Source organism: Bacillus sp. FSL H8-0534 (assembly GCF_038005885.1).
GTDB lineage: Bacteria > Bacillota > Bacilli > Bacillales > Bacillaceae_G > Bacillus_A > Bacillus_A pseudomycoides.
In genome coordinates, this window is the sequence record NZ_JBBOUC010000001.1 from 749,730 (window position 1) to 865,072 (window position 115,343).

Genomic DNA, 115,343 nt, shown 5'->3' on the forward strand with positions numbered 1-115,343 from the left:
TTTTGTTATACCTGTATCATGTATAGCTCTTGCAAATTGCTCTTTACCAACACCACTTTCTCCAGTAATTAACACAGACGCTTTCGACCCAGCTGCTTTTCGAGCCATTTTTTTCGTTTCAGAAATCGTCTGACTTTCTCCAAGAATATCTTCGAATCGAATTTGCTTCTTCTTCGGTTTAGAAAATAACGGTTTGACAGCACTATCTTTTTGATCAAACCTCTCTAGTATTTTATAAATATCTGAAATCCCTTCATGAATAAGCATGCCTACAGCACCTATCACTCTTCCTTGCTTCCAAATCGGCATCCGATGCACAACTAAATTTTGGCCTTGCAAACGATGCACTTGATTTCTTTCTGGTACCCCTGTTTTTAATACAACTGGAAGCCTCGTATTCTCAATTACATTTTCGGCCAGTTGTCCAATTGCTTCTTCTTTCGATACTCCGACAAAGCGGCTATACGTATCATTAAACATTTGAATGACGCCGTTTTCATCCACAATCGCAATGCCTTCATACGCAGTGTCGAAAGACAAACGAAACCATTCAATTAATTGTTGTGATTCTTGTAATTGCTGTTTTAGAAACTTTTGAAAAGCGAAAAGTTCAGGCTTGTCTATGATTCCTACAAGTACTCCGTCTTGTTCAGTTGTCACATAAAATGGTATATCCTGTAATTCGTTCATAGTTATTTTCATACTACCCTTATTAATAGAATTAGTGACAATCATATGAACTAACATACTTTTATCACTTTTTTGTTGTATCCACTGAATACAATCTGTTAGTTTTACAATGCCAATCATTTGCTTTCCATCTAGCACAGGAAGTTCATCCTTTGATATTTTAATAAGAAGTTTAACTGTTTCAGTAATCGTATCGTTACTTCTCACAAACTGGAAATCTTGCTGCATCCATTTTTCTACAGAGAAATCTTTTGTAGAACTCATATCTTCTCACCTCTTGTATACAACAATTCAAATCATATAAAAAGGCGATGAATTCTCACATCAAGCAGTTGTTCTTGCCCAAGATGTCCCATCATCGCCTTTCTTCTCTGTTCTATTGATCTTCAGATAAAACTGTTTTTGCAATTCCGTTATCTAATTCCTCAAAATCATGATACGAAATTGTTTCATACAATTCACTTCTCGTTTGCATGTTAGATAACCCTTCTTTTTGTGAGCCTGTTTCTTTAATTAGCATAAACACACGCTCATATGCTTTTGCTGCAACGCGAAGTGATGTAACCGGATAAATCACCATTTGGAAGCCCATATTTGCAAATTCTTCTGCACTATAATATGGAGTTTTCCCAAATTCAGTCATGTTCGCAAGCAACGGAACATTTACTTTACTGTTGAACAAACGGAATTCTTCTTCGGATTGAAGTGCTTCCGGGAAAACAGCATCTGCACCTGCTTTTACATAAGCAATCGCTCTTTCAATTGCTGCATCTAATCCTTCTACACCGCGAGCATCTGTACGTGCTACAACAACAAGTGTTGGTGCTACTTCTTTAATCGCTTTAATCTTCTGTACTAATTCCTCAGTGGAAACAAGTTTTTTTCCATTTAAGTGTCCACATTTTTTCGGTAATTGTTGATCTTCAATTTGGACAGCGGCTACATTTGCTTCCACCATCTCTACAGCCGTTCTTGCTACATTTAACACTCCACCAAATCCTGTATCAATATCGACAAGAAGAGGTAAGTCCGTTGCTCTAACAAGATCTCTTGCTCTGTCAGCTACTTCAGTAGACGTTACAATACCTAAATCTGGCAAACCCTTACTTGCTGTATAAGCAGCTCCCGATAAATAAAGAGCTGAAAACCCAGTGTTTTTTGCAACAAGAGCAGCCATTGCATCATGAGCACCAGGGATTTGTAAAATTTCAGGTGCCTCTACTAAAGCTCGGAATCGATTAGCAAGCTCTTCTTGTGTTGACGGTTTATTCACAACCCAAGCCATTCTTATTCCCCCTATACTTAAATTAAGAAAAGATCTACAAATTCATTTACATTCATATTTTCTAACTTTTCTTCATTCAAACAAGCTTCATGAATTTTTTCTTGCTGTTTATTAGAATAATGAACAGCCATATTTGCAGAAAACTTTTGAACAACCTTTGGAATCGCTTCGTCTCTACGGAAACGGTGACCTAATGGGTATTCACACTCTACGTTTTCTGTTACTGTGCCATCTTTAAAATGAACTTGAACAGCGTTGGCGATTGAGCGCTTGTTCGGATCAAGGTAATCCAAACTATACTGTTTATTTTCTACAACAACCATCTTATTTCGTAATTCATCTACACGAGGGTCAAATGCAACTTCATCCTCATAGTCATCTGCAACGATATCGCCTTTTAATAGACCAATTGCAGTAATGTATTGTAAGCAATGATCGCGGTCAGCTGGGTTATTTAATGGACCTTCTTTATCAATAATACGAACCGCCGATTCATGTGTTGTAATTGTAATACGGTCAATTTCCTCTAATCGCTCTTTCACTTCTGGATGTAATTTCACTGCGCATTCTGCAGCTGTTTGAGCATGGAATTCTGCTGGATATGATACTTTAAACAATACATTTTCCATTACATAAGAATCTAAAGGCCTTGCTAATTTTAGTTCCTGCTTATTAAATAATACATCTTGGAATCCCCATCCTGGTGCAGATAATGCTGTTGGATAACCCATTTCACCTTTTAATGCAGTAAGTGCAAGGTAAACACCACGGCTTGTTGCATCCCCAGCTGCCCATGATTTACGTGAACCTGTATTTGGGGCATGACGATATGTACGAAGACTAGAGTTATCAATCCATGCATGAGACAATGCGTTAAAGATTTCTTCACGCGTGCCACCAAGCATTTTTGTAACAACTGCTGTTGTCGCTACTTTTACATATAATACATGGTCAAGACCAACGCGGTTTAAACTATTTTCTAATGCAAGTACACCTTGGATTTCATGAGCTTTAATCATCATTTCAAGTACATCGCGTACTTTTAATGGTTCTTTTCCTTCTGAAATACGAACGCGGCTCACATAATCTGCAACAGCTAAAATTCCACCTAAATTATCAGACGGGTGTCCCCATTCTGCAGCAAGCCATGTATCGTTATAATCCAGCCAACGAATCATACATCCAATATTAAAAGCACCGCGTACTGGATCAAGTACAAATGATGTTCCTGGTACACGTGTACCATTTGGCACAACTGTTCCTCGTACAACTGGTCCAAGGAGTTTCGTACATTCAGGATATTGCAGCGCTAAAATTCCGCATCCAAGCGTATCAAGTAACACATAGCGTGCTGTGCTAAATGCTTCTGAGCTCGTCACCTCTTTATTTAATACATAATCCGTAATCTCTTCTAAAATTGCATCTTTTTGTTTAATTTCATTTGTTTTAATCATGCTATCCTTCCCTTTCTGTCGAAAATTCGTTATTATTGAGGATGGGTGTCGGTCAAACACCCACCTGGCGGGCGGCCTTAACAACTCCCCAGTTGTTTTTATTTGCTAAGCACATGTCGCTCGCCGATATAATTTACACGTGGGCGGAACAAGCGATTGTTTGTATGCTGTTCAATAACATGCGCACATAAGCCTACTGTTCTAGAACTGAAAAAGATTGGCGTGTACAGTTGAATTGGAATACCTAACATCCAATATACTGGAGCTGCATAATAATCTAGATTCGGATAGATTCCTTTTTCCTTCTCCATAATTTTCTCTCCAGCTTCACACATTTCATATAATGTATAATCACCTTTTACATCACATAACTGTTTTAAAGCTTCTTTCATCATGAGTGCTCTTGGATCTATCTTCTTCATGTAGACGCGATGTCCAAATCCCATGATTTTTTCTTTGTTATATATTTTTTTTTGCAGTAACTCTTCAAATTTCTCAACATTTCCAGCTTCTAACAGCATGTACATAACTGCTTCATTTGCACCGCCATGTAGGCTTCCTTTTAAGGATGCGACTGCTCCTGTTAAAGCACCATATAAGTCTGATTGCGTAGATGCGATAACGCGAGCTGTGAATGTAGAGTTTGGCATTTCATGTTCACTATATAAAACTAAAGAGCGGTCGAAGATTTTCTCTTCAAGCTCAGTCGGTTTTTTACCAGTTAACATATAGAAGAAATTCGCACTATACGATAACTCCTGAAGCGGCCCGATTGGCTCTTCATTGTTTAAAATATGATAACTGTTCGCAACAATATTTGGCACTTTGCTTAACAATTTATAACCACGACTTTTGTTCACTTCTAGCGAACGGTTTTCAATATCGTTATCATAACCAGCTAATGCTGATACACCTGTACGTAACCCATCCATCGGGTGTGTTTCTTTTGGCAATGCTTTTAAAACATTGAATACACCTTCTGGTACTTCATATTCTTCCTTCAATTTCTTTTCAAGTTTTTCCTTTTCATCCTCATTTGGTAGATGTTCTTCTAATAAAAGGTGCACAATGTCTAAATAACCTTTTGTCTTTGATAGTTCAATTAAGTCATATCCTTGAATAACAATTTCACCTTTTACCGTATCGAGAAACGAAATTTTCGTCTCCGCTGCGACTACACCATCTAATCCCGGGGAAAATTTTTCTTCAGCTTTCATTATCATTTCCTCCAATCCTAATAGATCTTCGTGCACATAACTGTAAGCCTTTACAACATTGTGAACTACATTTCTATTTCAATGTATCAGAGTTTTTAGAAGATTTCAATTTATTTTATAATGATAAGTTTCCTATACTTTTCCTGCTGTAATAAAATTGTTTTTTAAGAATAAAGTCTAAATTTTTTATCAAAAAGCCCGTTGTCCCTTCTTTTTCTTTTAAACCGAAATATATTGATTTTCAATAAAATTCCATATAAAGCTTATACAACAAACAATTTACTCCGTATATTTTATTATCTTTTTTCAGCACACAAAAAAGCGAGTTGTACATATACACAACTCGCTCACACTTATTTTATATATCGATATTAATTAAATACAATTTTTATATAAAATATTTTCATTTTTAATAAAATTATTATTTTACATAGTTAAATTCAATTTCGTCCATTTTCTTATGATAGCTTACTACTAAATCACAGTCCCGAAAATACCAAATATCGTCGGAATCGACAAAAAAAATTGAATGCCATCCTGTTCAACAGATGCGGCTATATCTTCTGACACCTCAAAAGCCACTCCTAAAGAATAACTAGGCTGAATGGTGCTATTATCTCCATATAAAAACTCATAAAAGATATTATTTATTACAATCATATTGTATCTTTTTATACAGGAACTTCCTTCCGTAAATAGATGTGTTTTTATAAAAAAAGTCCACCATCTATAGTTGGAGTTAGTCTTTCGACTATTGAACTATTAAATAAGTTTATATTTTTTTTGAATATAATTATTGAAAGCGGCTCTTCATTTTAACTTCATGCCCCCAATACGATTTTTTAATAAAGTTTTCTGTAGAGCTTATATACCTTTTTAGTAAGAATGTCCAAGCTATTCTCTAGAGTCTTCATATTATAAGGTATCAAACAATAGGTGGTGAGAATTATAACGCATATTATTGATTTTCAAGCTATTCAGCCACGTAGTAAAACAAATGCAAGACAACCAATTCCAATTGACCATTCTCCAAAAAGAAATTCAGTTGCTCAGTTACGAGTAAATATTCCACGTAGAGACTCCCGTGACAACACAGTAGAATTAATCGCAACAGTTGGAGTTGAAGGAGTTACAAACATCGCTCAAATCGTATTTCGTATTTTCCGCGATAATACTGAGATTTTCAACACTCAAGTTGGGATCGAATCCACTGATTCAGAACAATTTTATGCTGTAACCTTCCAAGCAATTGACAAAGATCTAAGATCTGGAACTCATATTTACACGCTTACTGTTGAAAATATGACTGCTGGTGCCGAAGCTGCAATAGTAGGTCCGGTTTCTTTTAGCGCGTTAGCTATTGGCAACGACCACGATTGCTGTTAATGAAACTACTACAATATCTAAATGTCTTTCCAACAAGAAAGAACTCATTTCTGTTCTTTCTTGTTCTTTTTTATATACATTCTATACTCTGTAAAAATTCGCGTGCACATTTGCAGCTCGTGCAAGAATATACTGCTATATAATACGATTTAGGGGTGATTCTTTTATGTATTTATTTCCAACAAGAATTGCCGTTGTAGCCCCAGTTGCCTCTCCTTCTGTCCATTCTGTTCCCGTTCATACAGCAACTTCTGATGTTGGCATTGAACTCCCAGCAACTTGGCAGCAATATCAATTATCAGGTGGAGTAACACCTTCATTTTGGCATCACGGCACACCTCCTAGTGGCACTACCTATTATGGTCATCCTCCCCATTCTCCGTATCCACCTCTCCAGATTTTCTATCATTTCCCATCAATTTATTTTCAAAATTTTTATGGGACCTTCAACATTTGAACATATATATATTCTTCCATTTCATATACAGTATTTTTATACATGATAGCATACAAAAAAAACACCTAAGTTACCGATCACTCTCCGGTATCCTAGGTGTTTTCCATACAACTTTATATGATTGAAACTTTAAAAAACATTATATTTATTGACCACCATTTGGAGTTGCCTCTCCTTGACCATTTCCATTGCTCGGTTGTGTTGCATTTTCATGGCCGTTTCCACCGCTTGGTGGAGTTGTATTCCCCTGGCCATTTCCGCTGCCTGGCGGGGTTGTATTCCCTTGGCCATTTCCACTGCCTGGTGGAGTTGTATTTCCTTGGCCGTTTCCACTGCCTGGTGGAGTTGTATTTCCTTGGCCGTTTCCATTGCTCGGCGGAGTTGTATTCCCTTGACCATTTCCATTGCTCGGCGGGGTTGTATTCCCTTGATCATTTCCACCTTGATTATTTGTTGCATTGTCTTCATTTTGCTTATTTTGATCATTATTTTGCTTATTTTCTTCATTTTGTTTTTGCTCTTGTTGTTTTTTATCTCCATCTGTTTGTTGCTGCTGTTCTTGCTGTTTATTTTGACCATCATTTTTCTGCTGTTCACTTGAGTTTGAATTTGACGTGCTCGGATTTGGAGAAGAATCTCGTTTTGCACCTTTCACACGTAATTCATCACCCTCTTGAACAACACTACTTGGCGCCTTAAAGCGTGACGTATTTGTTCCAAATTTACTCATCATTTCTTTAAAAATCTGTTGTGCAATTTTCGTATTTTTGCTGCTTATATAATCTTCAGGACTATCTTTCATATATCCAGTCCAAACTGCCATTGTATACTGCGGTGTGTAACCCGCAAACCAACTATCACGCGATGCACTAGATGGTATACCATATTTCGATATTTGTTCAGATGAATAGTTTGTTGTTCCTGTTTTACCTGCCACATCTAAAGAACTTACATTAGCTGCTGTACCAGTACCAGAACTCACAACAGAACGTAGCATATCTGTGATCATATATGCTGTATAATCTTCCATAACACGTTTCGATTTTGGTTCAAAACTTTGTGATTTCCCATCAGGATAAACCACTTTTTTAACAAAGTGTGGTTTTGTATATTTACCATCATTACCAAATGTAGCATATGCTCCTGCAATTTCAGTTGGCGATACTTCATTTGTACCAATTGCTGTTGACTCAACTGCATCTTTTTTAAATGGAATACCTAAGCTTTCTGCAAAGCTTTGTGCTTTACTTAATCCTACCTCTTTTGCTGTTTTAATTGCTGGTATGTTACGAGACCATTTAAGAGACTCACGCATTGTTATCATACCTTTATACGTTTTATCAGCATTTTGAACCTGTTGTCCTGTCGAATATTTATATGCTGAATCATCGAGTTGATGATAAGTTGGCCATTTTAAATATTCAATTGCTGGACCATAGTCAAAAATTGGCTTCATTGTTGAACCTGCTGAACGATCTAGTTCAATTGCCATATTATGCCCTTTGAATGTCGCTTTATTTTCACCACGTCCACTACCTATAGCGCGAATTTCTCCAGTTTTTGTATCCATAAATGTAAAAGCACCTTGGAATTTATCATTTGGATAACTAATAATATTTTTGTTTAAAAGATCATCAGCATATTTCTGCGCTTCTTGGTCTAAAGTTGTGTAAATAGATAACCCATCAGATCCAACGTTTGCATCTGGTAACTCTTTCTCTACTTCCTTCACAACAGCGTCTATAAATGCTGGATATGGCATTTCTGTAACTTCTTTAGGAGGAAGTAGTCCGTCGGTTACAGGGACCTTCGATGCTTCTTCCATTTGTTTTTTCGAAATATATCCATGTCGATTCATTAAATGTAAGACAACATTTCTACGCTCTGTTGCCCGCTCTACATTTTGCGGTTTTGTTGGATCATAAATACTAGGGCCTTTTGGTAGTCCTGCAAGCATCGCAGCCTGTGGTAAAGTTAAGTCCTTTAATTCTTTTCCATAATAGTTTTCAGCTGCTGTTGCAATACCATATGAGCGGTTCCCTAAATTAATCTTATTTAAATACATTTCTAATATTTCATGTTTTGAATATTGCTGTTCTAACTTATAAGCTAAAAATATTTCTTGTGCCTTACGCTTAGGGGTTTTATCCATAGACAAGAAATAGTTTTTAATAACCTGTTGGGTAATTGTACTTCCGCCTTGTGAGCCATAATTCCCAGTAAGGCTGACTAAAACAGCACGTGCAGTCCCTTTGAAGTCAACACCACTATGATCATAAAAACGTGCATCCTCTGTAGCTAAAAATGCATTTTCTATTAATTTAGGTACTTGATCATACGTAATATTTGTTCGTTTCTCTTTCCCATATTCATATATCAGCTTTTTATCTTTATCATAAATTTTTGCTGATAATGGATTGACAAGCTTTTCCTTTTCAAGTTTCGGAGCATCTTTTATCATAATGAAAAAAGTAGTTACTCCTCCTACGAGCGCCACGATTCCAAGTATTAAACATCCAATTAAAAATTTACGAAAAAACGATGTTTTACCTTTCGTTTTTTCTACATTAGCACTTGGTTGCTTTTTCTTTTGTACTTGTCTTCGCTCTTCTCGAGAGCGATAATTTTCTGACATCTTGCTTTCTCCTGCCTTTCAATTCTCCCGTTGATTTACACGAAAATGAAACCAACATCTTGATTTCACCTCAACAAATAAGCCTATATACTTTGGACAACTTTTTCCCCTCTATCTTTCTAATAATACTTACATGTAACACATATAATATAAGAGGTTGGCTTTCATTTTGCTTTTGGCATAAGTTAATTCGAAAATTTTAAACAGCAAAGTATAAAAAAACATATAACCTCGTATAAATAATATACTTTTTTTTCATTTGGTCAAACTTTTTTATTTGAAAAACTATTACTAGTAAATCAATAGTGAAATAAAAATATCACACCAATATGAATTTCGTGTGAACTCACAATAAACTAAGCGATCACAAAAAACAGTACTATATAAATACAAATTGAAAAACCGACATAAAACCTTTCTTTTTTAGGTAAAAGAGAGCATCCGGCCATGCATAGAAGCGATCAGACCCTCTTCCTCCCCCATAGAAAATGAGTGCAGGCCACCCTTTGTTCTTCATAGCAGCGACTTATATGTCGGAAAATCAAAATGGATATATAATATGCAATGTATAGCATCTAAGTATTATAATTCTATAAATTAGCAGGATTTCCCTTTCTTAACAGCTAAACATATTGAAGAAGGGAGATGAACTAACATGACTTTATATCCAGTAATTTCTAAAAACTTAGTCGCTGTAGGTTATAATCCATCATCTATGATTTTACGAATTGAATTCAGAAATGGCACATATGATTTTTACGATGTACCAGAAAGTATATACACAGGATTACGAAACGCGCAATCCAAAAGCTATTATTATGACACCTATATTAGAAATTCCTATCGTCACACCAAAATTTAATCAGTAAGGTTCCTCATTCTCCTAACTTCTTTTCTTGCACTGACTTTCGAAGTAGTGATATTACTTGTAAATAGCATGATAAATAGGAAGCAATTTATATCATTGTATAAATGATTATCTTATGTAAAACAAAAATGGTATTACATTGTTTATCGAATGTAATACCATTTTTAAAATTTAAATATAGCTTCCAATACTACTTGATCACTACTTGCTCCTCTTTAATCCAGCTGCTTTGTCCAATATCAATAGCACCCTCTTTTCTTGCCCAAACACGATAAGAACTTGAACCATCAATCAAACCTTTAAAATTTATACATTCAGGTTCTGCATAATAATTAATTCCATATCCAACAGGGTAGTTTGAATATGCATGGAACCACTCTACATCAAAGTGCTCTAATTTCACCCACTGTTTCTCGTTTCCTAATTTAATCATATCCTTATCTCCACCACCCCAATATCCTTCAAAAATTAGATACGGAATTTTATTTGTGATATGTCCAGTAAATATAGGCTCTTCAGGATTCTTATATAGATTAATTCCGTAACCTTCAGGGTATTTCGAAATAGCAATTCCAATACCTACTGGTTGTCCTAAATTGTCCTGCACCTGACTTGTACCATCTATAAACCATGAAAGTGACTTATCGCTAACTAAATAATTCAAATCAACTTTTCCTATCCCGTCAATATTTCCTGTTTCAGTATATTGCCATATATCACATGGATATGCTGGTTTATTACCACCATATCGCGGAATCCAAAGGAAATCCGCTCTCACCCCACTTAAACCATACTTATTATACATGTGATGACCTACGTACAATCCAACTTTCCAACCCGCAGCTTTACAAGTATCAATAAACGCTTGGGATGCTTCAGCTAACTGATCAGGACCACAACTTTTTAACGTATCATCTTCAACATCAAGAACAAGAAATTTAGCGTTAGCACTTACTCTTGCCATAAAATCTTTTGCTTCTACAATTGCATCTTTAACAGAAACATAACAACCATAAGCATATGCTGCATGTGAAATACCACGTTGTTCCAGATTCGTTACATAGCTTGTATACCGCTCATCAACTGTTCTCGAACCATACTGCACACGGCATATTGCAAGATCAATCTGAGGTGCTACCACATCCCAATCGATATTACCATTCCACTTAGAAATATCAATAATATGTTTGCCCATTATTCATCTCCTCCTTTTGTAATATCACATTTAAATACTTAGAGAAATACTTCAATCTCCCCTCCAACTTGTCCATATACTTGATCGATTCCGACAATATGAATATAGTAAGAATCGATTAAAATAGGTGTGTGTTTTGCCAGTTCGATTTAATACTTTATCGAACGCTAAAGTGAAACTTTAATCAGTGGGGAGCTTACTACCCGCGAATAGAGGGATAAATTAAATATTCAATCAGGATATAAAATGTTATATAACGCCCTATCATGACTCAGTTATATGCCTTCTATAAAAACAATTTTCATCGTACACTTTTTAAGAAACAATCCTAAAAATCACTTACCACTATACTTATAGTAGTAAGTATCTATACTAAACATTGGTAATATTCAATACAAACATTATCAATTAACTATATGAGTCAACTATGTTACATTAATACCACGGTTACTATTACCGTTAAATCCTTGCTCCCTTCAAGGATTTAACATACTCTCCTAATCCAATATGTATAAAAGAAAAAAAGAATCTGTAACAGATTCTTTTTTCTCATGCTACAACTTAAAAGAGTTTAACAAGAACATATAAAGCATGACTCCCCAGCAAAAAGACCTTTAGATATAAAATTCTGCAAATAACCTATTCTCATTTGTTATACTTAATATAAGGAACGATTGTTACAATTTATATGCTAGCAGAAAACAAAGCAGATGATACAAATTCCTTTTTTCCAAACAAAGATACAATTATAACAAATGATGGTGAACAAAAAGAAGCTCATCCGTTATTAAGTCAGCAAATTGGTGGTGAATTTACTGGCAAAGAAAAATAAGAAGGCAGTGTAGTCTTCCTTCTCGATGGTGATCCCGAAAAAATTAATCATTTAAAATTAGTATTTAAAGCACCACAAAATAAAGACTCTGTAACAATTGGTGAAGAAAAAACAATTGAATTTGATATGTAACACAAAAGCCGACTTTTTTAAATAAAAGTCGGCTTCCTTCAAAAAATAAGACTTTGTAATATGAGCTTTTAGACATACCACTTAATCTTTATTTCTATTATTGATTTTGTCATATGCTCTAATTTGTTTTTCAAGACGCCTATCTGCTTTTTTATCATTCACCACAAGAATCGCATGGATAACTCCTGGTACCCAAACAATCAATGTCAAAAAGAAGTTTATAATTGCTTGAAACGGTTTTTCGCAAAGTAGAACCGCAAGTGGTGGAAAAAGAATTGCTAATAAATATATCATTCTTATCAGCTCTCCTTATCATTTACTTGTTAATTTATCCCGCATCGACGGACAGTAACACTCCCACTTCAAAATTCAGCTAAAGCAAAGAGGTTATGTATGAACTATCCGTAAAGCCCCATTGATGCGGGCTAATAATCAAATGATAAAAAGCATCCTATTGGACCATCGCCATCAAGTTAAGAAAAGCAAATACCCCAAAACGAAGAAAATGAGTTGAATTCTCATAAATAACTGTAAAATAATAAAATTTTCGTTTTGGGGACACTTCAAAATATTAGCTTGATGGGTATGTATAGTGATCCCTATTATGTATTATGAAACATTACAATTTACTATCACGGGTACGTCGAGAGAAAAAGAAGTATAGCAATGGTGCTGAATTTGTGGTAGTACCACATCTCTTAGAACGACAATTTAAAGTATCAGCTCCCAATGAAAATGGTTTACTGATGTGACATACTTGACATTTGGAGAACGCATCTTGTATCTTTCCACCATCATGGATGCCTTTTAATCGTGAAATTATTAGTTGGGTGATAAGCTTTCAGATTTTAGTTAAAAAGAACTTCATTATTTTTGCAATAGAGTCTTATTGTAACCAGTCTTAGGAAGGGTGATTTGAAATCTCGTTTTCCCTTCGTCTGTATGTAAATAAATTTGGCCTCCGTGTTTCTCCACAATATGTTTTGAAATGGTTAAACCAAGACCTGTTCCCCCGTCGCTTTTTCTTGATTGATCTCCCCTAAAAAATGCTTCAAATACTTTTTCTTTTACCGCATAAGGAATGCCGATGCCATCATCGATGATATTGATATGTATCTTTTGAGTATCTTCAATTAGTGAAATAAGAATGTTTGTTCCTTCTGGGTTGTATTTTAGGGCGTTGGACAGTACGTTAGAAACGGCACGATATAACAATGTATAGTTAAACAAAACGTATATTTTCTGAAAAGGGATTTCAAATTGAAAGTTAAATTGTTTTTCTTCAAACAGGCTATAATATTCTGCAGCTATTTCACGAATAAATTCACAAATATCCAATGTGTCAGTTGGAAATGGATAGTCAGGGCTTTCAAGTTTAGACAACTCAAAGACATCCTCAATTAATTCTGTAACGAGTCGTGCTTTTGTATGTATGGTATGTAAAGCTTGCTGTTTCCTCGCTTCCTCCTTAATAAGACCCAATTGTAGTGCTTCAACATAGCTCTGAATAGTTGTAATAGGAGTTTTTAAATCGTGAGAGATATGGACAAGCATGCGCTGCTTGCTTTTTTCTAATTGTTTTTTCTCAATTTCTGTTTTTTCTAGTTTTTCAGCCATTAGGTTAAAGTCATTCTGTATTTGCATTAATTCATAGTTGGATTTAAAACGAAGCCTTTTGTAGTAATAGCCATTTGTGATGTTTCTAATTCCATCAGCAATTGAACGTAAAGGATTTGTTATTTTCATAGCCATCCAGCGGCTATATATATATACATTAAGCCCGAATAAAAGGAGAAAAAGGACAAAGGTTTGAAGTAGCAATTTTGTAAAAGCTGTAATATGGTCTTTCGCTGCACTTGTTATCAAGAACTCTTTCTTTACATATGTTTTTGGAATCTTAACGAGACAATAAGCTGTTTTCCCGTCTTTCGTTTTAAATGGTGCTAGAGAAGAGTAGTACGGATTCTCCTCTTGGTCGTAAAAAAGGGTGTTTAATTCTTTTTCCGTATAGGCGGACGATTTATCTTGTTTTTTTCCTTTAACATAAATAACTTGCAGATTTTCATCGAGAATTTCTACCCAACCATCAAATGACTCAATTGCCTCAGAGGGGATGTCTGCATAGTTCTGTCGTACGATTTCAGTCGCTTTTAAATTAGACAACATAGTATTATCGAACTTCTGTATCATTTGAAAATTTAAAATGACCAGCAAGATAACGACAGTAATTCCAACGGTCAACGAGAAGAAAACATAAGTTTTAATTAAGGTGTTAAATATCTTATTTTTATCGCTCATTCAATTCTTCCTTTTTAGCAAATCGATAACCTAAGCCTCGTATAGTTTTTAAATAAACTGGATTTCTCGGATGATCTTCAATTTTTTCTCTCAATCTACTGATTTGAACCATAATAGTATTGTCATCCGAATAATAATGATCGGACCACACGTTCTCAAAGATTTGTTTTTTCGTAAAAATACGACCTGGCTCCCCCATAAATAACTTCAATAATTTATACTCAAGGGCGCTAAGTTTAATTTCGTGTCCCCGCTTGTCAAGAATACAAGAGTGGTGATCCAACACTAGGTCATCAATACATGTTTGAGAACCCTCTTGATTAAGTGAGTCAGTATTAAAATCATATGTTCTTCGAAGTTGAGCTTGGATTCGCGCTAATACCTCCAACAAGCTGAATGGTTTCGATATAAAATCATCTGCTCCTAGCCCTAGTCCCATAATTTTATCCATTTCTTGATTTTTGGCAGAAAGAATAATAATAGGCATTTTATATTCTTTCCGAACTATTTTAATCAATTCGTACCCATTAATATTCGGCATCATAATGTCAATAATAGCTAGATCAATTTTAAATTTCTGTATAAAATTTAAAGCTGATTTACCATCACGCGCTTCCAGTATCGAAAAGCCTTCCATTTCCAAAAAAAGTCTTAGTATCTCTATGATTTCAGGCTCATCATCAACGATTAAAATAGTTCTCACCATCTTCTCCCCCGTTTCTACTAGTTAAAATCTTGCTTAAAACTAACATTTCCCTTTTGTAAGATTATTGTAAGATAAATGACAGTTAAGGGAAAGATTAACATTGTAAGGTGGAGTTATCTTAAACGAAAGGCAACTGAAAAAACTTATAAAGAAATTCAAACTAAAAAAGCTAACTACCGAATAAATCTAGAAAACTTGAACATCATGATACTTGTATGTTAAGTGGCTTCCAGTTATGCATTTGATTAAAAAAGTAGGTGAACCAGCACGTGTAAAATCTGCTCAGTGCAAAAAGAATTTACCCCTAAGATGTTTAGATTCGTATCATAATCAAATCCTCGAATGTGAAAAATGAATGTTTCTATGTTTCTAGTGTACTAGAGTGGATGTTTTAAATAGTTAAAGGAGTGATAGATATGTCATTATCAGTAACCTATGAACAGTATGAGAAAGCAGAGCGTCTGCTTTCTTGGAACACTGTAAAAGATGTATGTAACGGTAAGGTTTTTCCTAATTGGTTAGATAAAGGAAGCCGTTTTTGGTATCAAAGAGATATACAAAAAGAAAGTGAATGCGGCAAACAATTTGTATTAGTTAATCCACGATTAAACACTAAAGAATCCGCTTTTGATCATGCTAGGCTTGCAGAGTCTCTCTCAAATGTAATTAACCGTCAGGTCGACCCAGATAACCTTCCCTTCAATTCCTTTACTTATATCAATGAAGAGAAGGCAATTCAATTTGAAGTAGATGAATCCACGTGGATTTACGATTTAGCTAAATACCAGTGCAAACAAATCAGGACTAAAAAAGTACCTGCGCATGAACTTCGATCCCCTGACGGGCGCTGGTCTGCGTTTATCAAAGGATATAATTTATTTGTACGTTTTTTAGAAACAGGGAAAATCATCCAACTAACTCATGATGGTACGCGATACTATGATTATGGTATTCAACCGGAATCAGAAATTTCCGCTGTCGTTAAACGATTATATAATCCTAAAATTCCACCAGCAGCACTCTGGTCACCGGATTCCAAACAAATCTTGACGCACCGGCTTGATCAACGCAAGGTACGAAAAATGTCTCTTCTACAGTCAGTTCCTCCTGAAGAAGCAAAGCCGCCTGTCATCCGTTCGTATCGTTATCCACTAGTCGGAGATAAACACCTTCCATTAGCCCAATTTGTAATTTGCGATATTGAACAGCAATTGATGATTCAATTGGATACAGAACCTATGATTACGGGATTAGTATCACCGCTCAGTCCTAGTTGTCAAACAGCTTTTTGGACAAACGACAGCGACTTTGTTTATTTCACAAAAATGTCTCGTGACTATCGATCTATGCAATTTGTTGTCGCTAATGCAAAAACTGGTGAAATTCAAACTTTGTTAGAGGAGAAAAGTGAGACTTTCCTATTTACAGATCTCTACAACATCAAAAGTGGAAAAGGTATAAATGTCCAATGGTTATGCCATGATAACACTTTTATTTGGCATTCCGAGCGTGACGGATGGTCACACCTTTATCTTTATGATAGTCGTACAGGAAGACTTAAAAACAGAATTACCTCTGGATCCTGGACAGTCCGTCGATTAATTGGTGTTGATGAACAAAAAAGTTGGGTGTATTTTACTGCTAGCGGCCGAGAGCCGGGACGGGATCCTTATTTTCAGCATCTTTATCGAGTTCGGCTAGATGGATCAGACTTAGTGCTCCTTACACCTGAGGATGCTGAGCATGACGTGTTTATTTCTCCTGATTATTGTTTTTTTGTAGATACTTTTTCACGTGTAGATATACCACCTAAATCTGTATTGCGTTCAACCGATGGAAAATTAGTTTGTGAACTGGAACAAGCTGATATTGAACTTCTCTTATCAAATGGATATCAAATACCAGAACGTTTTACTGTCAAGGCTGCCGATGGGATGACTGATTTGTACGGAGTACTGATTCCTCCTGCAAGCACAAACACAGAGTGTAAGTATCCCATCTTGGATTATATCTACGGTGGTCCTCAACTACTCCACACGCCAAAAGAATTCATTTGGGGAGGGGAGTATTCAGTAGAACAACCGATTGATCTAGTCGGCGGTGCCCAATCTTTTGCACAGCTTGGCTTCGCCGTTATTCTAATGGATGGAAGAGGCACACCTTACAGGTCAAAGGGCTTTCATGATTTTTCTGATGGGAAGCTGGAATGGTCTGCAGGAATTGAAGATCATGTAGTAGCTATTAAGCAACTTGCGGAACAGTATCCTTTTTTAGATTCAGAAAAAGTAGGTATTTACGGCGAATCTGGAGGTGGATATGCAGCCGCTCGAGCTATACTGACTTATCCGGATGTGTATAAGGTAGCAGTATCTGGGTGCGGGAACCATGATCAACGCTTATACTTAGCAGCTTGGGGAGAACGATTTCAAGGACTTTTCAATTCAGAACTATACCGTGAACAAGATAATACTAGATTGGTTAAGAACCTAAATGGAAAGTTACTTTTGGTAACAGGAGACCTGGATGATAATGTCCATCCTGCTTTAACCATGCGAATGGTAAATGCTTTGATTAAAGAAAACAAAGACTTTGACCTACTGATTCTCCCTAATCGGCAGCATGGGATTTCTGTAGATGTTTACTTTATACGTCGACGATGGGACTATTTTATACGAAATTTACTGGGAGTAGAACCACCAAAAGAGTATGCGATTAAAGATCCTATGTTTCCAGGATGATGAAGATACTCAGTCCTGGCTTAAAAGATGGAAATGCTAAGCTAAAAGATAAAGTAGCTCCATGGGCTGAACAAGCGGTCAAAACGGTAGTTGCTTTAGAGTTATATGGTCCCGAAGTGACGAAATATCGAGATGGCGCGGTAAGATATTATGCGAAAAGAAATATGCCCCACCAGGAAGCAGCGGCTATGATTACCAGAGCTTTTCACAAAAACTTTGGCAACTAAACCATATATAACTGAATAACTAATCCAGCATAAAATTGAAGTTTGGATACCCCTAGGCTACTGCTATTATTGGCCCAGCAAAATAAAAAAGGTCAACCAGAAAATCCGGTTGACCTTATAATTTAATCACACCCGTTAGCTCAGTACGTTTACTTGCCTCATTATTTTTTTCATATGTGTAACTGTTGCATATCCCCTTCTAATTTTTACTTTCACCTTTAAGGATAAAAGACTTTTATAATTCCATGTATTATAATAACAATTTGTGAATTTCTTCAATATTTAGACCAGTGAATTTTGCAATGTCTTCTAACGGCATATCATTCTTATGCATACCACGAATTAATTGTATTTTTCTTTGTTCACTCCCTTTTTCTAAGCCCTTTTCTAGCCCCTCTTCTAAACCTTCTTCACAAGCATGCGCTATTTTAGCTTGTTCATCTAGAAGTACTTTCTCACGAACTTCATACGCTGTTCGGAATGTAGAGTCATGGCTTATATTCTCCCATTTATTCATTGCCTTCTTTAAAATCGGATCTTGATTCATCGTAATCTCCTCCAATGTTTGAGTTAAATGTTCGTCTTCATGTGCTGGCAGTAATAACATCCAACGAACAAACGCATTTTCCCACGGATTCACTTTTTTTACGTTATTTTTTACAAGTTTTGGTATCTCTGAAAAATGTATTTCAATGTCATCACTTAAGATTTGTTGCGTTTTTGTATTCCATAATTGTCCGATAGTTTGAAATGCTTCATCGTGAGAAAACAAAATAAAATCTAATAAATCAATCATTTCTAAGTTTCCTTCTCTCCTATATCTAACCTCTTCACATCAGAACGTAACACCACCGTACCTACTTCAAAATTTGTTAAGGACTGTTAGATTTCTCCTATTTCTGAAATTTATTTTATTAATTTAATATGGTACGTGAAATTATCTATGATAATTGTATTTTTTTGATGGGAGAATGAGATTTTACTATTTTGCTAATGAAGAAATCTGAAAAAATAAAAAAGACACCTATAATGTGCCTTTTTCTGACTTGATAACCACTTTAATTTTAATAATATAAGTGCTGGACTCCCATCCAATTACCATTTTACCATATCTATCTATATTGTGTGTTGAGAAAATGAATTCAGCACATTACTTTGTTAAGGGAAATTACGTTTTACTCTCTTTTTTCTTTATGCACTTTTTCAGGTTCTGGTGCAGATATATGAAGAAGAACATGGATGGTAGTAGGTTCTCGTATTTTATGCTATAAGTCCAAACACTTGAGGAATAAACTCTTTCTGATTTTGAACAGACTTGTCCTGTAAAATAATTTTCTCTTTTTTATCATATGCATCGCTTCTATTCCAGAAAGAATAGCCTTGGTAGTACGAAAAGATTTCAATCCAACCATATTAGACATAAAGCTTTGAAAATTAAAAGAGTGTGTCGTTAATACCAATACTGGTATAATCCAAATCAATAGTATGGAACCTACACCAAAATAGATAGATCTTTTCTTCCATTTAATATGCTTAAACCATAAGGAAGCCCCAAAAACTAAAAGCGAAATTAATATAACGATAGAGAGTAAAACAAAAATATAATCGAAAATTGAAGGTACACTTGCATGAACTGTACCATCAATATAATCCCCGGTTCCCTTAAATAAAGATACGAACCAATCTATAAGCCAGGAAATATCAAATGGTAGATCTTCGCTTTTCGTTTTAGAAGAAGCAGTGGAATACAACACCTCCAAATCATTCATCCCCTTTCTGAAAAATACAATATCGATAGTATAAGGATATATATTTTTCTTCTATAAACTAAGAAAACAGGAAAAATATATTTGAATAAGTAATTAATTTTTTAAAATCTGTCTCTAAAACAAAAAAGAGCTGTAAATTTACCATTACAGCTCCTATTTCTAAAAATTCATAAGGTTGTCTATTTCATTTTATTTCAGCTAATTCTTTTGCTAAATATCGATAAGCAATGTCAAAATACTCTTGTTTCCCCCAACTTTCTGCATTCCCAATCACTACGAATACCTCTTTTGCTCTACTTGCTGCAACATTGAGTAAATTTGGCGTACTAGAAGCCCATTTTAGTGGACCTTGTTTTTGATTATCTACTCCTAATACAAAAATAACCATCGGTGCCTCTTTCCCTTGAAAAGTGTGCACAGTCCCAATTTCAATATTTTCATACTCTTTCCCAGGTAGTTTTTGTTGTTTTAGTTGCTTTAATTTTTGAACAACACTTACAAAAGGTGAAATAATATAGCAAGATTTATCTGGGTTATCTTGCGAGAATTTTTTTGCAATCTCAATTGCTTTTTCACCTTGTTCGGGAATAAAGTGATTTCCTGACCCATATGTTTTCCCACCTATATCTAACCATTGGCTAACATATTGAGGCTTACTTTCTTTACTTTTAGTATCCGTTAATCCGTAGAACATTTTACCTTGATACGTTGTTTCATTACATATTGAAAACATTGGATTTTCACATCTTCTATGAACACGCAGAGGTGACCCTAACCATGTTTTATTCTGATTCGAGTCAATCATCTCGCCTCCATATCTATTATTAAGATCAGCAAACTCTTGAACACTGACTTCATTTCTAGTTAAACGATAATAGAAATTATATTGCTCATTTATTCCAGCACTGTCATTTGCAATTAGTTTAAGTTGGTCATCACTTAATGTAACAACAGGAGGAATTTGCAAGGGATCTCCTACAACAACAACATTCCTAGAGCGCCAAATCGCACCTATTGCAGATTGGGGAGTAGCTTGGCCTGCTTCATCGATAAACAACCAACCTATATCCTCCGTCTTTAAATCTTTTAAAAACCTTGCAATGGAAGCAAATGTTGATGAGATAATTGGAGTGAGTAAAAATACAGTATCAAACATAGCTTGAATGAAATTGTCTCTTTGGGCTTCGTTAATTTGAGAATCAAGATTTCCTTTTTCTTTACCGCCTAAAAAATAGGTTTTTGCTAAAGATAAGTTCTTTTCAATCCTGCCTTGATTTGCAATTAAAAAAGCATTATATTCACTCATTAACTTTGCAAAAAGTTTACTCCGCTCGCAATTCATCCGCTCATTTTTGTTTTCACCGTCGATATTCACAAATTGTTCCTCTGATGTTTGCCATTTCTTTTCATTAACATTATGAAAGACATCATTCTCTTTTACCGTAGCTATCTTTTTCAGCACATTTTGTTCTAATTGTTTAAATGAATATACGTTTTCATGCTCTAAATCACCAACACGCTGTAAATCCTCTGTAATTGTAGTGAAGTATTCCTTTATATTTGCAGTTTTTCCCATTGCCGCAGAAATTTTCCCCCAGCATTTTTTCTCTTTGTCGAATCCCAAGAATTGATAACCGTTTTTCAGTAAATCTTTATCTTTTGGTAAATCCACGCTTATATTTTCAACTGCAGAATTATTATTAGATGTTACTAAAATACGATACTCCTTAAGTTTAGGGTGAAAGGAATAATAATAATCTTCTTGTCCCTCCGCAAATTGCACTTTTGAGAATACATCTGTGGCCTCTTTTAGAAACTTTACTTTTTCAAATAAAATATTCGCAAATACGTCTTTTAACAACGTCGTTTTACCTGTTCCCGGTGGCCCATTAACAGAAAAAATAAAGCCATTATCTTCTTTTGATTTTGCAATAATAAGATTTAAAGCAACCTGCTGCATGAGTCCTAATGGAAATTCCGAGGGCCATCTCGTAATTGGTATTTTTCGTAATATGCTCTTCATTTCACTTATACTTTCATTCTTAAATAAATCCACCCTCTCACCTGAGTTTTTTAATGCTTCCCAGTTACTTAAAGATAAATAGGTTTCTAAAGCTTTACCAACAGAGCTATCTTTAATTTCATATTTTACTTTTTCTAAATCATTTATATAAAAACTGTTTACGCCTACATGTTCTTTATATGTTAGACGGACATATTTTTCATATTCTTTTTCACTGCAAAACCGAAATACACCATCTTTATCGAAATGTCTCTTTGAAATATATGATTGCAATATACTTTGAATATTCCGTGTCAGCTCTTCCCAATTTTTAAATCTGATATGTATATAATTGATATCTTTTTCTAAAGAATCTTGTTCTTTCAACCCACTAAATTCAAGCGTTTTGTCTTTTTTTCCATAATTATCACTTTCAATTACAGATGATATCGTATTGATTAAATCTGATTCTAGCTCCTTTAGACTCTTCCCTGTACGTAGAAAGTACTTCACAATCGGACTAACCACCACACTAGATTCGAGCGAGGTATCAGGGATTAGCTTAAGCATCTGATTTAGTTGAATATGGATCAAAAAACTATTCGGGTCCTTTTGGAAATCAGTAAAACTCGCTTTTTGCTTAGATTCATTCGAGAAATACCTTAATACTTCATTTTTTGCTACTGGTAAATAAAATAATGACGCATTATTATCTGCAAGATATTTTCCTTTTGCGCTATTTCCTTTTTTTGAAGGAATATTTGCATATCCTGATGTGGAGTTCCATTAGGATTGATAAAATCTGGTATATGAATATTAGGTTCTTTGTGAAAAAAACTTTTAAATGAATGCATAGTTATAGACTCTTTATCGCAATTCATGAAATTGAAATGCTCTAATTCAATAAAATAGTTAAGTGTTTTTGTTGCCGTCTCTTTATAATTCGTTTTTTCTTTATCTGTATCTTTCCTTTTGTTTTGAAAAAAGAATGGAAATATTTTCTTTAACCCTTTCATTATTAGCCTCCTAGTAGCAGAATTTACCTAAATTATACAAAATTATACTTAGATTATTTAACACAATTCTTTTTCTTTCAATTATTTGTATGGATATTCATAATTGATTTTTTATATAAAATATATCTTTTCCCGGTTCTAGGATAATGTAAGTAATTTGTCAAAATGAAAAAAGACCCGTTTGTGAGGTTTGGTTTTGATAATAAAAAGGTGCTTTCATGATTAGAAAACACCTTTTCAGTCTACTACTTTATTTTAATAGCCAATACTTTTTACAAATACACTCTTTAATTTTTTTCGAAAATGAATACCTAACGTAATGGCTACAATGATTATCGCTCCGAAGATAATTTTCCCAATGTGCTGTCCAAGCACTTCAAATATATCATGTAAGTTTCCTCCTAGCCAATAGCCACCGATTAAAAAGAAAGATACCCAGAATAGAGCACCAGAGTAGATCGTTATGGCAAAACGACGGAGGGGTAAATTAATAATCCCTGCAAAGTAACCAGTAAAATGACGTACACCTGGGACGAAAAATCCAATAAAGATAAGGAAATATCCATATTTATCAAACCACATTCTCGTTAAATCAATTTTTCTTTGTGTTAAAAATACATATTTTCCATATTTCTGTACAAAAGGCATACCAAGTTTATTGCCTAAAAAGTACTGAATTGTCATCCCAGCGCTTGTACCAATAAATGATAAAATAATTAAAAGCGGTAATTCTAAATCTCCTTTATGTGCCAAATAACCCGCATACACTAACGTCGGCTCCCCCGGAAACGGAAATGCAATATATTCTAACAATGTTCCAACAAGTACTACATAGTAGCCATATTGCTGAAATAATTCATAAACCCATTCCATGTTGTTTTCTCCTTTTTTTCTACAGCATTAATTACGTACAATAACTAGTGATTACACTGGCGTTCGTAGGAATCTCGGCATTTCAATGCTGAGTAGTTTCAAGCCTTTACTGAGAGCGATAATTAAGAAAATAGAAGTTCAACCTAACCATAAAGGTATAAAGCGGAAAACCGTATCACAAATGAGGGATACGGTTTTTACTATTATTTAAAAATCATAACAGTATAAAATACATTAAGTTTTGCCTTCATTGAAGCCAAATGCTTCACCAATCAATTTTTTAATAGACTCATAATCTTCTTTAACTAGACTTCTGTATATTACTTTATCCATCTTTGTAAACTCCCTTTTATATAAGTAAATTTTCATTTCGTATGTAAATATCTTATTATAATAATAATGTCTCCTCTAAGAGGAGAGTCAACGGTAATATTAGAAAAAATATAAAGGAAGTGATTAGGGTGAAAAACTTATTTTCTATTGGAGAAGTTGCTAAAATAAAGGACATTACCATAAAAGCGTTAAGATATTATCATAAAATGGGATAACATTAATGCAAAAAAACGATATTCTTTTTGTAGGAATTTACAGAAAGAATATCGTTAGACCCAAACTACTCTTAGATTACTAACAACAAAAGACAAGCCTATATGCTAAGTGGTTTTTGACTACAGTATTCAAAAACGCATAGGCTCACGCCTAAGAACATTCATCTCTCACCTAAAATTGTTGTTTCACACCTTCACATTTTTGAAGAAGGAGTCTTCTGTCGAAACATGATAAATTGTTTTGAATTACATCATAATCTGTCATTGAACTGTCCATGTAGATCTCTATGTCTCTATCAAATGATTTTTGTATTAGAACCTAATTTTTTTACCTTTGATATTTTTTCCAGTCTTAAAACCGATTTAGAAAATTCTAAAAATACATTAAGGATCTTTGAGAAACTAACTTTCTTATAATTATGCTTGCTATTTCCTCGATGTTTTCATGTAGAAAGAAATGCTTACCTTCAAAAGAGTGGAATGTACACATTTTATTTGTGTATTGCTCCCATTTTTTTACCTCTTCATATGAAGTTAATTCATCATTTTTTCCATTTAAGATCAGAAAATCAATGTCACATACTTGTATATTATTATTATGTATATATGTCTCTACGATTTTAAAATCCGCTCTTAGAATGGGGAGAAAAATTTCCATTAATTCTTCTGATTGAAACACCTCGGATGGTGTACCACCCATAGCAATAACTTCATTTTTAAATTGTTCATTAGATAGATTGTGTCGGATATCTTTTATTTTGCTATTTGGATGATTTCTACCAGACAAAACAAGAAACTCAGGTAATACGTCATTGGAAATTTGTATTTTCCTGGCTAATTCATAGGCGATCAAACTTCCCATGCTATGTCCATATAGAATATATGGTGAATTATTTAGCTGCTTAATAATAATTTTATAGACATCATTTACAGCCTCTTCAATACTATGATAAAGGCTTTCTTCAATTCTATATCCCCTACCGGCTAACTCTATAGGGATTACTTCAATAAATGGATTAAAGTATTTTTTCCATTTTGAGTAATTAAACGCAGATCCCCCAGCATGTGGCAAACAAAAAAGTTTAATCTTCGTCATTACTGTCTCCTTCGATTAAAATTTGTTTATATTCTGGCAAATTATATAAATATCTTTAATTATTATCTCCTTTGGTAACTCATCTAGTGTTGCACAAGCAGACATCTTATAATTAGGCTCAATATTATATTGTCTAAAGTGAAAATTTCGAGGTATGTTCTTGTATGAAATTGAATTTTGAGCTTCTTTTTTTATGGAGAATGAATTTAACGGGATATAAAGCCCCTTCCCAATAGTTTTTATATAACTTTCTTTTAACGTCCAAAGATCAAAAAAATAACTAATTTGTTCATCAGAATTTATATTAGATAAATCATGAAATTCTTCCTCTGAGAAGAATTCTTGTGCTAATTTAAGAGCGTCTATTTCTGAAATTTTTTCTATATCAATACCAACATTTGAATTAGCAGTAATACAAACCACCCATTCTCCTGAGTGCGAAATATTAAAATGAAAATCAGAAAAATTTTTAACAAAAGGTTTTCTGTGCTTATTATATACAAATTTAATTTCGTCATTATTAATTTTATATTTTTCACAGATTAAAGAACGGACTAACAAATCTCCTATCAATATCCTATTAATATCGTCCAATTTTATTAAACGCTTTATTCGTTCTCTTTTCTCATTTGAAATCAAATTACTAAACTGATTAAACAAATCATTATCAATATTCTTTGGTATTTTTACAGCGTGAATTCGTATTATAAATCACTTCCTTTTTAGAGATGTAAAATCTTATGTATTACGTAACACCCTTGAAATACATATAAATCAAAAAAATTGTATATTTACATATTAATGTAAATATACAATTTTCACCTGGAAATATAATTAAGATACTCGGTTCTGGTGCAGAAACTTCAGGGTAATTGCATCATAATCTGTCATTGAACTGTCCATGTATGTTTCTATGTCTCTATTGCACCAGAACCCTATACAGTGCTGCTATTGATATATTCGTAATGTCTCAAATTTGATGTACAGTCATTAAGCGGCTTTTTTTGCATTCACATCACTATTCACAAATAATACCTTTGATAGTGAAAATTTATGTTCATAAAGTTGTATCTTTCTAGACACTCTACTTTGTGGTTAACGAAAGGTACGCTCCCTCTATCCCTTCTAATTCATTTACGAGACATTTGGCTATCTTTTCCACTGCTGGGGAGAAGACAATCTCTTCGTGCGACCCAGGCACCGAATACTTATTCACTTTCCCCTGTAATAACGGCCTCCAATCCGTGAATAAATCTCTACCTTCTTCAGCACTGAAGTAGATGACCTCCCCAAAATATGGCGTTAAAACATGTTCTGCCATTAAATTTAGACCCTTCCTGTGGGCATTGATAATCTGCTTTAGACTCGTAAGATCCGCATCAGGCAGGAGCACTCCTTCCACGATCAACTGATCAACAAGCATGTCCTGTTGATGAACGAGTTCTTCTCCCTGCTCTACTAGATCTAAATGGATGAAATGCTTCAATATATAAGAAAGCATATCATCCTCTGTCTTGTGATCCTGTTCTGAAGGTACCTTGGTATCCATGAGTACCAACATCTCAACTTCTTCTCCCTGGTTCCGTAGTATAGTTGCGATTTCATAGGCGATGGCACCGCCCAGAGACCATCCTCCCAGACGATACGGCCCCTCTGGCTGAACTCGCTTCATTTCCTCGATGTAGAGTTGAACTACTTCCGACAAAGTCAACCCGTCCATTCCTTCTTTCTCTACGAGAGGATTCTGTAGACCATAAAATGAGCAGTGATCCTTGAGTAACCTTGCTAGCTGAATGTAACAGAATACATTACCCATAAACGGATGAACACAGAAGAAAGGCCTTTTCTCTGACTCTTGTAATGGAACCAGAACCGATAACGATTTTTCCATACCATGATTGTCACGGATGAGACAAGCGATTTCTTCCACTGTCGGGTTCTCAATCAGTGCGGACACCTTAATCTCTTTTCCAAATTTCTCTCTGACCTTTGAAATCAATTTGATTACCAGGAGAGAGTGACCCCCTCTATCGAAGAAATCATCGTTTACATGGACATCTTCTATCTGTAGCACATCCTGCCAGATTCTAATCAGCTGATACTCGATTTCATCCCGTGGGATAATTGGTGTAGAAAAGGTACTTTCTTTTTGAATCGTTAAGCTGTTCAGTGCCTTTCGATCAACCTTCCCATTTGTTGTAAGCGGAATCGCGTCTACCTCAATAAAGTGTGCAGGAACCATATAATTCGGTAAATGTGTTTTCAGATGCTCCCGCCATTCATTTACACTTCCTTCACCAACTACATAAGCTACCAATCGTTTGTCTCCTGGATGATCCTCTCTTACCAGTACAACAGCTTCTTTTACGGACAAATGCGCCTGCAAAGTTGCTTCAACTTCTCCCAGTTCAATCCGGAAACCACGAATCTTTACTTGGTCATCCATACGACCATGGAACCGGAGATCACCGTCAGGCAGATAACTTGCTTTGTCCCCAGTGTAATAGAGACGTTCCCCTGACTTAAACGGATGCGGAATAAATTTTTCCTCTGTGAGTTCCAGACGATTAGCATAGCCACGAGCAAGACTCTTTCCTCCGATATAGAGATCTCCAATCACACCCACTGGCACCGGCTGAAGGTGAGAATCTAACACATATACTTCTGTATTCGCAATCGGCCGACCAATCGACGGAGTACCTGTTGTCATTCCTACAGGCACATAACAATCAGTGGTAACGACGGTATTTTCCGATGGACCATACTGATTAATCACCGCAAAAGGGATTTGTTCAGATGGATACTGTGTTAACTGATCTCCTCCCGTAATGATAAAACGGAGATCCGTCTTCTCTGGCCAAGATAATTTCAAGAGTCTTTCCAGAATAGGTGTAGGCGCAAAGCTAGCCGTAATCCGTAAATCAATGAGCCAATCTCGTAGAGCCTCCGGATTGATTCGCAACTCTTCTGTCGACAGGTATAGTGCTGCACCAGCAGTGAGATAAGGCCAAATCTCCTGGACGGCTGAGTCAAAGGCAATCCCCGCAATTTGAGTCGCACGATCCTGTTCTGTAATTTGGTATACCGCTTGATGCCAAGAGACCATATTCATCAATGACCGATATTCGACCATGACACCCTTTGGCTTTCCTGTGGAACCAGAGGTGTAGACGATATAAGCTAAGTGCTCGGGTTTCACTTGCCGCTTCGGTGCAATCACGCTTTCATCTGTTATTTCTTCTAATCTCACCGTTTCGACCTGCTCAGAAAGGCTTTCTTGCGCTGCTGTCGTCACTACGATTTGGATCCCTGCATCTTCAATCATGTATTGTAACCGTGATTTCGGATACAACGGATCTAGAACGACATAGGCCCCGCCAGCTTTTAATATGCCAAGTAAACTTGACATGAGCTCAGCCGATCTCGGGAGGTAGACACCCACAACTGATTCAGGACCAACCCCTTTTCTCTGCAAAACATGTGCCAACTGATTTGCCCGCGTATCCAGTTCACCGTAGGTCCACTCTCTCATTTGATCGACCACTGCAATCGCATCGGGACGTCGTGCTACTTTGTCCTCAAATCTGTCGCAAATAAGACCCTCTTGGGACATTTCCATTGCGGTGTCATTCCATTCTTCCAGTAGTTGCTTCTGTTCTGTCTTCGTAACATACACCAGCTCCGACAGGGTTTGATCAACATTCTCGATCATTTGCTTTAACACCTGGCGTAAATGACCCAGCATCCGTTCAATAGTTAATCCATTAAACTTGCTACGATCATACATCAGCTTTAACGATAACTGACTTCCTGGAACAACAGTCAATCCTAATGGATAGTGGGTTTGCTCTACTCCTTCCAAATCACCAATTTCTAGATTTCCTGAAGACTCCTCTTTCACCGGGTAGTTTTCAAACACATACAAGCTATGGAACAGCGGTGTCCCTCTTGGAACTTCACTCCATCCTTGAATCTCTGTCAAAGAAGCGTATTCATATTGTCTTCTTTCTATCTCTTCCTCTTGTATCTTCTGTAACCAATCCCTTACTTTCAGATCATCTGTCAATTGGATTCGCGTCGGTGATGTGGTAATAAAAGGACCTACGATGTGCTCGACATCAACAATCTCCGTAGGGCGTCCCGAGCTTGTTACACCAAAGACAATGTCGTTCTCGCCACTGTATCGGCTCATAAGATATGCCCACGCACCTTGGATCACCGTACTCAAAGTGAGCTTATTACGCTTCGCCCAGCTTTGTAACGCTTGGGTCTGCTCTTTTGACAAACAAACACCCTTCTCTGTATAGCCTTTTTCTTGCTCTTTACTCTCTAAGCCAAGCAGGGTTGGTGCTGTAAAACCTCTAAGTTTCTCTCTCCAAAATTGTTCCGCCTGCTCCTGCTCCTGCTCTTTCAGCCATTTAATATATTTCTTGTATGGCGATGACTTTGGTAAATTCACAGCCTCTCCGTTCATCCTCTTCTGATACACTGTAAGCAATTCGTTAAAGACCAGTGGCAAGCTCCATCCATCCAACAAAATATGGTGATGCGTCCAAACAACCCGATATTCTTCCTCCGCTTCTTGAATGACAGTCACCCGCATCAATGGCGCCTCATCAAAAAGAAAAGCTTGTTTTCGATTCGATGCCAAAAAGGCTTTTCGTTTCTCCTCTTTTTCTTCTACAGACAGCGCACGCCAATCCACTTCATTCAGCTTAAATGGGATATGATCATACACCACTTGTAAGGGCTCTTCAATTTCATCCCACACAAATGCTGAACGAAAAATTTCATGCCGCTGAATCACCGATTTCCACGCCTGCTCGAAAGTAAGGATATCCAATTTCCCTCTAACCAGGAAACTCAATTGCACCACATAAGGCGCTACATGTTCATTCTCTTGATCATGCAGTGTATGAAAGAGCATGCCTTCCTGTAAAGGCGATAGCGGATACAGGTCGGTAATGGGATGATTCTTTCCACGAGTCATCTTAGATAGTACTTTGGTCAAATCTGCTTGGGTGAGATTTGCCATCGCAAAATCCGAAATGGTCAGCGCAGATTCTCCATCCGAAGAGTAAATCAATCTACTCAGTTGATGGAGCATATTCTCTGCAACACTTTGAATGGTTGACTTCGCAAACTGTCCAACATTGTACACCCAAGTGAACTGAAGTTTTCCATCGGTTACAATTCCGATTACATCGATTAAATGTGATCGCTTGGAACCAGGAGCATGGTCTAAGCGCGTAAACCCGGTCTCCGGAACAACCATCGCATCGTCAGAGAACATTTGGTCAAATTGTCCAAGATAGTTAAAACTAATGGATGGTGTAGGCTGAGACTCCAATCGCTCACGCATCGCTGGATTCAAGTACCGCAAAATCCCATAGTCAACGCCCTTATTAGGAATTTGGCGCACTTGTTCTTTGACTGCTTTTAATGATGCAATTGGCGTTTTGGCACCTGTAGTATTTAAGTGAACAGGATAAATACTTGTAAACCATCCTACAGTTCTCGATAGGTCAATGTCTTCAATAATCTCTTCTCGACCATGACCCTCCAGATCCACGGTCAGCGTCGAATGACCTGTCCATGCTGCCGTAGCCTGTACCAATGCTGCCAATAGTACTTCATTGATTTGGACACGATGGGTGCTTGAAATCTCTTGCAATAACGCACGGGTCTCTTTCTCATCCAGCACCACGGTAATCTCCTCAGTTGCTGCGTTTGCTGGATCTTCGAGGGTGACATCCACTGGTAGCATAGCCACTTCTTGTTCGAACTGCTGCTCCCAATAATCACGCACTTCTTGCGCAATCCCAGCTTCAGCGTAATGATGCAATTTCTCCGACCACGCTTTAAAGGATGTACTCTTCGTAGATAATTGGATCTTCTGATCCTGGCTCGCTTGATTATACGCCGTTTGTAGATCCTCCAGTAAAATCCGCCAAGAAACACCATCCACTGCTAAGTGATGAATCACCCAGAATAATCGGCCGGCTCTTTTCTCACCTTCATCAAAATACACCATCCTCATTAGCGGTCCTGCGTGTAAGTGTAAGCTTGCTTGTGCAGTGTCAATCTCCGTTTGAATTACTTGATGCCATTCTGCTTGCGGCACTTCGTCTAATGAAATCACGGTCAGCGTCGATTGTTCTTCGATCCCTTCGTTCCGCTGTTTCCAAGCTCCATCCGGTAAACGTTCATATCTTAAACGCAAGGCATCATGATGGATTAGAAGGGTACGCATAGCTTTCTCCAGTAATACTATATCCAGTCGCTCTTTTGTTCTAAAAAACATGGATTGATTCCAATGGTGTGGGTTAGGATGATCTTGTGCAAAAAACCATTGCTGGATTGGTGTAAGGATCAGTTCTCCAGTTACAACTCCCTGCTCTGCTTGTACACCCTGTTCTTCTTTGACTACTTGCGCCAACTCGGCAATCGTTTGGTGTTCAAACATTTGCTTTGGTGTCAAATGCAAACCTGCTTGCTTCGCACGAGAGACAATCTGAATGCTGAGAATCGAGTCTCCACCAATTTCAAAGAAGTTATCATGGATTCCCACCTTTTTAATCCCTAATACTTGCTTCCAAATGGTAGCCAGTGTTTCTTCTTTACCATTCCGGGGTGCAACACATTCACTTTCAATTTCCCTCTCCTCCGGTACAGGCAAGGCCTCACGATCAACTTTACCGTTAGCAGTTAGTGGAATAGCTTCCATCATCACAAATCCTGAAGGAACCATATGGCTTGGTAGTTTCGCCTTGAGATAATCTCTCCACTCACCTACATTCCCATCACCCACGACATATGCCACCAATCGTTTATCACCCGGCTGATCCTCTCGAACAATTACAACAGCCTCTTTTACGGATGCATGTGCGTTTAAAGCAGATTCAATTTCCCCGAGCTCAATTCGGAAACCACGGATTTTCACCTGGTGATCAATCCGTCCAAGATAATCTAGATTTCCATCTGGCAAGTATCTCGCTAAGTCTCCTGTCCGATATAATCGCGCTCCCGGGTCACTACTGAATGGATGAGGAATGAAACGTTCTGCAGTCAATTCAGGTCTTTTTAAATACCCACGTGCGAGTCCCGCTCCACCAATATATAGTTCACCAGATACGCCAATAGGCACAGGCTGTTGACAATTGTCTAGCACATACACTTCTAAATCTGGAATCCGCTTTCCGATATTACTTCTTGAAGAATGCTTTACATCATCCTGAGTAATTGGATAATACGTAACATGAACGGTGGTTTCTGTGATTCCATACATATTAATTAGCTGCGTGTTCTGCTCTCCATACCTTTGAAACCACGGTAGCAAGCTAGTAGGATCAAGTGCTTCCCCACCAAATATGACATAGCGCAGATGCAGGTTTTTATTCTCATCTTCTTGTTCACACACTTGTATCAATTGTCGAAATGCGGATGGTGTCTGATTAAGAACCGTAACCTTTTCCTTTACTAACAGTTGATAGAAATCCTTAGGCGATCGACTAATCCAGTAAGGAACAACAACCAATCTTCCTCCATAGAGCAATGCTCCCCAAATTTCCCAAACTGAGAAGTCAAACGCATAAGAATGGAAAAGCGTCCAAGTATCTTTTTCATCAAACTGATACCAACATTCCGTTGATTTAAATAAACGAATCACATTGTGATGCTCTACCATCACTCCCTTCGGATTCCCCGTTGATCCCGAAGTATAGATTACATACGCCAAATTTTCTCCTGTCACTTCACATATTGGTGAAAGAATGCTTTCTCGTGAGATCATCGCTTGATCCCGATCCAAACAAACTGCTTCGATTTCTTCAGGTATCCAACCAACTAATGCTTCGCTCGTGACCAATACTTGAATCCCTGTGTCCTCCAGAATATATCGTAGACGACTTTCTGGATACGATGGATCCAATGGAACATAGGCTGCCCCAGCTTTCAAGATCCCCATGAGACCAACAATCATCTCAACTGAACGCTGGAAGCAGAGACCGACCAATGACTCGGTCCCAATCCCACATTTCTGGAGATAATGGGCCAATTGGTTTGCTTTCTCATTCAGCTCTCGATACGTCAACTGCTGATTTTCATCCACCACCGCCACCGTGTCAGGTGTACGATCCACTTGATCTTCAAACAGTTTATGGATCACACTCTCACGTGGATACGCTACAGCATTATCATTCCACTCTTCCAGTAATTGCTTCTCTAATTCCGATAGCATCGTCAACTTCGTCAGTGATTTATCGGGATGTTCCACGATTTCATTCAACCAATTTTCAAAATGCTCAGCCATACGTCTGATCGTTACAACGTCAAATAAATCATTCTTATAGTTAAAACAAAGGAATAAACCCTCTTCCACCTCTGCGGCGCTTAAACTCAAATCAAACTTGGCGATCGAAGTATGACTTTCCATCGCTTCTAAACTTCTTCCATGAAGCTCTGGAAGCTCTTGTTGCGTGTTTTGCAAGGTAAACATGGTTTGGAAGATCGGAGAATGACTTGTACTTCGCTCGGGTTGTATGACATCTACAATCTTTTCAAACGGAACATCTTGGTATTCATACGCCTTCAATGCTTTTGTCCGCACCTGAGACAACAACTCTTGGAATGTCGGTGCGCCACTCAGATCAGCCCGATAAACCAACGTGTTGACGAAGAAACCAATCAACCCTTCAATCTCACGATAATTCCGGTTTGCAATCGGGCTTCCGACAAGAATATCCGATTGTCCTGTATAACGAGCGAGGAAGCTTTGATACGATGCCAGTAAGGTCATGAAGAGCGTCGACTCTTCTTGACGACTAAGTTCGTTCAGTTTGTCGCGTAACGAGCGTGACAACAACACAGTGTGTGTCGATCCACGATGGGTTTGCACCGCAGAACGAGGACGATCCATCGGCAACATTAAGACTGGTAACTCGCCAGACAGCTCTTCCTTCCAATATGCAAGCTGCTGATCAAGTACTTCTTCTTTCATCCATTCCCTTTGCCATTGGGCAAAGTCGGCATATTGAACCGGTAATGGTGCGAGTTCTGCTGGTTTTCCACCAACCGCTTCTTCATAGAATGCCATCCATTCTTGGAGCAAGATTTCCATCGACCAGCCATCCGAGATAATATGATGCATGGTACAAAGAAGAATCCATTCTTCTTCTGCGATTTGCACGATTTGCCCACGGATCAACGGACCTTGTCCTAAGTCAAATGGCGCTTCGGCTTCGTTTTGGATCCATTTTTCCATTACGCTTTCTCTCTCTTCGGAGGAAAGCGTAGTTAGATCTATTTGGGGAAGGAACCGGAAAGCATATGGTTGAATCTGCTGCACAGGATGACCATCCATTTCATGGAACACCGTTCGCAAAGATTCATGACGCTCTATCAGCTGATTCCATCCCGTCTCCAATGCTTTGGGTACCCAATTCCCTGTAAGACGGCATACCATCGGTATATTATAAAGTGTACTATTAGGCGTGAATTGGTCAATGAACCACAGGCGCTGTTGGGCATAAGAGAGCGAAATGGCTTCTCCCCGTTCCATCGGCATAAGCGGTGGAATTTCTCGTATTTTGTCTCCTTTACGCAATTGATCCAGTCGCTTCGCCAACGCCTCTACTGTTGAATACTCAAACAGTTCACGTACTAACAGTTCGATTTGTAATGCCTCTTTTAACCGAGATACAACTTGGGTAGCGAGCAACGAGTGGCCACCTCGATCGAAGAAGGAATCCTGGACACCAATATTTTCTATGCCTAGCACTTGACTCCATACCGATGCAATGAGTTCTTCCATCGGAGTTCGTGGGTATACAGTATTTTCAGTAGATGGTTCATCAGGTACAGGCAATGCTTTTAAATCGAGTTTTCCATTCGGTGTGAGTGGTAAAAATGCCATCTCGACAAAGTGTGCCGGAACCATGTAATTCGGTAAATGTGTTTTCAGATGCTCCCGCCATTCATTTACACTTCCTTCACCAACTACATAAGCTACCAATCGTTTGTCTCCTGGATGATCCTCTCTTACCAGTACAACAACTTCTTTTACAGACAAATGCGCCTGCAAAGTTGCTTCAACTTCTCCCAGTTCAATCCGGAAACCACGAATTTTTACTTGGTCATCCATACGACCATGGAACCGGAGATCACCGTCAGGCAGATAACTTGCTTTGTCCCCAGTGTAATAGAGACGTTCCCCTGACTTAAACGGATGCGAAATAAATTTTTCCTCTGTGAGTTCCAGACGATTAGCATAGCCACGAGCAAGACTCTTTCCTCCGATATAGAGATCTCCAATCACACCCACTGGCACCGGCTGAAGGTGAGAATCTAACACATATACTTCTGTATTCGCAATCGGTCGACCAATCGACGGAGTACCTGTTGTCATTCCTACAGGCACATAACAATCAGTGGTAACGACGGTATTTTCCGATGGACCATACTGATTAATCACCGTAAAAGGGATTTGTTCAGATGGATACTGTGTTAACTGATCTCCTCCCGTAATGATAAAACGGAGATCCGTCTTCTCTGGCCAAGATAATTTCAAGAGTCTTTCCAGAATAGGTGTAGGCGCAAAGCTAGCCGTAATCCGTGAATCAATGAGCCAATCTCGTAGAGCCTCCGGATTGATTCGCAACTCTTCTGTCGACAGGTATAGTGCTGCACCAGCAGTGAGATAAGGCCAAATCTCCTGGACGGCTGAGTCAAAGGCAATCCCCGCAATTTGAGTCGCACGATCCTGTTCTGTAATTTGGTATACCGCTTGATGCCAAGAGACCATATTCATCAATGACCGATATTCGACCATGACACCCTTTGGCTTTCCTGTGGAACCAGAGGTGTAGACGATATAAGCTAAGTGCTCGGGTTTCACTTGCCGCTTCGGTGCGATCACGCTTTCATCTGTTATTTCTTCTAATCTCACCGTTTCGACCTGCTCAGAAAGGCTTTCTTGCGCTGCTGTCGTCACTACGATTTGGATCCCTGCATCTTCAATCATGTATTGTAACCGTGATTTCGGATACAACGGATCTAGAACGACATAGGCCCCGCCAGCTTTTAATATGCCAAGTAAACTTGACATGAGCTCAGCCGATCTCGGGAGGTAGACACCCACAACTGATTCAGGACCAACCCCTTTTCTCTGCAAAACATGTGCCAACTGATTTGCCCGTGTATCCAGTTCACCATAGGTCCACTCTCTCATTTGATCGACCACTGCAATCGCATCGGGACGTCGTGCTACTTTGTCCTCAAATCTGTCGCAAATAAGACCCTCTTGGGACATTTCCATTGCAGTGTCATTCCATGTCTCTAATAACAAATCACGCTCAAATTCGGAGAGCATACTCAAACTATTCAACGGTTTTTGTGGATGATGAGAAACTTCATGTAGCCAGTTCTCAAAATGTCCTGCCATTCGTTCGATGGTTGTAACATCAAATAAATCCTTATTGTATTCAAAAGAGAAAATTAATCCTTCTTCCGCCTCGGCTGCCATTACACTTAAATCAAATTTTGCGATCGAATTATGGTTTTCTATCATTTCGATTCTTCTACCAGACAACACCGGAAGCTCTTGTTTCATATTTTGTAAGATGAACATCGTCTGGAAGATCGGAGAATGACTTGTACTCCGCTCAGGTTGCACAACTTCCACAATTTTTTCAAATGGAATATCTTGATATTCATACGCCTTCAATGCTTTTGTCCGCACCTGAGACAACAACTCTTGGAATGTCGGTGCGCCACTCAGATCAGCCCGATAAACCAACGTGTTGACGAAGAAACCGATTAATTCTTCAATCTCTCTGTAATTACGATTCGCAATTGGACTTCCGACGAGAATATCTTCTTGTCCTGTATAACGAGAAAGGAAGCTTTGATACGCAGCCAACAGAGTCATAAAGAGCGTCGCCCCTTCTTGACGACTGAGTTCGTTCAGTTTGTCGCGTAACGAACGTGACAGCAACACAGTGTGTGTCGATCCACGATGGGTTTGCACCGCAGGACGCGGGTGATCCATCGGCAGTTGTAGCACAGGAAGCTCACCAGACAATTCTTCCTGCCAATAGTGGAGTTGCTGTTCAAGCACTTCTTCCTTCAACCATCCCTTTTGCCATTGAGCAAAGTCCGCATATTGGATCGGTAATGGTTCAAGTTCTGCTACCCTCTCATCCGTTGCTTCCTCATAGAAAGCTATCCATTCTTCAAGTAGGACTCCCATCGACCATCCGTCCGAAACGATATGATGCAGGGTGCAGAGGAGGATCCATTCCTCTTCTCCCACTCGCAAGACGATTGTCCGAATCAGTGGGCCCTCTCCTAAGTCAAATGGCACTTCTGTTTCTTGCTGAATTAAACGATTAACTTCTGCGTCTCGCTCTTCCGGAGAAAGCATAGTTAAATCCATTTGAGGAAGGGACCGGAAAGCATACGGTTGAATCTGCTGCACAGGATGACCATCCATTTCATGGAACACAGTCCGTAAAGATTCATGACGCTCTATCAGCTGATTCCATCCCGTCTCCAATGCTTCAGGTACCCAATTTCCTGTAAGACGGCATACCATCGGCATATTATAAAGTGCACTATTAGGCGTGAATTGGTCAATAAACCACAGGCGCTGTTGGGCATAAGAGAGCGGAATGGCTTCTCCCCGTTCCATCGGCATAAGCGGTGGAATCTCTCGTTTTTTGTCCCCTTTACGCAACTGATCCAGTCGCTTCGCCAGTGCCTCCACCGTTGTAAACTCAAAAAGTTCACGCACCGGTAGTTCGATTTGGAAGACTTCTTGTAAACGTGAGACAACTTGGGTAGCGAGTAGCGAGTGGCCACCAAGCTCGAAGAAGGAATCCTGAACACCAATATTTTCTATGCCTAACACTTGACTCCATACCGATGCGACGAGCTCTTCCACTGGTGTTCGCGGTGAGACAATATTTACGCTCATGGGCTGTCCGTCCAATGCCAGTAAGGCTTTGCGATCGATTTTGCCATTCGGAGTGAGTGGCATCACTTCCATCTCGACAAAGTATGCCGGAATCATGTAATTCGGTAATTGCGTCTTGAGGTGCTCACGCCATTCTCCAGTGTCTCCTTCACCCACCACATAAGCTACTAACTGCTTGTCTCCAGGATGATCTTCCTTCACTAACACAACAGCCTCTTTCACAGATGAATGATCGTGTAGGAACGCTTCAATCTCTCCCAGCTCAATCCGGAATCCTCTGATTTTCACTTGGTTATCTATTCTTCCGATATACTCCACATTGCGATCATTCAGATACCTCACCAGGTCCCCCGTCCGATAGAGCCGTTCCCCTTCCTTAAATGGATGCGGAATAAAACGTTCAGCAGTTAACTCTGGACGATTGAAGTAACCACGTGCCAAGCCTACACCACCAAGGTAAAGTTCCCCAGCCACACCTATCGGTACCACCTGTTGGCTTTGATCTAGCACATACAATTCGGTATTATCAATCGGACGACCAATCGGAATAAGCAACGGTTCTTTTTCTAAATCACAATCATAGTAAGTGACATCTACAGTCGCTTCTGTAGGACCATACAAGTTGCTTAACTTCGTTTGCTGAGAATCATAAAACACACCCTTAAACCGGCGAACTTGTTCGGTATTTAACGCTTCTCCACTGGTAAAAACCTGACACAAAGACGATACGTCCTTTTTCGCTTTGAATTGTTCCATATAATCCAAGAAAGTAGATAACATCGACGGAACAAAGTGCATCGTGGTCACGCGATATCGCTCAATACACTCCTCAATCATTGCAGGATCCTTCTCGCCACCCGGTGGAAGTAAACAAACACGTGCTCCTACAAATGACCACCAAAATAATTCCCAGACAGAGACATCAAACGAAAACGGCGTTTTTTGAAGAATCGTATCCTGTTCAGATAATGGATAGTTTTTTTGCATCCACTGTAATCGGTTGATAACCGAGTGGTGTTCAATCATCACTCCCTTAGGATTCCCTGTCGAACCCGAAGTGTAAATGATATACGCCAAGTTGTTTGCTGTCACTCCGCTCACTGGTGCCAAGCTACTCTCTTTAGAAATCGCTGCTTGATCTCGATCCAAACAAATCGCTTGGATGCCTTCAGGCAACCAACCCTGTAACGCTTCCTTTGTTAAAAGCACTTGGATCTGCGAGTTCTCTAAAATGTATCTCAGGCGATTTTCAGGATAACTCGGATCCAGTGGGACATAAGCCCCACCTGCTTTGAGAATCCCTAAGAGACCAATAATCATTTCGGGTGAACGCTCGACACATATACCGACCAATGACTCAGGTCCTATATCCCGTTTCTGTAAATAATGTGCCAATTGGTTCGCTTTCTCGTTGAGTTCTTGATACGTCAGCTGTCCACCTTCATACACTATCGCCACCGCTCCAGGTGTACGCGCAACCTGCTGCTCAAACAGTTCGTGAATCATGCTCTCATGTGAATAAACTACGTCAGTGTCATTCCATTCTTCCAAGAGCTGCTTCTGTTCTGTGTCCGCTAGCATCGACAGCTTTGTAAATGATTCATCTGGATGATGAACAATTTCGTTCAACCAGTTTTCAAAATGCCCTGCCATACGTGCAATGGTTCTACTGTCAAATAAATCTGTATTGTATTCAAAAGAGACAAATAGACCTTCTTCCACCTCATAAGCGGTTAAACTCAAATCAAATTTCGCGATGGAAATATTACTTTCTATCATTTCCAAACTTCTCCCAGACAGCTCTATTCGTTCTTGTTTTATATTCTGTAGCGTAAACATGGTCTGGAAGATGGGCGAATGACTCGTACTCCGTTCAGGTTGTACAGCTTCTACCACTTTTTCAAACGGAATATCTTGATATTCATACGCTTTCAACGCCTTTTTCTTTATCTGAGACAAAATCTCCCGGAACGTCGGATTTCCACTGAGATCCGCTCGATAGACTAACGTATTAACAAAGAAGCCGATTAATCCCTCTACTCCTTTATGGTTCCGATTCGCAATCGGACTTCCGACAAGAATATCTTCTTGCCCCGTATAGCGAGCAAGAAAGCTCTGATATGCAGCCATTAAGGTCATGAATAAGGTAGATCCTTCTCGTCGACTTAAATCCTTCAATGAACTGAGTAGTGTGTGAGGAAGAATCACATGATACGTGTCCCCAGCGTACGTTTGCGTAACCGGTCGAGGGCGATCCACTGGCAGTTGTAGTATAGGAAGCTCACCGGACAATTCTTCCTGCCAATACGTAAGTTGTCGATCTAGCACTTCACCCTGCAACCACTGCCTTTGCCATTTCGCAAAGTCTGCATATTGAATCGATAGCGAACTTAGTCCAGCAGGCTTCCCACTCATTTCTTCCTCATAGAAGGCAAGCAATTCATTGATCAATATGCCGATGGACCACGCATCAGAAATAATATGGTGCATGGTACATAGCAATAACCATTCCTCTTTCCCTAATTGAACCAGTTGATTACGAATCAAAGGGCCATTCATTAAATCAAACGGATCCTGCGCTTCTCTAGCAATCAAACTCTCTATCTCTTTTTCCTTTACTTCCAGAGGAAGGTGAGAATAATCCTCTACAGGTAGTTTTCTAGGAAGGAATTCCACAATATGTTGCATAGGTTGGTCTCCAACTTCCTTAAAAACGGTGCGTAATGATTCATGACGCTCAATGAGTCGATTTAATCCCTTTTCCAATGCTTCAGGTATCCAATTTCCTTTTAGACGCCATACTGTCGGAATATTATATACTGAACTGTTTGGGTTAAATCGGTCCATAAACAACAAACGTTGTTGTGCATAGGACAACGGAAGCGCTTCTTTATTCTCCTTTTTCTGCATCTGCTTCTGAAGCCACGCTCTCTTCTCAGGAGAAAGCGAATTCAACTTTGCAAGTAAATCACTTCTCATTTTTTCACACCTTCCTCAACCAAGTTTCTCTCGAATATATCTTGCGCTTCTTCCTCTGATAACTCTTCCAATTGCTTAAGAAGTTCAAGTAACTCTTCATCATTACTCGCTGCTGCTTCATTTTGAATATAGTCTTGAAAACTTACATTCTCCTTACTATCATTCTGCGTTTGCTCATTTCCACTACAGCGCAACTGATTAACCCGTTCTGCCAATTCCTGCACCGTAGTATACGTAAATAAATCATGCAGTGGTAACTCAATTCCAAAGGTTTCATTCAGATTAGAAACAGCTTGTGTAGCGAGTAATGAATGGCCACCTAGTTCAAAAAACGAATCATGAATCCCGATATTTTCAGTGCCTAAAATTTGATGCCATATCGAAACAATCGCTTCTTCTGTAGGGGTACGAGGGGCAACATAACCACCCTCTGCTTCCTTGCGCTCTGGTGCAGGTAAGGCTTTCCGATCGATTTTTCCATTTGGGGTGAGTGGGAATGCTGTCAATTCGACAAAGTGTGCCGGAACCATGTAATTTGGTAACTGGGTCTTGAGATAATCACGCCACGCATGAGCATTTCCTTCTCCCGCTACATAGGCAACTAAACGCTGATCACCCGGATGATCTTCGCGTACCATCACAACGACTTCGTTAACTGATGAATGACTTTGTAACGTCGCTTCAATCTCCCCTAGCTCAATCCGGAATCCACGGATCTTCACTTGATGATCGATCCGACCGAGATAATCCAAATTCCCGTCCGGTAGATATCTCACAAGATCTCCCGTCCGATATACTCGCTCCCCTTCTTTAAATGGATGCGGGATAAAACGCTCGTTTGTTAAGTCAGGGCGATTTAAATAGCCACGCGCCAAGCCTGATCCCCCAAGGTAAAGCTCACCCACTACACCAATCGGGACCATTTGCTGGTTTGCACTGAGTACATATACTTCTGTGTTAGAGATGGGTCTACCAATCGGTGGCACCTTGTGCATGACGTCCTTTTCTAGCTTCATATACGTAGAATAAGTAGTATCTTCGGATGGACCGTATAGGTTGTACACCTTTTCAATCGGACTTCTCTCATACAAGTGCTGGACCAGTGACTGTGGCAACGGTTCTCCAGCCAAATTCATCACTTTTACCGAAGAAGGGATTAACTTTGCTCGAACCAGTTCCTTCGCTGCTGATGGCACAGTATTGACCAAGGTCACATCCTTCGTAGACAACTTGTCCAGATGAAGGGCACTTTCAGCGACAATTACCTTGCCACCCCTCGTCAAAGGAACAAATACTTCAAAAACCGATAGATCAAAGGATAGTGAAGTTGAAGCCAGCACTCCTGCTAATTCCTGTCGGGAATAGGTTTGATGTGCCCAATGGATCATCGCCAACGTACTCCGATGCTCAATCATCACTCCCTTAGGATTGCCAGTGGATCCTGAGGTATAGATGATATAAGCTAAGTTATCGCTTGTCACTTCACTCGTACATACGGTCGTTACTTCCTGTTCGATCGCTGCTCGATCACGATCGATACAAATCATATTAACCGATTCAGGTAACGTCATTTTTTGCTGCAACTTGTCCTGTGTCACCAGTACCTCGATTTGAGCATCCGCTAAAATATACCGTATCCGACTCTCCGGATACGCAGGATCAATCGGAACATACGCTCCTCCTGCTTTCATGATTCCTAAGAGACCGACAATCATCTCGGATGAACGTGTAACGCTGATCCCAACCAATGATTCGCATCCCACACCCCTCTTTTGAAGATAATGGGCCAACTGATTGGAGCGTTCGTTCAGTTCTTGATACGTTAGCTCCTCATCTTCGCACACTACCGCGATCGCTTCTGGCGTTTTCTCCACTTGTTCCTCAAACAATGTATGAATCGTGCTTTCACGTATGGCCACGACACCTGTGTCATTCCATTCCTCTAGTAACCTCTTATATTCTGCTTTCGATAGCATATTCAGCTTTGATAGTGAATCTTTTGGATGAGATACAATTTCATATAACCAATGTTCAAAATGACCTGCCATTCGTTCAATAGTTGCAGCATTAAACAAATCGGTATTATATTCAAAAGTTAGCAATAACCCTTCTTCCGTCTCCGATGCAAATAAACTCAAATCAAATTTGGCAACCGAAGTATGATTTTCCATCAGCTCCATGTTTCTTTCAGATAGCTGAGGTAACTCTTGTTTCATATTCTGTAAGGTAAACATGGTTTGGAAAATCGGTGAATGACTGGTATTCCGTTCAGGTTTTACGGCTTCTACCACTTTCTCAAACGGAATGTCCTGATACTCGTATGCTTTTAGTGCTTTTTTTCGTATCTGCGACAGAAGTTCTTGGAACGTCGGATTTCCACTGAAATCAGCTCGATAAACCAACGTATTTGCAAAGAAACCTATTAATCCTTCAATCTCTTTAACATTCCGGTTCGCAATCGGGCTTCCAGCCAAGATGTCATCTTGTCCCGTATAACGAGAAAGGAAGCTTTGATACGCCGCCATCAAGGTCATAAATAAGGTGGAGTCTTCTTGCAGACTTAATTCCTTGAGCTTTTCCCGTAAGGAATTCGCCACCATCAGAGATTGACTTGCACCACGGTGGGTTTGAACAGCAGGTCGAGGACGATCCATCGGTAATTGCAAGACCGGTAACTCACCGGCCAATTCTTCCTTCCAATATTGAAGGTGCTGATCAAGATTCTCTTCTTTTTGCCATTCTTTTTGCCACATGGCAAAGTCCGCATATTGAACAGGTAACTCCCTCAGTTCAACTGGTTTTCCACTAATGGCTCCTTCATAAAAAGCCATCCATTCTTCGAGTAAGATTCCCATTGACCACCCATCCGAAACAATATGATGCATCGTACAAAGAAGTACCCATTCCTCTTTGTCCACTTTCAAAATTCGTGTTCGGATCAAAGGACCTTGTCCCAAATGAAATGGTTCCTCCGCCTCGTTTTGAACGAGCCGCTTCAACTCTCTTTCTCTGTCTTCCAGAGGGAGAGTTGTTAGATCCATTTGAGGGAGAGGTCTGAAAACATGCGACTGAACCTGTTGAACGGGTTCACCCTCTCGCTCTTGAATTACCGTCCGCAATGATTCATGACGTTCAATCAACTGATTCCATCCCGTCTCCAATGCTTCAAGTGACCATTTTCCTGTCAGTCGACATGCTGCATGAATATTGTACATCGCACTATTTGGCATTAATTGATCCATGAACCATAGGCGTTTCTGTGCGTAAGAAAGCGGAATAGATTCTTCCCGCGACATAGGTACAAGTGGTGGAATCTCTCGTTTTTTATCTCCTTTACACAACTGATCCAGTCGCTTCGACAGTGCCTCCACCGTATCGTACTTGAAAAGTTCACGTAGCGGGATTTTGATCTGGAATGCTTCTTGTAATCGAGAGACGATTTGGGTAGCGAGTAATGAGTGCCCACCACGTTCAAAAAAAGAGTCCTGAATGCCGATATTTTCTATTCCTAACACTTGACTCCAAACCGAGGCGATGAGCTCTTCCGATGACGTTCTTGGTAGGACGTTAAACTCTCCCATAGATTGTCCTTCCGGCGCTGGTAAGGCTTTTCGGTCGATTTTCCCATTCGGAGTAAGTGGGAAATATTCCAACTCTACAAGGTGTGCTGGAACCATGTAATTCGGTAATTGGTCCTGGAGATACGCTCGCCAATTTTGGATATTTCCATCGCTTATCACATACGCTACCAATCGCTGATCACCAGGGCGATCTTCTCTCACTAGCACGACAGTCTCTTTAATAGACGAATGCCTTTCTAAAGTCGCTTCAATTTCTCCAAGCTCAATCCGAAAGCCACGCACTTTCACTTGATGGTCCATTCTGCCTATAAATTCTAAATTCCCATCAGTTAGATATCTTACTGAATCTCCGGTTCGATATAGCCGTTCTCCTAATTGAAACGGATGCGGAACGAATCTTTCAGCAGTGAGATCAGGTCGGTTTAAGTAACCACGCGCTAAACCTGCACCACCAATATACAACTCACCCTCTATCCCTATCGATTGCAAGCACTGATTCTGATCTAATACATACAGCTGAATATTTTGTATTGGATTACCAATACAAACAAATTCTTGATGGGGTTGACAGTCAAATGCATTCACGTAAATGGTTGCTTCTGTTGGTCCATAAAAGTTGGTCAATTTTACTTGTCCGCTCTGATTCCAGTGCTGTTGAAATCGTCTAACCAACCCTGGACTTAGCTCTTCCCCACCGGAAAACACATGACGCACGGACGAACATTTCAGTTTCAAATCAATATGATCGAAATGGTCTAAGAAAACAGATAGCATCGAAGGAACAAATTGGACAACAGTAACCTGATGCTTCTCTATCACTTCAGCTATTATAGAAGGATCCTTTTCTCCACCTGGAGGCAGGAAGGATACACATGCTCCTACACTAATACCCCAAAATAACTCCCACACCGATACATCAAATGAGAATGGTGTTTTCTGCAAGACCACATCCTTTTCAGAGAGTGGATATTGATGTTGCATCCATTCAAGATAATTAATCACCGAATGATGCTCAATCATCACTCCCTTTGGATTACCTGTAGATCCTGAAGTGTACATAACGTATGCTAAATTTTTTCCTGTTACACTGCTTGTACATGCGATCGGTTCTTCCTGTTCAATCGCAATGCGATCTTGATCCATACAAATTGTTTCGATTTGTTCGGATATACCTATTTTTTCTAACTTTTCTTGCGTCACTAGTACTTCGATTCTAGCATCTTCTAATATATAGCGTAGCCGATTCTCGGGATACGTAGGATCAAGTGGAACATAAGCTCCTCCTGACTTTAGAACCCCTAGCAACGCTATCATCATTTTTGGCGACCTTTCCATATATACACCGACTAAAGACTCTGGACCCACACTACGCTTCTGTAAATAGTGAGCTAGCTGATTAGCACGCTCATTCAGCTCTCTATAGGTAAGTTTCTCATTTTCATAAATAACCGCGATCGCTTCTGGCGTTTTCTCCACTTGCTGCTCAAATAACGTATGAATCATGCTTTCAGATGAATATTCTACTTGGGTATCATTCCATTTCTCTAGCAGTTGTACCTGCTCTTCCATTGTTAAATGGGTAATTTCGGATAGCTTTGAATCTGAGCTTTTCGTCATCTGAATTAATGTTTGCGATAGATGATCCTGAATCCGATGAATGGTCTCTTCATCAAAATGATGGCGGTCATACATCAACTTCAAAGTAAATTCCTTACCTGGCATTGCAATGAGCGTCAAAGGATAATTTGTTTGTTCTGCACTTTGGACCTCTAGTAATCTTAAATCAGCATTGCGCTCTCCTTGGATCGGGTAATTTTCGAACACATACAAGGTATGAAATAAAGTACTGCTCCTTGGAACTTCACTCCACCCTTGAATATCGACCAACGAATTATACTCGTATTGTCTCCGTTCCATTTCTTTCATCTGTATCTTACGGAGCCAGTCTACTACTGATGTATCATTCTTTACATGAATTCGGGTAGGCAATGTGTTAATGAATAGACCAACCATTTTCTCTGCCCCTGCTAATTCAGTAGGACGTCCAGAGCTAGTCACACCAAATACGATATCGCTTTCACCGCTATACCGGCTCATCAAGTAAGCCCAGGCTCCTTGCACTAACGTATTTAATGTTAGCTGACTATTTCGTACCCACTCTTGTAAAGTTTCAGTCAGTTCCTCAGATAGCTGATAAACGCTCTCTCCATAACCCTTCTCCTGCCCCTGGTCACTTCTTTCCATCGCTAATGGCGTAGGTGCATGAAATCCTTTTAATTCTTCTGTCCAGAATTTCTCAGCTTTACTTCGATCTTGTTTATTAATCCACTGGATATATTTTTTATAGGGAAGAGACTTTGGAAGATCGAATGCTTCTCCCTTTATCATCTTGAGATAAACTCCCATCACTTCACCGAAGATCAGGGACACACTCCACCCATCCAACAAAATATGATGATGCGTCCAAATGATTCTCGTTTCTTCTTCTGCTTCTTTAATCACAGTGATTCTCATCAACGGTGCTTCGTCTAACGAAAACCCTTTTCTCCGATCAGCATTCAAAAACTGGTGTAATTTCTTTTCCCTATCTCCACATGAAAGAGCGCTCCAGTCTTCTCGACGAATAGTAAAAGGAAGACGTTGATAAACAGCTTGCAATGGCTTTTCTACTTCCTCCCACACAAAAACAGAACGTAGAATCTCATGTCGGTGAATGACGTATTCCCAGGCCTTTTCGAAAGTAGCAACATCCAATCGATCACCGAGTAAGAAACCTACCTGTACAATATAGGAAAAAGAATGCTCATCATCTTGATCATATAAAGTATGAAACAGTATCCCTTTTTGCAAAGGTGATAATCCGTATATATCGATAATGTCCCCCATCGTTACACCCTCTTCTTTGTTAATTTAAGTAATACTTTACTCAAGCTTTCTTCCGTAAGAGCCTCTGCATCAGCAAAGTCAGATACCGTAAAAGCAGACTCTGTCGTTGGTGGATTTATCAGTAGACGAAGTTGATTCAACATGGCATCTGCTATCGCTTTAATCGTCAATCTAGAAAACTGTTTTCTACTATACATCCAAACAAAATGTAACTTCCCATCTTTCACCATACCAACAACATCAATCGGGTGAGATGGTTTCGATTCTGGAGCATGGTCTAAGCGTGTAAACCCTGTCTCTTGCATAAACAAAGATTCTTTGGAAAACACTTGATCAAATTGTCCCAAATAGTTAAAGCTTATTGATGGTTTTTGCTGCTGATAAAACGGAAGCAATTCTCTGCTCAAGTAGCGTAAAATGCCATAATCAATGCCCTGATTCGGAATTCGACGCAATTGCTCTTTCACAGCCTTTAATCCCTCAATAGGTGTTGTTGTTCCTTGAAGATCAAGGTGAACGGGATAAATACTCGTGAACCAACCCACTGTCCGCGATAGATCAACGCCTTCAATCACCTCTTCTCTCCCATGTCCTTCCAAGTGAACAGAAACCTTATGCTGATTTGTACAGTCAGCTATAGCTTGTACTAATGCCGTCAATAGTACCTCGTTAATCCTTGTCTTATGAGTCATCGGAACTTCTTGTAACAACGCGTGGGTCTCTTCTACTCCCAACGTTATCGTCACTTGATCAATCGATGCTTCTGTCGTTTCCTGTATAGGGTAGTCCATCGGAATCGTCATCACTTGTTTTTCTGCCTGTTCATGCCAATAATCTTTTACTTCTTTTGAAAGATCTGACTCACTGTATGCCTGTAGTCGTTCCGACCATTCTTTAAAGGATGTACTTTTCGCAGGTAACTGAACCCTCTGATCTTGTTTCATCTGGTTGTATACGGCCTGTAAATCTTCCAATAGAATTCGCCATGATACCCCATCTATTACTAAATGATGAATCGTCCAGAATAATCGATCGTTCCCATTCGAACCGTCATCAAAGTACACTACTTTCATCAACGGCCCTGTAAGTAAATTGAAACTGGCTTGAGTGATATCCATCTCTTCTTGTATCACTTGATTCCACGCTTGTTGATCAGCATCGTTCCGCTTTACCACACGAAGTACAGACTGTTCATCGATTCCCTCATTTCTCTGCTTCCAGGTTGCATTTGGTAACTGTTCATACCGGAAACGTAAGGCATCATGATGTTTGAGTAAGTTTAATAGGACTTCCTCTAATAACTCCACATCCAATCTCTCTCTTACTCTTAAAAGCATCGATTGATTCCAATGTTGTGGACGCGGATGTTCTTGCTCGAAGAACCAATACTGAATTGGAGTAAGCGGTACCTCTCCCGTCACAACCCCCTGATCCGCTTGTACTCCCTGATCTTCTTTGACTACTTGCGCCAACTCGGCAATCGTTGGGCATTCAAACATTTGCTTGGGTGTAAGTTTTAATCCCAATTGACTCGCTTGTGATATGATCTGAATGCTGAGAATCGAGTCCCCACCAATTTCAAAGAAGTTATCATGGATTCCCACCTTTTTAATCCCTAATACTTGCTTCCAAATGGTAGCCAGTGTTTCTTCTTTACCATTCCGGGGTGCAACACATTCACTTTCAATTTCCCTCTCCTCTGGTACAGGCAAGGCCTCACGATCAACTTTACCGTTAGCAGTTAGTGGAATAACTTCCATCATCACAAATCCTGAAGGAACCATATGGCTTGGTAGTTCCGCCTTGAGATAATCTCTCCACTCACCTACATTCCCATCACCCACGACATATGCCACCAATCGTTTATCACCCGGCTGATCCTCTCGAACAATTACAACAGCCTCTTTTACGGATGCATGTGCGTTTAAAGCAGATTCAATTTCCCCGAGCTCAATTCGGAAACCACGGATTTTCACCTGGTGATCAATCCGCCCAAGATAATCTAGATTTCCATCTGGCAAGTATCTCGCTAAGTCTCCTGTCCGATATAATCGCGCTCCCGGATCACTACTGAATGGATGAGGAATGAAACGTTCTGCAGTCAATTCAGGTCTTTTTAAATACCCACGTGCGAGTCCTGCTCCACCAATATATAGTTCACCAGATACGCCAATAGGCACAGGCTGTTGACAATTGTCTAGTACATACACTTCTAAATCTAGAATCCGCTTTCCGATATTACTTCTTGAAGAATGCTGCACATCATCTTGAGTAATTGGATAATACGTAACATGAACGGTAGTTTCTGTAATTCCATACATATTAATTAGCTGTGTGTTCTGTTCTCCATACCTTTGAAACCATGGTAGCAAGCTGGTAGGATCGAGTGCTTCCCCACCAAATATGACATAGCGCAGATGCAAGTTTTTATTCTCATCTTCTTGTTCACACACTTGTATCAATTGTCGAAATGCGGATGGTGTCTGATTAAGAACCGTAACCTCTTCCTCTACTAACAGTTGATAGAAATCCTTAGGCGATCGACTAATCCAGTAAGGAACAACAACCAATCTTCCTCCATAGAGCAATGCTCCCCAAATTTCCCAAACTGAGAAGTCAAACGCATAAGAATGGAAAAGCGTCCAAGTATCTTTTTCATCAAACTGATACCAACATTCCGTTGATTTAAATAAACGACTCACATTGTGATGTTCTACCATAACTCCCTTCGGATTCCCTGTTGATCCCGAAGTATAGATCACATAAGCGAGATGTTGGGGACTTACATCAGAAATCGGTAAAGCAGTACTTTCTTTCTCAATCTCAACCTGATCTCGATCAAGGCAAATCGATTTAATATTCTCTGGTAACCATTTCGATTCTTTTAAACTCTCTTGCGTTACGACTAACTGAATGCTAGCATCCTCTAAAATATACTGAAGTCGCTGCTCTGGATATGTTGGATCAAGTGGAACATAAGCTCCACCAGCCTTCAGAATCCCCAAAATACCTACAATCATTTCAAGAGAACGTTCAACACAAAGCCCAACCAATGAATCAGGTCCTACTCCCTTTTTCTGTAGATAGTGAGCTAACTGATTCGCACGTTCATTAAGCTCACTATAGGTAAGCCCCTCCTTTTCATACACAACTGCAATGGCATTTGGATGAATCGTCGCTTGCTGCTCAAACAACTCATGGATGGTTGCTTGAGGTGGAAAGTCAAGCTTAGGATTGTTGAACTCTACTAGACTTTTTCTTTTATCTTCTTCTGAAATGATTTCGATCTCAGCAACCTTCTGCTTCGGATTTTCAAATGTGTTTTCCATTAATGCTAGCATGGTGTTAAAAAAGCGAATTATCTCTTCTTTGGAAAATAGCTCTTCACGATAATCAACATGTACTTGTAAAGAGTCTATATCAGTCAAATTTTCGATATGTACTGCAAAGTCTTGCACCTCTTCACGATTTGGAATCCAAAGAGAATCACCACTTTCAGCACGTTCTCTATAATCAATCGTAGTTCCAAAAAGTCGAACATTACTGTTATTCTCTTTATTAATCTGCTTTAATAACAAATCAAATGGATATTTCTGATGTCGTAATGATTTACTTTGTTTTCTAGACACTCGACCAATAAATGAGAGTACTTCTTCTTCAGGATCGATATCCATTCTTAGAGGAACTGTACTCACCATCATTCCAATTAATTCCCGCTCCATTTTAGTCATACGATTGCCGTAAGCCATTCCCAAGGCAATATCAAGCGATGAGGTCCATCGATACATCGACAACGAAAGCGCAGCAACAAAAAAAGTATATATACTAAATTTGTAATCTCCAGAAAATTTCTCTATCTTTTTCTTCAAATGTTCCGATAATGTAAACGTCTCACGTGATGCTCTCGTACTAACTTGGTAAGCATCATAGGGTTTCAATCCCGTCACGGATGGAAGTGTATTGAATTCCTCTAACCAAAAGTTTTGATCCTTTTGAAAACGACTGCTGTTCAAGTATGTCTGTTCATTGACTAGAAACTGAACATATGAGTTCCTAGGTATGCTCACATCTGTCTCACTATGAAACTTATGATAATATTTAGCAATCTGACTAGTAAAAATTTGGATTGATAAACCATCCATGATAATGTGATGGACATTGCCAAAGACGGCACACTCATTATCGCTTAATTTTATTAAAGCGAAATAGTATAAATCAGAATCAAATAATGTAAACGTCTCTTGCGCCTTCTGCTCAATCCATTTTTCCAGCAAATCTGAATCTCTCTCAGAACTGAAATCAAAGAAGTCAAATTCTCGTTCTTGATGTTTAACAAAATATTGCTCAGGTTCCTGATGTCCATGTTCTTTCAGCCTGATACACAAACCATCGTTTTCACTAATAACACGATTCATGGCTCGATTTAATAATGAATAATCCATTTTTCGATGGATCTTGAACAAGAATTTTAGATTACATATACCTTTACCTGAATAAATAACTTCTGTATACCATATTCTCCTCTGTGGATGACTTAAAAGATAACGCTCCTCATTGGACATAAAGAAATCTCCCTTCAAAGATTAGTTACTTTTATGTGTTCGTTTTCATGTTTAACCCAAAAATATTTTTGTAATGAAACCCCAATTACTCCAATGATGATGAGCCCAATACCTACATAAAGATAGAGCTGAATTACTCCGAAAAGGTGAACTAGTGGTCCGCTCATAGCTGGAGAAATGATGAGGACTGCATTTGCTAAACTGCTTTGAATTCCAAACACTCTTCCGACCTGTTCTTGATGAGATTCTATTTGCAGAATGACTTGATTGGATACAAGCATAAGTCCACTTCCAATACCAGCGATAAAACTAATCAGATAGCCAAAAATAAGAGATGTACCGGGACTTACCAGACTTATCAGACTAATTCCGCCAAAGCCAATTCCCATTAAAGCAATGCCCCCACATACTACCCAACCGTATTGAAAATGTTTTATTTTTTGTGTTAAGAATGCACCAAGTATTCCCCCAATACCAATAATAGAAATGATATATCCCATTTTACTCTTATCATTTGGGAACAAACTCTTAAATAAAGTAGGGAACTGCGAGTCTACTAATTGTAATACTGCCATACCTATTGTAAAGAAAATCATGGTTGATAATATCATCCGATTGGATAATACATAACTCCAACCTTGTAACCAGGCAGTCCAAGTGCTTTGCTGTTGCTTTTCTATATATTCTCTTGACAGAGATTCCTTAAACCTTATTGTGGGCAATAAAACCAAAGCAGCTAGTAAACTACATATTGCCCTTATTACAAGACAAAACTCTGGCTGAAACCAGCTCAGTAACACTCCACCTATAAGCGGACCCACTATCTTGGTTCCTTGCTCAACTATACCGTTGATACTTACCGCTTTGGTAAGTAAATCAGGGGATACAATTTGTCGTGTTAGTGTTTGCTGTGCAGGATAATAGAAAACGGTAAAAATGGATCGAATCATTAAAGCTAACAAAAGCCAATGAATATTTTGGACAAATAAAAGAACGATTGTTAATAGACCAACCATTAGATTACTAAACATCATAATTGGAATTTTTCTAAAGCGATCAGCAATCACACCTGCCCATGAACTAAATAAAATTCCTGGAAGTGCATACGCAACGGGAATCAATCCAATCATAGTAGGGTCTACTTCCCATTCAAAACCAACAATGGTCATAATGGCTAACATATCAATAAATACTCCGAGCATAATCAGTGAATACGCAGAGAAAACTTGTAAATAAATTGTATTTCCCCATAGACTTTTTGAGTCGGTAGTTTTCATAAAAACGATCTCCTTAAGTTTACTAAAATGGATGTTTTTGCGTACATGGGCCCTTTATTGGATATAATTAATCACTCTAACTATTTTTATTTAAACTTTAATACAATTCAAACTTCAATTAATCATAAAGTTCATTATCTTTTTTCGCTCTACTAAATCAAATACATTTATCTCTTCATCTCTTGTTTTTTCAAGTTCTTTCATTTTCTGTTCTTGCTCTGAAATAATCTCCCTTACAAATAAACGAAAGCGAATTAGAAAATCCCTATTCATGTTGTCATTTCCTGCAACATTAAACAACGGGAATAGTTCATTAATCAATTCATGTTCATATAATTCTCTTTGATTTTCCTCTTCTACAAGATTCACCTTCACTCGATGAAAATAATGATTTAATAGTTCTGTAACTTTATTATTTACAGTAGTTTGAACATCCAATCCACATCCCTTTTTCAGAATTTTCTACACTTTACACCCCACATACTATCACACAAAATTCCCTCCTACTATCATCATAAGGTTGAAATAATCGAATTAGAAAATTCAGATAAAAACACATCAATAGACCCATTTTATTTACTACCGTCATTAAAATATCCTACTTATCAATAAGACTACTAAGCTATTTTTATATAATGATTGATAGATTTTTATTAAATAAAAAATTCAAATAAGTTTACACTATGCCCAACTTCTGTCATTTGAATCGATTTAAGTTCCCTCCTATTCACATTGTATTTTTTGTTACTTGTTTACTCCTTTAGAATACCCAAATAATGTAAACATCGGATTAATCCAATGTTAAGCATTCGTAAATATAAGCAATATAATATTATGCCATCGAGATGCTATTTTGAATATTCCGTAAAAAAACACCTAATATGTGGCAAAATCAATCAATCAATCAATCAATCAATCAATCAATCAACCCATCATCATACATACCCTCACCTTAAGAGATTTTAATACCCTTAAATACAAAAAGGCGTCATCCTTTCTAATAACCTTGCTTAGAAAGAATAACGGTTTTGTACAATTGAGGGTAGTTGATATTCTTAAGTTGATGGGCATATGACGGTACCCCAAATGATTTCAAGTTTTCATTATTTGCGCAATCCGTCACTCCGCAATCTGGCCAAATACATAAAGATAGAGTAACAAAACAAAAGCCAAAGTTAGACACATTACTTTTTTAAGCTATTGTTTTAGAATAAAGTTTGTTCAAATTAATGCAAATAACCTTGAAAAACGAACAAAAAGAAAGAGCCTGTTTAAAAAAAGATTTAAGTTTCGATTTTATAAAAAAGTTTGTTCATTTTTCACCTTAGATCTTCCGCAATAGCGCCCAATTGTTAAAAAACATGAAGGTGTTATATCGACAATAGTTATCCTGAGAACATGACAAATAATTAAAGCACGGAAAAATTTCCCGTGCTTTTCCAAACATATATTTTATTTCGGAAGTTTTAGTTGCCATGAGACACCGAACCGATGGTGTACTTACCCTAACTGGCGTTTAAATGCTTTACTGGCGAAGAAGTAAGCGATGACCATAATGCCGACGCACCAAGCAAGCGCGATCCAGATACCGTTGCCAACAGACCCTTCATACAAGAGGGCACGAATCGCATTCACGATTGAAGTCACGGGCTGGTTCTCAGCGAACGCACGGACAATTTTAGGCATAGTTTCGGTAGGAACAAAGGCCGAACTGATAAACGGCAGGAAAATCAGCGGGTACGAGTAGGCCGTCGCCCCTTCCATAGACCTCGCTGTCAACCCGGGAATGACCGCCAGCCATGTCAGCGCCAGCGTAAACAGCCCGAGTATCCCAGCTACCGCGAGCCAATCTAGGATATCAGCGCTGGAACGGAAGCCCATCAAGAGCGCAACGAGGATAACCACCACGATAGTAAGCACATTGGAAACAAGTGAGGTCAATACGTGAGCCCACAATACCGACGAGCGCTTGATAGGCATGGTAATGAAACGCGCCATCAGCCCGCTCTTTACATCCGTAAACAGCCGCACGGAAGTGTAAGCTACACCGGATGCGATAGCCATCAGCAAGATTCCCGGCAATAAATAATTGACGTAGTTGTCCGTTCCTGTCTCTATGGCGCCGCCAAATACGTAAACAAACAGCAGCATCATCATAATCGGCGTAATCGCTACCGTGATAATCGTATCCGGGCTGCGCATGATGTTGCGCATTAAACGCCCTAGTAACACCCCTGTTTTGCTTTTCATTTATATCTCCTCCTTTTTACTGATGATTGCGAGGAAAATTTCCTCCAATGTTGGCTGCTTCTCGATATACTCCACTTTTGCTGGCGGGAACATCTCTTTGAGTTCAGTAAGGGTACCAGTCGTGATAATTTTTCCGCCATGCAGGATAGCGATACGGTCCGCCAGTTGTTCGGCTTCCTCCAGGTACTGGGTTGTCAGCAAGATGGTTGTGCCGCCGCCGGCAAGCTCCTTGACAGTATCCCATACTTCAATCCGCGCTTCGGGGTCAAGCCCTGTTGTCGGTTCGTCGAGAAAAATGACCGCTGGCGTCCCGATCAGGCTCATGGCGATGTCAAGCCGGCGCTTCATCCCGCCTGAATACTGGTCTGCCCTGCGGTTGGCCGCATCGGTCAGGCTAAATCTTGCAAGCAGATTATCAGCGACTTGAGCGGGATTGGAAACTCCACGCAACTTGGCAATCATCATCAGGTTTTCTCGCCCGGTGAGCATACCGTCTAAAGCTGCGAACTGTCCTGTCAGACTGATGCTCTGGCGAACATAATCCGGTTGACGCTGTACGTCAAAGCCGCAAATACCTACTTCGCCGCCATCTGGCTTCATCAGCGTCGAGAGGATGTTGACCGTCGTCGTCTTGCCCGCTCCATTTGAGCCCAGCAATGCGAAAATGGAGCCACGCTGCACCTCAAAATCCACCCCATTTAAGACTTCCTTGTCTTTAAAAGATTTTTTTAACCCTTTTACAGAAATCGCTGCATTGCTCATACTTTTTTCCTCCTTATAAAAAATGTTTTGCGAAGCTAGATTGCCTACACTCTCCTATTTAGTCTTACTGATAATCCGTATTACTTAGTACCAAGTTAAAAATATAACTGAATAGCGATGGCGACAATTCACATTTGTAATCAGCTAATCAGTCGGTATTATCTATTGCATTTATTTTTTTCTCAATCGATTCATGATACTCTGATTCAAATCTTCACGATACTTGGAGACATAGGTTTTAGCGTTTGCCACTAGTTCGTCAGCAAAGGACGCCACGTCCTCCCCAGTGATTTCTAGCACTTGTCTACCTTCCGCCGCACCAGCTTCGAACAACTCGATTAATTCATACTGTATGTGTAGCATATCCATCCCGTTGCCCGCTGAGAAATTCCACATGTAGTTTTGAATTTTCTTAAATACAAACTGGTAGTCCTCTGGCAGAGCTCCAACCCGTGCCATCATCATTTTGTACTCTTTTTTATCACCAATCATTTTTTTGAACATTTCCATCATGTTATTTTTCCTCCTTTTTTATAAAGCTGAACAAGACACTCCAAAAATATCGGATGGAATATCTTATGAAGCTAGATTGACTTCAAGACGTTAATTTTTGATGATACAAAATCCCATTTTTTCCAAAACAATTCAAGTTCCTGGCGGCCAGCCTCATTAAGTGAGTAAAACTTGCGGGGCGGCCCCATATCTGACGGTTTCTTTTCTATGTTCACAAGTTTTTTCTTTTCTAATCGCACGAGGATGGTATAGACCGTCCCTTCCACGACTTCGGTGAACCCAAGCTCGTTCAGGCGGCGGGTAATCTCGTAGCCATAGGTTTCATGGCGGCTGATGATTTCCAGCACGCAGCCTTCCAGCGAACCCTTCAGCATTTCAGTTAAATTTTCCATGTTTAGATCCTCCTCTCCCTCCTCTATTTTGTCTGGCTTATATTCAGTATAACAGAGTACTAAGGTGAATTTTCACTAAATAGCTTTTGGAAAATCACTCTATTCAGTATTACTTATTAGAAAGTGTCAACTATTTTTCTTAAATTTTTTTGCAACCTAACTATTCAGTGGTGTCAGTATCGAGTGTGACTTACTACATGTATATCGTAACACGTAGTAGATATGCCGTCAACTGGATTTTCTAAATATTTTTAAAACCAGCTATTCTCATTGTCATGTTAGGTTAGGTTAACATAACGTCTCATTATAGGCATATTAAAAGGATCTTCTGATTGAAGATCCTTTTAGCTTTAGCAGTTTTTTCAATTAAAGCGCCCGTTAGCTGAATAAGTTCCTTATTCAGAGGAAAATCATACGACCATTATGTAATAAACAGCGGCACCCTTTAAATGCTGCTTATCAAGGAGACCAGCTTATTCATAAAAAAACTTTTGAAAGTAAATGGATGAGAGATTTACATAAACAAATCGAAAGGAAAGATCAAGAAAACAAGGAGGAGCTTTCATTTAATATTGATAATAATGCACTAATTTTTGAATCTGTAATTAATAACATACTTTCTTTAGTAACTTCCATGAGAAATGACAGGAGCAATTCTAACTATTTATTAGTTTGTTTAGGAGTATTTTAGCTACCCTTAATGAAGAAGGCAAAAATGTGATATTAAACATAGTGAAAGAAGAACTAGCTAACTTCAATACAACTAACACGCAGGTATAAAAAATTCATAAATTGTAGGAACCGTTCCACAACTATTCATATTATGTAATTACTGTATGCCAAAATCCCCTTTATTGGTATGACCGAATAAGATATCTAAACTAAATTATATCAATCACTAATAATTGTCTTCTTTTTATCATACTCAATTTCAAACTTAATAATCTTCTCTATTATTAAGTTTAAAATACTCATTATCTTCCCTTTCCTCAATGTACCATCGTAATTCTCTTTTCAATGCTGGAGTCAATTGAATACGCTTCTGCTTTCCTGTTTTCTTTTCTCTCATTGAAATATGACTACCTTTTAAGTCTCCTACCTTCAATTTGAAAATATCGCTAATACGTAATCCTGTATTAATTCCCATTACCAAAAGAATATAATTACGCTCATTCTTTTCCTTGAGGTGCTCTTTAATTTGTTGTATTTGATCTGGATCACGAATAGGTTGAACAAAATTCATAGATCATCCCCTCCATACTGACTTTCTACCTCATACACTTCTAACCTAAGAGCAAAAGCTAGCTAGACTTATTACGTCTATCTGTATACTCACTCATGCCACTCTCGTTATAAACCATGTAGTCAAATACTTCTTCATCTTCTACATAACGCTTTATAATAATGTCTCTCTGATTCTTACTAAAACGACTTAACGTCTTATCAATCTGAAAAGATAGACGTTTTTATCTTTCCTCTCGCTTACTCAATCCCAAATTGGCCAAAGCAACTTCTTCAGCTAGTTTACCTACCATTTTTGTTGGGCCATAATATCTTATTTCACAAGAAGCTGTAACCCTCATTTCTGATCATCCCAAACTGTCTATAAATACGAACGTCTTCAAGAATCTTTTCTAAGCGAGCATGCGTTGCTTTACGATCAATCTTTGGCAAGAAAGTTAATTGATTCATACATAAACACTCCTTGTCTATTTTATTAATAAAATATAAAAAAGCGAACACCAAACTACAGAGCAATATTGCTAACGCTCTTTATAGTTCAATGTCCGCCGGTTCTTCCAGTAGGACTAAATATTCGAGTTTCCTGCACTTCGACATCTATTATATCCTTCGATACATTTAAGATTCAAACATCTTACCATTAATATTTTTATATAACTTCTATAGAAAATATCCACTAAATTTCAACTTACAGATAGTATATTGACCCTATTGTTCTTCATATAAATAATAATTTCTATCCTCTGGTAGATGCAAAATAATTATTTTTCTATTACCTTTTTGAAATTCTATAGTATGACCATTTTCACCAAGATATTTCCATCCCTTAGCTTTGTTTATAGGAATAATACTATAATATCTATAAACATTCGGTTTATCCTCTTTAATATAAATGGCTGACATCGGTACAGGAAAATCGTCAATCTTAGAATCTTTATTAGATGTAAAAAGAAATATTAAGCCACCTAACACCGATAGACATACCAAGATAATTATATTTTTTCTTTTAACCCCTTTCATAATAATCACTCCCTTACTTCAACTGTCGAGAATGCCGTGCCGTATTCCTCATTATTTAACATAACCATGATTAAGTTTGGTTAGCTTTTCATTGATGTCAAAAATTCTTACCCTAATATCTTTAACACCAAACGATTGAAGTCTGTTTCTATGCATTTCAGCATATTTTTCAGCATCTTGTTTTTCTTCAAATACATAGATACCTCCAGCTTCTTTTGTGTCTTGATTTTCTGTCCATATTTTCCAATGGAACCCTTCTTCTTCGTTAATACTATTTGCTAAATCCCAAAATGCTTTTGCCATCTCTTCACCAAAAGGACCTTCAAACGGAAAATCAACTTGTAATAGATATGCCATTTTCAATCACTCCCCTTTTCAATATTTCTCAATGTAAAGTTCACCAAAAATTTTTTTAATTTGCTAGCTACCAGATAAAAGCTCCCTTTGTACAAAGGATTTTAATCCATTTTTCGGTGATGGATACATTTCTTCAATTTCTTTTGAGAACCGTCACGCTCCTTTTTCGAGAAACGTTGCTAGTGTAGAGGCTGGGTGCTCTTGGATATTTTTCACATTTAGTAAAACTTGTTTTAATCCTATAATATAATTTTCTAACGATACAGCATTTTTAAGACCTAAAGTTATTTTTTGATACACGGATTTTTCAGGTGCCTAGCAAAATAAAATTTCGAAAGTCTTCTCGGCCTTCAAAATCAATAGTAGTATCATATTATTCTCAACATAATCGCAACAAATTCGCAACATTTTTCATGGACAACAGCACACTTTCTCAACGCATTTAATATCATAATGTTAAATATCAAAACGAGGTGCTCAAAATGACTTGGTTAATCATCTTAGGGTTCATTCTATTATTAAATATAAGTGGTATAAAATCTTATGGTATTCATGTTATTTTTAAGGTAAATTCAGATACAAAAGCTAAGCCAGGTTGGTCTTTTTCAAATAAGATAGATTTTCAAACGTTAAAAGGTTTATTAAAAAAGAAAAATTTAAATAATCTCAAAAACATTACACTCGGTGAACTCTTTATTCCTGTAGATTTACTTAATAGATTATTAGGTAAAACACTAATTTTCCTCATTTTATTTTTTTACTCACAGTATTTTGGTTAAATACATTATCAGTTAGTTTCATATATCATTAGATACATGAAACTAACGAAACAAAAAACCGCCTATATAGGCGGTTCTCTTTTACGCTTCCAATTTTGCTACCATTTCATCCAATACATTTTCCTTCAGGTACAAAAACGCTGATTCCTCTTCACTCGTCATTCCTCGATGATTATGTATACCGTCCAGCAATAACCACTCCGCATCCCCTACGATGTTTCTATAACGCATCTTGTCTTCCTCGTAAACTAACATCATCAGCATCTCTTCGGTACTAGCTATTGCCAATTGTCTTTCGAACTGATCTACATAAAACACCGAAATGGTATCACTCACTCGGTAGATTTCGAATTCGTATGTATGCTTACCTTGTTTGACCTCCACGTTATACCACATTAACTCCTGTCCGCCTGACATTGATATTTCGTATAAGTTCGAATGTGTTTGCACCATTATTAAGTTCCCCTTTTACGTTTGTTTTTCGCCTTACATGTAAAATTTTAACAGATGGATATTAACGGAGTGTAAAGTGGGTGTGAAGTCTCGATTAAACAAAAAACACCTCCCTTTACGAGGTACCCTATCCCACATAGCATGTACAGTAGGTAAATATACAAGCGAAATGAAATAAATTTCCATCTATTGTATTATGCGTAATTTATAAGTAAAGGAATGTGATTATTCGTGAGCTTAAATAACGGAAGAAATTGTAACCATACTGCGATTTCTTGTTCAGTTCCTGGTTCCGTTTCCGTTCCGGAAAATGCGAGCAATATCACAATTATGGAGCTACGAGTTCCCACCGAAGCAGTAGCAGGACAAAGAGCACGCGTTCAACTAGATGCAACAATCGGTACAGAAATTTTTGCCGTTCCAGGAGATGAAGTTACTTTTAGTGTCGATGCCATTACGTATCAGCTATTCCGTAATGATGTACCACTTACAGATATACTTGTATCCGGAAACTATAGAACTAATACGGGTGACGAGACGCTCTATACCTTTAATTTTACGTTTTCGTGGGTGGATTTACCGGGAGACACGGTATTTCCGCCAGACCCGATACATTACCGAATTGTAGCGAATGTAGGGGATTATTTTCATGTAGCAAGAGCTCAAGTTAGAAATCGTGAGTTTGTTGGTGTGGTTCATCCTGTAGATCCTATACTTCCGTCTGATTCTATTTAAAACGGACTAAGCGCGCTATATAATAAATAAAATCGACTCCGATTACTGAACTGCACCCCAATTGTTAGACACAATTAACAATTGGGGTGCAGTTCAGTACAAATCCGGTTTCTTTTTCGTTATAATAGACCCAACATTTTAAATTATAAACACAAGACCTCTACAGTCGGAATATCCGCTTGGGCCCACTTTAGCTCTAATAAATTATTAACATTAACCCATTTGAGTTCTGCATGTTCAAGTGCTTTAGGCACACCGGACTCTATGTATGCTTTATATGTAGTTAGATGAACAATAATATTCTCATACTCATGCTCAACTTCTTCTATTTTTTCACCTACAGTAATAAAACAACCTAGCTCTTCTTTAATCTCACGTATTAATGCTTCTTCCGGCGCTTCTCCTTCATCAATTTTCCCACCAGGAAATTCCCAATAGTTAGGTAATGACATTGTAGGAGAACGTAATGCACATAGTATTTCATTTTGTTCATTGAATATTACTGCTCCAACAACCGATACTTTTTTCTTCATCGCTAATCACTTCCTTGATATCGTTTCATTCTTTTGCGTTATCTCATCTTCCCGTTTTATTCTGCTCTAGCTTTTTCTTTAATTTCGCAACATCTTCATTTTTATTTAACACATGTAACTTGCGATGACAATTTGCACCTACTCCAACAGTGCTATAAATCGGGTCTTCCCCACCATCCGATAGCCATTTTACATGATGAGCTTCTAAATATGGATTCCCTTATTTATCTTTGAAAGGAGCATGCTGTTCGCACAATTCACATATACCCTGTGCACGCCTCTTAGCCAACTCAGCTACATATTCATTACGCTGATATGTTTTCGTTTTTTGTAAATCGTTTGTTACTAATAGATATTACCTTTGTAGCACGGTCCTTTAGTTCTTCATAATTTAATCCTCTTGCTTCTTTCATTTCTTGCTCTTGTCGAATCTGAACAATATTCTGAGGAAGTACTACATTCTTAGTCAATAACTGGATTGGAAAAACCCATACTTTTCTATTGATTCCTTGCGTATCCTCCTGAATCTCTTGAAAAGGTTGCTCTATAAGCTTTACTTGCCCCATAAAGATATGTTTATCTGTTTCAAACGCTTCCAATAAATAAACGCCTACTCCATTTTCATTAGAATCATGTAGAGTCTTGTTTTGATTTCCTTCTAAAACTTAATCCCCTTCTTTCCCCATTCCCGTGTAATATAGTATATCTTCATTCCAACGATCATCGTAAATACCCTTTGTATGATCAGAAAATAATACTAATGTATTTGCTCTTTTAGATTTCCTCATTCCCCCCATATTTCCACATTTGAATCTCTTAGAAACTTCGTTATTATTCTAGATTTGACCGATTACAGATGTTCCGAACGAGAAAGTTCACTACGGTGCGACAGCGCTCCCACTTTTAGGAGGGGCGTGTCAATAAACACAACTTTTGGTTATTTGTTGCTTTAAAAATAAAACTGTTAGACAAATGTTGAGAAATATAGAAACTTAATTTCTATTACATTGTATTCCTGCTATCATTATTTATAAGAATATTTGAAAAAGGAGGGGTTTTCATGAATGTCAAAGTTAAGGGGAATGAACAAATTAAAGAACTATTAAATAATTGGTATCAAGAAATACGTTCACGTAATATAAATAATGCCCATTGTTTAAAAGAAGAAATTGATACTCTTATTCCCAATAAAAAGGCAGACTCAAGCTTATTACTCTACTATTACCTGCTAGATTTCGGATATAACTATTTAGTAGATAATTTGAGTATTTCAAAAAATAGTTTTGATAAAATTGAATCCTTTGATATGCCAACTGATAATTCCCTAGCTTACTACTATCATTTTTATAAAGCTATTCATTCTAACGCAATCGGTAATTATAATCTTGCTAAAGAGCACTATGATAAAGCTGAAGTATTACTTAATCACATCTCTGATGAACTTGAACAAGCTGAATTTTACTATAATTTAGCAACATATCATTATCATATTTACCAAGCACTCTTAGCCATAAAGTATGGGACGAAAGCTAGAGATATATTTTCTGAACACACTGGTTATGAACTCAAAACAGCTTATTGCGATAATTTATTAGGTTTAGCTTGTACACATTTAAGAGAATTTGAACTTGCTGAAGAATATTTTATTACGGCAATGGGGACATTCCAAAAGCAAGAAAATGAAAAAGCAATCTTATTAGTTCGTCATAATTTGGGTTTAATGTATGCCAGTCAAAATATTTCTAGTTCAGCAATTCGATATTTATCAAAAGTTGTTGAGAAGAAGCCTCATCATTACAAAGCAATTTTTGTTAAAGCAAAAGAACATGTCAAACTAAAAGAAGAAGAAATTGCATCCCAACTCATTGAAAAAGGGTTAACCATCTGCAATGACTTAGGTAACAAAGAGTATCAATATCGCTTTACAATCCTAAGAGAAATGAACAAAAAATCTCCTGCTGAAAAACTAGAAAAAGGAGTACTAGCAGGAATGGACTACTTTAAAACAGAAAGGTTATGGGAGTACGTTCAAGAATATACCGAGGCATTAGCAGTTCAGTTTCATAACGAAGGAAATTTTGAACAAGGAAGCAAATATTTCTATTTAAGTTATGAAGCTAAAAAAGAAATTTTTAAAAAGGAGGCGTTAAAGTGAAAAAAGTATTATTAGGAATGCTGTTGATTACATTTCTAGCAGTAAGCACACATACTTCAGTTGGAACTCAAACAGTTACTAATCTTATACAAAGTTTAGCCGACGGTGATACAGGTTGAATTATTAACAAAAAAGAACGCAATCCCAAAAGTGGGAAAGCGTTCTTTTTTATAATCCCGTACCACCCTTTTTAACTTTAATGACATTTTTACTTCTTGTGAGATTGCAAATCATTTTTCAATACATCCCAAAGTGGATTCTCTTGACGTATTGGCTTACCTTCTTCGTCCCATTTTATCTTTCCTGTTCCGAGTTCATAATTCATTCCTGTCCAAGTATCTTCACGAAATGCGTAGAACGATTGATGCCAACCTTTTTGATTGAATATAGAAATAAGGTCTTTCATATATTGAGTGGCTCCTGGAACAGTACGATTAATTCCAAATTCCTCAGCAATAATTCGATTAGATGGTACATGATTTTTCTTAGACCACTGGTGAATAGGATGCGAAAATTTTTCTAATCCCTTTTTATTCCACATAACAGGTTTCTCTAAATCTCCTACTTTTACAATCCCAGGATATTGATACTCTTTATTTTGATTTTCTCGTTGACTTGTTAATTCATACGGCTCATACATATGAAATGCGTAAAGCATTTTATATTACAAACGGTGATCCTTCTGGAAATTAAGATAAAAAAACATTCACCTCTCTAATCAATGTGAGCCATTTCCAAACGTTGAAAATTTGTTATACACTAGGAAAATAGCAAGCAAACTATTCAATAGCAGGTGAAAAAATATGTATGATGTTACAATCATCGGTGCTGGAGTAAGCGCTGTTTTTATGGCTTATGCATTAGCCCAAAGCAACAAAAATATCTTAATTCTTGATAAAGGTAAGCCATTAGAATATCGAAATTGTCCTTTAGAACAAGGGGAATTATGTAACTGTAATGCATGTGACAAATATTTTGGTTTTGGTGGTCTAGGAAAATCTGAAGGGAAATTTAATTACACAAACGGGTTTGGAGGAGAACTTGAGAAAAAAATAGGTAAAGAAGTTTTTATAAAACTAATGGATGAAGTAGATAAGATCCTATGTCGTTTTGGTGGAAATTCAGTTCTAAAATACTCCACAGACAATCCAAATATTATCAAAAAAGCCGAAGCATGTGGTTTACAAATGCTAACAACACAAGTAAGGCATCTAGGTACTACACTTTCGATCGACATTTTTCAGCAACTCTACAAATATTTACGTGACAAGATAGATATCCAGTTTCGCATAAATGTACAACATATTGTTAAACAGAAACAATATTTTAAAATTACTACAAATCAAGGAATAGTTCATTCTAAGCAATTAGTATTTGCAACTGGACGCTCCGGGGCGGATTGGTTAAAAGAAATGTGCTCTTCCCTTGAAATTGCACAGGAGCAGACCCGTGTAGACCTAGGTATTCGAGTAGAGATGAAAGAACATCAATTACGCTCAATATTAAAAGACACATTTGAAACAAAACTCTCTTATCAAGATGACAATTTCACAGCAACTACCTATTGTATGAACCCCAAAGGGCGTATTGTTCGTAAGTATGAAGAAGGTTTAGTTATGCCTGATGGACAAAATTTTCGAGAACAAAGAACCGGCACTTCTAACTTAAATTTCACGTTATTTATCCCACGTTATTTCCCTACTCTGACAGAAGCAAATTTATACGCGAGTACAATTATAAAAGGAATTAACCAAGGACGAGATCGAATTGTTGTACAGCGTTTGGAGGATTTATTGAAGGGACAACCTACCTTGGAAAAGATGATGAAATATAATCATATACAACCTACACTACAGGGGGATTATGGAGATCTTAATAAAGAAATCCCTCAATTATACATTGAAGGACTCAAAGAATTTTTACTACGTTTAGAACAATTTATCGGAGAACCTATCGATAAGGATACTTTACTATATGGAATTGATGGGAAATTTTATGCTCCTACGATTAAAATCAATGAAAGGTTTGAAACAACTATTACTGGATTATATTTAATTGGAGATTGTTCAGGTATTACTCATTCATTATCTCAAGCAGCAGCAAGTGGCCTATATGTAGGAAAGTGTTTATCTAATAGCTCTGCACTATAATTATAAAGAATAGTTAATTCTTCATATACAACAAATAACATCATTACTTGACACTCCCCCCTAAAGGGAATAGTAGGAAAACCTTATGGTCTTATATCATATTCCCATTTATGAGTGCATTCTGTTAATATGTACCCTACTTTTCCTATTAAAAAGCCTAATTTCTCAATTGATTGTAGAGAAATTAGGCTTTTTTCATCCCTCCATTAAAGCGCCCTATAGTTTAATGACTTGATTTACTGATTATATCTTCAATCACTCACTTTGAACTATATAGATATAGTTTTTGTTGCAACTGTTTGTTGAAATGCCTTATCATGCTCAACAATAACCATTGTGGGATTAAATTGTTGAATAAGCTCTTCAATCTGCATACGCGAATAAATATCAATAAAATTTAATGGTTCATCCCATATATATAAATGAGCTTTTTCACATAAACTTTTAGCGATAAGCAGCTTTTTCTTTTGTCCACCAGAATAATGAGATATATCTTTCTCAAATTGAATTCGGTCAAAACCCATCTTACGTAGGATGGATTTAAATAACGTCTCATCAATCTCGTGCTCTTCAATAAAGTCCGATAACGATCCCTTCAAATGAGAAGTATCTTGTTGGACATAGCGCAATTAACTGTCCATATAAATGGCACTGGAATCGCTCGAGTTTTATCTTTTTTACCGCATGAATACCAAAAATAGATTTCCATGTTTTAAATAAAATTTCAACTTGCCAACGAAGAGAATAGAATTGATAAATTTTATGCGCCGTCATGTCAGTTTCATTTATCTTTGTAATAAACAAGTTGATACCACTCGCGTATTTAGGCATTCGTCGTTTTTCTTTTTTATGCCGTTCTAATCGTTTTGTATGTTCAGATTCTGTTAATTTATAGATGATTAGACGCGTTGGTTGTTTTTGTTGAAAATTATACATAGTCTTAACTTGATGGCTATGTCCTATTGGACGCTTTTTATTTCATAACCATTTAACTTTCCAATACCAAATAAATCAATTTCTGTATCAATTAATTTCGGGATAAATTTCACTATTTTTGTCCTACCTTGAAGAACTTCACCTTCAGTAGTAATAAATTCAAATACTGGTTGCTCATTTTTCTTCATTATTTCAATAAAAATTGTATCTTTATCAGTAGTTCCACGTATAATGACTTCCCAGTCTAAATAGTCATCAATCCTTACATAAGCTATTCGAAAATCTATTTCTTCTTTTCTCTCTCCTAAATAAGTGATTTTTCCAACTTCAAACTGTGCCATTTTACTACCTCCCTTTTATTACATCTTCGACAGGAAAGAAGAAAAACCTACACTATAAAACATCTTTTATTCTTTTAAATTACCAAAAATTGAGCTATAGAAAATAATTCTCCCTAAAGTCCTTGTCCGACCTTAAAAGAGAATGAAATATTTCCTTCCATTCATATGAATCTTCATACTAATTTCTCGATAGCTAAAGTTTCAAACTCAATCCTCTATCATTTGTGTGATTCCAATTGCTGAAACTGCTGTACCGATTGCTTGTATCCAAATACCAATTAGTCCAACGAATCTCTCATCTTCTTTTTCTCTATCATTTTTCTCAATCATTTGGTTTTCCTTGGATATGTTGTGTATGCCTTGAAATGCTTGCAATCCAGCTCCTAGCGTTTGTAGTGAATTACCCACTACAATCAACCATGGAATTTCAGGCTCCTCATTCAGTGCCACCTCTACCCCTACAAATGCACCAATAGACTGTAGACTATTTCCTGTGATAATGAGATAATCATTCTCTTCCATTTCTTTTTGTATATTAAAAAACGTTCCTATTACATTTGAAACATTCCCTAAAGCTAATAATTCAATCCCTGTTTTCTCCAAAGATTTATTTCTTTGTTTCATTTGTTCCTCTTTACTCAGTGCAGTTTCTTCTACTTTCATCCCTTGTTTTTCAAAGGAATCTTTTAACGCTATCAATTGCAGTATATATCCAAGAGCTTGTAATGATCCACCTACAATTACAAGTGGTTCTTCAACATTTTCTTCTCCTATAAACCCTCTTGTAGTTCCAATGGCAGCTATCGTATTTCCACCTACTTGAAACCATGCTCCCGTAACCGTTAAATTTCTTGGATTCATATTATTCATCCACCTATATTAGAATCATCTTATTTATCATGGATTCACGGACATCAATACCCACTTGTAAAATAATAACATTTATGTCTTCCCTACATTTTCCCATTATATTTTCATACATTTCATTTTGTGCATGAAATGACTTCTCCAAGCTTTTTCACCTATGTATATATTCCAAATTAAAAAGAGCACTCGACAGTGCTCTTTCGTGATAAGGAGTTTTCAATGAGTATGAAAAAAGCGATTTACGCTTGTCCCATACTTCAATATATGCTTGCCTAGTTCAAAAGGTGTGCAATTTATAAAACTTTTTTCAATTTACTAAATTCTTCATCCAATTGCCATGTGTGGTGTTTCATCAAAATCATGATAAATGATTTTTTCTAGACTTTGACCAATAGGAACAAACCATTTTCTCTACTGTATTAAATTGGTAATTCAACTCACATATGCAGTTGCATCTTTACTCTCACCATTCATTTGCATAGTAAACGTTACTTTAGAATCCATAATTCCCTCCTCTATTTTTGTTCGTTGTGTTCGTTTGTTTTGTTAGCCCTTAAATTGAATTACAACTACATTCTTTCTATTAAATAACTACTATCAATAAAGAATTCAGAAAATCCATAAACAAAAAGGAGTGCTTTGAAGAAAAGCACTCTTTCAAAAAAATTTACCACTCTCGACGCTCATCGCGATCACAATCACGATCATGTTTACGTCTACGACGACAATCATCGCAATCACAGTCGCGTCTACAACGACGGTCATCACAATCTCTATGTCTGCATCTACAGAACATTAAGTTATCCCAAAATCTACCGCAATCTCGAAAGCGATTAAAATGACAATTACATCTCATAGATATGATTACCTCCTCTTCACAATAGGATTCATCATATTCTATGATTAAAAACAAAAAACAGCTTGTTTATTAGTCTATATTCTGTATTTTAGAGTAATAATATTCATATCTAATCTTCAAGTTTTAAAGTCAGTTACACTACAATCTATTAATGGAGATAAAATACAATCTATGGCCCAAAATTACATGCCTCTTGGTCGACCCCCTCACCCCTTATCTTTCCTTAACAACAAATAAGACGCTAAACCGATCACGGCAGCACCTAGGATAATTGATCTTATTTTAATCATTTTCGAAACCTTTTTAACTTGTTCCTCGCTTTCTATTAAAAGGATTATTTTGTTTAAATTGAGCTTAATTTCCCCTTAATTTTAAATAACATTTTTTAACACAAAAAGAATTCACTTTATAATTTAATTAACTAAATTTTAGGAGTGTTGAACATGCCAGATACATTGAGACTCATTATTTTTATTCTTGCAGGAATTAGTGCATTTTTCGCTTTGATAAAAGAATTTAAAAAGCCACAGAAAAACGCATTTCTAATATCCTTTGAATTTTTAATTCTTATAGGAGTCACATGGCTAATAACAAAGATTTTGGTGTGACTTCCCTAATAAACATTTCCGTTTGAATAAAATTCAATATTCTGTCAATACTGTAGATACAATAATCTTTCTCCAGTCCCCCCATTGGAGCCGAGCAGTTAGCTTTTGCTAGCTGCTCTTTTATTTTTATTAACTTGTCACTATTTGATAGGGTAAGCATATATTATGGATATAAGACATGCTTACTCATATGCCCTCATATTGAAAGAGGGCATTTTTATTACATACAAAATAGCGTTTTTGTTGATTTTTTTCATATTTAACTGAGACAAGCATATATTATTTTATGTAGACCCTTTCTCATAAAAAATCTACCTTTCTGAGAGCACATTCATATGTGTTCTCTCTTTTTATTTGCTATTAAATAACACTTTTATTTTGTTTAATTTCCATCTCTCTTCCCATCCAGCATAATATTTTAAATCTATCCTATACTATTGTTACAACGGCATTTATTACTAAAAGATTTTTCAATACATTTTATTCATAATCAGTGCAATACTAAAAAACACTTTAGTAATTTTCAACAATTATGTCGCTTGTATACCTACATGTAATAAGGAGGGATGTAAAATGGAGAAAGCGAATGAAAATATATCTACATCAAGCCATCAAGCAAAAGAGGACGAAATTGCTACAGAGGCAGGTGTACTCCTAAAGTTAAAAACACTTCAATCAGCAAGTGAAGAATCTGTATTAGCTCCAACCAATCAACTTCCATCTAGTGTTATGAAACCTCTTGAAGATAAATAAAGATTTTTATAAAAAGAGTTCAGTCGCAAATATCGGCTGTCTTTTTTATTTTTCTTAAAAATCCTTAAAACCACTTTCTTCCTTATGAAGGGCCCGGCCGAGATAATTGTAAAATAACGCCTGTATATGAAACCCGTACACATTTTTGACACATCCACTATCACAATCCCCTAAAAATTCGTGATAATATTAATTTGTTGAATATGCCAAATTTCGACATTGCACGACGACAATATCTCCCTTATCGAATCCCTGTCCCCCAGGGATTTTTCCTTTTATTCATTACTTTTTGTTTCATTAAATTTTCAGCCTGAAGAAAATTTAAATTTGGTATTACTTAGTTCCTGTTGATCCGAATCCGTTTTTACCTCTTTGGCTTTCCGATAGCCCGTCCACTTCCACAAAATGTGCTGTTTCCACTGGGGCTATAACGCCTTGAGCAATGCGCGTTCCTCTTTCAATAACATGAGCCTGCATATTCACTCCCAATACTCGTTCATCGTTATCAACAATGACACCAACTTCTCCCCTAAAACCACTATCAACCGTACCTAATATCACTCGTAGCTTCGTGTCACGCCTCATACCGCTACGTGGTCGTACTTGTAATTCGTATCCTGGTGGAATCTCAAAAGCTAATCCTGTTGGCACAACCTTCGTTTCTCCTCGCCAGATAAAAGAGTAAGGTAAGAGTTATTCTTTGCCATTTTAAGAGAGGGTCTGCTATTCGTGGCAGATCCTCTTTTGTTAAGCTGAAACTTAATTAAAAAGCGTTTTGTTAAATTATTTATGAATAAGTGTCCATCGAACAGCAATGTCTCCTGTTATTATTTGCTATAAACCATATACAGTTTCATGCGGAATCCCTGAAAAAAGTATTCCCTCCTGTGTAATATACATCGGGTAATAATATTGTGATGAATAGTGAGGTTGTATACTTTGGTGCATTTGTTGTGCTTGTAACGCTTGTTGCTGTGCTTGCATAGCCTGGTGAACAGCTTGAATTGTACTTTGCGCAGGACCCTGCCCTCCTAAAGGACGCATTCGCATTTCATTGTAAAAATAATTGGGAAACATTCGTTTTCCCCCCCTCCTCGTAAATACTCTCACCTTCCATCTTTCATACTATGCATATTGATTTAAAGTTGATAATTTGTGAAACTTCTCATCTTGTCACTCCCTAATCTCTTTCTATTCAAATAATGCTTTTATTCATTTCATTCTAATTAACTATTATTTGAAAAATCGGAAACATTCACTCGATGTTTTTTCTGAATACTCATGATATTATTTAGTTGCTGGTGTTCACCATCCCGAGAACTCAGCAACTGCATCCATGAACTCTACTCTCTATATGATGAGAGTAGAGTTTTTATTTATAGGATGATCTCTGTATATTTGTATGGAATTCAAATTTGATACTTGAATTCATTTAATAAAGAGCTGTAATCATCCTCACGATCTCGCTGTTGTTTCTGCTAGAAGTTCTTTCTGCAGCTGTTCAACTTCTTTCGATAACTCACGATTCTGTTCCATTACTTTATATGCTCCACTTCTTACATCATTTAAATCCTGAACCGCTCCGCTTAGAAGATGGGTTGCTAAGGGAACTTCCAGAGCTCCTACACGCTTTCTAGGTATGTTTTTTGCTTCTCGTCTTCTAGAAATATAGTAGTACAAATTCCCTTCCGCAACACCAAACTGTTCAGCGATTTTCCCCCAAGTCCACTTTTTTCATCAGCTGCACGTAACTTCTCAGCCTTTGTACAGATTTGATCCCAATTTCTCTCTTCAGCCATATTCTCCGTTCTCTCTTCGATTAGGCTATCGCCTAGCTTTTTAAGGTTTTTCCCAATTTGACAGTTTTCTACACCTCATTAAAGATATGCTCCATTTCCCTTGTCTGATGAATATCTATTTATTTCTTCATTTGGACGTAACAGATTACATTTTTCACATAAATTCATATTTCTTAGCCCACACTATCCTTAAGCCGTCCGAACTAGCGGCTTCACTCTTCTTGTAATGAGAACGCAATTTATTGCAATTCGCTAACTCATTCAACCCACCGGCAGGCAACCAAAAGCGTTGTCTGCCCTTTTTTCGTATAAACTTTTTTAATTCACACAAACTACCCATAAGTGAGTTGCTGTATTATTGTTTTTTGAGAAAACATAATTTTCAACGTAAGCAGATAGCATAAAGAGCTATCTGCTTTTCGTATAATCTTTTTCATTTCACATATACTATCAACGAACCTATTTACCAATACGAGTCATTTTGGTGTTTTGAATTTCTCCTAAATTACCCTTCTTGGGATAAGTATTTTTTGCTTATCCCATTTTGTTGTATATATATTTAAATTTACGTTAACACTATTTACGAGCGTGTTTTCTGATTATTCGTGGTTTTTATCCAGGGTAATCTTTCTCCTAATGAGGACGGCAGGTACGACTGCTTGTCCTTATTTTTTTACTCATACCATTACTTGGAAGTGTTCGTTTGGTTTGCAGTTCTGTTTGCAAACTTGTTAGCACTTTTTTATATTTCTTCTACTAAAAACCTCCATTGTATTTCTTCTATTACTCATCACTCTCACTGCCATTATGACGCAAGTCATCAATTAAATTATGGGATTTTAAAAATCCCATAATTTAATTGATGATTTGTAGTATTTTATCTGAACTCCCTAATAACTAAAAACATTATTACCTATGTTTATGGCTACGTAATAAATTCTTTTTTCGTTTTGGAGATACTTCAAAATCTTAACTTGATGGTGGTGTGGCGCTGCCCCAAGAAGGGACTCGCTTTTCGTGATCCCCTTCCACTGTGCTTAATAAGCTCAAAGTCGAGCATATCTTTTTAGAAGTCCAATTTATCCAATAAAAAAAGCACTCATTAAAGAGTACTTTTAAACGCATTATCAATAAAATGATATCTAAAATAAATAATTACTTTAATGAATAAGTACAAGAATTACCATTATTCACAAGGCGTAACCTATCATTATCTCTTATCATTTTAACAGTAGTTTTTTCTTCTTCACTGCTTTCTGTTGTTTTTCCATTAACCTTAAGATCAGTAAGTTTTACTTGGAATTCATCCTCAAATATTCTTGTATATTGTAACTCCGCAGTTTTCTTATCTCCCTCTTTAGTGAGTCCTTTCCATACCATCTTATCTTTCCCTGAAAACACGATTGTAGGTGGACATTTTGTATTAGTCTTGTCTATCAATTCCCAGGTACCATTAAACCTATACTCATTTTTACTAGATTCATTATTATTTCCACATGCACTTAAGATTAAAATATAACCAACTGATATAGCAATTAGTTTCTTTTTCATAATACGCCTCCAAATATAAATTTGTACCAATTATGAAAATAACTATTCACTTAAGAATATATTATTATATTTACTCTTCCGTTTATCTATTTATTCCCCTATATAGTTTGTCCATAATGGACAACGTCCTATAAGAAACTTTATTTATTTTTAACGAAACTAACAGAAATATGATCAAAAATTAGTTTCCAAACCCATTACTTAAAAACAAAGTACTATAACAAACATTAGATACTGTCTATTGAACATCCTTAACATACGAAATTGTTCACTGTTTATTCAAACTACAGTGAACAAAAAAAACGAACCTAAACAATCTTATTCTTCAAAACTTTAGGACAATTTATTTTCGAAAAGGTACAGTACCACATTTTAAAACAAAAAATAGTTATATATTGGAATTCCCATCATATATCTGTCTTATGCTCTATCTAGAAGGGACTGTTGAAAAATGGGGAATAATCACTTTCATAATGTGTTTGCTGTGAAACAAGAACATTTTGGACAGGTTCTTAAATTAAAGAAATTCTTTGAAGAATTGGATATGGATTTTAATGATTTCACTGATCCTCGCACTCTAGTCAACGTGCTAGAATCAAATCGTGATATAAACTTTTTAAAGTCGTCACAGGAAGCAATCATCGGAGGAGAAGCACTTCAAATTTCAGAATTGATTGAGAAAATTAGCAATATGATTATTAAAGATATATTAGCATTTCCTACTTATCGTTGGGGAGAAAGTATAAACCAAGATATTGTGAGTCAGGTGACCGATGCTATTACTAACATGTTTATTAATTTAAATAAGCAAGATGCTGAACCATGGATCTTCTGGTATAACACTGGGAGTGTTTTTCCAAGATATACTTATAATATTTTAATCGCTATAGATACTCAGGACAAAGACTATCTTACAGACGTTTTAGCAATTAGTTTTGATGTTTTGGTTGTAAAAAAAACTAAACAGGAAGTTTTTTCTTTCACAGTTAATGATAGTGCACAATGCCTTATAATGATGAAACATATGCTTGTTGGGATTAAATTTGAAGATGTTTATCCCTCGTAATCCCCGCCCCTCTACTTATAAGTAGAGGGGCGGTTATTTTTTGCTACACTCTTATATACTTTGAATCACATAGACCTTCACATATATATCGTATTTTGCTGCTAACTGTTCCAATTTCTTTTCCCTATATTTTGTAACTGTAAAGAAATGAATAATTGGCACCTTTCCATTATATTTTTGCTTATAAATTTGCGTAAACTCTTCATACTTTTTTAGCTTCTCTTCATTAATCTTCATTTTTTGTGAACGATCTACTTCAACTGCATGAAGTATCCCTTCTTCATCACTGTATTTTACATCTGGAATAATCTTCTTTTTCTCTCCATTCTTTCTATAACGTATTTTCGTTTCTATTTGCCAATCATCTGGACAGAACAAATGTAACCAAGCTTCATTTCGTAGCAATGCATGTGCCATTTTTCCTCTTGAAACAACAGCACCTTCACCAAACAACGAATGACCTTCTTTATTGAGATAATATACATACTCCTTCCCGTGTATCGCCTAACTGACATATGGTTTCAATTCACCCATTATCCTATTTGCATTCCGTATACCACCCATATCATGTACGCACATCTCAAGAGAAACATATTCCTAATACACCAAACTATAAGCAGGAAGTAGCAAACGGTAAAAACAAGAGTATATTCTATGGTGATAATAAAACAGCACAAGAATTGCTTGACAAATTTGCAGGGAAAGGTACAGTATTAAAAAACGGTAGAGAAAGAGTAGACTTTGGTCAAGTAATAGGAAAATACTATGATATGCAAACTGGGAAATATATAGAGACTACTAGAGGCATGATACACTATGGAAAAGACGGTGCGCACATAGTTCCTTCAAAACCATTAGAACCATAAGAAAAGGATGATACAAATGGAATATAATTCTTTAATAAAAACATTAGATGAGTATGGAGGTAGTGAACTGATAATAGAATGGCAAAGTGGATTAAAGATTATCGGTAAACCAGACACACTCTTTGAAACAGACAATGGGTTGGATGACGATGATGTGAATTATACAGAATATTATGCAGTTGCATTTCAAGTAAATCATATTTTATCCCTTCCTGCTACTAACGAAGGCAGTGTATATGATTGGTTAAGACAAGAGAGAAGTTCATTGGTTGAAATTTCTCTCTATGATGATCCCCCAAGTGCAATATTCTTAGCGGATGGAAAGAAAGTATGGGAAATGGAAGATCATAAATAATAATCACTACTTAAACTTTGACCCTGATTGGCTTTTAGCTTTTCAAGGTTTTTATAGTCATAAAACTTTTTATGACTATATGTTAACCGATATTCGAATAATAAAAAATACATACCATAAATATAACGCCACTGTTAAAAGTGACGTTATACCTTAAAGCTATTTATAATTCCAACGATTTTATTGGCGAATATTGTTTATGAAGCGCTACAACATCCTCGTACATAAATTGTACGTAACGTCACGTCATTGCAATATCTGTATGACCCAGTATTTTTTGTAAAGAAAATAAGTCTCCACCATTCTTTAAGTAAAACTTAGCGCATGTATGACGAAACGTATGCGGGCTTACTCTAACATTCTCTATCATCGCCATCCTTCCATAACGAGCAATCATTTGGTGTAGTCCTCGCTGTTTAAACAACTCACCAGATATATTACAGAATAATTGCTTCGTACTTGCTTCTCCCCTAACGGAAACCCATCGTTTAATAGCATTTTTCGTACCGTTTGTAATCGGTACTTTTCCCATACCGTTATCTAAACCAATTTACATAAGACTCACTAGCCGTAATATAGTACGTAATCCCTTTCGAATTGTGTACTTTGTACTGTGGTGATTCATTAACCTTTACCTTTACATCAATTGTAAACCCTAATCCTGCATACAAAATACCAGCAACATCTTTATTCTGCCAAGATGGAGAATCATAGAAACGTAGGTTGTCCACTTTAGAAACAACACGTTTCCCTACAATAGATGCATCCACTGTGCTTTTCTTATCGAAATTCACATAAGAAGGATTGTATTTAATCCATTGATTCCCTCCAAGATTTAACCATCCTTCTTTTTCAGCCCACACAACATAAGATTCTGGTTTATTCAACTGACGAATAACAGAGTAACTTGTATCTGGCCCTTTACGTAAATTCACACTGTAACCTTGAATATAAGCAACACCATCTGCCACAGCAGTAGGTATTTCTTCTGGTTTAGATAGTTGATTTGGAACAGAAACATCAACATTAGAATTACTATATGCACGCTTCACATCTGCCCGGAATTGAGCTTCTGATACACCGTGAGACTTTAAGTAATCAAGTGGATCTTCATGATCTGTACCACCAAGATACTTCGTTACATCATAGTGAATCACAATCCTTTTTCTACAGATAAGCCACGGTCACGTAAGATTTTAGCTAGTAACTTCACATATTTATCGTAGCTGCGTTTAAACTTCTCATAATCTTTTGTTTCGCAAAGTTCTACGTGTACAAAACGTTTATTAGCAGCGGGTCCACCGCCATAAGTAGTGTACTTTGTATCCGCGATTTGAATCGTCTCGTTCCAATCGACTGCATAGTGTACGAATGCATTTCGCCATGTACGAGTTTCATATTTTTGAATATTAATAGCCGGAGCTTCTGGAGTCGCTATACTATGCGCCACAACGCCTTCATAAACACCAACGCCATAACAGTATGGCTGTTTTGGTAAATCAGGAATAATAAGCGTTCTATCAGCAAACGCCCCTGTAGCAAAACTTAATAGGAGCAATAGAGTCATAAATACAGAGGAAGCTAGTTTCATTGTTTTTTTCATTTATTAAATACAAATGTTACGAATAAAAAGATGGATAATACCAATTTCGTTAATAGTTTCAAAATTTACCCTCCATTTACTTTATTAGGATTATAATGCTATTATATTGTATAAATCAATAATTCAATATATAAAAATATAAGTTTTAGAGAAGGAGACTATCATATGATGAATATAGGGATACATTTCCATGCTCCAGAAGATGAAAATTTCAATTTATCCATATTGAGTTTACTAGAACCTTTTAATTTTCAAGATTATATGTGGCAAATAGATGATGCTGAAATACACGTTAAAGATGAATGTGGTAATTTTACAAACGAGATGTTGTTTGATAATAAACGTTTCATCGCAGGACATAAGTTGGAAGAAACACTACAAAATAAAGACTATTATTTAATTTTCTTAACGATGGTTGCTTTCCCTGATATGAAAAAGAGTAGCCCGACGTGGGTAACTACAGCAACAGATTTTATTAATAGTGATTGTGAATTTTTGTTAAGTATAGTCGACGGTTTTGATATTAGTATTTTATGTAAAAATGAGGATTTACTAAAGACATTGTATCAACATGTTCAGGATCTTGGTTATTTAGATACCAAGTATTTAACAGAAAATACTAGTGGAACGTTTTAACTAGGCATTCATCTAACGCATCTTAAATAAAAAAAGAGGGATTCCCAAAATATAAGGAATCCCTCTTTCACATTACTTCACATATACATAGGCTTCACTTGCAGTTACATAGTATGTTTTGCCTTTGCTGTTGTGTACTTTGTATTGACAAGAATCATTTACACTTACATTCGCATCAATTATAAATACTATACTAACCTCTACTATTCAAGCCATATCTAATCTCTTTATCTATCATTTCATTCCTGGAAAAGTCCTCTCTCTCATTATGAACTCTCCCCCACCGACTGAAGACTGTAAAAAACACACATGTTATAAAAAGGGAATTTTCCAAGGAAAACATAGCCAATTATTGTTATAATTAAATTCGCAATATTTTTCCAGGAGTGTTCCTATGAAGAACAGCAGGATAATGGACATACATACTAGGCACTTCCCTTCCTTAATACGTTCATAGAAATATAGAAAGGATTTATATGATGGGACAATTTCAAAGTAATTTTCAAGCGGCACAACAAATCGCTACGCAGATGAAAGCAGCTTCGAATACGATCCAGAGTGCGACAAATCGGTCTATAACAAAGGCGACGCGTACTACGCTATCTGTTAATTCCAAAGCACAAGAGGCGAACCAACAAGCTTTAGATCTAACGAAACAATTTTGTGCCGCCTTCCAACAAGCAGTCGATAATATTCATTCGGTAGCTAACGAGTTTGAGAGAATGGATAACGAACTTCAAAATACTTTTCGCTAATGTGGCCACCTTCGTAAAGGTAAAACGATAGGAGGAAAAAGATGAGTCAAGATATTGAAAACCAAATCAAACAATTAAATCAAAAATTACGAAGTGTATTCGAAGAGCAGGACCGGAATCAATCTGCGATTCAAACTCAGGAACAAGCGGAAGCAGATTTTCACGAATGGAAAAATCGAAGTAACCGTTTGTTTAACCGAATTCTAGAAACTTGGCATGGTGATAGAGAATTATCTCATTTTTTTATGAATACGCGTCAAGAAGCACAACACATTGAGCGAAAACTTACATTCGAATTGGAAAATCAAAAAGAAACGTTGCTTAAAAAAAGACGAGACCTTAGTGATTTAGAAAACGACCTTTCCTATCAGCAACAACAATTAGTAAGGGAGGTCAATGCATGAGTTTAAATATGTATTTGGGAGAAGTACAAAATCAGACTCAAAGCATGAACGCTGTATGTACTGCTACCATTCAAGGTATGGAACAAGCCATTCAGTCGATTGACGCTTTCGCAAGCGATACTGTCTTGCAAGGACAAACATATGATAGTGCAAAAGCTTTTATTGTAGAAGCCTTTCTTCCTTTAGCACAAGGAATTATTTATTTGTGTGAAGAATTAATTCGTCAAAATGATGCTTTTCCAAGTGATTTTCAATCACAAGTCGCTTCCACAGATGTAATCGAACAAGAAATATTAGAACAAATTCAAGAAATTGACCGAATGAAAACAAGTATGGAAGCTGTCAGTCAAACTATGCCAATCCCAGGTATGGACGCTATGGCGAATCTTTTTACTGTCATGAGGAAAAAACTGCAAGAAAAGTTAGATCATTTGTATCAGTTCAATCAAACATCTAGCAATAAGTATAATACAGCAATTCAATTAGCTGCTAGCATTGCGACAGGCCTTGCCGAAGTCCAAAGCGGAAAAGGGTTTAGTCTTGCAAGTGGCACATTTAGTACGCAAGGGTTGAATATGGAATGGGCAGATTCTATTCAAGAATATTTGGATACTAATATTCGTTTGGATAATAGAATTAAATCGAGTGATGTAGTAGAATCAGATATATTACAAGATGGTACTTCTGAAAAAAATATACTTGAAAAAGTTGTGAGTGGTGTCTGGAATGGTTCTGGACAATTTATTGGAGGAATCGTAGAATTTTTTGATTCACTAGACGATACAGTAGCAAAAGAAAACATGAAGTATGCTATAGGCCATCCCCTAGAGACAGTCTCTACTGCGTGGAATACTTTTTCGGATTCATTTATGAATGATGTTTGGCATGGTGATGCAGAAAGTATTGCAAAATGGGGAACAAATGCTTTTATGGAACTTGGATTAGGATGGATTGGGGATAAAGGGATAAGCAAAGTAGGGAAAGTAACTACACTCGGTGAAAGTGTGAATCTAGCAAAATTCTCAGAAGGTATCTCATCTGTTTCAAATCAGTTACCATTGAAAGACCGATTTGCATTTGCTGGTGGAAATAATATACACTCTAGATTCGATATACCTGATTTTAAACAAGCTGAAGAAAAGCTATCGACTTATCGGTTTGCTAGGGGAGTTGATACTAATACTGTAAAACCAGGAGATACTAGTCCGTTAGCTCCAGGAGGAGGGTTAAATGCCCATGAGGCAAAAAATGGCCAAAGAGGTGGCCACTTACTCAAGAAACACGTTGGAAAAACAGATGCAGAGTTGTTGCAAAGATTACAGAATGATTCTAAAATAACAGGGTCATCAACTTTCACTGATAGAGCTACAGCAGAGAGAGTAGCTAATGAAGTATTAGGTAATCCGCAAAATATAGCAAAAATAAATAGGTGGTTAAACAATCCTAATAGCAGACTAACTTTACCGCTAAGATATAAAGGTAATACTATAATTGGACGATATATCGAAAGAGGATCAAATAGTGCTTTAGATGTGGAAAATGCTATAATTGTTTTGAAAAAAAATAACCAAGGAAGTTTTATTATAACAGGATATCCAGTAAAGTAGAGGAGAATTTATATGGAAGATAGATATAACCCTTATGAAGAATTAGGTGATTTTTTAGCAGGAACATTTCACCAAGACATTGAATCGCCTGAGGAAGCCCTTAATGAATTTATAATGGAAGTTACTAAAATCTGTATTGAAAATACTAAAAATGATATACTTTCATTTTTAAACAGTAATTTAACTGATAGCGAAAAAGAGGAATTTATTAAATATAATACTTATATTTATTACCCAGCATTAAACTTAACACCTATAGAATGGTTAAAACAGACCCTTGAAACACTAAAAGAAGCTTTAAAAAGTAAAAAATAAAATTACAATAAACAAAGCTGACTCAACGTGATATGAGTCGGCTTTGTTAAAATTTCACTAGCCGTAATATAGTACGTATTCCCTTTCGAATTGTGTACTTTGTATTGTGTTGATCCATTGACAGTTATTTTTACATCGATTGTAAAACCTAATCCTGCATCTACTGAACCAGCCACATCTTTATCCTGCCAAGATAGAGAATTATAGAAACGAAGGTTGTCTACTTTAGAAACAACGCGTTTTCCTGGACTTACCCCCGTCAAGTAGACAGCTTTTAAAAAAAGATTAGGCAGCCATCGAGATTCGATATTCAATCAGAGCTCGATGGTTGAGTCGTTTTTGGAATCGTTTGTAGTTATAATGATAGATGTATGTTTCAATTGCTTGAATCTGTTCACGCAATGTATCTCCTTTGAAAAGCGTAATTGTCTTTGAGTACGTGTTAAACGCCACTTATAGTAACTGGAACGATTTAACTGAGCAATGACATCTTTTACAGATTTGGATACTACTTTTTTAAGTAATCCACCTGTGCCTTGTAGTATTCTAATTCTTCTTCCATACTATCGAATTTCGTACGAGAACGACCTTTCAAGGGGTTTTTGAAGCCCTTATTACCGTTGTTTTTTCCCCGTGAGTCTGAAATACCGCCTGTTTCTTGATATTTCCGAACCCAATCCATTAACTGTGTTCTACTTTTAAGCCCATATTTCTTCGCTATAGCTGATTGGCTACCCTCATCATTTAAAAAACTTTCTACAACTTGTATCTTTAATTCATCTGAATAAGTTTGAAATTTAACCCCTTTTTTAACCATAATAAAATCCCCTCCAAGTAGAAGTGTAACATCCATGTTTGTTCATGGTCTTTTTACACTGTCTACCTTAAGGAGATAATATCAGGTTCGAAGTGGACAATAATAGTAGACATTGGTCCCGATCCTGAAACGGGCAAAAGACGCCAAAAATGGTTTTCAGGATATAAAACGAAAAAAGAAGCGCAAACCGATATGACTAAAAGAATCGTAGAAATTGAAGAAGGCTCGTATATCGAGCCCACAAAAATGAGAGCACGTGAATTCTTTATTCAATATCTTGAAGCTAGGAAGATAAAGCTTAGAGAAACCACGTACTATAACTATCGTAAACATATTAATAATCGTATTATACCAAAACTCAGTAACATTCCAATGCAAAAATTAAAGGGTATAGATCTTGAAAAATTTTATAGTGATCTATCAGAAAGTATGAAGCCCACTACGGTACGAAGTATACATCAGATTATTCGTACTGCCCTTTCTTATGCAATGAGACATAAAATTGTTAAAAAGAATGTTGCGGATGTTGTAAGTCCACCTAAAGGGGTAGAAAAAACAGTAAACACTTGGTCTGAGGAAGATGTACTGCGTTTTTTAAAAAATGCTCAGGATAGTCGTTATTATGTAGCTTATCTTCTTGCAATCACTTGTGGAATGCGTAAATGTGAAATACTAGGTCTACAATGGAAAGACATTGATTTTGAAAGAAGAACATCATGAACGAATAAAAGTAGAAAAAGAACGTTACGGAAGTGAATATAACGATTATGATATAGTCTGCCCTACCTTTAATGGTAATCCTTGCAATTTCAGAAGTTTGACACAGCTCTGGAAAAAGCTTATAAAGAAAAGTGAGGTTCCTGATATTCGGTTCCAAGATCTAAGGCATACTCATGCAACTTTAATGTTGAAACAAGGTATTCATCCGAAGATTGTAAGTGAACGTTTAGGACATAAAAGAGTAGGCATCACATTAGACACCTACTCACATGTCGTACCAGGACTTCAAGAAACTGCGGTGGACCAATTTGCAAACGAATTGTTCGGAAATAAAACCGTTCGTTAGAAATTCGTTAGAAATTCGTTAGAAGTTTCGATTTTTTAATGAAATTACCACCTAAAAAAATACAAAATAAAACAATTGTAAAGGGAGCGAAAAACATGAAAGAAATCAAGTCTGAAAAGGAATTCAAGGACATTATCGCAAGCGAGGAGCCAGTAGTAGTTAAGTTCTTCACTACATGGTGCCCAGATTGTGTACGGATGGATAACTTTATCGGAGATGTAATGGAAGAGTTCCAGAAATTCGAATGGTATTCTATTAATAAAGATGAGTTCCCAAGTATTGCAGAAGAGTATCAAGTAATGGGAATTCCTAGCTTATTAGTGTATCAAAATGGTGAAAAACTTGGTCATTTACATAGTGCGAACGCAAAAACAGAAGAGCAAGTTACTGAGTTTTTAGAAGCATACTAAAATAGAAGAAGTGGCTCTGAGATATATTCTTTCAGAGGCACTTTTTTAGTCTTTTTTAATGATTTTCTTTCGTAATTACTTAGTCATTTCTTCAGAAGTGTAATAGGCTATTTCCTCCTGACCAATATACATTAGGATACTTCTTTCTCCTTCATCTCCAAGATACATCTCCATTTTTATATGTAATTAACAAATCATATAGCAGATTACTAATCCCCTTTAATTTTTGTTCATCTTCATTCAATATTCATAAAATAAGCTTCATTTAAACCGCCAAATCCTTTCGAAATAGCTATCGATAGCATAGAAATATCTTGCTTCCTCATTGGACGACTTACCCCCTGTGATACTAAGGATCGTAAAAAACAGGATAATATTTTGCGCATCTCCCCCCTTCCTTATATCGTAAAGGAAATCCGATGAAATTTTTACCTTTTCTCACTTTGTACTTTGCAACATATTTTTCCTTTGCGAAACTTTGTTATCCCCTACTTAAAAAACTATAAAGCGTCAACAATGTTTGTATAGACCCACACGAGTTTCGTTTGATACTCTATTAATAGAAAGAATTTCCTAACAGAAAGGTGAGTGATCATTATGAATTCACTTTCTAATAAAGAAGCTGATAAAGGAGCTATTGTCAGCATTATCGCCTACATATTTTTATCATCACTGAAAATCGTAATTAGCTATATTGCCCTTTCCAGTGCATTACGGGCGGATGGTTTAAATAACTTAACAGATATTGGTGCTTCTTTAGCTGTATTAATTGGTCTTAAAATTTCTCGTAAACCCCGTGATCCGGATCATCCATACGGACATTCACGTGCAGAACAAATCGCTTCACTTGTTGCCTCCTTTATTATGGCGACGGTCAGCTTAGAAGTAATCGTAAGTGCAATTCAATCGTTTTTCAATCCGCAAAAAACCGCACCAAATGTACTTGCAGCATGGGTTGCCTTATTTTGTGCTGTCGTCATGTACGTCGTGTACAAATATAATAATAAAATTGCGCAGCGAACAAAAAGTAAAGCATTAGAAGCCGCTGCAAAAGATAATTTATCAGATGCTCTCGTGAGTATAGGTACAGTTGTCGGCATTGTAGCATCACAGTTCCACATGCCTATCCTCGATCCAATTGCGGCGTTAATCGTTGGCTTTATTATTTGCAAAACTGCGTGGGACATCTTTATAGAAGCTTCTCATATGTTAACTGACGGCATTGATCCGGATAAAATGGAGGAATATTCACAAGCTGTCAGACTCGTTTCTGGTGTTGAACATATTGTTGATATTCGCGCACGTATGTATGGAAACCAAACGTATGTGGATATTACGATTGAAGTAGATGCCCGTATGGACGTGAGTAAAAGCCATCATATTACCGATAAAATTGAAGAAATGTTAGAACGAAAATTTGGAATTTCACACACTCATATTCATGTTGAACCTATGCAAAAAGAACCTATGATGACATAGGTTCTTTTTTGATGAATGCTTGATGAAACATAATACATAAAATAAGCCAACTTCCACCCGCTGCCCAGCCCGCTAATATATCGGATGGATAATGGACACCGAGATATACACGGCTAACAGAAATAGAAAATATAACAAAACATGTAATAAAAATAAGCAACAACTTTTTATGCAGTGTAATGCGATGTTCTGTGATTGTTACATAGGCGATAAACCCTAAAAATGCTGTAGCATTCATCGTATGGCCGCTCGGAAAACTATACCCTGTAGCTGTAACAAGCTGCGTGACATCCGGTCTTGGGCGCTCGTACCATAATTTTAAGAGGCTGTTAAGATAGCGAGATCCATAATAATTAACGATTAAAAATAACGCACTTAACAACTTTTTTCGAATGAGAAAGTACATTACAACTATGATTAATACTGGAAAATATATTTTTTTTGAACCAATATAAGACATCCAGATAAAATAAGCTGTCAAATAATCGTTCCGAAAACCTTGAATAAATTTGGAAATAACATCATCAAATCTCTCAACACAAGCGGTATGATACGAAAGTGATAATCCGACAAAACAAATGAGTAACGTACTTAACAAGTATACATGTCGATATCGTTTCACATACATAACCTCACTATATAAAAATAAGAAATGGAGCGGTTGTTTTAGTTTTCCTCCCCATTTCTTTTTTATGCATCATTTATTAAGAAATATAACTGTTAATTTTTTGCTGCATCGTTGGAATGTCTTCACGTGTTACAGTAAAGCGAACAACTCTTTCATCTAAGTCTAAAGCTTCTGAAAATAAACCTGCTAATCCACGGGCTTTTCTGTCAACTTCCATAATAATGTCCAAACGATCATAAGCACGTGGTAAAATTAATAATTCCAATTCATCCAATTTGCCATAATACTGTCCGGAAACTGGAATGAACTCAAACTCTTGCGCAAATGGAATATTGGCACGTAAATGACGTGGTAATTCTTCACACTCCGCTTGACGAAGCCTAAATCCTAATTGTTTTACGCTATCTAAAACACTGTTTAATAACACATTCGGTAGCACCTGAATGTAATCACGATCACTCGGATCAATACTGTGCTTAATATCAAGACCTGTATGAATCCAAACCGTTTTCATTCCAAATGTAAGTGGCGCTTCAATTGGCATTGAGAATGAAAATGGAATTTCTACTTTTTCATTTGGAGATATCGTAATAGGTTCGGTTAAACGTACTCGTTCTAGATCGAATGTAGCACTTACTTTTTTATCATCTACTTCTCGTATATACGATGTCGATAGTGTTAAATAAATGCTTTCAATTTGTTGATTGACTGATCCACCCGTAATATGAACCACACCTACAATTTCTTCTCCTACTAAATATTCATCTTTCTCAAGAACTGTATCCACTTTTGCATTTCCTATTCCAACGCTTGCTAAAAACTTTTGAAACATGTATCCCCCATCCTTTCTAATGCATGGCGTACATCTTCTCTAACTTCTTGTATATTTTCGTAATAAGGAGGCTTCATCCGTAGCATTCGCATAATAATTTCACAGTTTTCTTTCATTAGCTGTAACTCTTCATACCATGGCCTTTCTTCTTTTGCAGTAGATTCATAGCCAGAGTATAATAAAAATAATGTAAAGTGGCCTAGCGCATAAAAATCACTACGATAGTGAATTTCTCGCATATAGGCTTGTTCTCCTTCATAGGTAGATGCTCGTTCATCGATTTCTTCTATAAATCTAGCTAATCCAAAATCGATAATACTAATCTGCTCCTCTTTTATTAAAATGTTAGGAATTCGTAAGTCTCGGTGAATAATACCTTTACTATGAAAATAAGAAACTGGCTCAAGTACTTTATATAAAATCTGAAAAACCTCACGCTCTTCATATACATGTCCATCTTTGAAAATGAAGTCTTCAAAATTCTTACCTGGCATGTACTCCATTACAAAAAACGGCTGTTTTTTCCATATAAAGCCGTTATATAAGCGCGGTATTGCCGGATGATCTAACTGCTCTAAAATCGCTTGCTCCTGTGCGAATGACCTTCTACCTGACATATATTTTTGCTTACTTTGTCTTAACTGTTTCAAAACTCTTTTTTCTTTCGTTTGCAAATCATAAACGATATATGTAAAGCCATAGCTGCCCATTCCAATTACTGATTCAATTTTATAGCGCTGCGAGACAATTGTATCCATACGCAGCGGTCTATCAAACCAGGCGAGTATATCACGCCATTTCATCAACTACTTGAAAAAAAGCTGCGGCTTTTACGCTTTCTTTTATAATGCTGATGTCCATAGCCATGAGAATTTCTCCTCTTGTTATAATCACTACTTGAATACGAACGACCTCTATGACGATAATCACTACTTGAATACGAACGATATCTATTCTTCTTTCCTAGTAAAGAATCAATAATTTTTTTGAACATCCCTTCACCTCTTGCTTAAAATTTTCTTTTTATTATATCAATAATTACGCTTTATGTTTGTGACAAGTTTGTAAAGAAAGAATTTTGAAGTGTAAAAAACGACGAGTAGATCCCGTCGTTACTTTCACCCTTCCTCCTCATCAAACACTTCATCAATCATACATTTTTCTAGTAAATATTCAAATGTAATATCAGCGAGATCTTCAATCTCTTCTCGCTTTGGTACATACCCTCTCTCAATTAGTTGCTCATAAAAAAACTCCGCAATTTCTTCCGTATCAATTACGACTTCAATTTCCTTCATGAGCATCACCCCTTTATTTCTGTTTTATGAAAAAATCCCAAAATTATGTATACGAGATTAGAAAAATAGATTTTCTTTTCCAAATCATACTTGTCTGTCATATCCTTTCATCTTGCAGCATACGATGTAGTACAAGCTATTTGAAGGGGGAAATACGAATGGAATATCAATATGAAATAGAGCAAAGAAAAGAAGAGTTCATGCATGAAGATAAATGGGCAGACTCTATCATTAAAGGGCTTATTATTTTTTTAACTATTGTAGGTATACCGTACACAATATATATTTTTGTTCAATTCCTTCTTGCTTTCTAACTATTTTTTCTCTGTTAATTTAACTAAATAATTATGGACGACATCCATAACAATTTTATATTCTTCATCTTGAAATGTTTCGTATAATAATTGATAGTCGTTATAAATATCTAATAATCCATCAATAATTTCTTGTCTGCTTGTTTTAATACTCACCTTTTTTGAGTTGTTTATTGACTTCAATTTTCCTAAATCTAATTTATTCATCCCGGCTTTATCTTGTTTCATTTTTTTCAAGATTGCATTAGCAGTTTGTGCATTCGCAAGCAAAGTTAAATCTGATTCATCAGCCTCTAACCACTCACCATCTGTAATTCTCGATAATTCATATATTGTATCTTCCCAGGCATCATTTTTATACCGCCACACCTCTGTGCGAAACCCAACGATACGAAAAACATCTTTATCATATCCCGTAACTTGCACAAGATCACCGAACGTAAAATGATAGCGTAATTCAATCCATTCTGTTTCACCTTTTTTCATTTCTTGTTCCGTAACATGTTGAAGTGTTTGTTCCACGTAATATCCATCATGATTATTAACTTCATATACATAAACGCCATCTAATATTTTCATATTTGTAATTTTGCCAACAGTTCCATATAGCGTAATCACGACTATATCTCCTACATTATATTTAGGTTGTTTTTTTCTTGCCATTTATATCTCTCCTTTTTAAAGTCGTGATTTTGATACCAGTATATGCAAACGGCAGAAAAACGCTTATCACATCAGCTTATATTCAAAAAATTTTTCAATAAAAAAATACATCACTTTTTATAGAGTGATGTACACCAATACAGATATATTTGTATATGTTTAATCGTTATCTTTCTTGTATGTATAGCTCCCACGCCTCATCAAAAATAGACATACTGCCTAGTAATCCACTTAATTCTAAATATGAACTAATTTCATCGTAATCTTCTGATTGCTTCGGAAAACTTAAATCATCGTACATAGCTTCAGCTAAATCTGATATTTCATTTCTGATTAAAGACGCACGATACTTCATCATATAGTGATAAAATGACTTTTTCAAACATATTCCCTACCTTTCTAACTTGGATACATTATACAAGGGTAAAAAGAAAAAAACCAGCATAATCGCTGGTTAAAAGTCGAAATAATTTCTTTTTAGGAGACGTGGACGTTCCATTAATTCTTCATATGTCAATTGTTTTGGTAAATCTTTTGTATAAATTAAAAACAACTGATCTTCTATTTCTTTTACAACATGATCAGCCTGATAGTCCATTCCACATGATGAACACGAAATACATGGTGTCTTTTGAATTTCAATGGCTTTTGTACCATCTGGCAATTCCCAATATACAGTATTCAGACTTTCTCTTGCTTCTGTACTGTCACACCACATACAATTCATACTGCGTCACCCTCAGCTTTTTTGCCATCTTCTAATTTCGACATTTGGGCTTGATACTTTTTATCTTTTAACTGATCACGCTTATCTCGTTTATCTTTTAAAGAAGAATGTGTTTCATTTGTTTCATAATCTTTCCGACGATTCATACGTTGTAAATCATCCGGAACAAGATTAAATTTCTTATCACTCATCAATCCTGCTACACCAATATCCGAACGTTTCTCTTCATATGTTGGATAAATCTCTTTAAAGTAACCTTCCGCTCTTCCTGGTACATAGTTTTCTGGTTCTGGATATGTTGTAATAACACCTTCAAAGTTACGAAGAACAACTTTATCTGCGCTTTGTGAAATTAAATAATTTGGCTGAAGAGCAATTTTCCCGCCGCCTCCTGGTGCATCTACAACGAACGTTGGGACCGCATAACCAGACGTATGTCCACGTAACCCTTCAATAATTTCTAATCCTTTTGAAACCGGAGCGCGGAAATGACCGATACCTTCTGATAAATCACATTGATAAATGTAATACGGACGAACACGAATTTTTACTAAATCGTGCATCAGTTTTTTCATAATCGGAACGCTATCATTAATACCTGCTAAAATAACCGCTTGGTTTCCAATTGGAACACCTGCATTTGCAAGCATTTCACATGCTAGTTTTGATTCTTCTGTAATTTCAATAGAAGTGTTAAAGTGCGTATTTAACCATACTGGGTGATATTTTTTAATAATATTACATAGATTTTCTGTAATACGTTGCGGGAATACAACTGGCGCTCTCGTTCCGATACGAATAATTTCCACATGCGGAATTGCGCGTAAATTTTTTAATACGTATTCTAAGATTTTATCATTAATAAGAAGACCATCCCCACCAGAAATTAAAACATCTCGTACTTGTGGCGTTTCACGAATATAAGCAATTGCATCATCTAATTGTTTTTTCGGAACACCCATTCCAATTTGTCCACTAAAACGACGACGTGTACAGTAACGACAGTACATAGAACATTGATTTGTTACTAAAAATAACACGCGGTCTGGATAACGATGTGTTAAACCTGGAACTGGTGAATCCTCATCTTCATGAAGCGGATCTTCTAAATCATACTTTGTTTTATATAATTCTTCCGAAATCGGTACAGATTGCATCCGAATCGGACAGCGTGGATCATCAGGATTCATAAGAGAAGCATAGTACGGTGTAATATTTAACGGAATCGTTTTTGTTGAAATTTTAACACCTTCTTCTTCTTCTGGTGTCAAATTAATCACTTTCTTTAAATCATCTAACGTTTTGATCGTATTCGTTAATTGCCAAACCCAATCATTCCATTGCTCTTCTGTAACATCTTTCCATAATTCGATATCTTTCCAGTGACGATTTGGTTTGTATACATCATGTAACATTGCTATTCCCCCTTTTTTTACGCTCGCCATTTATATAAGCAATAATTATGCCAACTCCACATTTTCAAGAAGTGATGACGAAAGATACCCTATTATATATGAGAAAAAATATTTTTCTTATTTTAAATGGCGCTCTACTCAATACAATATTCGTTACTTTCTGTATATGTAAACGCTCTTTTTTTGGTGCAAACACACAAAAACCGCCAATTATTCGGCGGTTTTGTCATACTTATTTAATTTATACTGCAATGTTTGTCTTGGAATACCTAATAATTTAGCAGCTTGCAAAATATTCCCATCCGTTTCCATTAGCGCTTGATTAATTAATTCTTTCTCTGTTTGGTGAAGTGCCTCACGTAATGGAAGAATAGATTTCTTCTGTTTCTTTGAATCTACTTCTTTTCGAAATGTTCGTGGTAAACAACTAACTGTTAATGAACCTCCTTCTGCAATAATTACAGCGTGTTCAATCGTGTGTTTTAACTCTCTTACATTTCCAGGCCAATGATATGCTAGCAACCTTTCTTTCGTCCCATTATCAATATGGAGCACCTGTTTTTTATATTCTTTGTTATAGTCTCTTAAAAAGTAGGATGCTAACAATAATACATCTTCTTTTCGTTCACGAAGCGGTGGAATATATAGAGAAAATACATTTAAACGATAATATAAATCGGTACGAATTTTATTTTCACGTAAACATACTTCTGGAGGTTGATTCATCGCCGTAATCACGCGAACATCTACTTTTCTCGTCTTACTATCACCGATGCGACGAATTACTCCATCTTCTAATGCACGTAGCATTTTCGCCTGCAGATCAAGGGGCATCGAATTTAATTCATCTAAAAATAATGTCCCTCCATCTGCAAGTTCAAATAGCCCCGCACGTTCAATAGCTCCAGTATAACTCCCTTTAGTTGTCCCAAATAATAGACTTTCTAGTAAGGACTCTGGAAGAGCTGCACAATTCTGGGCAATAAACGGTTTGTTTTTACGGTTGGAAGCCTCATGAATCGCTTGTACAAATAGTTCCTTTCCTGTTCCTGTTTCCCCGTATATTAAAACGTTTGCATTTGTTGGAGCTACCTTTTGCGCCAAATCTTTTGTTTGTTTAAAGCGGGAATCATTCGTCACAATTGTATTAAAAGCAACGTGTTTTTTTGTTATCTTCTTCCTAGAGGATCGTTTCATTTTCGATTGTAAATCAACAATTGTATCCGTTAATTTTTGAATCGTCGAGTAATCTTTTGCGATTTCAACAGCACCTGCAATTTCACCTTCTATAAAAATAGGTAATGTGGTATTTACAGTACAAACATCTTCACCATTTAAATTTTGATAACGCTGCACTTGATGTAAAATCGGCTTTTTTGTATTTAAAACTTTCATAAGTGTACTCGTTTCCCTTGATAGAGATGGGAATGCTTCTAATAAATGCTTACCCAATACATTCTCAATCTTTGATCCGTCATGTTTTGCAGCAACAGTATTATAAAAAATTGTAATACCATTCTCATCCACAGCATGAATCGCTTCATCAATACTGCCCAAAATCGCTTCAATGACTTCTTGTGTCGAAACTGCCAGCAATGTCATTCCCCCCTCTTGCTAAAAATTCAGCAATTTATATGCCGAATTTCCGGCACCCCTGTGCGCGATTATAAGCATTACGATTCCGTTCTACTTTTCTATTTATTTCATATCATTACTTTCCCGCCAACAAGTAATAAAGTGCAACTCTAATCAGCGGGGGGCTTCATCCCCCACTGATTATTAGCCCACAGCAATCCGGTATTCTAAACTTTCAAGTAAAGATTTTACTACCCATTCATGCGGGATAAATCTTTTACCCATACATTCATATCTTCTAATTTATCAAAAATATAACAATTATTTGCTAGCCTTCCTGTGTATGTATATCCTAGCTGATGAAAAGCTGCATTCATACCAAACGAAAGTGAACGTGCGATTGTGTAAGAACAAAAGATTGCTCTCTCTTGTAGTTCTTCTTCTAACTTAATGAGTAAACTTTTCATAAATCCATGCTTTCGATATTCAGGTAAAGTTGCACAATTCGTTAATTCTGCGTTACCTTCTTTCACATTCATTTCTGCTGAAGCAGTACTAATAATACGTTCCTCTGATTCATACACATAATAAATCGTATCTTCTTTCATCGTCTGAACAATATAGTCTGCTTCATTTAACGGTGTCGGATAAATTTCAAACACTTTTCCAAATACACCTGCCAATTCTTCTGCGTCTGCCTCTGTCGCTTTTCGTAGTACAAATTTTTCTGGAACTTGTTTCTCCTTTACTTCCTTTTCTCTCACACCATCTATAATGCGGTCCTCATCAATCCACTGGATACTATTTCGTCTTTCATCATCACGATATTTTACGAAAAAGTATGCATCATGTCCTTGAAAATAATGTGGAATCGTCGCTTCTAATAAAAAGCCAAAAGAGAGCCACGCCGAAACATGCTCTCCCTTTCCTTTTATAATGCATTTGGTGAAAGAATGCTTCTCTGCTAACTCTTCTATTTTTCGCATAAGACTTTCTACATTTCCTGTATAATGATCTACCCGAATACGTTTATTAAAATAATCTAGCACTCCTTCTACAGTATAGTAGTTTGTCTGTTCTCTGAATGATTCATAATAGTTCATTTTTTCACCTCACACCAGTCTAGTAATGTACATGCAATAACTTTTGCTGCGGCAATCATTTTATCCACTTCAATGTATTCATTTGGATAGTGGGCTACCTTTGTCTCTCCTGGTCCGAATATAATGGTTGGGATTTCTGCGATTTGTGTAAATAAACCACCATCTGTGCCCCATGGTGATGCTTCTATAATTGGACTTCTTCCTTCAATTTGAGCAAAATTATCTTGAAGCGTTGTAATGAGCGCATGCTCCTCATCTAATTCACCTGGGACCCACCTTGCCCCAAACCATTCTACCTCTACTGGATATTCTTCGAACCATGGATCTACATTCTTTAATTGCCCTATCCAATTTTCAAATTCTTCTTTTACCGCCTCCATAGTCTCATTCGGCGCAACTCCACATCTTCCTTCTAAAATCAACGAATCTGGTACGGAGCTTGGCCAGCTACCACCTTCAATTTTCCCAACATTGATTGGAACAGGGATTGGAATTTCTTTATATAACGGGTCTGTAATCCGTTCATTTCTTTTCTGTTCTAATTGTCTCAAATGTTCAACAACAAACACGCTCTTTTCAATTGCACTTACTCCTTCATAACGAGTCCCGCCATGTGCTGCTTTTCCTTTCACATGCAAGCGAAACCACATCGAACCTTGTTGTTTCGGGAAAAACTTCATATTTGTTGGTTCTGGAATGATAACCCCATCTGCCTTATACCCTCGTAAAATTGCTGCTAAAGTACCTGCTCCACCGCTCTCCTCTTCTATTACACTTTGAAAATAAATATCTCCTTTTAACTCAATACCCAGTTCTACAATCGCTTCGATTGCCAGCATAAGCGCCACATTGCCGCCCTTCATATCGGTTGTTCCACGACCATATATGCGATTCCCTACTTTTTCACCACTATATGGATGGTGTTCCCACTGATTCACATCACCTTCTGGTACAACATCGATATGTCCATTTAAAATCATTGATTTTCCATCGCCGCTTCCTTTTAACGTCGCAACAATATTTGGGCTATCTGAAAAATTCGTTCTTGGAGATACAAAATAAGGATGATCTTTCATTTTTGTAAAAGAAGGCTCCCAAATATCGAGATCTAAACCTAATTCACGTAGTTTTTCAATGACAATTGCTTGCGCGCCGCTCTCATCTCCAGATACACTTTTTTCTTGAATTAATCGTTTTAAGAGCTTTACACTTTCTCCTTCATGACTTTCAATATAATCACACACTTGTTTTTTTAATTGCTCCATATTTGTTAGCTCCTCTCATTCAATCACAAGTAAATTAGAACTCACATGAAAAGATGCCTCCGTATTTCGTTTTACATCCTCTACTGTATAAGGGCTCATTAACTCTTGGAGTATTAAACCTTCAGAAGTAACTTCCATTACAGCCATATCTGTAATAATTAAATCCACGCACCTTTTCGACGTTAATGGAAGCGTACATTCTGAAACAATTTTTGCATTTCCATACTTATCAACGTGATTCATCACAACAACGACCCGCTTTGCTTTTTGCGCTAAATCCATCGCTCCGCCAATACCAGGAACACGTTTCCCGGGAACAATCCAATTTGCTAAATCACCTTTTTCACTTACTTGTAGTGAACCAAGTATTGTTACATCAAGCAACCCTTTTCGAATCATTCCAAATGCCGTGCAACTGTCAAAATAACTTGCTCCTGTAATGAGTGACGTCGGCAATCCAGCCGCATTACACAAGTTTTCATCTTCGCTTCCTTTACTTGGCGTCGGGCCCATTCCAACGATTCCATTTTCCGCCTGGAACATAACATGTATATCTTCAGGCAAATGGTTAGGTACAAGAGAAGGGATACCAATCCCTAAATTTACAATCATTCCATTTTGAATTTCTTTCGCAGCACGCCTTGCTATCTTATCTCGTACTTCTACTCCCATACCCATTTCCAATTCACTCCTTCCGACGGCACAATATAATTTACAAAAACACCTGGAACAACAATTTCCTCAGGATCTAAACTTCCAAGCGGTACGATTTCTTCTGCCTCAACAATTGTAATATCTCCAGCCATCGCAACGTGTGGATTCATATTGCGAGCACTTTTATCAAACACAAGATTGCCAAACGGATCCGCCTTCTTCGCATATACAATCGATACCTCTGCAGTTAAAGCCGTTTCCAATAAATATGTTTTTCCGTTCATTTCGACTGTTCGTTTTCCTTCCTCTACAATCGTATCCACACCAACATCGACAAGAATTCCGCCTAATCCCATTCCACCTGCACGAATTCGCTCTGCTAGCGTTCCCTGAGGCGAAAACTCAATCCGTAATCGTCCTTCATTTAACTGTCTTCCTGCATTTGGATTTGAACCAATATGAGAAGTAATTAATGATTTCACTCGCTCATTTGTTACAAGGCGGCCAATTCCTACATCTGGAAATCCCGTATCATTTCCGATTAAATGTAAATTTGTAATTCCTTTTTGTGCAATAGCCTGTATTAATGATGGAGGGGATCCAATTCCGCCAAACCCTCCAAACATTAACGTCATATCATCATGAAACAATGACATAATCTCTTCAATTTCTTTTAATTTACCAAATGTATTTGTAATGGTTGTCATACGATACTGTGCCCTCCTTTTTGCATCATCTCTTCCACACTTTTCGCAAAAATCTCAAGTAACTCATCTAACTCAGAATATGTAGTTGTCATTGGCGGTGCAACAAGCAGCGCACTATCCTCTTTTCCTGCTTGCCCTGAAACAGCTTGATATAAAAGAAGTCCGTTTTTCGCCGCGACTGAAATGAGCTCAGACGCTTTTGTAAACGATTGCAATTCTACTCCGATCAGGAGTCCTTTTCCGCGCACATCGGCAATAATTGTCGATTGCTGCTGAACTTTCTGCAATCCTTTTATTAAATATTCTCCTTTTTCAGCTGTTTTTTCAGGTAAGTTATGTTTCTCCATATATTCAATAACCGCTAAAGCTGTCGCGGCTGATAACGGGTTAGCACTTAGCGTATGCCCACTCATAACTGATCGCGACCCTCGTAAAATCGGTTCCATCACACGGTCACTCACAACCGTCGCGGCCATCGGTGTATAACCAGCACCTAGACCCTTTCCTAACGTCATGATGTCTGGCTCCACGCCCCAGTGTTCCATCGCAAACCATGCACCTGTACGCCCAAGGCCTGTCATCACCTCATCAGCAATAAATAAAATATCATAATGGCTACAAATATCTTTAATTACTTTATAATATTCTTTCGGTGGTACAACCGCACCGCCTGCCGCCCCAATAATCGGTTCAGCTATAAAAGCTGCAATATGTTCTGCACCAATTCGTTCAATTGCTCGTTCTAATTCCGTTGCACAAGAAAGCTGACACGTTGGATATACTTTCTGCACCGGACAACGGAAACAATACGGCGCTGGAACAGTTGGATAATCTTCTAAAATAGATACAAATCGCTGGCGACGAAGTGGATGCCCTGACATTGATAAAGCTCCCATCGTAATACCGTGATAACTCATCCAACGTGATAAAATTTTATGTTTCCCTTGAATACCGCGCTCTTGAAAATGTTGAATCGCAATTTTCATAGCCGTTTCATTCGCTTCTGTACCACTATTCACAAAGAAACTCCAGTTCAAATCTCCTACACTTAAATCACTTAACTTCTTTGCTAACTTCTCAGCTGGCTCACTCGTAAACTGTGAGCGGTACACAAAAGCAATCTCCTCTGCCTGCTTTTTAATCACTTCCGCAATCTCTGTTACGCCATGTCCGATACCTGCCGTAATCGCTCCTGACGAACCATCAAAATATTTATTACCATTTTGATCATACAAATACACACCTTTTCCATGTGAAATCATTGGATACGGCTGACCAACAAGTGGCTTAATTAAGTAATCGCGCATAGCGCTCCCCCATTTCTCCAATTTGTATATATATATGAAGAAAATTGACGTTTCTTTCATAAAAAAGAACCCTCTGCAAACGCAGTGAATTTATCAAAAAACTATTATAAAATATACAAATGAGTGCTAAAAATCAAAATAAAAATAAACATTCAGAAATATAATAAAAGACCAAACCCTTTACCCCTCTTAAAAAAATCCTCCCCCCTATAAAAAATAAGCCTAAAAAACATACTACCTAATTATTTTTTCACCATACCATCAGCTTCGCTCAATTGCTGGCATTGTGTAAACTTCGACGAAACTCCCGTCAATTTCCTTCCTATTTATTTTGTTTATCTGTCATATTTTTCAACAAATTTAGACAAATCCTTCAAATAGAAACCTCCTATGATTACTCAATCATAGGAGGTTTCTTTCATATAATTTATTTTTTAAATTTTCGACATCTACTTATTCCTATTAAAAAACATGCTTTTATTGCATTTTACAAAATATTTTTTACTGAGAAAAAACAAATGTGCTAATCCTCTGTACGAGGTTTCTCCTCTTACATAGCACCTTAATCTATCTAACTCTCCCAGCGATTCAACCCTAAATAACAAGCTCCATACACACCAGCATCATTGGTAATCAAGATGCTTCTTTATATTGGCGAATAAGTGCAGAAGTCGATGCATATCGTTCGTAACATCCTTTTCCACCGTAACTACATTCTTTTCCATGATATATTGATTATATAAATAATAAATTAAATCATGATATCATGTTGTCATTACCAGTTGTTATGAAGTATACCATTACAACTTTTTCTTTCGTAATACATTTTCTGAATTTTTTATAAAATTTTTCAAACATTTTTATTCATAGCTTAACAATATAATTCTATTTATTGCGAAATAAAAAGCATGAATGGAATTGCCTGCAAGAGAAAGATTATTTTTATCAAATTGATTCTTCCCGTAAAAATCTGATCGATGAAGGTTAATTACTAATAAAATTCTCCCTACCTTAAAGTCCGTACAAATGAGAAAGATAGGTGCGCGGGATAATTGCCCACAAAAAAATCAATTGGTCTGGCTAAATGAAAGTTTCACTTTATCTCAGAAAAAGAAAAGGAGTGTTCCTATGATTCAACAATTAAAAACATATTACGGTAAAGATATAACGGTTAATGAAACAGTATTGTCTGGGGAGTATAGCTGGTTTTTAGTTGAAGGAAACAAAGTAGGGATTCGCAAATCTCGCTTACACCAAAGGGAACGTCAATTACTTTCATCAATCTTAACGCCCATTCATACTGATACATTTTATGAAACAGAAAAAGAAAAGTCTTGGTATGAAGCGTTATATCAAAATAAGGATATTCCTATCGTATCTGTTCGTTTTTTACATTTTTTCACAAATCACTCTATAGTAGAAAGAGAAGAATTTCAAGATGCTTTACAGTCCATGTTTTCTTTCGTCACTACAACGATATGGGAGACTTCTCAAGCCGGCGTTCTCATCTTAGAAGAAGATATATCGAAATCTATATTACAAACAGCCCTTGATACATTAGAAACAGATTTTTTTATATCTCTATCCTTTTTTATTGGCAGACACTATACCGAAACAAATGGAATTTCTCGTTTGTATCAATGGGAACGAGCATTATTTTCTTTTCTTTCTCCCTATTTATCAAAAAAGATTATACACATTGAACACCTACTCCCTTACCAATTAATGATCTCATTACCAAAAGAAGAAAGAGAAAAATATACAAATCAATTGTTAGCACACATTTCAAATGATAAAGAACTAATCGATAGTGTTAAAGTATTCTTCCAATGTAATTTAAATGTATCACTTGCAGCGAAACATTTATATTTGCATCGTAATACCTTGCAGTATCGAATTGATAGATTCATTGAAAAAACAGGAATTAATATCAAAACATTTGAAGGCGCTGTAGCAGTTTACATGGCATTTCTTTCTTTAGATATCTCGTAAACTTGCATAAAAACCTCTCATTTTTTTGTGCAATCTGCCAATTTACCTACCTACAAAAAAATCTTATAATTCGATTAATTCAAAGAATAAGGAGTGAGTAATTGTGGCAGAACTCGTATTAGATCATATTTTTAAAGTTTATGATAATAAAACGACTGCTGTTTCTGATTTTAATTTACATATTGAAGATAAAGAGTTTATCGTATTTGTCGGTCCTTCTGGATGTGGAAAATCAACAACTCTACGTATGATTGCGGGTCTAGAAGACATTTCTGATGGTTCATTTTATATTGATGGAGAACGTATGAATGATGTCGCTCCAAAAGATCGCGACATTGCGATGGTATTTCAAAATTACGCACTATACCCACATATGTCTGTTTATGATAATATGGCGTTTGGCTTGAAACTACGCAAACTTCCAAAAGATGAAATTAATCGCCGCGTAACAGAGGCTGCGAAAATCTTAGGACTTGAAGATTACTTAAAACGAAAACCAAAGGCATTATCAGGTGGACAACGCCAACGTGTTGCGCTAGGAAGAGCTATCGTTCGTGACGCAAAAGTATTTTTAATGGACGAGCCTCTATCCAATTTAGACGCAAAATTGCGCGTAAGTATGCGCTCTGAAATCTCTAAACTTCATCGCCGTTTAAACACGACCACTATATATGTGACACATGATCAAACAGAAGCAATGACAATGGCATCACGCCTTGTTGTTATGAAAGATGGTGTCATCCAGCAAGTTGGTACGCCAAAAGAAGTATACGATGCTCCTGAAAACATTTTTGTTGGCGGATTCATTGGTTCTCCAGCTATGAATTTCTTTACCGGAACATTACAAGATAACTATTTTCATATAGAAAATATTCGTTTCAAAGTACCAGATGGCCAACTAAAAGCATTAAAGAAAAAAGGATATAATGGAAAAGAAATCATACTCGGTATTCGTCCTGAAGACATTCATGATGAACTAATTGTTCTTCAATCTTCTCCTGAATCAACTGTCGAAATTACAGTTGAGGTCGCTGAATTATTAGGTGCTGAAACGATGATTCATGGAAAACTTGCGAGTCAAAACTTTGTTGCACGAATCAACGCTCGTTCAGAAATTAAAGCTACCGATAAACTTCCGTTAGCTTTTAGTTTAACTAAAGCGCACTTTTTCGATATTGATACAGAACAACGTATACGTAATGAATAGACATACTTGATTAAAGTATAAACCAGTTTTCTTCCTGATCTTTCTGTACTATTTACCTAAGAAAGGCCAGGAAGCTTCTTTTTGATATTTTATTTTTTTACAAGTATTATATTTAATCCTTTTCGTTTTTTATTGCTACCACCTGACGCTCCTCTTATTTTTCATTTTCATTAACATTTTTTGGCTACTCCTTTTTTATCTCGCTATTCGCGAGCAGTAAGGCCCCACCCCAACATGCAACAAAAGCAAAGAAATCAGGTGGGAGATGAAGCCCCACCGCTGATTGAAGTTTTACTTTATGAAAATCTAATTTTTCTAATCCTCTATAGATACAACCTTATGTAACCTTACACATGCTTCCATTCAATGTAATTTCAAATTTCCAAGTACATATTTAACAATTAATTTCACAGTTTCTGGATAACCTTTACCATCATTAGTTTATCCCACTGCAACTTCTTCATTTGTTCTTTTGTGTTAAAATATCGCAAGACCTCATGTTCCAACTGATATTTTAAATACGAGTTTACATTAAAATAAAAAAGAAAGAACCGATTAACTATATTAACCAGTTCAGCATGACGCTCTTTATCAATTATTAACGAACCCAACATGCCCCGATAATAATTAGTAAAATAAACAATACAACGATCAACGCAAATCCAGAACCTGTACTGTACCCTCCGCCGCCATAACCATATCCGCAATAACTACTAGGATATCCGTAACCCCACATGATTTGCTCCACTCCCTCCGCTACTTAAAAATTAAATTCCCTTAATAAATTATGTAGGACAACTCTCACTTTGTATGTGCGTTTGCCTATAAATTAAAAACTCCATAACTCCGCTAACGATTTTATAGTTTGCACCAGATCGAGCAACTTGTATATGTATAAAATTCGTGGCATTAAATACAGTGAAACTTTAATCAGTGGGGGTTTTCTTCATCCCCCACTGATTATTAGCCCTCACCAATCGGGCTTTTACGGGCAGTTGATCCCCTACCTACCTTGTTTCTCCCTGAATCTTGAGGTGGGGGTCTTACTGCCCGTTAATGCGGGATAAACTATCTATTATCCTATTTATATTTTGAAGCATTTTTTGCATAAGCCCTTTTCCGAGATGCATATAGTTATAGTGATGACAAAGGAGGAATTTTACATGGCTCAATCTGAAATTGAAAAATATGGACAAGAAGCAGCCCTGTATGAACAACTTGCCCGTTACTATCAATATACAAATCCCAAAAAATATATGGAATTATATATGAAATATCATAGTGCGATTACCAAACTTGTACATGTGTATGAAAAACGCGGCTCTCAAGAAGCAACATTGCCATCCTATATGAGAATATTCCACGCATCCCCTCATACACCAGCTATTGATTTTTTAGTTAACGGACAGAAGGTAGTAAAAAACATTTCTTTTAAACAACACAGTCCTTATTTGTCCTTAACTCAAGGGCAGTACCGGGTTGATATCGTTCCAGTCGGTAATGAAACACCTATTTTTTCAGCACTTGTTCCCATGATGGGTAACCACTCTTATACACTGGCAGCAATTAGTACTGATACACATCTACAGTTGCAACCAATGCTTGATAATACTCCTTTGCAATCTGGTCAAGCAAAAATAAGATTTTTACATTTTTCCTCTGATACCCCTGCTGTTCATATATCCATAAAAGGTGGCGACTATTTATTCGAAAATGTCTTATTTAAACAAGTAACAGATTATTTACAGGTAAGCCCTGGAACAGCTGATATTGAAATTTCTCTTGCCGATACAAAAAAGATACTTGTAACCATCCCTGATGTAAAAGTAGAACCAAATACAATTTACACATTTGCATTAGTAGGCTATTCTAATCAATCCCCAAAATTAGAAGCCGTGGTTCTTACAAATTAAAAAATCTACACCATTCTCTTGGTGTAGACTTTTTTCTCTTTATTTTTGAAATGAAATATGAAATTCTGTCCATTCTGAATCAGAGCGACACGTAATCGATCCATTATGCTTTTCAACAATTTGTTTACATACAAACAAACCGATGCCAGTTCCTAATTTCTTAGTCGTGACAAATGGTTCAAAAATCGTTTCAATACTTTCTGCCGGAATCATCGGTCCATTATTTTTAATAACAATATGAATCCTTTCTTCCTCTTCACATGTATCGATAATAATTTTACGATCTTCTTTAATCACTTCGAGAGCATCGATTGAGTTCATTAAAATATTTAGAAAAACTTGTCTTACTTCACTACGGTATCCTACAAATGAGATAGGATACGGTAAAATCTTTTCAATTGAAACATTTGCATTAACTAGACTTGGATATAAGAAATGAATAATATCATGAAACAAATCATTTAGCCAAAATCGTTCAGACTCATTCCACATTTCTTTTTTTGAAACAAGTAAAAATTGCGAAATACGAAAGTTTAATTGGTCCAATTCATGTGAAATAATATCTAAATATGATAAATTCGGATGATCTAATTTCAATAATTTCACAAACCCCATAATGGAGGTTAATGGATTTCGAAACTCGTGAACAAAACTAGCCGACATTTGTCCTAAAATCGTCAATCTTTCTTTATGTGTTTCATTTATATATTGCTGTTTTTCTTCTAAATTTCTCGATATAATTTCCGAATATTTTAAAACCGTATAATAAATTAATTTGTCAAAACAAGTATGTATTTTTGTCATAATTGGTTTTAATTCACGAGCTTTAACATCTAATTCGCACATTGCTTCAAATAGTTCATTTCTTCCTACATTCGCATTATAGACAAAATCTCCAATATTAACGTCCGCCCCTGCTCGCTCAATTGCAATTTTTTCACATAACGGCTGTAGGTGAGCTACATCCTTATTTTCCATAATAAGTTCAATGATTAACTCTAATAAATTCTCTCCATTCTGAGCTACTTCTTGCTTAAATGGATCTTTTTCGGAAATTATCATTTTGTTTTTCCAGTTCTCTACGAATTGGTGCCTGTTGTTTTTCAAGTGCGAACAAAATACTTCTTTAATATCCTTATCGATTGGAAAAACCCCCATTCCCTCCATTTCCATGCGACGAATACCCTATATATTTTGAATATTAACACAAAAAACGAGTTTCGTTAAGAGATTATTGTCACATTTTGTTAATTTCTGTTGATAAAGTTAATTTGAATATGGTATTTGAAATGTCTTTTTTTGCATCCTTTTCATTTCTTGCGTACAATAAGATATGAAAGGTGTGAAAAATATGGTAAATAAAAATGTGGAAGATTATCTCCAAGAAGGCATTCATGGCCAAAAGCAAAACAAACCAGAAGAACGCAATATGTACTTAGGCACATTGCGTGAGCGTGTGGAAATCGCTTTAACAATCGGTCAAGTGATGCAAAGCAATGTTTACACAGAAGTAGCTAATAGCATGCGCACTTCTCAATCATTACAACTATATGTAAACGGCAGCATCTCTTACCCACATTTATCAAAATACATTAAATTAGCAAACGAAAAAAATGTACCTTTTACAATCGTCCAAAATAAAGGTACACAAACACCAATTGGTTTAGTTCTTGCGCATAACACAGCGGTAGATAAAGAACAAGTTTATGTTGAAGATACGATTTTTAAACAAGAGATGAAATAATACACGATAATGTGACACTTCCATTACCAATCGGTCTTTTACGGGCAGTTATCCCCCACTTCTCTTCCTTGCTCCTCTCTGAATCTTGAGATGGGGGTCTTACTGCACGCAAATAGCGAGATAAATAAAAGGTACACTTACTTAGATAATAAGTGTACCTTTTATTTATATTTATTTTTTTATGAAGATTAGTTTCATCTCTGTCATTTCTTCAATCGCATATTTAATTCCTTCACGACCTGTACCACTTTCTTTGACACCGCATATGATGTCTTTAATCATGAAACTGCCCATATAAATCCATTTTGATTTTTTGACATATAAGCCGCGGCTATGAATAACAAAATGGGGGGTCTGCATTTGTTTTCACTCGACATGGAGCAGAAAAAGGGTCTGACCGCCGGATGCTCTCTCCCACCTAAAAATTAGGTTTTATGTCAGTCTTTTAATTTGTATTTATCTAATTCTAGTTCATCAATTCCATGCATTGCTTTCGCTAAATGTCTGACTTATTTTATTGTAACATTGTCCCATTACATAAAAAAATATTTTCCCTACTAAAAAAACTCTGCTAAATGCAGAGTTTACGAGCTTACTTGTTCTTGTAATGTTATTGGTTTTTCAGTTTCTGAAATTAAAATGGGAGCTGCTCGCTTTGTCACTTCTATTTGCTTGATATAGTGGCCATCCAATTCCTTAACGCAAAAATTATAATCTTCAATTTCAACAATATCACCTTCTGTAATTTCTAGGTGCTTTGTTAAAATCCATCCACCAATTGTATCAATATCATCATCATCAATAGATAAACCTAACAATACATTTACTTCGCTAACAAATACTTTTCCTTCTAAAATTGTCTTTGTTTCACTTATATGTTGGATTTCTGGTTTTTCATCTATATCAAATTCATCTTGAATATCGCCAACAATTTCTTCTAATATATCTTCAACTGTTACAAGACCTGCTGTTCCACCATATTCATCAATTAATATAGCGATATGTGTACGCTCTCGTTGCATTTTTAAAAACAAATCATGAATTGCAATCGATTCAATGACAAGTATAATGGGACGAATATACTGCTGCACCGTTTCTTTGCTAAAGGCACCATGTTTCACAAAATCTGTGAAAATATCTTTAAAGTTTACAAAACCGATAACATGATCCTTATCCCCATCAACAACTGGGTATCTTGTATATTTCTCATTGGACATTTTCTGCAATGCTTCTTTAACAGAAGTATCTTTATCTAAAATGTTCATCTCTGTCCGTGGGACCATAATTTCTTTTGCAATACAATCGTCAAATTCAAAGATTTTATTTACATATTTAAATTCAGATTGATTAATTTCACCGTTTTTATAACTTTCTGACACTAACAACCGTAATTCTTCTTCCGAATGAACTTCCTCGTGCTCTTTCGCAGTTTGTAAACCAAACATTCTTGTTACATATCGAGCAGATCCATTTAAAAGCCATATAAACGGAAAAGTAATTCGATAAAAGAAAATAAGCGGTTTAGCAACGAGTAAACTCACTTGTTCTGCTTTTTGAATCGCCAATGTTTTTGGTGATAATTCCCCCACAACAACATGAAAAAAAGTAATGAACATAAACACTAGAATCACAGCCAAAATATCAGCAACCTGGGGAGGCACCTCCCATCTTGCGAAAAGCGAATCAAACATGTGCTTTATTGCTGGCTTTCCTAACCATCCAAGTCCAAGAGCTGTAACTGTAATTCCTAATTGACAAGCTGATAAATACTCGTCTAAGTTTGTAATGACTGTTTTCACAGGAATTGCACGTTTATTTCCCTCTGCAATTAAAAAATCGATGCGTGAACTTCTTACTTTCACAATTGCAAACTCGGCCGCAACGAAAAATGCAGTTAAGGCAATTAAAACAATCACCATACTTATACTATATATGTCCAAATACGTTTCCTTACTTACGCTGTAAGCAAGGAAGCCACCTCCTAATTAATTTATTCAAGCGAAAAAGACTTTTCTTATCATCTTACAAGTTTCTACATTCGCCATCACCTTTTTATACATTATATGCATACATAAAGAGGATATTTATATTTATGATAATCTAAATATCTTCTTTCAGTCAAACTAGAATAATTGAAAAAAAACAGACATTTTTCTCTCTTTTTAGAAGAATCTATATGCTCAAAAACTAATTCTCGTGAAAAAACACTTTCTTTGCCGATTCCTCACTTCTTTTGTCACCCATGCAGGGAAGAAGCTTAATACCTCGAAATAATTCAACAGGATATATATAGGAGGGATTTACCTTGGAATATAAAACACCCATTATTGCGAAAAAGTTAGGTGTTAGCCCAAAGGCAGTGGTTCGAATTGCACAACAATTGAATCTCAATATAGAAAAAAACAAGTACGGTCATTTCATTTTCACTCAAGACAACTTAGATAAAATGTTAGAATATCATCGTTCTCATATAGAACAAACCTTATCTCCCGCTATAATTTCACAAGTAGAACCATCAACTGATTTTGAACAATTTGTTACACAATTAAATACAATTACACACCGTTTAAATCGTATAGAGGAAAAAATGCAAGATAAAGCAGATGATGTCGTCAATTACCAATTGCTACAACATCGCAGAGAAATGGAAGAAATGATGGATAGAATTCAAAAATTAGAAGCTGCTCTTGAGAAAAAAGAACCAATTTACATCACACCTGATATCACGCCAACATATGAACGAGAAGAAAAACCGAAACGTCGTAAAATGATTTTAAGTATATTCGGATTTTAGTTCTTTTCCAATCGTTTGTTCGCGCATGATAATTGACTCCCCCCTAGTCAATTATCATGCGCTTTTTTATTTATATAAAAAGGATGTCTCATTACAAGACATCCTTTTTGTTACGATAACATCATATTCATATCTTCTGCTGCAGTTGTAATAAGTTTTAAACCAAATGTTTCTTGTAATACATCAAGCACACCAGGTGAAATAAATTCAGGGGCCTTTGGACCGATACGAATATCTTGAATCCCAAGACTAAATAGCCCAAGTAAAATGGCAACCGCTTTTTGTTCAAACCAAGATAGGACAATACTAACTGGCAATTCGTTCACTTCACATTGAAAAGCATCTGCTAAAGCTGCCGCTATTTTTATTGTAGAAATTGAATTATTACATTGCCCTAAGTCAATGTAACGTGGAATCTCCGTACCGGGTACAACACCATAATTCACATCATTAAAGCGGAATTTCCCACAAGAAGTTGTTAAAATAACCGTTTCTTGCGGAAGTGACGTTGCTAATTCACGATAGTATTCTCCGCCTTTTCCTGGGGCATCACAACCTGCGATGACAAAGAAGCGCTTAATTTCCCCTCCCTTTACTGCCTCAATGATTTCTGGAGCTAATGATAATACTGTATTATGATGAAACCCTGTTACTAACTGTTCATCCGACTCCATATGTACTTCGGGAAGTTCTAGCGCTTTTTTAATCAATGGTGCAAAATCATCATTTTCAATTTTCCGTACACCCTCCAGGCCGGCAATATCATATGAAAAGAAGCGATCAGAGTATGATCCTTTAATTGGCATAACACAGTTCGTTGTAGCCAATATCGCACCGGTAAATTTTTCAAAAAGACGTCGTTGATCATACCATGCCTTACCAATGTTTCCTTTTAAATGTTTATATTTTTTCAGTTGTGGATATCCGTGTGCTGGTAGCATTTCAGAATGCGTATAAATATTAATTTCTTTTCCTTCTGTTTGCTTTAATAATTCCTCTAATGCAAATAAATTATGACCAGTAACAACAATTGCCTTACCTTCTACATGATTTTGTGTAATTTGAACAGGCTCTGGAACACCGAAATGATTCGTATGTGCCTCATCTAACAACTCCATCACCCGTAAAGCTGATTTCCCAACTTTCATAGCCATATCAATATGTTCTTGTTCATTAAAGTTAGAATTTGTTAATGTCATATATAACGCTTCTTGAGTTGTAGCATCTACAAATGGATCTGTATACCCTAGCTGCGCAGCATGGGTACGATAAGCAGCAATTCCTTTTAACCCAAACACAATCGTATCTTGTAAACTTGCAATTGTTTCATTCTTACCGCAAACACCCATTACTTTACATCCGCCTGTTGGCGTTTGTTCACATTGATAGCAAAACATATCATCCCACCCTTTCCCAATCATTCATTACAAACTAAGCTTAATATACATTGAGAAAAAGGGATGTGATATCAATCACAATAATTTATAAAAATTTGTGACACTTCATCTTGTTAACATAATATTTTTACTGTTCTCTTTGATTAATGCCTGCGCATGAGCATTTCCTTGAATAATATCCCGAAATTCTTTTAAGGAATACAAATGTGTTAATCCTTTCCGAGCATGAATTCGAACAGGTACCCCTTGCAATGTATCATGAAAATAAAACGGATCATCAATTGGTTCAATTGGAAAACCAATTGTAAGTAAATACATATACATTCTTTTTGTAACAACAGCAATATACCACTCAGCTTTCATTTCTAAAGCATGAATAAATAAAATAGCTGTTAACCTTTTGAAATGTCCTCTCCCGCGCGATGTTTTCGCAATACTTAACTTTCCTATTTCATAAACATTCTTTAAACCTTTCATTAACTCATTTTCAGAAAACGGATAGAAAAACTCAGAATTAGATTGTTCAGGTGTCGTATATCGAATACACTCTACTGTACCAATAGAATGTCCTTCTTCTATTAATAAAAATCGTGATGGATTTAAATTACGCTCTACAAACATTAAATCTCTCTCTTCACAAAAATCTCCCCACAGTTGCTCGAACCAAAAATGTTCTTCCTTTGTTTGAACACGCTGGAACATATTTCCCCGCCTTTCCCATCGCCGCTCTATATTTTGATAACGCTTTCACCATCTATCATATAAGAACAAATCTCCGCATGCAACTAAAAGGTATTTAATACATTATACATTCTATAAAAATTAACCAGTTCCTATTCATTTTTTTATATTTATATAAAGTGACACTTCCATTGTATATAATTAGAAATTACCTTTATTGTTTTATCACCTCTATGGGTATTTAATTCTACAATACCATAAATTCACAATTATACTCCCTTCAACAATTCAATTTACTTACACAAAAAGAAACCTTTTCCGTAAAGAAAGGTTTCTTTTCATGTTACAATATTTTTTAACCATTTCTCGAAAATCTGTACAAGACCATGCTTTCCAGCTAACTTTTCTTCTCCCTGCTTTGTTTTATATGGATATAATTGCAAAAAGACTCCGCAACCTGCTTCTATTTTCTTCCCGTGCATATGACTGCCTGGGTATACACAAATCACTTCATGAATCGCCCTTCGGTGAAAAATACGTTTTCCATCTTGTTCTTCTACATACTTAATGGACCAATATTTGTACATTTGCTCTGTTGCTTTTGTATTTCCAACAGGCTGAAAAATATTAAACATAGGACTATATTTCACCTCAACAATAATAGACGACTGGTACTCATAACGTTCCCCTTGCTTCACATAACAATCTAAACGAATGTCTGGCTTTTTCGTATCTTCTCCATTATAGAAATGACTTCCTTTACTAAGTGCAATGAGTGGGTGCGTTTCAATAAGATCATTAAACACTACATGGATTTGAATATTTTCACGATTTAAAACAATTGTCGTACCATCCTGTAAACCATCTAAGTAAAAATAAGTTTGAATTTGTTCGCGTAATGAAATTTCATCTTTAAATTCTAACTGTTGCAATATAGAAATAATGATAAAAAATGCATAATACTCATACACTAAAAACGTTGGTTTATACACAAATAATAAAGCTGGAGATTGTTGATTATAACGTGGTAGAAACTCTAAATGATATAATAGTTGCCGATGAGTAACAGGTAAAGCATGCATAGTTATATTTGTCTTTTCAGAAATCCCTCTCCAGAATGGAGAATTTAACAAATTTTGAAAGTACAGTATAGCTTGGTGGACAATATGATTTAAAATTTTATACTCTTGTATTTTCATAGATGCTTTCCGCAAGTCTGCCTCTTTTAACAAATGAATATTTCGATATTTTTGCTTCTCCCTATCTGTTACAGACCCGTTTCTTTCAATGGTTTGCATAATTGTTTTTACTGCTTGTTGTTCCTCTTTTTTTGTATGTGTTGCTCTTTCTAATATTTCGATTGTCTTTTGTAAGAAAGCCTGCGCTTCAAGTAAATATTGATAAAATTGTTTCGTTGTAAATTTTAGAAAAGCATTCTCCAAACTATCTGTTTGTTCTATAAATCTGCGATTATAATACTTAGCGTGGGGCTTTTTCTCGTTCATTATCACACTTTTCATCGTCGCTTTTCGTTCCCGTATTTCCCACTCATATTTATCGATATATCTTGTGTTCTCTTCAACTTTTTTATAAAGCTGCTTTATTTTTTTCATTTTTTGTGGCAGCATTCGAAGTAGCATTAAATAGGAAGAATCTTCAATATCAATTAGCGTTGAGAATGTCTTTTTATAATAACCACGATCTAGCATAATTTCATTCAAAATTGATTTTACATAATTTTGAATCGTTTCAAATTGATCATCAAAAAAATTTTTAGGAACAATTTGAAACGCTCCATAGTATATCTCTTCTTCCACTTTCACCTCGAAATGATACAAACCACAACGCCAAGGATAAAAAAAATCAGTTTTTCCATGTTCATATAATAATACTTTTTCTCTTTTTTCATGCAATTCATATTGCCATTCTTTCTTATCTTTTTGCCCTTCATACACTTTATTCCATATAAAAGTAACACGGATTGGCTTTTCACAATGTAAAGTCAAACGTAATGCTTTTAATTCTTGCACTTTATAAACACAATGTGCCATTGTTGTAGTGTGTTTACAAAGACGATTCAAAAATATAAAATCTCCTTTTCCTTCTGTTCCAATAATTAATTTTAATACGAACGGGAGCTTATCTTTTGTATCTACAATTTCCGTCTCGTGCTGCTCCTCATTTCGCATACCCATACAACTCCAATTCACGCCGTTTTTGTCTAATATAAGCTAGAGAATGTTCGAATGCGGAGACACAATTCGCAAGTGGAGATTGTAATAATGATACTAGCGATAGCCCTTTCTTTTCATCCTCACGAAGAAGTGGACCAATTGTCATTTCCGTACCACGTAATTTTGTTAAAATACGCTGTTTTACTTGTAAATCAAAACCCTCTTCTCGGCTAATCATATAAGATTGATTATCTTTTGGAGGGATATTTTGCAAATAAGTCGCAATCGCAGCAGCGCATCGAAAAGAAACGCCTTTCGATGCGTCATGTGATGATAATACGCCGTGTAATTTATCTAATAGTTCTAATTCTTCTTCAAAAAGTACATCAATTATCTCTTTATTTCGTAACCAATTCATACGAAACTCTCCTGTTGTTACTTGTAGGGGCGGGATTTGTATCCCTTTATTTTGCTGCATATTGATTTCACAAAATGGAATCTTTTGAAGTGTAATAAGATTTGTTCGATCCAATAAGCGATCAGATAATTCTTTCGTTGTTTCATCAAAATTTACAGTCCCGATAAAAATAATATTTTCACCAATTTCAATTTTAGGTGGAATTATATTTTCTATTTCATTTCCTTCCTCATATAAAGAAAGAATACGATTTTTCTTTTCTAATTGAAGAATAGATAAAAATGGTGTAAACCAATGTTCAATATGTGACATATTCATTTCATCAAATACAATCATATAAAGCTGATTCGGATTTTCATATGCTTTTAATAATGTCCGAATTAACTTCGTTTCACTTTCGATATATGTTCCATTTGGATGAAGATAACCTATTATATCGTGTGGTTCTTGATAAGATGGAGAAATTGGAATCCATAACAATTCTTCTCCATACGTTAACCCTAACGCTTCTGCATATACTTGCACAAAACGAGATTTCCCGATTCCTGGGATACCAGCAAGAATCGTTAACATATTTGTTTTTACACTAATATGAAAGTTAAAAATATCCGTTGCATCTAAATACAAACCTTTATTATTGATTAAGTTCTGTACATACTGTATAAATGTAGATTCACGCTCATTCCATTCTTGGTCTTCTTTTTGCCCTTTTATGTCTACTACTTCCACCCGTTTTCCCTCTTCTTCGATTTGCTTTAGAAGTTGATCATACATATTTTCTCTTACAAAATACAAATGATCATCCGCTTTCACTTCTATATACTTGGTCCAATTATCAATTTCGATATATTTGCATTCCTTTTTTTGTTCGCAATATGCAATTGAACTAATGGATGATTTTAATGATAAATTCCCATATAATCTACCTTCATACCATAACAACTGTGGTACTTCGAAATCGTGTGGGAATTTAGGAATAAGAAAAGATAAGTACCCATTACCTAGCTTTCGCTCTAAAGATTCTCTCTTTTTATAGCCTACTAATCTTGGCGAAGGGATAATCTTATATGCATCCGCGATTTCCCGTTGTTCTGTACATATTAATTCAACATACAAGTTCCCTCTTTCATAATAAAGGCGAAACAATACCAATTGTTTTTCTAACTTTTTTTTCTTTAAATCCGCAAATATTCTCTCATTTTTTTTGTTAGTATATAGTCCTTCAAACAAATATACTTCACCTTCAAATTGCGATTTCAAAATAGAAGGAATTTGTGAAAGACATTGTACAGAAAAAGTATTCTTTTTTTCCTCCTCACCTTCAACGAACTTTCCAAGAAATCTCATGTGATACATCCGCTTTATAAAACTTGGATGGAGAGCTTTATGTAGCTTCAATATACTCACCTTCTTTTTTTCATACTGTTCTTATTATATGAACTGTAAAAGAAAACTAGAAACAAAAAAACCTGACCTACACCGTCAGGTTACAAAAGTAAAACTTATATTAGTGAGAAGGGAAAGCTTTTTTCTCTTGCATAATCGCATTGTGAGCAATTTTCATTTTAGCAAGTACGTATCGTAGTTTATCCTCGGCATTTTCATCTTTATTATGTTGCAGGCTTGCTAAAGTCTCCACAGAACCAGCTAAATTCTCAATCGCTCCACGTAGTTCGGGATGATGATTAAAAAATGATTCTTGTACTAATACTTTTCGTAAATCACTTGCCAATTCCATAATTCTTAAGAGTTGTTCTTTTTCTTCCATTCTCATCCCTCCTAAACATCTTATATATTAGATATTCTGTAAATAAAATAAAATTCCTTGTATGCAAAGAAAAAAGTCCTCCAGGAGGACTTTTTTACATTTTTATATTACCTGTTACAAGCATATAAAGCGATATTACTGCTGCAACCACGATTACAACCATGACATATCTCTCCATGCCAGAAAAACAGCGATTTCCTTTTTCTTTTCGAGCAAACATATAAACAACAAGTCCAATACCATATACGATTGAGACAAGTAATAAGTTTTTTAAGCCTGCTGCATAAATCAACCATACGGAATACAATGAGGCAATTAAAGCAAGCATTCCATTTTTTAGCCTCGCACGTTTCAGTTCCTTCGTTACAACTAATTTCAACTGATAAAGTGCTGATAATAAGTACGGAAGTAAAATAGATGTAGACGCGATAAAATACATCATTTGATACGTTGATTCCGAAAACAAAACGATAATAAACAATGTTTGTGCGACACCATTTGAAATCCATAATGCAATATGTGGTGTCTGCTTTTTATTTGTCTTCGTAAAGGCTTTCGGAAATACGCCATCTTTCCCTGCTACGTGAGAAATTTCAGAAACGAGTAAGAACCATCCAATTAATGTCCCAACAAGTGAAGCAACCAATCCGA

92 protein-coding genes and 18 pseudogenes (2 of these 110 cut by a window edge) are annotated in these 115,343 nt (G+C 36.6%); 34 read left to right on the forward strand and 76 right to left on the reverse strand.

The window, feature by feature from the left end; all coding sequences use genetic code 11:
* The 5 genes and pseudogenes from MHH71_RS03950 to MHH71_RS03970 all read right to left on the reverse strand — a co-directional run.
* Nucleotides 1–954, reverse strand: partial view of a sigma-54-dependent Fis family transcriptional regulator gene (locus tag MHH71_RS03950; RefSeq protein WP_006094817.1) — the 5' portion only. It extends 807 nt beyond the left edge of the window; only the first 954 of its 1,761 coding nucleotides appear in the window; its start codon is at nt 952–954; its stop codon lies beyond the left edge, outside the window.
* Nucleotides 955–1,066: 112 nt separating this feature from the next.
* Entirely contained in the window at nt 1,067–1,975 is a 909-nt protein-coding gene (gene prpB / locus MHH71_RS03955) for a methylisocitrate lyase (RefSeq protein WP_006094816.1), read from the reverse strand.
* A gap of 17 nt (nt 1,976–1,992) precedes the next feature.
* Complete coding sequence (prpD, locus tag MHH71_RS03960) at nt 1,993–3,429, reverse strand: 2-methylcitrate dehydratase (protein ID WP_006094815.1); 1,437 nt, start codon at nt 3,427–3,429, stop codon at nt 1,993–1,995.
* Between the two features lie 98 nt (nt 3,430–3,527).
* Nucleotides 3,528–4,646, reverse strand: a complete 1,119-nt coding sequence (gene mmgD, locus MHH71_RS03965; protein WP_033798863.1) for a citrate synthase — start codon at nt 4,644–4,646, stop codon at nt 3,528–3,530.
* Nucleotides 4,647–5,067: 421 nt separating this feature from the next.
* A pseudogene (locus MHH71_RS03970) lies at nt 5,068–5,270 on the reverse strand (HesB/YadR/YfhF family protein); the annotation flags it as partial.
* Nucleotides 5,271–5,594: 324 nt separating this feature from the next.
* Here MHH71_RS03970 and MHH71_RS03975 point away from each other — a divergent pair.
* Both MHH71_RS03975 and MHH71_RS03980 read left to right on the forward strand, forming a co-directional pair.
* Nucleotides 5,595–6,032, forward strand: a complete 438-nt coding sequence (locus tag MHH71_RS03975; RefSeq protein ID WP_026008695.1) for a hypothetical protein — start codon at nt 5,595–5,597, stop codon at nt 6,030–6,032.
* Nucleotides 6,033–6,198: 166 nt separating this feature from the next.
* Nucleotides 6,199–6,489, forward strand: coding sequence for a hypothetical protein (locus tag MHH71_RS03980; protein WP_006094811.1), 291 nt, complete (start codon nt 6,199–6,201; stop codon nt 6,487–6,489).
* A gap of 145 nt (nt 6,490–6,634) precedes the next feature.
* On the opposite strand, the gene MHH71_RS03985 is transcribed toward MHH71_RS03980, so the two are convergent.
* Nucleotides 6,635–9,124 (reverse strand): PBP1A family penicillin-binding protein, encoded by a 2,490-nt coding sequence (locus MHH71_RS03985; protein ID WP_006094810.1) that lies wholly within the window; start codon nt 9,122–9,124, stop codon nt 6,635–6,637.
* Between the two features lie 655 nt (nt 9,125–9,779).
* Between MHH71_RS03985 and MHH71_RS03990 the strand changes: the two genes are divergently transcribed.
* Nucleotides 9,780–9,986: a KTSC domain-containing protein gene (locus MHH71_RS03990; RefSeq protein WP_018767192.1), complete on the forward strand. Its 207-nt coding sequence runs from the start codon at nt 9,780–9,782 to the stop codon at nt 9,984–9,986.
* A 196-nt stretch (nt 9,987–10,182) separates the two neighbouring features.
* On the opposite strand, the gene MHH71_RS03995 is transcribed toward MHH71_RS03990, so the two are convergent.
* Nucleotides 10,183–11,187: a GH25 family lysozyme gene (locus tag MHH71_RS03995; RefSeq protein ID WP_006094807.1), complete on the reverse strand. Its 1,005-nt coding sequence runs from the start codon at nt 11,185–11,187 to the stop codon at nt 10,183–10,185.
* A gap of 688 nt (nt 11,188–11,875) precedes the next feature.
* Here MHH71_RS03995 and MHH71_RS04000 point away from each other — a divergent pair.
* Entirely contained in the window at nt 11,876–12,019 is a 144-nt protein-coding gene (locus tag MHH71_RS04000) for a hypothetical protein (protein ID WP_006094806.1), read from the forward strand.
* Nucleotides 12,020–12,232: 213 nt separating this feature from the next.
* On the opposite strand, the gene MHH71_RS04005 is transcribed toward MHH71_RS04000, so the two are convergent.
* Nucleotides 12,233–12,445 (reverse strand): YqaE/Pmp3 family membrane protein, encoded by a 213-nt coding sequence (locus MHH71_RS04005; RefSeq protein WP_006094804.1) that lies wholly within the window; start codon nt 12,443–12,445, stop codon nt 12,233–12,235.
* 335 nt (nt 12,446–12,780) lie between these two features.
* Between MHH71_RS04005 and MHH71_RS04010 the strand changes: the two are divergent.
* Nucleotides 12,781–12,990 (forward strand): annotated as a pseudogene (locus tag MHH71_RS04010) (IS3-like element ISBt2 family transposase); the annotation flags it as partial.
* A gap of 28 nt (nt 12,991–13,018) precedes the next feature.
* Here MHH71_RS04010 and MHH71_RS04015 read toward each other — a convergent pair.
* Nucleotides 13,019–14,449: a sensor histidine kinase gene (locus MHH71_RS04015; protein ID WP_033798862.1), complete on the reverse strand. Its 1,431-nt coding sequence runs from the start codon at nt 14,447–14,449 to the stop codon at nt 13,019–13,021.
* Nucleotides 14,439–15,155 carry a response regulator transcription factor gene (locus tag MHH71_RS04020; RefSeq protein ID WP_006094802.1) on the reverse strand — a complete coding sequence of 239 codons (717 nt, stop codon included), beginning with the start codon at nt 15,153–15,155 and terminating at the stop codon, nt 14,439–14,441. The genes MHH71_RS04015 and MHH71_RS04020 overlap by 11 nt, the downstream gene beginning before the upstream one ends.
* A gap of 416 nt (nt 15,156–15,571) precedes the next feature.
* Between MHH71_RS04020 and MHH71_RS04025 the strand changes: the two genes are divergently transcribed.
* On the forward strand, nt 15,572–17,893 hold the full coding sequence (locus tag MHH71_RS04025; protein ID WP_006094801.1) for a S9 family peptidase: 2,322 nt from the start codon (nt 15,572–15,574) through the stop codon (nt 17,891–17,893).
* Nucleotides 17,893–18,120 carry a hypothetical protein gene (locus tag MHH71_RS04030; RefSeq protein ID WP_006094800.1) on the forward strand — a complete coding sequence of 76 codons (228 nt, stop codon included), beginning with the start codon at nt 17,893–17,895 and terminating at the stop codon, nt 18,118–18,120. The genes MHH71_RS04025 and MHH71_RS04030 overlap by 1 nt, the downstream gene beginning before the upstream one ends.
* Nucleotides 18,121–18,370: 250 nt before the next feature.
* Here MHH71_RS04030 and MHH71_RS04035 read toward each other — a convergent pair.
* From MHH71_RS04035 to MHH71_RS04055, 5 genes and pseudogenes are all read right to left on the reverse strand, one after another.
* Nucleotides 18,371–18,913: pseudogene (locus tag MHH71_RS04035) on the reverse strand (Rpn family recombination-promoting nuclease/putative transposase); the annotation flags it as partial.
* A gap of 467 nt (nt 18,914–19,380) precedes the next feature.
* A pseudogene (locus tag MHH71_RS04040) lies at nt 19,381–19,880 on the reverse strand (hypothetical protein).
* Nucleotides 19,881–20,073: 193 nt separating this feature from the next.
* Nucleotides 20,074–22,907, reverse strand: a pseudogene (locus MHH71_RS04045) (DEAD/DEAH box helicase).
* A gap of 255 nt (nt 22,908–23,162) precedes the next feature.
* The gene (locus tag MHH71_RS04050) at nt 23,163–23,780 is read right to left on the reverse strand and encodes a DedA family protein (protein WP_006094795.1); all 618 of its coding nucleotides are present in this window, start codon (nt 23,778–23,780) and stop codon (nt 23,163–23,165) included.
* Between the two features lie 246 nt (nt 23,781–24,026).
* Nucleotides 24,027–24,113 (reverse strand): annotated as a pseudogene (locus MHH71_RS04055) (GNAT family acetyltransferase); the annotation flags it as partial.
* A gap of 98 nt (nt 24,114–24,211) precedes the next feature.
* On the opposite strand from MHH71_RS04055, the pseudogene MHH71_RS04060 reads away from it, so the two are divergent.
* Nucleotides 24,212–24,325: pseudogene (locus MHH71_RS04060) on the forward strand (MerR family DNA-binding transcriptional regulator); the annotation flags it as partial.
* Nucleotides 24,326–24,701: 376 nt separating this feature from the next.
* Here the strand turns inward: MHH71_RS04060 and MHH71_RS04065 are convergent.
* The 15 genes and pseudogenes from MHH71_RS04065 to MHH71_RS04135 form a co-directional block, all read right to left on the reverse strand.
* The gene (locus tag MHH71_RS04065) at nt 24,702–25,424 is read right to left on the reverse strand and encodes a thioesterase II family protein (RefSeq protein WP_003209767.1); all 723 of its coding nucleotides are present in this window, start codon (nt 25,422–25,424) and stop codon (nt 24,702–24,704) included.
* 15 nt (nt 25,425–25,439) lie between these two features.
* On the reverse strand, nt 25,440–26,123 hold the full coding sequence (locus tag MHH71_RS04070; protein WP_368493692.1) for a 4'-phosphopantetheinyl transferase superfamily protein: 684 nt from the start codon (nt 26,121–26,123) through the stop codon (nt 25,440–25,442).
* A gap of 385 nt (nt 26,124–26,508) precedes the next feature.
* A complete protein-coding gene (locus MHH71_RS04075) occupies nt 26,509–41,376 on the reverse strand; it encodes a non-ribosomal peptide synthetase (RefSeq protein WP_340722672.1) in 14,868 nt (4,955 codons plus the stop codon).
* Nucleotides 41,373–47,843, reverse strand: a complete 6,471-nt coding sequence (locus MHH71_RS04080; protein ID WP_006097600.1) for a non-ribosomal peptide synthetase — start codon at nt 47,841–47,843, stop codon at nt 41,373–41,375. Before MHH71_RS04080 ends, MHH71_RS04075 begins: the two co-directional genes overlap by 4 nt.
* Nucleotides 47,844–47,845: 2 nt before the next feature.
* A complete protein-coding gene (locus MHH71_RS04085; RefSeq protein WP_327806722.1) occupies nt 47,846–52,405 on the reverse strand; it encodes a non-ribosomal peptide synthetase in 4,560 nt (1,519 codons plus the stop codon).
* Between the two features lie 14 nt (nt 52,406–52,419).
* Nucleotides 52,420–53,682 (reverse strand): MFS transporter, encoded by a 1,263-nt coding sequence (locus tag MHH71_RS04090; RefSeq protein ID WP_003209780.1) that lies wholly within the window; start codon nt 53,680–53,682, stop codon nt 52,420–52,422.
* A 114-nt stretch (nt 53,683–53,796) separates the two neighbouring features.
* Nucleotides 53,797–54,120, reverse strand: a complete 324-nt coding sequence (locus tag MHH71_RS04095) for a hypothetical protein (RefSeq protein ID WP_006097453.1) — start codon at nt 54,118–54,120, stop codon at nt 53,797–53,799.
* 1,062 nt (nt 54,121–55,182) lie between these two features.
* Nucleotides 55,183–55,932 (reverse strand): ABC transporter permease, encoded by a 750-nt coding sequence (locus MHH71_RS04100; RefSeq protein ID WP_006097454.1) that lies wholly within the window; start codon nt 55,930–55,932, stop codon nt 55,183–55,185.
* The gene (locus MHH71_RS04105) at nt 55,933–56,694 is read right to left on the reverse strand and encodes an ABC transporter ATP-binding protein (protein WP_098136245.1); all 762 of its coding nucleotides are present in this window, start codon (nt 56,692–56,694) and stop codon (nt 55,933–55,935) included.
* A gap of 171 nt (nt 56,695–56,865) precedes the next feature.
* On the reverse strand, nt 56,866–57,207 hold the full coding sequence (locus tag MHH71_RS04110; RefSeq protein ID WP_006095481.1) for a DUF1048 domain-containing protein: 342 nt from the start codon (nt 57,205–57,207) through the stop codon (nt 56,866–56,868).
* Nucleotides 57,208–57,278: 71 nt separating this feature from the next.
* The gene (locus MHH71_RS04115; protein WP_016131412.1) at nt 57,279–57,599 is read right to left on the reverse strand and encodes a PadR family transcriptional regulator; all 321 of its coding nucleotides are present in this window, start codon (nt 57,597–57,599) and stop codon (nt 57,279–57,281) included.
* Nucleotides 57,600–58,566: 967 nt separating this feature from the next.
* Nucleotides 58,567–58,842: pseudogene (locus MHH71_RS04120) on the reverse strand (tyrosine-type recombinase/integrase); the annotation flags it as partial.
* Nucleotides 58,839–59,291: pseudogene (locus tag MHH71_RS04125) on the reverse strand (ArpU family phage packaging/lysis transcriptional regulator). The pseudogenes MHH71_RS04125 and MHH71_RS04120, both read right to left, overlap by 4 nt.
* Before the next feature lie 258 nt (nt 59,292–59,549).
* A complete protein-coding gene (locus MHH71_RS04130) occupies nt 59,550–59,861 on the reverse strand; it encodes a hypothetical protein (RefSeq protein ID WP_033799306.1) in 312 nt (103 codons plus the stop codon).
* Nucleotides 59,862–59,912: 51 nt separating this feature from the next.
* Nucleotides 59,913–60,218, reverse strand: a complete 306-nt coding sequence (locus tag MHH71_RS04135) for a monooxygenase (protein ID WP_003203177.1) — start codon at nt 60,216–60,218, stop codon at nt 59,913–59,915.
* A 482-nt stretch (nt 60,219–60,700) separates the two neighbouring features.
* Here MHH71_RS04135 and MHH71_RS04140 point away from each other — a divergent pair, with 482 nt between their 5' ends.
* Nucleotides 60,701–60,997: a hypothetical protein gene (locus MHH71_RS04140; protein ID WP_003203174.1), complete on the forward strand. Its 297-nt coding sequence runs from the start codon at nt 60,701–60,703 to the stop codon at nt 60,995–60,997.
* A gap of 81 nt (nt 60,998–61,078) precedes the next feature.
* Here the strand turns inward: MHH71_RS04140 and MHH71_RS04145 are convergent, their stop codons facing one another.
* The gene (locus MHH71_RS04145) at nt 61,079–61,450 is read right to left on the reverse strand and encodes a hypothetical protein (RefSeq protein ID WP_018768014.1); all 372 of its coding nucleotides are present in this window, start codon (nt 61,448–61,450) and stop codon (nt 61,079–61,081) included.
* Between the two features lie 231 nt (nt 61,451–61,681).
* Between MHH71_RS04145 and MHH71_RS04150 the strand changes: the two genes are divergently transcribed.
* Nucleotides 61,682–62,185, forward strand: coding sequence for a hypothetical protein (locus MHH71_RS04150; protein ID WP_006096844.1), 504 nt, complete (start codon nt 61,682–61,684; stop codon nt 62,183–62,185).
* Nucleotides 62,186–62,328: 143 nt separating this feature from the next.
* On the opposite strand, the gene MHH71_RS04155 is transcribed toward MHH71_RS04150, so the two are convergent.
* The 3 genes from MHH71_RS04155 to MHH71_RS04165 form a co-directional block, all read right to left on the reverse strand.
* Nucleotides 62,329–62,718, reverse strand: a complete 390-nt coding sequence (locus tag MHH71_RS04155; protein WP_006096843.1) for a (deoxy)nucleoside triphosphate pyrophosphohydrolase — start codon at nt 62,716–62,718, stop codon at nt 62,329–62,331.
* A 305-nt stretch (nt 62,719–63,023) separates the two neighbouring features.
* Nucleotides 63,024–63,317, reverse strand: coding sequence for a hypothetical protein (locus MHH71_RS04160; protein WP_006096842.1), 294 nt, complete (start codon nt 63,315–63,317; stop codon nt 63,024–63,026).
* A gap of 66 nt (nt 63,318–63,383) precedes the next feature.
* Nucleotides 63,384–63,506, reverse strand: coding sequence for a hypothetical protein (locus MHH71_RS04165; RefSeq protein WP_029427407.1), 123 nt, complete (start codon nt 63,504–63,506; stop codon nt 63,384–63,386).
* Between the two features lie 272 nt (nt 63,507–63,778).
* Between MHH71_RS04165 and MHH71_RS04170 the strand changes: the two genes are divergently transcribed.
* Both MHH71_RS04170 and MHH71_RS04175 read left to right on the forward strand, forming a co-directional pair.
* Nucleotides 63,779–64,873, forward strand: coding sequence for a response regulator aspartate phosphatase (locus MHH71_RS04170; protein ID WP_006096840.1), 1,095 nt, complete (start codon nt 63,779–63,781; stop codon nt 64,871–64,873).
* Entirely contained in the window at nt 64,870–64,992 is a 123-nt protein-coding gene (locus MHH71_RS04175) for a hypothetical protein (protein ID WP_018768008.1), read from the forward strand. Before MHH71_RS04170 ends, MHH71_RS04175 begins: the two co-directional genes overlap by 4 nt.
* A gap of 89 nt (nt 64,993–65,081) precedes the next feature.
* Here MHH71_RS04175 and MHH71_RS04180 read toward each other — a convergent pair.
* Nucleotides 65,082–65,534: pseudogene (locus MHH71_RS04180) on the reverse strand (glycoside hydrolase family 5 protein); the annotation flags it as partial.
* Between the two features lie 142 nt (nt 65,535–65,676).
* On the opposite strand from MHH71_RS04180, the gene MHH71_RS04185 reads away from it, so the two are divergent.
* A complete protein-coding gene (locus MHH71_RS04185; protein ID WP_006096838.1) occupies nt 65,677–67,023 on the forward strand; it encodes a hypothetical protein in 1,347 nt (448 codons plus the stop codon).
* A gap of 269 nt (nt 67,024–67,292) precedes the next feature.
* Here the strand turns inward: MHH71_RS04185 and MHH71_RS04190 are convergent.
* The 6 genes and pseudogenes from MHH71_RS04190 to MHH71_RS04215 all read right to left on the reverse strand — a co-directional run.
* Nucleotides 67,293–67,646 (reverse strand): annotated as a pseudogene (locus MHH71_RS04190) (ATP-binding cassette domain-containing protein); the annotation flags it as partial.
* Nucleotides 67,642–67,950: pseudogene (locus tag MHH71_RS04195) on the reverse strand (transposase); the annotation flags it as partial. The pseudogenes MHH71_RS04195 and MHH71_RS04190, both read right to left, overlap by 5 nt.
* A 32-nt stretch (nt 67,951–67,982) precedes the next feature.
* Nucleotides 67,983–68,300 carry a hypothetical protein gene (locus tag MHH71_RS04200; protein ID WP_003199857.1) on the reverse strand — a complete coding sequence of 106 codons (318 nt, stop codon included), beginning with the start codon at nt 68,298–68,300 and terminating at the stop codon, nt 67,983–67,985.
* A 207-nt stretch (nt 68,301–68,507) separates the two neighbouring features.
* Nucleotides 68,508–69,161 (reverse strand): DUF6944 family repetitive protein, encoded by a 654-nt coding sequence (locus MHH71_RS04205; protein ID WP_016114779.1) that lies wholly within the window; start codon nt 69,159–69,161, stop codon nt 68,508–68,510.
* A 333-nt stretch (nt 69,162–69,494) separates the two neighbouring features.
* Nucleotides 69,495–69,575, reverse strand: a pseudogene (locus tag MHH71_RS04210) (cell division protein FtsK); the annotation flags it as partial.
* A gap of 259 nt (nt 69,576–69,834) precedes the next feature.
* The gene (locus MHH71_RS04215; protein WP_078212166.1) at nt 69,835–70,023 is read right to left on the reverse strand and encodes a hypothetical protein; all 189 of its coding nucleotides are present in this window, start codon (nt 70,021–70,023) and stop codon (nt 69,835–69,837) included.
* Nucleotides 70,024–70,469: 446 nt separating this feature from the next.
* Here MHH71_RS04215 and MHH71_RS04220 point away from each other — a divergent pair, with 446 nt between their 5' ends.
* Both MHH71_RS04220 and MHH71_RS04225 read left to right on the forward strand, forming a co-directional pair.
* A complete protein-coding gene (locus MHH71_RS04220) occupies nt 70,470–70,634 on the forward strand; it encodes a hypothetical protein (protein WP_033798858.1) in 165 nt (54 codons plus the stop codon).
* Between the two features lie 573 nt (nt 70,635–71,207).
* Entirely contained in the window at nt 71,208–71,387 is a 180-nt protein-coding gene (locus MHH71_RS04225) for a hypothetical protein (RefSeq protein ID WP_006094791.1), read from the forward strand.
* A 333-nt stretch (nt 71,388–71,720) separates the two neighbouring features.
* Here MHH71_RS04225 and dut read toward each other — a convergent pair.
* The 4 genes and pseudogenes from dut to MHH71_RS04245 all read right to left on the reverse strand — a co-directional run.
* Nucleotides 71,721–72,068 (reverse strand): annotated as a pseudogene (gene dut / locus MHH71_RS04230) (dUTP diphosphatase); the annotation flags it as partial.
* Nucleotides 72,069–72,221: 153 nt separating this feature from the next.
* Nucleotides 72,222–72,464: a DUF3947 family protein gene (locus MHH71_RS04235; RefSeq protein ID WP_033798857.1), complete on the reverse strand. Its 243-nt coding sequence runs from the start codon at nt 72,462–72,464 to the stop codon at nt 72,222–72,224.
* Between the two features lie 378 nt (nt 72,465–72,842).
* A complete protein-coding gene (locus MHH71_RS04240; RefSeq protein ID WP_006094788.1) occupies nt 72,843–73,067 on the reverse strand; it encodes a hypothetical protein in 225 nt (74 codons plus the stop codon).
* A 1,274-nt stretch (nt 73,068–74,341) separates the two neighbouring features.
* On the reverse strand, nt 74,342–74,737 hold the full coding sequence (locus tag MHH71_RS04245) for a hypothetical protein (protein WP_018782199.1): 396 nt from the start codon (nt 74,735–74,737) through the stop codon (nt 74,342–74,344).
* A gap of 451 nt (nt 74,738–75,188) precedes the next feature.
* Between MHH71_RS04245 and MHH71_RS04250 the strand changes: the two genes are divergently transcribed.
* The gene (locus MHH71_RS04250; RefSeq protein ID WP_006094786.1) at nt 75,189–75,803 is read left to right on the forward strand and encodes an insecticidal crystal protein CryET29; all 615 of its coding nucleotides are present in this window, start codon (nt 75,189–75,191) and stop codon (nt 75,801–75,803) included.
* A gap of 51 nt (nt 75,804–75,854) precedes the next feature.
* On the opposite strand, the gene MHH71_RS04255 is transcribed toward MHH71_RS04250, so the two are convergent.
* Nucleotides 75,855–76,304 carry a replication-relaxation family protein gene (locus MHH71_RS04255; RefSeq protein WP_240517031.1) on the reverse strand — a complete coding sequence of 150 codons (450 nt, stop codon included), beginning with the start codon at nt 76,302–76,304 and terminating at the stop codon, nt 75,855–75,857.
* Between the two features lie 14 nt (nt 76,305–76,318).
* Between MHH71_RS04255 and MHH71_RS04260 the strand changes: the two genes are divergently transcribed.
* Together MHH71_RS04260 and MHH71_RS04265 are read left to right on the forward strand one after the other, a co-directional pair.
* Nucleotides 76,319–76,669: a polymorphic toxin type 50 domain-containing protein gene (locus tag MHH71_RS04260; RefSeq protein ID WP_006094784.1), complete on the forward strand. Its 351-nt coding sequence runs from the start codon at nt 76,319–76,321 to the stop codon at nt 76,667–76,669.
* Between the two features lie 16 nt (nt 76,670–76,685).
* Entirely contained in the window at nt 76,686–77,024 is a 339-nt protein-coding gene (locus tag MHH71_RS04265) for a hypothetical protein (RefSeq protein WP_006094783.1), read from the forward strand.
* Nucleotides 77,025–77,265: 241 nt separating this feature from the next.
* Here the strand turns inward: MHH71_RS04265 and MHH71_RS04270 are convergent, their stop codons facing one another.
* Nucleotides 77,266–77,556, reverse strand: coding sequence for a tyrosine-type recombinase/integrase (locus MHH71_RS04270; RefSeq protein ID WP_006094782.1), 291 nt, complete (start codon nt 77,554–77,556; stop codon nt 77,266–77,268).
* A gap of 4 nt (nt 77,557–77,560) precedes the next feature.
* Nucleotides 77,561–78,627, reverse strand: a pseudogene (locus MHH71_RS04275) (N-acetylmuramoyl-L-alanine amidase).
* Between the two features lie 168 nt (nt 78,628–78,795).
* On the opposite strand from MHH71_RS04275, the gene MHH71_RS04280 reads away from it, so the two are divergent.
* Nucleotides 78,796–79,263: a DUF2691 family protein gene (locus MHH71_RS04280; RefSeq protein WP_033799648.1), complete on the forward strand. Its 468-nt coding sequence runs from the start codon at nt 78,796–78,798 to the stop codon at nt 79,261–79,263.
* A gap of 72 nt (nt 79,264–79,335) precedes the next feature.
* Here MHH71_RS04280 and MHH71_RS04285 read toward each other — a convergent pair.
* Nucleotides 79,336–79,449 (reverse strand): annotated as a pseudogene (locus MHH71_RS04285) (N-acetylmuramoyl-L-alanine amidase); the annotation flags it as partial.
* A gap of 293 nt (nt 79,450–79,742) precedes the next feature.
* Here MHH71_RS04285 and MHH71_RS04290 point away from each other — a divergent pair.
* Genes MHH71_RS04290 through MHH71_RS04305 form a run of 4 tightly spaced genes read left to right on the forward strand, consistent with a single transcriptional unit; the run spans nt 79,743 to nt 82,344 of the window.
* Entirely contained in the window at nt 79,743–80,018 is a 276-nt protein-coding gene (locus tag MHH71_RS04290) for a TIGR04197 family type VII secretion effector (RefSeq protein ID WP_033799647.1), read from the forward strand.
* Between the two features lie 41 nt (nt 80,019–80,059).
* On the forward strand, nt 80,060–80,422 hold the full coding sequence (locus MHH71_RS04295; RefSeq protein WP_006094777.1) for a DUF3958 family protein: 363 nt from the start codon (nt 80,060–80,062) through the stop codon (nt 80,420–80,422).
* Nucleotides 80,419–82,029, forward strand: coding sequence for an RNase A-like domain-containing protein (locus MHH71_RS04300; RefSeq protein ID WP_033798856.1), 1,611 nt, complete (start codon nt 80,419–80,421; stop codon nt 82,027–82,029). The genes MHH71_RS04295 and MHH71_RS04300 overlap by 4 nt, the downstream gene beginning before the upstream one ends.
* 12 nt (nt 82,030–82,041) lie before the next feature.
* Entirely contained in the window at nt 82,042–82,344 is a 303-nt protein-coding gene (locus tag MHH71_RS04305; RefSeq protein ID WP_003203825.1) for a contact-dependent growth inhibition system immunity protein, read from the forward strand.
* Nucleotides 82,345–82,346: 2 nt separating this feature from the next.
* Here MHH71_RS04305 and MHH71_RS04310 read toward each other — a convergent pair.
* The 3 genes and pseudogenes from MHH71_RS04310 to MHH71_RS04320 all read right to left on the reverse strand — a co-directional run.
* Nucleotides 82,347–82,589, reverse strand: a pseudogene (locus MHH71_RS04310) (N-acetylmuramoyl-L-alanine amidase); the annotation flags it as partial.
* Nucleotides 82,590–82,629: 40 nt separating this feature from the next.
* A complete protein-coding gene (locus MHH71_RS04315) occupies nt 82,630–82,746 on the reverse strand; it encodes an IS3 family transposase (RefSeq protein ID WP_323957796.1) in 117 nt (38 codons plus the stop codon).
* Nucleotides 82,747–82,852: 106 nt separating this feature from the next.
* On the reverse strand, nt 82,853–83,161 hold the full coding sequence (locus MHH71_RS04320) for a helix-turn-helix domain-containing protein (protein ID WP_033798855.1): 309 nt from the start codon (nt 83,159–83,161) through the stop codon (nt 82,853–82,855).
* A 111-nt stretch (nt 83,162–83,272) separates the two neighbouring features.
* Here MHH71_RS04320 and MHH71_RS04325 point away from each other — a divergent pair.
* The 5 genes and pseudogenes from MHH71_RS04325 to MHH71_RS04345 all read left to right on the forward strand — a co-directional run.
* Nucleotides 83,273–83,329 (forward strand): annotated as a pseudogene (locus tag MHH71_RS04325) (hypothetical protein); the annotation flags it as partial.
* 24 nt (nt 83,330–83,353) lie between these two features.
* A complete protein-coding gene (locus tag MHH71_RS04330) occupies nt 83,354–83,881 on the forward strand; it encodes a tyrosine-type recombinase/integrase (RefSeq protein WP_006094770.1) in 528 nt (175 codons plus the stop codon).
* Nucleotides 83,856–84,227, forward strand: a complete 372-nt coding sequence (locus MHH71_RS04335) for a tyrosine-type recombinase/integrase (RefSeq protein WP_029427391.1) — start codon at nt 83,856–83,858, stop codon at nt 84,225–84,227. Before MHH71_RS04330 ends, MHH71_RS04335 begins: the two co-directional genes overlap by 26 nt.
* 95 nt (nt 84,228–84,322) lie before the next feature.
* Nucleotides 84,323–84,637 (forward strand): thioredoxin family protein, encoded by a 315-nt coding sequence (locus MHH71_RS04340; RefSeq protein WP_016114761.1) that lies wholly within the window; start codon nt 84,323–84,325, stop codon nt 84,635–84,637.
* Between the two features lie 597 nt (nt 84,638–85,234).
* The gene (locus MHH71_RS04345) at nt 85,235–86,116 is read left to right on the forward strand and encodes a cation diffusion facilitator family transporter (RefSeq protein ID WP_139358610.1); all 882 of its coding nucleotides are present in this window, start codon (nt 85,235–85,237) and stop codon (nt 86,114–86,116) included.
* On the opposite strand, the gene MHH71_RS04350 is transcribed toward MHH71_RS04345, so the two are convergent.
* From MHH71_RS04350 to MHH71_RS04370, 5 genes are all read right to left on the reverse strand, one after another.
* Nucleotides 86,103–86,738 carry a phosphatase PAP2 family protein gene (locus tag MHH71_RS04350; RefSeq protein WP_018782185.1) on the reverse strand — a complete coding sequence of 212 codons (636 nt, stop codon included), beginning with the start codon at nt 86,736–86,738 and terminating at the stop codon, nt 86,103–86,105. The genes MHH71_RS04345 and MHH71_RS04350 overlap by 14 nt on opposite strands.
* A gap of 82 nt (nt 86,739–86,820) precedes the next feature.
* Nucleotides 86,821–87,576 (reverse strand): sporulation protein, encoded by a 756-nt coding sequence (locus tag MHH71_RS04355; protein ID WP_018766371.1) that lies wholly within the window; start codon nt 87,574–87,576, stop codon nt 86,821–86,823.
* Nucleotides 87,558–88,379, reverse strand: a complete 822-nt coding sequence (locus tag MHH71_RS04360; RefSeq protein ID WP_018782184.1) for a serine/threonine protein kinase — start codon at nt 88,377–88,379, stop codon at nt 87,558–87,560. Before MHH71_RS04360 ends, MHH71_RS04355 begins: the two co-directional genes overlap by 19 nt.
* Nucleotides 88,379–88,570 carry a hypothetical protein gene (locus MHH71_RS04365; RefSeq protein WP_017149660.1) on the reverse strand — a complete coding sequence of 64 codons (192 nt, stop codon included), beginning with the start codon at nt 88,568–88,570 and terminating at the stop codon, nt 88,379–88,381. The genes MHH71_RS04360 and MHH71_RS04365 overlap by 1 nt, the downstream gene beginning before the upstream one ends.
* Before the next feature lie 124 nt (nt 88,571–88,694).
* Entirely contained in the window at nt 88,695–88,874 is a 180-nt protein-coding gene (locus MHH71_RS04370) for a YozD family protein (RefSeq protein WP_018782183.1), read from the reverse strand.
* A 158-nt stretch (nt 88,875–89,032) separates the two neighbouring features.
* Here MHH71_RS04370 and MHH71_RS04375 point away from each other — a divergent pair, with 158 nt between their 5' ends.
* Entirely contained in the window at nt 89,033–89,188 is a 156-nt protein-coding gene (locus MHH71_RS04375) for a DUF3930 family protein (protein WP_003197522.1), read from the forward strand.
* Here the strand turns inward: MHH71_RS04375 and MHH71_RS04380 are convergent, their stop codons facing one another.
* The 10 genes from MHH71_RS04380 to MHH71_RS04425 form a co-directional block, all read right to left on the reverse strand.
* Nucleotides 89,189–89,851: a hypothetical protein gene (locus tag MHH71_RS04380; protein ID WP_006094764.1), complete on the reverse strand. Its 663-nt coding sequence runs from the start codon at nt 89,849–89,851 to the stop codon at nt 89,189–89,191. It lies immediately after the preceding gene.
* A 166-nt stretch (nt 89,852–90,017) separates the two neighbouring features.
* Nucleotides 90,018–90,233 carry a YozE family protein gene (locus MHH71_RS04385; protein WP_018766382.1) on the reverse strand — a complete coding sequence of 72 codons (216 nt, stop codon included), beginning with the start codon at nt 90,231–90,233 and terminating at the stop codon, nt 90,018–90,020.
* Nucleotides 90,234–90,305: 72 nt separating this feature from the next.
* Nucleotides 90,306–90,578 carry a YokU family protein gene (locus MHH71_RS04390; RefSeq protein WP_018766383.1) on the reverse strand — a complete coding sequence of 91 codons (273 nt, stop codon included), beginning with the start codon at nt 90,576–90,578 and terminating at the stop codon, nt 90,306–90,308.
* Nucleotides 90,575–91,993 (reverse strand): lysine 2,3-aminomutase, encoded by a 1,419-nt coding sequence (ablA, locus tag MHH71_RS04395; protein WP_018766384.1) that lies wholly within the window; start codon nt 91,991–91,993, stop codon nt 90,575–90,577. Before ablA ends, MHH71_RS04390 begins: the two co-directional genes overlap by 4 nt.
* 210 nt (nt 91,994–92,203) lie before the next feature.
* Nucleotides 92,204–93,595 carry a sigma-54 interaction domain-containing protein gene (locus MHH71_RS04400; RefSeq protein ID WP_003197487.1) on the reverse strand — a complete coding sequence of 464 codons (1,392 nt, stop codon included), beginning with the start codon at nt 93,593–93,595 and terminating at the stop codon, nt 92,204–92,206.
* Between the two features lie 224 nt (nt 93,596–93,819).
* Nucleotides 93,820–94,671, reverse strand: a complete 852-nt coding sequence (gene ablB, locus MHH71_RS04405) for a putative beta-lysine N-acetyltransferase (protein WP_033798854.1) — start codon at nt 94,669–94,671, stop codon at nt 93,820–93,822.
* On the reverse strand, nt 94,668–95,936 hold the full coding sequence (locus MHH71_RS04410) for a peptidase (protein ID WP_006094762.1): 1,269 nt from the start codon (nt 95,934–95,936) through the stop codon (nt 94,668–94,670). Before MHH71_RS04410 ends, ablB begins: the two co-directional genes overlap by 4 nt.
* 15 nt (nt 95,937–95,951) lie before the next feature.
* Nucleotides 95,952–96,614: a CoA transferase subunit B gene (locus MHH71_RS04415; RefSeq protein ID WP_018766387.1), complete on the reverse strand. Its 663-nt coding sequence runs from the start codon at nt 96,612–96,614 to the stop codon at nt 95,952–95,954.
* Nucleotides 96,599–97,297: an acetate CoA-transferase subunit alpha gene (gene atoD, locus MHH71_RS04420; protein ID WP_018782162.1), complete on the reverse strand. Its 699-nt coding sequence runs from the start codon at nt 97,295–97,297 to the stop codon at nt 96,599–96,601. Before atoD ends, MHH71_RS04415 begins: the two co-directional genes overlap by 16 nt.
* Nucleotides 97,294–98,604: an aspartate aminotransferase family protein gene (locus MHH71_RS04425; RefSeq protein ID WP_018782161.1), complete on the reverse strand. Its 1,311-nt coding sequence runs from the start codon at nt 98,602–98,604 to the stop codon at nt 97,294–97,296. Before MHH71_RS04425 ends, atoD begins: the two co-directional genes overlap by 4 nt.
* Nucleotides 98,605–99,732: 1,128 nt before the next feature.
* On the opposite strand from MHH71_RS04425, the gene MHH71_RS04435 reads away from it, so the two are divergent.
* Nucleotides 99,733–100,596 carry a PucR family transcriptional regulator gene (locus MHH71_RS04435; RefSeq protein ID WP_006094760.1) on the forward strand — a complete coding sequence of 288 codons (864 nt, stop codon included), beginning with the start codon at nt 99,733–99,735 and terminating at the stop codon, nt 100,594–100,596.
* Nucleotides 100,597–100,699: 103 nt separating this feature from the next.
* Entirely contained in the window at nt 100,700–101,803 is a 1,104-nt protein-coding gene (locus tag MHH71_RS04440) for an ABC transporter ATP-binding protein (RefSeq protein ID WP_003197473.1), read from the forward strand.
* Between the two features lie 598 nt (nt 101,804–102,401).
* Here the strand turns inward: MHH71_RS04440 and MHH71_RS04445 are convergent.
* Complete coding sequence (locus MHH71_RS04445; protein ID WP_006094759.1) at nt 102,402–102,539, reverse strand: YjcZ family sporulation protein; 138 nt, start codon at nt 102,537–102,539, stop codon at nt 102,402–102,404.
* 427 nt (nt 102,540–102,966) lie between these two features.
* Here MHH71_RS04445 and MHH71_RS04450 point away from each other — a divergent pair, with 427 nt between their 5' ends.
* Nucleotides 102,967–103,716, forward strand: a complete 750-nt coding sequence (locus MHH71_RS04450) for a DUF4397 domain-containing protein (protein ID WP_018782159.1) — start codon at nt 102,967–102,969, stop codon at nt 103,714–103,716.
* A gap of 39 nt (nt 103,717–103,755) precedes the next feature.
* Here the strand turns inward: MHH71_RS04450 and MHH71_RS04455 are convergent, their stop codons facing one another.
* The gene (locus MHH71_RS04455; RefSeq protein WP_003197467.1) at nt 103,756–104,889 is read right to left on the reverse strand and encodes a BA2291 family sporulation histidine kinase; all 1,134 of its coding nucleotides are present in this window, start codon (nt 104,887–104,889) and stop codon (nt 103,756–103,758) included.
* A gap of 178 nt (nt 104,890–105,067) precedes the next feature.
* On the opposite strand from MHH71_RS04455, the gene MHH71_RS04460 reads away from it, so the two are divergent.
* Nucleotides 105,068–105,460, forward strand: coding sequence for a YueI family protein (locus MHH71_RS04460; RefSeq protein WP_016132763.1), 393 nt, complete (start codon nt 105,068–105,070; stop codon nt 105,458–105,460).
* Between the two features lie 584 nt (nt 105,461–106,044).
* Here the strand turns inward: MHH71_RS04460 and MHH71_RS04465 are convergent.
* Nucleotides 106,045–107,400 (reverse strand): hemolysin family protein, encoded by a 1,356-nt coding sequence (locus tag MHH71_RS04465; RefSeq protein WP_078211785.1) that lies wholly within the window; start codon nt 107,398–107,400, stop codon nt 106,045–106,047.
* Nucleotides 107,401–107,765: 365 nt separating this feature from the next.
* On the opposite strand from MHH71_RS04465, the gene MHH71_RS04470 reads away from it, so the two are divergent.
* A complete protein-coding gene (locus MHH71_RS04470; RefSeq protein WP_003197459.1) occupies nt 107,766–108,254 on the forward strand; it encodes a hypothetical protein in 489 nt (162 codons plus the stop codon).
* A gap of 110 nt (nt 108,255–108,364) precedes the next feature.
* Here MHH71_RS04470 and hcp read toward each other — a convergent pair whose 3' ends face one another.
* From hcp to arcD, 6 genes are all read right to left on the reverse strand, one after another.
* Complete coding sequence (hcp, locus tag MHH71_RS04475) at nt 108,365–109,651, reverse strand: hydroxylamine reductase (protein ID WP_033798853.1); 1,287 nt, start codon at nt 109,649–109,651, stop codon at nt 108,365–108,367.
* 105 nt (nt 109,652–109,756) lie between these two features.
* Nucleotides 109,757–110,353 (reverse strand): hypothetical protein, encoded by a 597-nt coding sequence (locus MHH71_RS04480; protein WP_003207128.1) that lies wholly within the window; start codon nt 110,351–110,353, stop codon nt 109,757–109,759.
* Nucleotides 110,354–110,670: 317 nt separating this feature from the next.
* Entirely contained in the window at nt 110,671–112,521 is a 1,851-nt protein-coding gene (locus MHH71_RS04485) for a hypothetical protein (protein WP_033798852.1), read from the reverse strand.
* On the reverse strand, nt 112,511–114,322 hold the full coding sequence (locus tag MHH71_RS04490; protein WP_018782154.1) for an AAA family ATPase: 1,812 nt from the start codon (nt 114,320–114,322) through the stop codon (nt 112,511–112,513). The genes MHH71_RS04485 and MHH71_RS04490 overlap by 11 nt, the downstream gene beginning before the upstream one ends.
* Before the next feature lie 109 nt (nt 114,323–114,431).
* On the reverse strand, nt 114,432–114,692 hold the full coding sequence (locus MHH71_RS04495; RefSeq protein ID WP_003197448.1) for a hypothetical protein: 261 nt from the start codon (nt 114,690–114,692) through the stop codon (nt 114,432–114,434).
* Between the two features lie 94 nt (nt 114,693–114,786).
* Nucleotides 114,787–115,343 carry the final stretch of an arginine-ornithine antiporter gene (arcD, locus tag MHH71_RS04500; RefSeq protein ID WP_003207126.1) on the reverse strand. 871 nt of this gene lie beyond the right edge of the window, so only the last 557 of its 1,428 coding nucleotides appear in the window; its start codon lies off the right edge, out of view; the stop codon is at nt 114,787–114,789.

Excerpts from the sequence above, each read along its gene's own strand:
- prpB (WP_006094816.1), bottom strand. The coding sequence starts at position 1,975 with ATGGCTTGGGTTGTGAATAAACCGTCAACACAAGAAGAGCTTGCTAAT.
- prpD (WP_006094815.1), bottom strand. The coding sequence starts at position 3,429 with ATGATTAAAACAAATGAAATTAAACAAAAAGATGCAATTTTAGAAGAG.
- mmgD (WP_033798863.1), bottom strand. The coding sequence starts at position 4,646 with ATGAAAGCTGAAGAAAAATTTTCCCCGGGATTAGATGGTGTAGTCGCA.
- MHH71_RS03980 (WP_006094811.1), top strand. The coding sequence starts at position 6,199 with ATGTATTTATTTCCAACAAGAATTGCCGTTGTAGCCCCAGTTGCCTCT.
- MHH71_RS03985 (WP_006094810.1), bottom strand. The coding sequence starts at position 9,124 with ATGTCAGAAAATTATCGCTCTCGAGAAGAGCGAAGACAAGTACAAAAG.
- MHH71_RS03990 (WP_018767192.1), top strand. The coding sequence starts at position 9,780 with ATGACTTTATATCCAGTAATTTCTAAAAACTTAGTCGCTGTAGGTTAT.
- MHH71_RS03995 (WP_006094807.1), bottom strand. The coding sequence starts at position 11,187 with ATGGGCAAACATATTATTGATATTTCTAAGTGGAATGGTAATATCGAT.
- MHH71_RS04000 (WP_006094806.1), top strand. The coding sequence starts at position 11,876 with ATGCTAGCAGAAAACAAAGCAGATGATACAAATTCCTTTTTTCCAAAC.
- MHH71_RS04005 (WP_006094804.1), bottom strand. The coding sequence starts at position 12,445 with ATGATATATTTATTAGCAATTCTTTTTCCACCACTTGCGGTTCTACTT.
- MHH71_RS04015 (WP_033798862.1), bottom strand. The coding sequence starts at position 14,449 with ATGAGCGATAAAAATAAGATATTTAACACCTTAATTAAAACTTATGTT.
- MHH71_RS04020 (WP_006094802.1), bottom strand. The coding sequence starts at position 15,155 with ATGGTGAGAACTATTTTAATCGTTGATGATGAGCCTGAAATCATAGAG.
- MHH71_RS04025 (WP_006094801.1), top strand. The coding sequence starts at position 15,572 with ATGTCATTATCAGTAACCTATGAACAGTATGAGAAAGCAGAGCGTCTG.
- MHH71_RS04030 (WP_006094800.1), top strand. The coding sequence starts at position 17,893 with ATGAAGATACTCAGTCCTGGCTTAAAAGATGGAAATGCTAAGCTAAAA.
- MHH71_RS04050 (WP_006094795.1), bottom strand. The coding sequence starts at position 23,780 with ATGGAATGGGTTTATGAATTATTTCAGCAATATGGCTACTATGTAGTA.
- MHH71_RS04065 (WP_003209767.1), bottom strand. The coding sequence starts at position 25,424 with ATGACGAAGATTAAACTTTTTTGTTTGCCACATGCTGGGGGATCTGCG.
- MHH71_RS04075 (WP_340722672.1), bottom strand. The coding sequence starts at position 41,376 with ATGAGAAGTGATTTACTTGCAAAGTTGAATTCGCTTTCTCCTGAGAAG.
- MHH71_RS04080 (WP_006097600.1), bottom strand. The coding sequence starts at position 47,843 with ATGGGGGACATTATCGATATATACGGATTATCACCTTTGCAAAAAGGG.
- MHH71_RS04085 (WP_327806722.1), bottom strand. The coding sequence starts at position 52,405 with ATGTCCAATGAGGAGCGTTATCTTTTAAGTCATCCACAGAGGAGAATA.
- MHH71_RS04090 (WP_003209780.1), bottom strand. The coding sequence starts at position 53,682 with ATGAAAACTACCGACTCAAAAAGTCTATGGGGAAATACAATTTATTTA.
- MHH71_RS04100 (WP_006097454.1), bottom strand. The coding sequence starts at position 55,932 with ATGAAAAGCAAAACAGGGGTGTTACTAGGGCGTTTAATGCGCAACATC.
- MHH71_RS04105 (WP_098136245.1), bottom strand. The coding sequence starts at position 56,694 with ATGAGCAATGCAGCGATTTCTGTAAAAGGGTTAAAAAAATCTTTTAAA.
- MHH71_RS04110 (WP_006095481.1), bottom strand. The coding sequence starts at position 57,207 with ATGATGGAAATGTTCAAAAAAATGATTGGTGATAAAAAAGAGTACAAA.
- MHH71_RS04115 (WP_016131412.1), bottom strand. The coding sequence starts at position 57,599 with ATGGAAAATTTAACTGAAATGCTGAAGGGTTCGCTGGAAGGCTGCGTG.
- MHH71_RS04130 (WP_033799306.1), bottom strand. The coding sequence starts at position 59,861 with ATGAAAGGGGTTAAAAGAAAAAATATAATTATCTTGGTATGTCTATCG.
- MHH71_RS04135 (WP_003203177.1), bottom strand. The coding sequence starts at position 60,218 with ATGGCATATCTATTACAAGTTGATTTTCCGTTTGAAGGTCCTTTTGGT.
- MHH71_RS04140 (WP_003203174.1), top strand. The coding sequence starts at position 60,701 with ATGACTTGGTTAATCATCTTAGGGTTCATTCTATTATTAAATATAAGT.
- MHH71_RS04145 (WP_018768014.1), bottom strand. The coding sequence starts at position 61,450 with ATGGTGCAAACACATTCGAACTTATACGAAATATCAATGTCAGGCGGA.
- MHH71_RS04155 (WP_006096843.1), bottom strand. The coding sequence starts at position 62,718 with ATGAAGAAAAAAGTATCGGTTGTTGGAGCAGTAATATTCAATGAACAA.
- MHH71_RS04165 (WP_029427407.1), bottom strand. The coding sequence starts at position 63,506 with ATGAGGAAATCTAAAAGAGCAAATACATTAGTATTATTTTCTGATCAT.
- MHH71_RS04170 (WP_006096840.1), top strand. The coding sequence starts at position 63,779 with ATGAATGTCAAAGTTAAGGGGAATGAACAAATTAAAGAACTATTAAAT.
- MHH71_RS04185 (WP_006096838.1), top strand. The coding sequence starts at position 65,677 with ATGTATGATGTTACAATCATCGGTGCTGGAGTAAGCGCTGTTTTTATG.
- MHH71_RS04200 (WP_003199857.1), bottom strand. The coding sequence starts at position 68,300 with ATGGCACAGTTTGAAGTTGGAAAAATCACTTATTTAGGAGAGAGAAAA.
- MHH71_RS04205 (WP_016114779.1), bottom strand. The coding sequence starts at position 69,161 with ATGAATCCAAGAAATTTAACGGTTACGGGAGCATGGTTTCAAGTAGGT.
- MHH71_RS04215 (WP_078212166.1), bottom strand. The coding sequence starts at position 70,023 with ATGAGATGTAATTGTCATTTTAATCGCTTTCGAGATTGCGGTAGATTT.
- MHH71_RS04220 (WP_033798858.1), top strand. The coding sequence starts at position 70,470 with ATGCCAGATACATTGAGACTCATTATTTTTATTCTTGCAGGAATTAGT.
- MHH71_RS04225 (WP_006094791.1), top strand. The coding sequence starts at position 71,208 with ATGGAGAAAGCGAATGAAAATATATCTACATCAAGCCATCAAGCAAAA.
- MHH71_RS04235 (WP_033798857.1), bottom strand. The coding sequence starts at position 72,464 with ATGTTTCCCAATTATTTTTACAATGAAATGCGAATGCGTCCTTTAGGA.
- MHH71_RS04245 (WP_018782199.1), bottom strand. The coding sequence starts at position 74,737 with ATGAAAAAGAAACTAATTGCTATATCAGTTGGTTATATTTTAATCTTA.
- MHH71_RS04250 (WP_006094786.1), top strand. The coding sequence starts at position 75,189 with ATGGGGAATAATCACTTTCATAATGTGTTTGCTGTGAAACAAGAACAT.
- MHH71_RS04260 (WP_006094784.1), top strand. The coding sequence starts at position 76,319 with ATGGTTTCAATTCACCCATTATCCTATTTGCATTCCGTATACCACCCA.
- MHH71_RS04265 (WP_006094783.1), top strand. The coding sequence starts at position 76,686 with ATGGAATATAATTCTTTAATAAAAACATTAGATGAGTATGGAGGTAGT.
- MHH71_RS04270 (WP_006094782.1), bottom strand. The coding sequence starts at position 77,556 with ATGGGAAAAGTACCGATTACAAACGGTACGAAAAATGCTATTAAACGA.
- MHH71_RS04280 (WP_033799648.1), top strand. The coding sequence starts at position 78,796 with ATGAATATAGGGATACATTTCCATGCTCCAGAAGATGAAAATTTCAAT.
- MHH71_RS04290 (WP_033799647.1), top strand. The coding sequence starts at position 79,743 with ATGGGACAATTTCAAAGTAATTTTCAAGCGGCACAACAAATCGCTACG.
- MHH71_RS04295 (WP_006094777.1), top strand. The coding sequence starts at position 80,060 with ATGAGTCAAGATATTGAAAACCAAATCAAACAATTAAATCAAAAATTA.
- MHH71_RS04300 (WP_033798856.1), top strand. The coding sequence starts at position 80,419 with ATGAGTTTAAATATGTATTTGGGAGAAGTACAAAATCAGACTCAAAGC.
- MHH71_RS04305 (WP_003203825.1), top strand. The coding sequence starts at position 82,042 with ATGGAAGATAGATATAACCCTTATGAAGAATTAGGTGATTTTTTAGCA.
- MHH71_RS04320 (WP_033798855.1), bottom strand. The coding sequence starts at position 83,161 with ATGGTTAAAAAAGGGGTTAAATTTCAAACTTATTCAGATGAATTAAAG.
- MHH71_RS04330 (WP_006094770.1), top strand. The coding sequence starts at position 83,354 with ATGACTAAAAGAATCGTAGAAATTGAAGAAGGCTCGTATATCGAGCCC.
- MHH71_RS04340 (WP_016114761.1), top strand. The coding sequence starts at position 84,323 with ATGAAAGAAATCAAGTCTGAAAAGGAATTCAAGGACATTATCGCAAGC.
- MHH71_RS04345 (WP_139358610.1), top strand. The coding sequence starts at position 85,235 with ATGAATTCACTTTCTAATAAAGAAGCTGATAAAGGAGCTATTGTCAGC.
- MHH71_RS04355 (WP_018766371.1), bottom strand. The coding sequence starts at position 87,576 with ATGTTTCAAAAGTTTTTAGCAAGCGTTGGAATAGGAAATGCAAAAGTG.
- MHH71_RS04360 (WP_018782184.1), bottom strand. The coding sequence starts at position 88,379 with ATGAAATGGCGTGATATACTCGCCTGGTTTGATAGACCGCTGCGTATG.
- MHH71_RS04365 (WP_017149660.1), bottom strand. The coding sequence starts at position 88,570 with ATGTTCAAAAAAATTATTGATTCTTTACTAGGAAAGAAGAATAGATAT.
- MHH71_RS04370 (WP_018782183.1), bottom strand. The coding sequence starts at position 88,874 with ATGAAGGAAATTGAAGTCGTAATTGATACGGAAGAAATTGCGGAGTTT.
- MHH71_RS04375 (WP_003197522.1), top strand. The coding sequence starts at position 89,033 with ATGGAATATCAATATGAAATAGAGCAAAGAAAAGAAGAGTTCATGCAT.
- MHH71_RS04380 (WP_006094764.1), bottom strand. The coding sequence starts at position 89,851 with ATGGCAAGAAAAAAACAACCTAAATATAATGTAGGAGATATAGTCGTG.
- MHH71_RS04390 (WP_018766383.1), bottom strand. The coding sequence starts at position 90,578 with ATGAATTGTATGTGGTGTGACAGTACAGAAGCAAGAGAAAGTCTGAAT.
- ablA (WP_018766384.1), bottom strand. The coding sequence starts at position 91,993 with ATGTTACATGATGTATACAAACCAAATCGTCACTGGAAAGATATCGAA.
- MHH71_RS04400 (WP_003197487.1), bottom strand. The coding sequence starts at position 93,595 with ATGACATTGCTGGCAGTTTCGACACAAGAAGTCATTGAAGCGATTTTG.
- ablB (WP_033798854.1), bottom strand. The coding sequence starts at position 94,671 with ATGAACTATTATGAATCATTCAGAGAACAGACAAACTACTATACTGTA.
- MHH71_RS04410 (WP_006094762.1), bottom strand. The coding sequence starts at position 95,936 with ATGGAGCAATTAAAAAAACAAGTGTGTGATTATATTGAAAGTCATGAA.
- MHH71_RS04415 (WP_018766387.1), bottom strand. The coding sequence starts at position 96,614 with ATGGGTATGGGAGTAGAAGTACGAGATAAGATAGCAAGGCGTGCTGCG.
- atoD (WP_018782162.1), bottom strand. The coding sequence starts at position 97,297 with ATGACAACCATTACAAATACATTTGGTAAATTAAAAGAAATTGAAGAG.
- MHH71_RS04425 (WP_018782161.1), bottom strand. The coding sequence starts at position 98,604 with ATGCGCGATTACTTAATTAAGCCACTTGTTGGTCAGCCGTATCCAATG.
- MHH71_RS04435 (WP_006094760.1), top strand. The coding sequence starts at position 99,733 with ATGATTCAACAATTAAAAACATATTACGGTAAAGATATAACGGTTAAT.
- MHH71_RS04445 (WP_006094759.1), bottom strand. The coding sequence starts at position 102,539 with ATGTGGGGTTACGGATATCCTAGTAGTTATTGCGGATATGGTTATGGC.
- MHH71_RS04450 (WP_018782159.1), top strand. The coding sequence starts at position 102,967 with ATGGCTCAATCTGAAATTGAAAAATATGGACAAGAAGCAGCCCTGTAT.
- MHH71_RS04455 (WP_003197467.1), bottom strand. The coding sequence starts at position 104,889 with ATGGAAATGGAGGGAATGGGGGTTTTTCCAATCGATAAGGATATTAAA.
- MHH71_RS04460 (WP_016132763.1), top strand. The coding sequence starts at position 105,068 with ATGGTAAATAAAAATGTGGAAGATTATCTCCAAGAAGGCATTCATGGC.
- hcp (WP_033798853.1), bottom strand. The coding sequence starts at position 109,651 with ATGTTTTGCTATCAATGTGAACAAACGCCAACAGGCGGATGTAAAGTA.
- MHH71_RS04480 (WP_003207128.1), bottom strand. The coding sequence starts at position 110,353 with ATGTTCCAGCGTGTTCAAACAAAGGAAGAACATTTTTGGTTCGAGCAA.
- MHH71_RS04485 (WP_033798852.1), bottom strand. The coding sequence starts at position 112,521 with ATGCGAAATGAGGAGCAGCACGAGACGGAAATTGTAGATACAAAAGAT.
- MHH71_RS04495 (WP_003197448.1), bottom strand. The coding sequence starts at position 114,692 with ATGGAAGAAAAAGAACAACTCTTAAGAATTATGGAATTGGCAAGTGAT.